The sequence below is a fragment of the Embleya sp. NPDC025285 genome, assembly GCF_055558835.1.
The window spans coordinates 104219-197551 of record NZ_JBVHLU010000006.1 but is presented as its reverse complement, the minus strand read 5'-3'; the positions used below and the strand labels follow the sequence as shown (position 1 = coordinate 197551).

The 93333-nt window shown below is 72.0% G+C and carries 73 protein-coding genes; 37 read left to right on the top strand and 36 right to left on the bottom strand.

The window, feature by feature from the left end:
* Window positions 1-138 precede the first annotated feature (138 nt).
* Window positions 139-681, bottom strand: a complete 543-nt coding sequence (locus ACZ4FV_RS06500) for a hypothetical protein (RefSeq protein ID WP_395869176.1) — start codon at window positions 679-681, stop codon at window positions 139-141.
* A gap of 148 nt (window positions 682-829) precedes the next feature.
* Window positions 830-1141: a 4a-hydroxytetrahydrobiopterin dehydratase gene (locus tag ACZ4FV_RS06495; RefSeq protein WP_395869174.1), complete on the bottom strand. Its 312-nt coding sequence runs from the start codon at window positions 1139-1141 to the stop codon at window positions 830-832.
* Between the two features lie 135 nt (window positions 1142-1276).
* Between ACZ4FV_RS06495 and ACZ4FV_RS06490 the strand changes: the two genes are divergently transcribed.
* Window positions 1277-1879, top strand: coding sequence for a TetR/AcrR family transcriptional regulator (locus ACZ4FV_RS06490; RefSeq protein WP_395869172.1), 603 nt, complete (start codon window positions 1277-1279; stop codon window positions 1877-1879).
* Between the two features lie 51 nt (window positions 1880-1930).
* On the top strand, window positions 1931-2620 hold the full coding sequence (locus ACZ4FV_RS06485; RefSeq protein WP_402238985.1) for a hypothetical protein: 690 nt from the start codon (window positions 1931-1933) through the stop codon (window positions 2618-2620).
* 57 nt (window positions 2621-2677) lie between these two features.
* On the opposite strand, the gene ACZ4FV_RS06480 is transcribed toward ACZ4FV_RS06485, so the two are convergent.
* The 3 genes from ACZ4FV_RS06480 to ACZ4FV_RS06470 all read right to left on the bottom strand — a co-directional run bounded on the left by ACZ4FV_RS06480 (window position 2678) and on the right by ACZ4FV_RS06470 (window position 5376).
* Window positions 2678-4135, bottom strand: coding sequence for a TerD family protein (locus ACZ4FV_RS06480; RefSeq protein WP_402238983.1), 1458 nt, complete (start codon window positions 4133-4135; stop codon window positions 2678-2680).
* A 261-nt stretch (window positions 4136-4396) separates the two neighbouring features.
* Entirely contained in the window at window positions 4397-4717 is a 321-nt protein-coding gene (locus ACZ4FV_RS06475) for a DMT family transporter (protein WP_395869167.1), read from the bottom strand.
* Window positions 4717-5376 (bottom strand): FMN-dependent NADH-azoreductase, encoded by a 660-nt coding sequence (locus tag ACZ4FV_RS06470; RefSeq protein ID WP_395869165.1) that lies wholly within the window; start codon window positions 5374-5376, stop codon window positions 4717-4719. Before ACZ4FV_RS06470 ends, ACZ4FV_RS06475 begins: the two co-directional genes overlap by 1 nt.
* Before the next feature lie 99 nt (window positions 5377-5475).
* Here ACZ4FV_RS06470 and ACZ4FV_RS06465 point away from each other — a divergent pair, with 99 nt between their 5' ends.
* Window positions 5476-6165, top strand: a complete 690-nt coding sequence (locus ACZ4FV_RS06465) for a TetR/AcrR family transcriptional regulator (RefSeq protein WP_395869163.1) — start codon at window positions 5476-5478, stop codon at window positions 6163-6165.
* Between the two features lie 75 nt (window positions 6166-6240).
* Window positions 6241-9246, top strand: a complete 3006-nt coding sequence (locus ACZ4FV_RS06460; RefSeq protein WP_465322013.1) for an NACHT domain-containing protein — start codon at window positions 6241-6243, stop codon at window positions 9244-9246.
* A 23-nt stretch (window positions 9247-9269) separates the two neighbouring features.
* On the opposite strand, the gene ACZ4FV_RS06455 is transcribed toward ACZ4FV_RS06460, so the two are convergent.
* Window positions 9270-9605 (bottom strand): glyoxalase superfamily protein, encoded by a 336-nt coding sequence (locus tag ACZ4FV_RS06455; protein ID WP_395869159.1) that lies wholly within the window; start codon window positions 9603-9605, stop codon window positions 9270-9272.
* 165 nt (window positions 9606-9770) lie between these two features.
* On the opposite strand from ACZ4FV_RS06455, the gene ACZ4FV_RS06450 reads away from it, so the two are divergent.
* Both ACZ4FV_RS06450 and ACZ4FV_RS06445 read left to right on the top strand, forming a co-directional pair.
* The gene (locus tag ACZ4FV_RS06450; RefSeq protein ID WP_395869157.1) at window positions 9771-11150 is read left to right on the top strand and encodes an NADP-dependent succinic semialdehyde dehydrogenase; all 1380 of its coding nucleotides are present in this window, start codon (window positions 9771-9773) and stop codon (window positions 11148-11150) included.
* Window positions 11151-11167: 17 nt separating this feature from the next.
* Window positions 11168-11512 carry a YkvA family protein gene (locus ACZ4FV_RS06445; protein WP_402238978.1) on the top strand — a complete coding sequence of 115 codons (345 nt, stop codon included), beginning with the start codon at window positions 11168-11170 and terminating at the stop codon, window positions 11510-11512.
* Window positions 11513-11525: 13 nt separating this feature from the next.
* Here the strand turns inward: ACZ4FV_RS06445 and ACZ4FV_RS06440 are convergent, their stop codons facing one another.
* The 3 genes from ACZ4FV_RS06440 to ACZ4FV_RS06430 all read right to left on the bottom strand — a co-directional run bounded on the left by ACZ4FV_RS06440 (window position 11526) and on the right by ACZ4FV_RS06430 (window position 14850).
* On the bottom strand, window positions 11526-12407 hold the full coding sequence (locus ACZ4FV_RS06440) for an acyl-CoA thioesterase (RefSeq protein WP_395869153.1): 882 nt from the start codon (window positions 12405-12407) through the stop codon (window positions 11526-11528).
* A gap of 16 nt (window positions 12408-12423) precedes the next feature.
* Complete coding sequence (locus ACZ4FV_RS06435) at window positions 12424-14160, bottom strand: penicillin-binding transpeptidase domain-containing protein (RefSeq protein ID WP_395869151.1); 1737 nt, start codon at window positions 14158-14160, stop codon at window positions 12424-12426.
* A 147-nt stretch (window positions 14161-14307) separates the two neighbouring features.
* Window positions 14308-14850 carry an arsenate reductase/protein-tyrosine-phosphatase family protein gene (locus ACZ4FV_RS06430; protein WP_395869149.1) on the bottom strand — a complete coding sequence of 181 codons (543 nt, stop codon included), beginning with the start codon at window positions 14848-14850 and terminating at the stop codon, window positions 14308-14310.
* Between the two features lie 134 nt (window positions 14851-14984).
* Between ACZ4FV_RS06430 and ACZ4FV_RS06425 the strand changes: the two genes are divergently transcribed.
* From ACZ4FV_RS06425 to ACZ4FV_RS06395, 7 genes are all read left to right on the top strand, one after another.
* Window positions 14985-16289 carry a DUF5685 family protein gene (locus tag ACZ4FV_RS06425; RefSeq protein ID WP_395869147.1) on the top strand — a complete coding sequence of 435 codons (1305 nt, stop codon included), beginning with the start codon at window positions 14985-14987 and terminating at the stop codon, window positions 16287-16289.
* A gap of 328 nt (window positions 16290-16617) precedes the next feature.
* Complete coding sequence (locus ACZ4FV_RS06420; protein WP_395869145.1) at window positions 16618-17427, top strand: glycosyltransferase family 2 protein; 810 nt, start codon at window positions 16618-16620, stop codon at window positions 17425-17427.
* Window positions 17424-18899, top strand: a complete 1476-nt coding sequence (locus tag ACZ4FV_RS06415; protein ID WP_465322009.1) for a glycosyltransferase — start codon at window positions 17424-17426, stop codon at window positions 18897-18899. Before ACZ4FV_RS06420 ends, ACZ4FV_RS06415 begins: the two co-directional genes overlap by 4 nt.
* Window positions 18896-20239, top strand: a complete 1344-nt coding sequence (locus tag ACZ4FV_RS06410) for a polysaccharide biosynthesis protein (RefSeq protein WP_465322007.1) — start codon at window positions 18896-18898, stop codon at window positions 20237-20239. The genes ACZ4FV_RS06415 and ACZ4FV_RS06410 overlap by 4 nt, the downstream gene beginning before the upstream one ends.
* Window positions 20236-23118, top strand: a complete 2883-nt coding sequence (locus ACZ4FV_RS06405; protein ID WP_465322005.1) for a glycosyltransferase family 2 protein — start codon at window positions 20236-20238, stop codon at window positions 23116-23118. The genes ACZ4FV_RS06410 and ACZ4FV_RS06405 overlap by 4 nt, the downstream gene beginning before the upstream one ends.
* Window positions 23115-23459, top strand: coding sequence for a hypothetical protein (locus ACZ4FV_RS06400; RefSeq protein WP_402238966.1), 345 nt, complete (start codon window positions 23115-23117; stop codon window positions 23457-23459). The genes ACZ4FV_RS06405 and ACZ4FV_RS06400 overlap by 4 nt, the downstream gene beginning before the upstream one ends.
* Window positions 23456-24295: a polysaccharide deacetylase family protein gene (locus ACZ4FV_RS06395; RefSeq protein WP_402238963.1), complete on the top strand. Its 840-nt coding sequence runs from the start codon at window positions 23456-23458 to the stop codon at window positions 24293-24295. Before ACZ4FV_RS06400 ends, ACZ4FV_RS06395 begins: the two co-directional genes overlap by 4 nt.
* Window positions 24296-24329: 34 nt before the next feature.
* Here the strand turns inward: ACZ4FV_RS06395 and ACZ4FV_RS06390 are convergent, their stop codons facing one another.
* Both ACZ4FV_RS06390 and ACZ4FV_RS06385 read right to left on the bottom strand, forming a co-directional pair.
* On the bottom strand, window positions 24330-25118 hold the full coding sequence (locus ACZ4FV_RS06390; protein ID WP_395869133.1) for a glycoside hydrolase family 16 protein: 789 nt from the start codon (window positions 25116-25118) through the stop codon (window positions 24330-24332).
* Between the two features lie 33 nt (window positions 25119-25151).
* Window positions 25152-26360: a carboxylate--amine ligase gene (locus tag ACZ4FV_RS06385; protein ID WP_465322003.1), complete on the bottom strand. Its 1209-nt coding sequence runs from the start codon at window positions 26358-26360 to the stop codon at window positions 25152-25154.
* A gap of 178 nt (window positions 26361-26538) precedes the next feature.
* On the opposite strand from ACZ4FV_RS06385, the gene ACZ4FV_RS06380 reads away from it, so the two are divergent.
* Window positions 26539-27726, top strand: a complete 1188-nt coding sequence (locus ACZ4FV_RS06380) for an FAD-dependent oxidoreductase (protein ID WP_465322001.1) — start codon at window positions 26539-26541, stop codon at window positions 27724-27726.
* 76 nt (window positions 27727-27802) lie between these two features.
* Here ACZ4FV_RS06380 and ACZ4FV_RS06375 read toward each other — a convergent pair whose 3' ends face one another.
* The 6 genes from ACZ4FV_RS06375 to ACZ4FV_RS06350 all read right to left on the bottom strand — a co-directional run bounded on the left by ACZ4FV_RS06375 (window position 27803) and on the right by ACZ4FV_RS06350 (window position 38190).
* Entirely contained in the window at window positions 27803-30079 is a 2277-nt protein-coding gene (locus ACZ4FV_RS06375) for an FdhF/YdeP family oxidoreductase (RefSeq protein WP_395869127.1), read from the bottom strand.
* Window positions 30080-30165: 86 nt separating this feature from the next.
* Window positions 30166-31329 (bottom strand): globin domain-containing protein, encoded by a 1164-nt coding sequence (locus ACZ4FV_RS06370; RefSeq protein WP_402238957.1) that lies wholly within the window; start codon window positions 31327-31329, stop codon window positions 30166-30168.
* A 294-nt stretch (window positions 31330-31623) separates the two neighbouring features.
* Window positions 31624-33198 (bottom strand): extracellular solute-binding protein, encoded by a 1575-nt coding sequence (locus ACZ4FV_RS06365; protein WP_465321999.1) that lies wholly within the window; start codon window positions 33196-33198, stop codon window positions 31624-31626.
* A 209-nt stretch (window positions 33199-33407) separates the two neighbouring features.
* Complete coding sequence (locus ACZ4FV_RS06360; protein WP_395869121.1) at window positions 33408-35846, bottom strand: serine/threonine-protein kinase; 2439 nt, start codon at window positions 35844-35846, stop codon at window positions 33408-33410.
* Between the two features lie 167 nt (window positions 35847-36013).
* The gene (locus ACZ4FV_RS06355; RefSeq protein ID WP_395869119.1) at window positions 36014-37171 is read right to left on the bottom strand and encodes an acyl-CoA dehydrogenase family protein; all 1158 of its coding nucleotides are present in this window, start codon (window positions 37169-37171) and stop codon (window positions 36014-36016) included.
* A complete protein-coding gene (locus ACZ4FV_RS06350; RefSeq protein ID WP_402238951.1) occupies window positions 37171-38190 on the bottom strand; it encodes an acyl-CoA dehydrogenase family protein in 1020 nt (339 codons plus the stop codon). Before ACZ4FV_RS06350 ends, ACZ4FV_RS06355 begins: the two co-directional genes overlap by 1 nt.
* A gap of 288 nt (window positions 38191-38478) precedes the next feature.
* On the opposite strand from ACZ4FV_RS06350, the gene ACZ4FV_RS06345 reads away from it, so the two are divergent.
* The 3 genes from ACZ4FV_RS06345 (at window position 38479) to ACZ4FV_RS06335 (ending at window position 41046) form a co-directional block, all read left to right on the top strand.
* Window positions 38479-39549, top strand: coding sequence for a hypothetical protein (locus ACZ4FV_RS06345; protein ID WP_395869115.1), 1071 nt, complete (start codon window positions 38479-38481; stop codon window positions 39547-39549).
* 406 nt (window positions 39550-39955) lie between these two features.
* The gene (locus ACZ4FV_RS06340) at window positions 39956-40390 is read left to right on the top strand and encodes an ATP-binding protein (RefSeq protein WP_395869113.1); all 435 of its coding nucleotides are present in this window, start codon (window positions 39956-39958) and stop codon (window positions 40388-40390) included.
* Window positions 40391-40809: 419 nt separating this feature from the next.
* Entirely contained in the window at window positions 40810-41046 is a 237-nt protein-coding gene (locus ACZ4FV_RS06335) for a DUF397 domain-containing protein (RefSeq protein ID WP_020554482.1), read from the top strand.
* Between the two features lie 60 nt (window positions 41047-41106).
* Here ACZ4FV_RS06335 and ACZ4FV_RS06330 read toward each other — a convergent pair whose 3' ends face one another.
* On the bottom strand, window positions 41107-41973 hold the full coding sequence (locus ACZ4FV_RS06330; RefSeq protein WP_395869111.1) for a helix-turn-helix domain-containing protein: 867 nt from the start codon (window positions 41971-41973) through the stop codon (window positions 41107-41109).
* 486 nt (window positions 41974-42459) lie between these two features.
* Here ACZ4FV_RS06330 and ACZ4FV_RS06325 point away from each other — a divergent pair, with 486 nt between their 5' ends.
* Window positions 42460-43857: an SWIM zinc finger family protein gene (locus ACZ4FV_RS06325; protein ID WP_402238945.1), complete on the top strand. Its 1398-nt coding sequence runs from the start codon at window positions 42460-42462 to the stop codon at window positions 43855-43857.
* The gene (locus ACZ4FV_RS06320; RefSeq protein WP_465321995.1) at window positions 43854-46670 is read left to right on the top strand and encodes a hypothetical protein; all 2817 of its coding nucleotides are present in this window, start codon (window positions 43854-43856) and stop codon (window positions 46668-46670) included. The genes ACZ4FV_RS06325 and ACZ4FV_RS06320 overlap by 4 nt, the downstream gene beginning before the upstream one ends.
* A gap of 84 nt (window positions 46671-46754) precedes the next feature.
* On the opposite strand, the gene ACZ4FV_RS06315 is transcribed toward ACZ4FV_RS06320, so the two are convergent.
* Both ACZ4FV_RS06315 and ACZ4FV_RS06310 read right to left on the bottom strand, forming a co-directional pair.
* A complete protein-coding gene (locus ACZ4FV_RS06315) occupies window positions 46755-47426 on the bottom strand; it encodes an O-methyltransferase (RefSeq protein WP_395869105.1) in 672 nt (223 codons plus the stop codon).
* A gap of 4 nt (window positions 47427-47430) precedes the next feature.
* The gene (locus ACZ4FV_RS06310; protein ID WP_395869103.1) at window positions 47431-48276 is read right to left on the bottom strand and encodes an arylamine N-acetyltransferase; all 846 of its coding nucleotides are present in this window, start codon (window positions 48274-48276) and stop codon (window positions 47431-47433) included.
* Between the two features lie 168 nt (window positions 48277-48444).
* Here ACZ4FV_RS06310 and ACZ4FV_RS06305 point away from each other — a divergent pair, with 168 nt between their 5' ends.
* Entirely contained in the window at window positions 48445-48858 is a 414-nt protein-coding gene (locus ACZ4FV_RS06305) for an ankyrin repeat domain-containing protein (protein ID WP_465321993.1), read from the top strand.
* 77 nt (window positions 48859-48935) lie between these two features.
* Window positions 48936-49607: a hypothetical protein gene (locus ACZ4FV_RS06300; protein WP_395869099.1), complete on the top strand. Its 672-nt coding sequence runs from the start codon at window positions 48936-48938 to the stop codon at window positions 49605-49607.
* Window positions 49608-49639: 32 nt separating this feature from the next.
* Here the strand turns inward: ACZ4FV_RS06300 and ACZ4FV_RS06295 are convergent, their stop codons facing one another.
* From ACZ4FV_RS06295 to ACZ4FV_RS06285, 3 genes are all read right to left on the bottom strand, one after another.
* The gene (locus ACZ4FV_RS06295; RefSeq protein ID WP_395869098.1) at window positions 49640-51007 is read right to left on the bottom strand and encodes a M16 family metallopeptidase; all 1368 of its coding nucleotides are present in this window, start codon (window positions 51005-51007) and stop codon (window positions 49640-49642) included.
* Window positions 51004-52341, bottom strand: coding sequence for a M16 family metallopeptidase (locus ACZ4FV_RS06290; RefSeq protein WP_395869096.1), 1338 nt, complete (start codon window positions 52339-52341; stop codon window positions 51004-51006). Before ACZ4FV_RS06290 ends, ACZ4FV_RS06295 begins: the two co-directional genes overlap by 4 nt.
* Window positions 52342-52518: 177 nt before the next feature.
* Complete coding sequence (locus tag ACZ4FV_RS06285) at window positions 52519-52947, bottom strand: type II toxin-antitoxin system Rv0910 family toxin (protein WP_395869094.1); 429 nt, start codon at window positions 52945-52947, stop codon at window positions 52519-52521.
* 181 nt (window positions 52948-53128) lie between these two features.
* Here ACZ4FV_RS06285 and recD2 point away from each other — a divergent pair, with 181 nt between their 5' ends.
* Window positions 53129-55363: an SF1B family DNA helicase RecD2 gene (recD2, locus tag ACZ4FV_RS06280; RefSeq protein WP_395869266.1), complete on the top strand. Its 2235-nt coding sequence runs from the start codon at window positions 53129-53131 to the stop codon at window positions 55361-55363.
* A gap of 88 nt (window positions 55364-55451) precedes the next feature.
* Here the strand turns inward: recD2 and pssA are convergent, their stop codons facing one another.
* From pssA to ACZ4FV_RS06260, 4 genes are all read right to left on the bottom strand, one after another.
* A complete protein-coding gene (gene pssA / locus ACZ4FV_RS06275) occupies window positions 55452-56300 on the bottom strand; it encodes a CDP-diacylglycerol--serine O-phosphatidyltransferase (RefSeq protein WP_395869092.1) in 849 nt (282 codons plus the stop codon).
* Window positions 56287-56952, bottom strand: coding sequence for a phosphatidylserine decarboxylase (locus ACZ4FV_RS06270; protein ID WP_395869264.1), 666 nt, complete (start codon window positions 56950-56952; stop codon window positions 56287-56289). Before ACZ4FV_RS06270 ends, pssA begins: the two co-directional genes overlap by 14 nt.
* A gap of 394 nt (window positions 56953-57346) precedes the next feature.
* Window positions 57347-59047 (bottom strand): amidohydrolase family protein, encoded by a 1701-nt coding sequence (locus tag ACZ4FV_RS06265; protein ID WP_395869090.1) that lies wholly within the window; start codon window positions 59045-59047, stop codon window positions 57347-57349.
* Between the two features lie 353 nt (window positions 59048-59400).
* Window positions 59401-60288 carry an NAD(P)-dependent oxidoreductase gene (locus ACZ4FV_RS06260; RefSeq protein ID WP_465321990.1) on the bottom strand — a complete coding sequence of 296 codons (888 nt, stop codon included), beginning with the start codon at window positions 60286-60288 and terminating at the stop codon, window positions 59401-59403.
* Between the two features lie 257 nt (window positions 60289-60545).
* Between ACZ4FV_RS06260 and ACZ4FV_RS06255 the strand changes: the two genes are divergently transcribed.
* The gene (locus tag ACZ4FV_RS06255; protein WP_395869086.1) at window positions 60546-61040 is read left to right on the top strand and encodes a hypothetical protein; all 495 of its coding nucleotides are present in this window, start codon (window positions 60546-60548) and stop codon (window positions 61038-61040) included.
* Between the two features lie 201 nt (window positions 61041-61241).
* On the top strand, window positions 61242-62375 hold the full coding sequence (locus ACZ4FV_RS06250; RefSeq protein ID WP_465321988.1) for a hypothetical protein: 1134 nt from the start codon (window positions 61242-61244) through the stop codon (window positions 62373-62375).
* A gap of 40 nt (window positions 62376-62415) precedes the next feature.
* Here ACZ4FV_RS06250 and ACZ4FV_RS06245 read toward each other — a convergent pair whose 3' ends face one another.
* Window positions 62416-63678, bottom strand: a complete 1263-nt coding sequence (locus ACZ4FV_RS06245) for a phytanoyl-CoA dioxygenase family protein (protein ID WP_395869082.1) — start codon at window positions 63676-63678, stop codon at window positions 62416-62418.
* Between the two features lie 112 nt (window positions 63679-63790).
* Window positions 63791-67303 carry an ATP-binding protein gene (locus ACZ4FV_RS06240; RefSeq protein WP_395869080.1) on the bottom strand — a complete coding sequence of 1171 codons (3513 nt, stop codon included), beginning with the start codon at window positions 67301-67303 and terminating at the stop codon, window positions 63791-63793.
* 323 nt (window positions 67304-67626) lie between these two features.
* Between ACZ4FV_RS06240 and ACZ4FV_RS06235 the strand changes: the two genes are divergently transcribed.
* From ACZ4FV_RS06235 to ACZ4FV_RS06225, 3 genes are all read left to right on the top strand, one after another.
* Window positions 67627-68505 carry an alpha/beta hydrolase gene (locus ACZ4FV_RS06235; RefSeq protein ID WP_395869078.1) on the top strand — a complete coding sequence of 293 codons (879 nt, stop codon included), beginning with the start codon at window positions 67627-67629 and terminating at the stop codon, window positions 68503-68505.
* Window positions 68506-68684: 179 nt separating this feature from the next.
* On the top strand, window positions 68685-69359 hold the full coding sequence (locus ACZ4FV_RS06230) for an aminoacyl-tRNA hydrolase (protein ID WP_402238929.1): 675 nt from the start codon (window positions 68685-68687) through the stop codon (window positions 69357-69359).
* A 340-nt stretch (window positions 69360-69699) separates the two neighbouring features.
* Window positions 69700-70080 (top strand): STAS domain-containing protein, encoded by a 381-nt coding sequence (locus ACZ4FV_RS06225; protein ID WP_395869074.1) that lies wholly within the window; start codon window positions 69700-69702, stop codon window positions 70078-70080.
* A 501-nt stretch (window positions 70081-70581) separates the two neighbouring features.
* Here ACZ4FV_RS06225 and ACZ4FV_RS06220 read toward each other — a convergent pair.
* Window positions 70582-71577 carry a cobalamin B12-binding domain-containing protein gene (locus ACZ4FV_RS06220; protein ID WP_402238926.1) on the bottom strand — a complete coding sequence of 332 codons (996 nt, stop codon included), beginning with the start codon at window positions 71575-71577 and terminating at the stop codon, window positions 70582-70584.
* Window positions 71574-73304 (bottom strand): PP2C family protein-serine/threonine phosphatase, encoded by a 1731-nt coding sequence (locus ACZ4FV_RS06215; protein ID WP_395869070.1) that lies wholly within the window; start codon window positions 73302-73304, stop codon window positions 71574-71576. Before ACZ4FV_RS06215 ends, ACZ4FV_RS06220 begins: the two co-directional genes overlap by 4 nt.
* Window positions 73305-73584: 280 nt before the next feature.
* On the opposite strand from ACZ4FV_RS06215, the gene ACZ4FV_RS06210 reads away from it, so the two are divergent.
* The gene (locus ACZ4FV_RS06210) at window positions 73585-73980 is read left to right on the top strand and encodes an STAS domain-containing protein (RefSeq protein WP_395869068.1); all 396 of its coding nucleotides are present in this window, start codon (window positions 73585-73587) and stop codon (window positions 73978-73980) included.
* Window positions 73981-74148: 168 nt separating this feature from the next.
* Here the strand turns inward: ACZ4FV_RS06210 and ACZ4FV_RS06205 are convergent, their stop codons facing one another.
* Both ACZ4FV_RS06205 and ACZ4FV_RS06200 read right to left on the bottom strand, forming a co-directional pair.
* Window positions 74149-75336: a phytanoyl-CoA dioxygenase family protein gene (locus ACZ4FV_RS06205; RefSeq protein WP_465321982.1), complete on the bottom strand. Its 1188-nt coding sequence runs from the start codon at window positions 75334-75336 to the stop codon at window positions 74149-74151.
* 314 nt (window positions 75337-75650) lie between these two features.
* On the bottom strand, window positions 75651-76394 hold the full coding sequence (locus ACZ4FV_RS06200) for a FadR/GntR family transcriptional regulator (RefSeq protein ID WP_402238923.1): 744 nt from the start codon (window positions 76392-76394) through the stop codon (window positions 75651-75653).
* Between the two features lie 253 nt (window positions 76395-76647).
* On the opposite strand from ACZ4FV_RS06200, the gene ACZ4FV_RS06195 reads away from it, so the two are divergent.
* From ACZ4FV_RS06195 to ACZ4FV_RS06175, 5 genes are all read left to right on the top strand, one after another.
* A complete protein-coding gene (locus tag ACZ4FV_RS06195) occupies window positions 76648-77388 on the top strand; it encodes a (Fe-S)-binding protein (protein ID WP_402238922.1) in 741 nt (246 codons plus the stop codon).
* On the top strand, window positions 77385-78956 hold the full coding sequence (locus ACZ4FV_RS06190; RefSeq protein WP_465321979.1) for a lactate utilization protein B: 1572 nt from the start codon (window positions 77385-77387) through the stop codon (window positions 78954-78956). The genes ACZ4FV_RS06195 and ACZ4FV_RS06190 overlap by 4 nt, the downstream gene beginning before the upstream one ends.
* Window positions 78953-79654 (top strand): LutC/YkgG family protein, encoded by a 702-nt coding sequence (locus ACZ4FV_RS06185; RefSeq protein WP_395869058.1) that lies wholly within the window; start codon window positions 78953-78955, stop codon window positions 79652-79654. The genes ACZ4FV_RS06190 and ACZ4FV_RS06185 overlap by 4 nt, the downstream gene beginning before the upstream one ends.
* Before the next feature lie 30 nt (window positions 79655-79684).
* Complete coding sequence (locus ACZ4FV_RS06180; RefSeq protein WP_395869056.1) at window positions 79685-80359, top strand: hypothetical protein; 675 nt, start codon at window positions 79685-79687, stop codon at window positions 80357-80359.
* Between the two features lie 135 nt (window positions 80360-80494).
* Window positions 80495-81043, top strand: a complete 549-nt coding sequence (locus tag ACZ4FV_RS06175; protein WP_395869262.1) for a type 1 glutamine amidotransferase domain-containing protein — start codon at window positions 80495-80497, stop codon at window positions 81041-81043.
* 33 nt (window positions 81044-81076) lie between these two features.
* Here ACZ4FV_RS06175 and ACZ4FV_RS06170 read toward each other — a convergent pair whose 3' ends face one another.
* Window positions 81077-81646: a hypothetical protein gene (locus tag ACZ4FV_RS06170; protein ID WP_402238917.1), complete on the bottom strand. Its 570-nt coding sequence runs from the start codon at window positions 81644-81646 to the stop codon at window positions 81077-81079.
* A gap of 87 nt (window positions 81647-81733) precedes the next feature.
* Here ACZ4FV_RS06170 and ACZ4FV_RS06165 point away from each other — a divergent pair, with 87 nt between their 5' ends.
* From ACZ4FV_RS06165 to ACZ4FV_RS06155, 3 genes are all read left to right on the top strand, one after another.
* Window positions 81734-82411, top strand: a complete 678-nt coding sequence (locus ACZ4FV_RS06165; RefSeq protein ID WP_395869052.1) for a response regulator transcription factor — start codon at window positions 81734-81736, stop codon at window positions 82409-82411.
* Window positions 82412-82554: 143 nt separating this feature from the next.
* On the top strand, window positions 82555-83916 hold the full coding sequence (locus tag ACZ4FV_RS06160; protein ID WP_395869260.1) for a sensor histidine kinase: 1362 nt from the start codon (window positions 82555-82557) through the stop codon (window positions 83914-83916).
* Window positions 83917-85046: 1130 nt separating this feature from the next.
* A complete protein-coding gene (locus tag ACZ4FV_RS06155; RefSeq protein WP_465321975.1) occupies window positions 85047-89033 on the top strand; it encodes a discoidin domain-containing protein in 3987 nt (1328 codons plus the stop codon).
* 59 nt (window positions 89034-89092) lie between these two features.
* On the opposite strand, the gene ACZ4FV_RS06150 is transcribed toward ACZ4FV_RS06155, so the two are convergent.
* Both ACZ4FV_RS06150 and ACZ4FV_RS06145 read right to left on the bottom strand, forming a co-directional pair.
* A complete protein-coding gene (locus ACZ4FV_RS06150) occupies window positions 89093-90322 on the bottom strand; it encodes a styrene monooxygenase/indole monooxygenase family protein (protein ID WP_395869048.1) in 1230 nt (409 codons plus the stop codon).
* 110 nt (window positions 90323-90432) lie between these two features.
* The gene (locus ACZ4FV_RS06145) at window positions 90433-91590 is read right to left on the bottom strand and encodes an Rv3169 family protein (protein ID WP_395869046.1); all 1158 of its coding nucleotides are present in this window, start codon (window positions 91588-91590) and stop codon (window positions 90433-90435) included.
* Window positions 91591-91765: 175 nt separating this feature from the next.
* Here ACZ4FV_RS06145 and ACZ4FV_RS06140 point away from each other — a divergent pair, with 175 nt between their 5' ends.
* On the top strand, window positions 91766-92965 hold the full coding sequence (locus tag ACZ4FV_RS06140; protein WP_402239964.1) for a CaiB/BaiF CoA transferase family protein: 1200 nt from the start codon (window positions 91766-91768) through the stop codon (window positions 92963-92965).
* Window positions 92966-93333 lie beyond the last annotated feature (368 nt).

The following is a 93333-nucleotide window of genomic DNA, read 5'->3' as shown; positions in this document are numbered from 1 at the left end:
TCCTAGCGTCGGGGTTAGGGGTTGGGGGGGGAGGGGGGGGGGGGGGGGGGGGGGGGGGGCGCCGCCGCCCCCCCCCCCCCCCCCCCCCCCCCCCCCCCCCCCGCCCCCGGGTGGTGGTGTCGTAAAGCCTGTGCGTGGTCAGCGGTGCTCGGTCGACGCGGTGCCGTGGGATCCGGGGCCGGGCGGCTCGGCGCCGGTGAGCGGCTCGGCCGACCCCGCCGGCCCGGCGGCGTTCGACGCGGGAGCCGGTGCCGTGCCCCGCTCGCCCGCGCCGAACGCGGCGAGGGCGAGCAGCAGGACGGCGAGGGCGGCGGCGGTCGCGGTCGGCACGTACCAACCGGCGTCGGACGTCGGTTCGACGAGCGCGGCCAGTACCGCGATCGTGCCCGCGAACACCAGGGAGCCGGCGAACGCGGGTATCCCGCGGCGTCCGGCCGTGGCCGCGACCGCGCCGGCTATCAGGACGAGCAGCAGCACCAGACCGGCCAGGCCGACCAGCGATGGGCCGAAGTCGTCACCCGTGCAGCCGCGTCGCCCGAAGTCGTCGCACGAACCCTGCGCGGCGGCGCGGATCGCGTACGTCCCGATCAGCCACCCGGCCGATCCGGCGCCGGCGAACGGGAGGAGCCAACCGCGAACGGTGGTCGAGACGGGATGGGACGCCGATGCGTCGGTGCTCATGCTCGGAGGCTAGGCGCCGCTCCGGTCGTCTTGATGAACGGCCGGAAAGCGCCGCGTGAAGCCTGCGTGGCCCACCGCCCGGTCGCGGCCCTCGGCCCCGCGCCAAGCCCGCCGTCCGCGGGCCCCGCTGCACGGCGCCCGCGCCCGCTCAGTCCTTGAGGGCGGCCCCGTGGGCGGCGGCGAAGGATGCCACGCGGGTGGCGAACTCGACGTCGAGGGCGGTGATCCGGTCGCCCGCGTCGTGGGTGGTCAAGGCGAAGGACAGGGTGCCGTACAGAATGGTGATCCGGGCGTGGTGGTTCGCCTGGTCCTCGGAGGCGGCGACGGTCGCGTAGAAGGCGGGCACGTCCGCGCGGGCGCACGTGTAGGTCGCGGTCAACTCGCCGTCCACGACCCGCCAGCCCGGGAGGTCGGCGAGGGCCTTGGTCAGTTCGGCGTCGGTGAGCGGCTGGGGTGCCACGGTTGGGTCCTCTCGTCGGGGTGGGCGCTGCCTTCCGCCAGTATGGCGGCGCCGGTTCGCCGGACGCGGTATTGAACGACGTTCTAACATGGCGGCAGGCGAGGTCCGCCATCGAACGAACCAGGGGTGCTGAGCATGGCGGGGACACGGCGCAAGCGGCTGGAACAGCCCAGGGAGGTGGTGCTCCAGGCCGCGATGGACGCGATCGCCGAGCACGGCCTGGCCGCACTGACCATGGCGGGCCTGGGCAAGCGGATCGGAATCAGCGGCGGCCACGTCGCGTACTACTTCGGGTCCAAGGAACAACTGCTCGTGGAGACGCTGCGCTGGAGCGAGCTGGGCTTCGCGGAGCGCCGGCGGGCGCTGCTGACGGCGCCCGACCTCTCCGTCGCCGAACGGCTCGCCGGCTACATCGACCTCTACCTGCCCGACGAGCGCGCCGACTCGCGCTGGACGTTGTGGCTGGAGGTGTGGACGCGCTCGCTCGGCGACCCGGAGGTGCTGGCCGCGAGCACGGAGATCGAGGGGCCGTGGATGGCGGACCTGCGCGCGATGATCGGGCCGCACCCGGACCCGGACGGGTACGTGCTGCGCCTGCACGCGCTGCTGGACGGGCTGGCCACCCGGATCGTGATCGGCGCGCCCGGCCCCTCGCGGGCCGAGATAGTGCGTCAGGCGACCGAGTTCGCGGTCCGTGAGGCGTTTCCGGAATCGGGTGTAGACCACACGAACAGGTGATCGGCGGGCGAATCGCTCCCATTTCGCCGCGTTCGGCCGCATCGTGGGGGGATGACGTGGTGGCGCAACCCGAGGCAGCGGCTCGGGGTGATCTGTGCGGTCGTCGCGGTGCTGGTGATCGTCGGGCTGGTCCATCGGGACCGTGCGGAGCGCACCGGTTCGACGCCGGCCGAGGGCGCGCGTGTCGCGGCCACGGCGGCGGCGCCCGCCGAGTCGGCGCCGGCCCGGTCGACGACTCCGCCGGCGAAGCCGTCGTCGGTGCCCAAACATGTGCTGCCCGACCTGGTCGGCGCCGACTTCCAACAGGCGTGGGACGGCGCCCGGCGGGCCGGCTACCGGTTCGTCGCCTCGCACGACGCGGGCGGTCGCGGGCGCCGGCAGTTCGTCTTCAGCAACTGGAAGGTGTGCGACCAAAGTCCCGGGCCGGGGCCGCTGGCCACCGGACTCCGGGTCGACCTGGGCGTGGTCCGACACGACGAGAAGTGCCCGGCCGCTACCGCGCCGACCGCCGAACCCGAGGTGGTCGACGGCCGGATGCCCGACCTGAACGGCCGCAGCCTCACCGTCGTGCGCCGGGCCCTGCGCGGTGACACGCACGTCAAGGCGCGGGACCTGGGCGGGAGTCGGCTGGTGCTGATCGAGACGCACTGGCTGGTGTGCACCCAGCGGCCGGCCCAGGGAGCACCCGTCTCGGACTCGGTGGACGTGGGCGTGGTCAAGTACGGCGAGCACTGCCCGTGATCCCGCGCGGGTGGGCGGCGGCCCGTCCGTCCGCGTTCGTGGACCACCGAGCCTCGATCAGTGCCCGAGCGCCTCGCGGGCCGGGTTCACCAGCTTGTTCACCGTGCGCCCGTCGGCGAAGCGCCCGAGCGCCGTCATCGACCACGCCGGGCCCTCGCGAACCAGCTTGCACATCAGTACGGCCGTGCGCGGCTCGGTGGCGGACAGCTCGAAGCGGACCAACTCGGCGTTGGTGGTGTCGTCGACCAGGCGACAGAAGGCGTGGGAGACCTCGGTGAACTTCTGCCCCAGGAACGAGTTCACGGTGAACACGAGCCCGGTGACCCGGGCCGGGAGCGCGTCGAGCCGGACCACGATCGACTCGTCGTCGCCCTCGCCCTCGCCGGTCAGGTTGTCGCCGGAGTGCGCGATCGCGCCGTCGAGGCCGGACAGCTTCATGAACCACACGGTCACGACCTTCTTGCCCTGCGCGTCGAACGCGATGCAGGACGCGTCGAGGTCGATGCTGCTTCCGGCCTTCGCCGGATCCCAGCCCAGGCCCATCCGGATCCGGGTCAACGGCGGCGCATCGGTCTTGACCAGCGAGACTGTCTGATCCTTGCGCAGGCTGACCCGGCCCTTGTCGAGGTTGATCGGGCCGCCCGTTCGGGTTCCGCCGACCGGGAGCGGGGCGGTGCTCGCCGCGGTCGGAGCAGGCGTCGGGGCCGGGGCTGGGGGCGGGGGCGGCGGCAGAGGCGGGGCGGGTGCCGGAGCCGGGGTGGGCTGCACGGTCACCGGGCGGCGGGGGATCGGCGGCGGGATCGGGGCGGGCCTGGGCGGCTCGTGCGGCAACAGCGGGGCGGTCGGCGTCGCCGTCGTCGGAGGGGCCTCGGACGTCGGGGCCGGGGGACGCGTCGTGGCCTGGGTCGGAGGCGGCGTGTCCGCCGGCGACGGGGCCTGCGGTTGGGGCCGCGGGTGCGGCCGGGTCGGTGCGCCGACCGGTCCGGGCGCAGGGGTCGGCTCGTCGTCGACGGCGACACCGAAGTCGGTGGCGATGCCGGCGAGTCCGTTGGCGTAGCCCTGGCCGACCGCGCGCACCTTCCACGCGCCGCCGCGCCGGTACAACTCCAGCAGCACCAGCGCGGTCTCCCGGCCCAACCCGTTCGGCGTGAAGGTGACCAGCGCCTCGCCGGCTGTGTCGCGCACGGTCACGGCGGGCGGCACCGTCCCGCCGAAGGTGGCCGGAGCGCCGGGACCGCCGTCCAGGCTCAGCGCCACCACGATGGTCTGCACGTCCGCGGGCACCGCCGCGGTGTCCACCTGCACCGCCGCGGGTCGCCCCGGCTCACCCGACCGGAGCCGGACGCCGGGCCCGGTCGGCTGGTTGTAGAAGACGAAGTCGGCGTCCGAGCGCACCTTTCCGGACCCGGCGAGCAGAAGTGCCGAGACGTCCACGGACGCCTGGGAGGAGACCTCCACCAGCACGGCGGCCACCGCCAACGGGCAGTTGCCACCCTTCGCGAGGGTCACCGACATGCGCACTCCTCCGGTTCGCGGATCCGACCCGGGCCGGACGCCTCCGAGGTTACCGAGCGCGCGGGCCCGCCGCAGCGAGCCCGCGCGACTGGTCGACCCACCGACCCGCGCCCGCGATCGGCCCGGTCAGCGGCGGATCAGGCCCGGCGTCCGCGATGTGGGCTCGCTCCCGCATCCGCGCGCAGTCGAGGAGCAACGCGCGCTCGCGCTTTACCCGTTCGGCCCGGCCCCGCTTCGTCGGCCCGCCGGCGCGGTCGCGGCTCACCCGGTCGAGGTCAGCCGGGCCAGCACCAGGCCGCCCACGATCAGCGCGAGCGCCGCGATGCGTCCGGCGCTGAGCGCGTCGTGCTGAACGGTGATGCCCAGCGTGATCGCGCCGACGGTGCCGATCCCGGTGAACGCCGCGTACGCCGTACCCACCGGCAGGTCGCGCATCGCGACCGACAGCAGGTAGACGGCCGTCGCGCCGAGCACGAAGCAGATCACCGTCGGCACCGGCTTGGTGAATCCCTCGGTGGGCTTGATGCTCTGCGACCACACGACCTCGACGAGGCCGGCTCCGAGCAGGATCAACCAGGCCATCAGTACCCCTCCACGAGTGAGCGTCCGAGCTCGGTGGCGCGGGTGAGCGCGTCCGCGTGCGAGGACAGGTGCAGGTCCCGGCGTTCGGCGAGCGCCGGGTCCACGAGCGAGTTGGTCAGTTCGGTACCGAGCACGATCGCGTCCGAGATCGCGTAGTGCCCGGTGAAGAAGTCGACGAGGTAGCGCGTCTGGTGGTCGAACGGCGCCCGGGGGGTGCCCGGCAGGTACGAGCCGCCGCGGGCCGAGGCGACCACGAATCGACGCGGCGCGAGCGACATCTTGGGGAAGGTGACCTGATCGATCCAGCTCTTGAGCTGGGCGGGAACGCCGAAGTTGTACATCGGCGCGCCGATCAGCACGACGTCCGCCGCGACCAGTTCGGCCAGCAGCGGCTCGACCACGTCCCACGCCTTGCGCTGCTCGGGGGTGCGGACCGCTCGCGGGTAGTCGGCGATCTCGGTGATGCCCTCGCGCAACATCGTGTCGCAGATCTCGGTCCAGGCCTGGTCGATCGGCGGCACCGGGCGCGCGGTCAGGTCGCGGTGGGTGTACTCGGCGTCCGGCCGGGCGCTCCGCCACGCGTCGGCGAATGCCGCGCCCAGGGTCCGGGAGAAGGAGTCGGCACGGGCGCTGGAGTCGAGGTGGAGAAGGTGCGGCATGGTTGCTCCCGAGGGTTAAGTGGACGGGTCGTCCGCTTCAGTGAGGGGACCGTAACAGCTAAGTGGACATGCTGTCCACTTGCTATTAGGGTGGGGATCATGACGAAACGCACCGACTTGCTCACGGGCCTCCCGGTCGCCGCGGACGGTGCGGCTCGGCCCCGGGAGCGTGCGGACGCCGCCCGGAACCGGGCCCGGGTCCTGGCCGCGGCCGAGGAACTGTTCGCGGCCGGCGATCCGGCCGAGGTCACCATGGAGGACATCGCCAAGGCGGCGGGCATCGGCCGCGGCACGCTGTATCGCCGCTATCCCGACCGGGCCTCCATCGCGCGCGCCCTGCTGGACGAGCACGAACACGCGCTGCAACACCGAATCCTGCGCGGCGCACCGCCGTTGGGCCCGGACGAGAACGATCCGGCCGAGCGCCTGGCGGCCTTCTACGCGGCGATGGTGGACCTACTGGAGCGGCACGTGCACCTGCTCCTGGGCGCGGAGACGGGCAGCGCGCGCTACCGGACCGGCGCGTACGGCTTCTGGTACACGCACGTGCGGATCCTGGCGGCGGAGCGCGCGGACCCCGAGGCGCTCGCCGACATGCTGCTCGCGCCGCTGGCACCGGAGGTGTACCGGCGACAGCGCGAACTGGGCATCTCGGTGGAGCGGATCAAGCGCGGGCTGGCGGAACTGGCCAGGGGGGTCTTGGCGGGGGACCGGGACCGATCACGAGCGGAGCCGGACGTCGACCCCGGATCGTCCGAGCACGATCGGGCACCGTCTCGGCCGGTCTGATCGCATATCCCCACTCGATCATCGCCGATCGCGACATACTCGAGTATCCGGTCGGCTCGGGAGGCGGGACGAGTGGTGGATCCGGTACAGGGACGCCTGTTGGCGACGGCGATCACGAGCACACTGCGGCGACTGACCTCGGCGCCCCCGGGCGCGCGACTGGTCGAAGCACCGGTTCGGATGGGTGGGCGAGTCGCGCGCCGCCGGGTACGCCGCGAGGTCGGCGCCGGCGACGTGGAACGACTGACGCGCACCCTGACCCGGCGACTGACCGATGTGGAAAAGGACTTCGCCAGACTGGAACCGGCGGACGGCGAACTGATCGTCGCGGCGGTGGTGGCCACGCTCGGCGACGCGGTCACCATGGACGACGTCCAGGCCGCGGGCCTGGACTCGAGCGTGCTGCGGTCGCGGTTGGCCGCCCGCGCGCGGGGGTCGGCGCAGTCCGGGACGCCGCTGTACGACGCGCTTCTGGGCGAGTGTTGTACGCACATCGTGGACTTCTTCACCAAGCAGCCCGAGTTCCTGGCCCGTACCGTGCTGGAACAGGCGGTCGGTCAGGCGGAGTTGCTGCGCCGGGTACCGGCGGAGGAGGACGTCGACGACACGTTCGACCGGCGCTACCGCGCGGGTCTGCGGGTCAGGCTGGATCAGGCCCGGCTGTTCGGGGTCACCGAACTCGACCCCCAGGACAGTACGTACGAGCTGACCACGGCCTACGTGAGCCTGGTCGTGCAGACCCGTCGCGAGCCCCGGCGGCGTTGGGACGACGACGGCGCGCAGGCGGACACCGCGCGCAGCCTGTTGGAGGACGCCCTCGCGCGCAGCGATCGCATGGTGATCGAGGGCCCGGCGGGATCCGGCAAGAGCACGCTGCTGCGCCGGCTCGCCGTGCACGTGGCCTCGGGGGATCTGCCCGCCCGACTGGCCTCCTGGACCGGCCGGGTGCCGTTCCTGCTGAAGCTGCGCGCCATGGTCGCGGACGATCGACTGGTGTTGCCCGCGCCGGCCGACTTCGTCGACGCCTCCGGGTCCACGCTCGGCGGCGAGCAGCCCACGGGCTGGGCGGCGCGCCGGATGCGCGACGGGCGGGCGGTGGTCTTCGTCGACGGCGTGGACGAACTGCCCGAGGGGCACCGGGCGGACGCGCTGGACTGGCTGGAACAGTTGTGCGTGGACTACCCCGACGCGGCCTACGTGGTGACCTCGCGACCGAGGGTGTTGTCCGAGCGGCGGCATCGGCGACTGCGCCGGGCGGGCTTTGTCGCGGGGGAGCTCCAAGCCATGTCGAGCGCGCAGGTCGCGCTGTTCGTGGACCGCTGGCATCGGGCCCAACTCGGTGAACCCGACGAACTGGCCGAGTGCGCCGAGCGGCTCAAGCACACCCTGGACAGCCGCCGGGACCTGGCCCGGCTCGGGACCAACCCCCTGCTGTGCGCGCTGATGTGCGCGCTGCATCGGTACGCGGACCAGGCCCTCCCGGAGGGCCGCACCGAGTTGTACCGCTCGGCCATGGCGATGCTGCTGGGTGGTCGCGAACGGGCCCGGCGGATCGGCACGAGTCGGGTCCGGCTCCAGCCGACCCAGGCGGAGAAGGTGCTGGCCGCCCTGGCGATGTGGATGACGCTCAACGGCCGCCGATCGATCACCCAACGGGTCGCGACGGCGTGCGTGGCCGACGTACTGGCCAGGTTTCGGCAGACCGTCGAACCGCCGTACACGGCCGAGGAGGTCCTGGCGAGTCTGGTCGCCCGGAGCGGGCTGCTCCAGGAACCCGAGCTCGGTGTCTTCGAGTTCGGCCACGCGAGCTTCCAGGACTACCTGGCGGCACTGGAGATCGTCCGGGCCGAACACCTGGACCACCTGATCAACCACGCGCACGATCCGCTCTACCACGACGTGTTGATCATGGCGGTCGGCCGAACCCAGGACGACCCGTCCCGGCAGCGGGAGTTGCTGGACGGCCTGATCGCGCGGGCGGAGGCGGACCCGGTGCACCGCGATCGGTTGTGGCTGCTGGGCGCGGCGTGTGTGTCGACGGCGGCGATGGTGGATCCCGAGCGGGCGGAGCGGTTCCGGGTCGAGACGTCCCGGCTGTTGCCCCCGCGAGACTGGGAGGGCGCGGAGAATCTGGCGGGTGTGGGGGAGTTCGTCCTGGACCTGCTCGCGGACCTGGTGCGGGGCCGGCGGGTCACGGACGAGGAGGCGCGCCACATCGTTCGTACGGTGACCAAGATCGCCGGGGACGCCACGATCCCCCTGCTGAGCTGCTTTCGTGATCGGGAGCCACCCGGGATCCGGCTGGCTCTGCTCGGGGCGTGGAGTGGGCTGACCGACCGGCAGGGCTACTACGAATCGGTGCTGAAGCACGTGGACTTCGGGGATTGCTGCGTTTGGGTTCCCGACCTGCGGGGCCTGGAGGCGATGGCGGGCAGGACCGATGTCAGGACCATCCTGCTGCCCGCCGAGACGACGGAGATTCCGTCCCGAGCCCTCGCCGCCTTGCCGCGGCTCGATTTCCTGGGCATCAACGGCACGCGCGTCACGGACCTGCGACCGTTGGCGGAACTGCCAGGGGTGCACCGGTTGTGGCTCGGCGTGGAGCACCTGTCCCAGCCGAGCGCGTGGGATCTGTGTCCGTGGCTCACGCATCTCGACTTCACCGACGAGCAACTGGAGGATCTTCGGTCCCTGCCCGGCCTTCCGCGGCTGCGCGGTCTCAACCTGGGCGGCACGCGGATCACCGACCTGTCCGCGCTGGTGAGGCACCCCGATCTCGACTGCCTCGACATCATGGGCGCTCCGGTCACCGAACTGGGCCCGCTGAGCGGGTTGCCCGCTCTGAGGCAGGTGTTCGCCGACGGATCCGGTGTGTCGGATCTGACCCCGCTGGCCGGCCTGCCACACCTCGCCTACGTGGGCGTCTCCAGGGCCCCCGTGACCGACCTGACCCCCCTGATCGACCTTCCGGCCCTGACCTGGCTGCGCATCGACGAATCCCAGCGTCGGCATCTCGGCACCCTCGCCGGGCATGTCGACAGCGGCCGGATCAAGCTACTCGTCGGTAGATCGGCCGGCTGACCCGCTCGGCTTCCGGGTCGGCCTCACTCCTCCTTCGGCGTGCCCAACCGCAGCCGATTGCCGTCCGGGTCGCTCAGGTGAACCTCCCGGGCCCACGGCGCCTCCTCGACCGGGACGCCGAATTCCCGGGCCACCTCGTCGATGTCGGCGACCCGGAGGTAGACCAGCGTGTCCGGCGTCGCGTCGCCGGTGTGCTCGCTGAGGAAGAGATGCACATCGCCCCTGGCGATGTCGACGAAGGCGGGGAGATCGGGTTCGAAGCGGTGTTCCCATTCCCGGACGAAGCCCAGCCGGGCGTACCAGGTGACGGACTCGGCCGCGTCGGCCACGCGCAGGATCGGGATGGCTTGTTCCTTCATGGCGGGCATGCTGCCAGGCCGCGGTGACAAGCGGCGGGCGCACCGGGCCGAACGGGGTGTTGTGTCAGCCGGTGCGCTGTGGGTAACGGGTCGAGCGGGGGCGCGCCGATCGGGTTCGGCGTGCGCCGCCCTCGCCTTTCGCATCCGCCGTATCTGGAGGCTCTCATGGCCATCGCGTCCGTCAATCCGGCGACCGGGGAGACGCTCGAGGAGTTCGCCGAGCTGGGTGAACGCGAGATCGAGGCGCGCGTGGCGCGGTCCGACGAGGTGTTCCGGGCGCACCGGCGGGATTCGTACGACGTGCGCGCCGCGGCCATGCGTCGGGCCGCGGACCTGCTCGACGCGGAGAAGTCCGACGTCGCGGCGGTGATGACCGCGGAGATGGGCAAGACGCTCGCCGCCGCCGAGGCGGAGGTGGTCAAGTGCGCCCGGCTGTGTCGGTTCTACGCCGAGCGGGCGGCGGGGTTCCTGGCCGACGAGCCGGCCGACGCCGGCGCGGTCGGGGCGCGGCGGGCGTACGTACGCTACGAGCCGCTCGGTCCGGTGCTGGCCGTGATGCCGTGGAACTTCCCGCTCTGGCAGGCCATGCGCTTCGCCGCGCCCGCGCTGATGGCGGGCAACACCGGCCTGCTCAAGCACGCGTCGAACGTGCCGCGGACCGCGCTGTACATGGGCGAGCTGTTCACCCGGGCCGGCTTCCCCGAGGGTGCCTTCCAGACCCTGTTGATCGGGTCCAAGCTGGTCGAGCGGGTGTTGTCCGATCCGCGTGTGGTGGCCGCGACGCTGACCGGCAGCGAGGGTGCCGGTCGCTCGATCGCGGCGATCGCCGGCCGCGAGCTGAAGAAGACGGTGCTCGAACTGGGCGGCTCGGACCCGTTCCTGGTGCTGCCCTCCGCCGACATCGAGGCCGCCGCGAAGACCGCCACCAAGGCGCGCACCCAGAACAACGGGCAGAGCTGCATCGCGGCCAAACGGTTCATCGTGCACACCGACGTGTACGACGCGTTCGCCGAGGCCTTCACCGCGCACATGGCCGCGCTGCGGGTCGGCGACCCGACCGCCGAGGGCACCGACGTGGGCCCGCTCGCCCAGGAGCAGGGCGTACTCGATGTCAGCGCCCAGGTCGAGGACGCCAAGGCCAAGGGTGCGCGGGTGTTGTGCGGCGGCGAGCGGCCGGCCGGTCCCGGCTGGTATTACCCGCCGACCGTGGTCGCCGAGCTCACCCCGAACATGCGGATGTACCGCGAGGAGGTGTTCGGCCCGGTCGCCGGGCTGTACCGGGTCGCCGACCTGGACGAGGCGATCGACCTCGCCAACGCGACCCCGTTCGGCCTCGGGGCCAACGCCTGGACCGAGGACGAGGCCGAACAGGAGCGTTGCGCGGCCGAGTTGGAGGCCGGCGCGGTGTTCGTGAACGGCATGGTCACGTCCTACCCCGAGCTGCCCTTCGGCGGGATCAAGACCAGCGGGTACGGGCGCGAACTCGCCCGGGAGGGAATCCGCGAGTTCTGCAACGCGAAGACGGTCTGGGTGGGCGGCGCCTGACGGGGCAGACGACCCACGTGGACACCTGGGTGTGGATCGTGCTCGGCGTCGCGGCGGTCGTCTTCGTCGTGACGCTCGTGATCGTGGTCGTGTTGGTCCGCAGGCTGCTGCGGACCTGGCGGCTGGTGCGGGGGCCGGACGCGACCACGCGCGACCGGGCGCTGTTCCTCGGTGCGCTGATCTACGCGATCAGCCCGGTGGACCTGCTGCCCGACCCGATCCTGATCGACGACATCGCGGTGCTGCTGTACGCGCTGCGCGAGCTCGGCCGGGTGGGCGGGGTCCGCGCGGGCGCGCGACTGGGCGTGGACGCGCTCACCCGGCCGAACCGCGGCCCGGCTGGAAAACCCACGCCGCCGTGACCGACCCGTGCCGCTACCGCTGGCGGATCACCGCTTCCTGGACGACCGAGGCCACCAGTACGCCGTCGTGGTTGTAGAACTCGCCCATGGCCAGCCCGCGCGCGTCCTGGGCGGACGGCGAGGCCTGGGCGAACAGCAGCCACTCGTCGGCGCGGAACGGGCGCAGGAACCACACCGCGTGGTCCAGCGAGGCCATCTGGAGCTTGGCCGGATTCGTGATGTACGGCCGGGCCGCGGTGCCGGCCAGGGTCAGGTCGGACATGTAGGTCAGTCCGCACACGTGCAGCAGCGGGTCGTCCGGCAACTGCTTGGCGGCGCGCATCCACACCCGCTGGTGCGGGATGCCGTCGACGATGTGGGTGCCCGGCGACTTGTCCTCCGGGACGAAGCGCAGGTCCATCAGCAGCCGGGTCTGCGACTCCTCGTAGTGCGCGCGCTCCTCGGCGGACAACTTCTCGTACGGGTCCGGCAGGTCCTCCGGGAGCGGCACGTCCGGCATCGCGCGGCGGTGCTCCGGGGTCTCCTCGGCCACCTTGAAGGACGCCGAAAGGGTGAAGATCGCCGCGCCGTGCTGTACACCGGTCACGCGCCGGGTCGCGAACGAGCGCCCGTCCCGGACCCGGTCGACCTGGTACACGATCGGCGCGGTGGTGCTGCCGGGCCGCAGGAAGTAGCTGTGCAACGAGTGCACGTGTCGGTCCGGGACCACCGTGCGGCCCGCCGCCACCAGGGCCTGTGCGGCGACCTGGCCGCCGAAGGCGCGCAGCGGCGCGCCGGCGTGGCACCAGCCCCGGAAGATGTTCTCCTCGATCTGCTCCAGGCGCAGCAGGTCGAGGAAGGTCTCGGCCCGGCCAGGGCCCTCGTCGGCAAGATCGTGTTCGGTCACGCTGCCCATGATGGACTACGGCCGCTCAGCCCGTCGCACCCAGGAACGACTTCACGATCGGCCCGGCCGACCGGCCGCCGGTGATGCCGCCCTCGACCCAGACCGCGACCGCGATGTCGCCCCGGTAGGCGACCATCCAGCCGTTGTTCGGCTTGCCGCCGCCGACCTCGGCGGTACCGGTCTTCGCGCCCACGTCGCCGCCGAGCCCGCCGAGCGAGTCGCGCGCGGTGCCCTCGGTGACCACCGAGCGCATCAGCGTGCGCAGTTGGCCGCTCACCGCGGGCGAGAGCTCGCGCGGCGCCCGCCACAGGCCCTCCTGGTCCGGCAGCAGATGCGGCTGGCGGAAGGCGCCGGACTTCGCGGTGGCGACCACCGAGGCCATCGTGAGCGGGTTCATCTGCACCTGGCCCTGGCCGATCATGTTCGCTGCCTTCATGGTGTCGTCCGACGCGGCGGGCACCCGGCCGTCGAACGAGACGATCCCGGTCTTCCAGTCGCCGCCGATGCCGAAGCAGTCGTGCGCGACGGTGGACAGGTCCGCGCCGCTGAGCTTGGCCGACAGGTTCGCCATCGTGGTGTTGCAGGACTGCGCGAACGCGACCTTGAAGGTGCCCTCGGGGAACGAACGACCCTCGGAGTTGGTGAACCGCATGCCGCCCGCGTTCGCCGACTCGGGACAACCGACCTTGTCGTCCGGGCCGACCACGCCCTTGCTCAGCAGCGTCGCCGCGGTGACGATCTTCAGCGTCGAGCCGGGCGGGGTGGTGCCCAGGAAGGCGTTGTTCGGCCCGCCCGCCGGGTTGTTCGCGACGGCGAGGATCTCGCCGGTGCCGATCCGCACCGCCGCGAGCGAGGTGGTCCGCGACTCGCCCTTGACCGCCCGCTCGGCCGCCGCCTGCAACTTCGCGTCCAGCGTGGTCCGCACGCCACCGTCCGAGGGCGGCGCGGTTTGCACCTCGCCGACCGTGCCGAGCTGCTTGAGCGAGGTCTTCGAGGTCGCGTCGACCAACAGCACCGTGCCGCCGGGCACGGCCTGCTCGGCGGGCCGGGCCTTGCTCGCCAGGCCGGTCCGGATCGCGGCGAGGGAGGGATTCTCCGCCGCCGACAACACCGAGCCGTCCTTCGCGCGCAGCACCTCGCCGCCGACACCGTCCTGGTTGGGCACGAACTCGAGCCGGGTGGTCGCGGTCAGCTCCGGATGCAGCGCGGTCGGCGCCCAGTCGACCAGGTGGCCCCCGCCCGGCGTCCTGGCCACGGTGAGGGTGCCGGTGTAGGTCCACTCGCCCGCGTGGTTCAGGGTCAGCCGTGCCTCGAACGGCACCGGCACACTTTTGTCGGGCCGTTCGGGTTGTGCCTCGCCCACGGTGAGCCGGCGAGCGCTCACCCGGAGCCCGTCGTTCAGACCCACCAGCGCCGCGCCCGCCGCCGTCGGGTCGGTGGTGAGGGCGCCGGCGCCGGTCCAGTTGCCGGCCTGCCACTCGCCGAGGAAGCGTCGTGCGGCGTTGCGTGGACTGCGCTCGACGGCGCCGGCCGACGCGGACGCCGATCCGGACGCCGAGGAGGCCGAGGACGGGTCGTCCTGCCGGAGGAACGAGTAGGCCCCGTAACCGGTGCCGATCACCAGTAACAGGGCCAGGACCAGGAACACCCAGCCGTGTTTGCGCCGGTCCCCGTCCTCGTGGTCGTGCCGGTCTTCGTAGTCGTCGTATCCGCCGTACTCGCCGTACTCGCGGTCATTCCGGTCGTGCTCCGCGTCGCGCATGTCCACCCCCACCCGGTGCCGCCGATCCCCTCGGCGGGACCGCGAGTGTACGAGGCAGCCAAAGAGTCGGTGTGCCCAGGGGGCCTTGTGGTGACGCGAGGAAAGATCATTTGTTCGAATGATCTTGGGGATCGCGCGGCGCGCGGATCACCGCACGAGCAGCTCGGCCAGCCGCCCGGTGAGGTCGTCCGCCCGGGCGCCCATCACCCGGAACGACTCGATCGGCTCGCCCATCGGGTCGTCGAGTTCGTCGGCGGGTCGGGCCATCCGGTTCGCCGGTCGCAGGTCGTCCACCCGGGCCACCCAGTCGGCGAGCGGCAGTTCGCCGCGCGGACCGAACTTCTCGCCCAACCGGACGAGTTCGCCGAGCAGGAAGGCGCGCGGCAGGGCGTCGGCGGCGAGCGCCTCGATGGCCCACTGGTGTTCGCGCGTCATACCGATCACCACGTCGGCGGTACGCAGCAGGTCGACGGTGAGCTTGCGGCTGCGGTGCGCACCCGGGTCGATCCCGTGCTCGACCAGCACCAGTGTGCTGTTGTCCGCCATCGGCCGGGCATTCCAGTCGATGGTGCCCGCCGAGGACACCTCGGCCGACAGCGCCGAGCCGGTCAGTCGGTGCCGCAGCATCGCCTCGACCACGGGGGAGCGACAGATGTTCCCGCTACAGACGACCAGTATCGATGCAGTCACGCGGCGGATCCTAAGCGGCCGCGGGTTGCCCGGCCGGCCCCACCCCGGCCCGGAACCCGAACGGGGCTGACGGGTGATCAGTAGGCTGATTCGCCTGTGGGGACCGGAACGGCGCAGGGAAATGGGGCGAGGGGTTGTTCGGGATCATCCGGCCGTGCCGGCACCGACTGACGGAGAAGTTGCAGAGCGAGTGGATGGCGCACCTGTGCGGCATGTGTCTCGCGTTGCGGGACGACCACGGGCAGGCGGCGCGGATCGCCACCAACTACGACGGGTTGATCATCTCGGTCCTGGTCGAGGGGCAGTCCGCGCGACCCGCGGCGGAGGGCCGACGCAAGGCCGGTCCGTGCCCGCTGCGCGCGATGCGCCGGGCCGAGGTCGCGATGGGCGAGGGTGCCCGATTGGCCGGCGCGGTGTCGCTGGTGCTCGCGTCGGCGAAGATGCGCGACCACGTCGACGACGGCGACGGGGTGTACAAGCGGCGCGTGGTGGCGGGCGGCGCGCGCCGGGTCGCCGAGCGCTGGGCCCGCCAGGGTGCGGACGCCGCGTCGGACGTGGGCTTCGACACGGCCGTGATGGTCGAGGCGGTGGACCGGCAGGTCGAGGTCGAGGCGCTGGCCGGGCCGGGCGTGTCCGTGCTGACCGTGACCGAGCCCACCGAGACCGCGACCGCCGCCGCGTTCGCGCACACCGCGCTGCTGGCCGAACGGCCGGACAACGCCGAGTCGTTGGCCGAGGCGGGCCGGTTGTTCGGTCGGCTCGCGCACCTGCTCGACGCGGTGGAGGACATCCACGCCGACCGCGCGGCCGGGGCCTGGAACCCGCTGCTCGCCACTGGTACCGGGCCGGACGAGGCGCACCGGTTGTGTCGCGACGCGGCCACCGGGATCAGACTCGCCCTGGCCGAGGTCGACTTCGTCGACGGCGTGCTCGCCCACCGGCTGCTGGTACACGAGGTCGACGAGGCGATCGACCGGTCCTTCCGGCACGCGGGCTTCCCGGTCGAGTCGCCGTCGTGTTCGGTCGGCGGCAAGCACGGCAACGGCTGCGCCAAGCACTCCGAGCGGCCCGAACGACGCCTGGCCGCCCGACCCGAGGGCTCGTGGCCGAATCAGCAACCGCCCTACCCGCAACCGCCGCATCAGCAGCCGCCCGGCAGCCCGTACGACCCGAACAGCCCGTGGGGTCCGCCCGGTGGTCCGACCCCGCCGCCTCCGCCGCCCGGCGGCCACAACGTGTTCGTCGCGTGCGCGATCTGGGCCGGGCTGTGCTGCACGTGCCAGTGGTGCTGCCGCGAGACGTTCGAGGATCCGTGCACCGGCCGGGAGCGACAAGGGTGTTGCCACAAGTGCGACTGCGGGGACTGCTGCGACGGTTGTGACTGCTGTAGCAACTGCTGTGAATGCGGCGAATGTTGCTCGTGCGACTGCTCGTGTTGATCGGCTCTTGCCGTTCGGGTGTGTCGGACGCCCGCCATCGCGTGCGGCAACACCCCGACACGCGCGAAGAGTCGCCGAACGGCGAGGGGGACAAGGGTCGGAAAACCGCAAAAGGTCACCGAACTGGCATTCGACGGTAAAAACGCCCAACCGTAACGTCTTGGCAAAGCATCTTCGGTCCGATTGACCCTGCTTTCGCCGCCCAACCACGATCAGCGATGACCGGGTGTCGTGCCATCGGCACCCGGCGTCACCGATCTCGGGCCGGTTTCGCCGGCCCGATGCCGTGTGCCCCCGGGGGTGCGCGGCAGACGGGAGGGGGCCGGTCATGCACGATACGACGCACACGGCACACGCGACACGTCCGTTGCCCCGGATCGCCGAACTGCCCGGCGGCACCCCGCTGCGCGCCGGGCAGTCGGTACCGGACCCGGTGCCGCGCGACCGGGTCAGCCTGGTCGTGCCGGCCCGCAACGAAGCGCGCAACCTGCCCTGGGTGCTCCAGCAGATACCCGAAGGCGTCGACGAGGTCCTGCTGATCGACGGGGACTCCACCGACGCCACCTCGCTGATCACCCGCCGCTATCTGCCCGCGGCCCGGGTCATCCCACAGTCCGGCCCCGGCAAGGGCAGCGCGCTGCGGACCGGATTCCGACACGCCACCGGCGACATCATCGTCACCATCGACGCCGACGGCAGCATGTCGCCGCAGGAGATCCCGCACTACGTGCACTTCCTGACCAACGGCTACGACTTCGTCAAGGGCTCCCGGTTCGTCGGCGGCGGCGGATCGCTCGACCTGACCACGCTGCGCAGCCTGGGCAACCACGCGCTGATGGCGCTGGTGAGCCGGCTCTACGGCTACCGACTGACCGATCTGTGCTACGGATTCTGCGCGTTCCGGCGGTGCTTTCTGGAGCACCTCGACCTGCGCTCGACCGGCTTCGAGATCGAGGCCGAGATGATCGTCCGCGCGCTTCGTGCCGGGCTGCGCATCGCCGAGGTGCCCAGCCTCGAACTCCCGCGCCGTAGCGGCCGATCCAACCTCAACGCACTGCGCGACGGACAGCGCGTGCTGCGCACCGTGCTGCGTGAGCACGGCGGCGCGCGTCCGGTCCGCCCGAGGGAGGACGCTTGACCCCGCGACCCGAACCTGAGCCCGGCCGGCCCGGCCCCAATCCGCTGCCGCTGATCCCGAGGCAGCGCCCGGCCGAGCGGAACGATCCGACGTCCGATCCGGAGCCGGCCGCCGAGCCGACCCCCGTGTTCATCCCGCGCCCGGCCGCACCGCGCCGCTCGGCCGCCGACCCCGGACAACGGCCCGCCGACCCGAGGCATCTCGTACACGTGCGGGTGCTCGACCTGACCGCCGGCGCCGTGCCGCGTCTGAGCACTCCCGACGGCCGGCCGGCCGACTGCCCCGCCGGCGCGGTGCTCGCGCTGGTCCGGCACCACGGCACACCCGTGGGCCTGCTGGAACTCGACCTGCCCGGGGGCGTTCCGGGCGGGGCCGACCCCTTGGGTGTCGACGTGCCCGGCGCGGCCCTGGATCGCCTGATCGCCGCGGCCGGCGCCCGATTCGGTGCTCCCGCCGCGCCCGACCACGCCGCCGAACCGCCCGGACGCCGCGAGACACCGCGCGTCAGTGTGATCGTGGCGACCCGGGAGCGGCCCGAACTGCTCGCCGCGTGCCTGCGCACCCTGCTGTGGCAGACCTATCCCGACCTCGAACTGATCGTGGTGGACAACGCGCCCACCACCGACCGCACCGCGCGCGTGGTCCGCGGCGGTTGCGCGGGCCTGGTGCGCTACGTCCGCGAACCCCGTGCCGGCCTGGCGCTCGCGCACAACCGCGGCATCGCCGCCGCCACCGGCGAACTGCTCGCGTTCACCGACGACGACGTCCTGGCCGACCCCGGCTGGGTGGCCGGCCTGGTCGCCGGCTTCACCCGAGCGGGCCGGCCCGCGTGCGTGACCGGGCTGATCCTGCCCGCCGAACTGCGCACTCCCGCACAGCTGATGCTGCACCACCACGCGGGCTACACCAAGGGATTCGACCCGGTGCTGTACGACGCCCAGGCGCCGCCGGCGGATCCGCTCTTCCCGTTCACCGCCGGACGCTTCGGCTCCGGCGCCAACATGGCCTTTCGGGCCGACACGCTGCGCGCGATGGGCGGCTTCGACCCGGCGACCGGGGTCGGCACACCCGCGCGCGGCGGCGACGACCTGCTCGCGTTCTTCCGCACCATCGTGCGCGGCCACCGGATCGGCTACGAACCCGGCGCGCTGATCTGGCACCGGCACCGGACCGATCCTGCCGCGGTGGCGCACCAGGTGCGCGGGTACGGCACCGGCCTGGGCGCCTACCTGACCGCCGCCGTACTGCGCGAACCCCGCGCCCTCGGCGCGCTCGTCCGCCGGGTGCCGGGCGGCCTGCGGTACGCACTGAGCCGCACCCGCGCGCCCGGCCGTCCCGAAGTCCCCTGGCCCGCCCGCCTGGCCGGGCTGGAGCGCCGCGCGCTGGCCGCCGGCCCGCTCGCCTACCTGCACGCGCGCGTTCGCGCGCACGGCGTGCGCCCGCCGTGGGAACACCCGGAGCGGGCCCGGTGACGCAGGCCCAACTCCGTCGGCCGATCCGCCCGAGGGTGGACCCGCTGCTGCGCAACGGCCATGTGCTGACCGTCGGTTCGCTGGTCACCTCGGCGTTCGGAGCGGGTTACTGGGCGCTGGCCACCCGGTGGTACGGCGACGCGACGGTGGGCCGCAGCTATGCCGCCGTGTCCGCGCTCATGTTGCTGTCGGGGCTCGGCCAACTCGGGCTGGGCAACGTACTCGTGCGCTTCCTGCCGCAGGCGGGCCGGGACCGGCGCGCGCTGATCCGGGCCGCCTACGCCGCCGCGTTCGGCGCCACGCTGGTGGCGGGGCTGGGCTTCCTCGCGCTGATCCCGGTGTGTGCGCCCGGCCTGGGCTTCCTGCGCGAACCGGCGGCGGGCTGCTGCTTCGTGGCGACCACCGTGGCGTACGCGCTGTTCGCGCTCCAGGACGGCGCGCTCACCGGACTGCGCCGGCCGGGCCTGGTGGTGGGCAAGAACAGCGGCTTCGCCATCGCCAAGATCGCATTCGTCGCCGCGTTGGCCGGCCTGCTGCCCACCCTCGGGATCCTGATCTCCTGGACGCTCGCACTGGTGAGCACCCTGGTCGTGGTGGACGGTTGGCTGTTCGCGCGATTGTTGCCGGCCCGGCGACGCGAGCCGGCGGAGCCGGGAGCCGGGTTCGGCGAAGCGGGCGCGGACCCGGCTTCGGACCCGGGTGCGGGCGGCAGGGTGCCGTCCGGGCGTTCGATCGTGCGCTACGCCGGGTCCGACTACCTCGGTACGTTGTGCTGGTCGGCCGCCACCACGTTGCCGCCGATCATCGTGTTGGAGCATGCCGGCGCTCGGGAGAGTGCCTACTTCTCGCTCGCGTGGGTGGTCGCCAACACGCTCTACCTGATCAGTCTCAACATGGGCGCGTCCCTGTTGGTCGAAGCGGCCGGCGACAGTGCCGGCCCGGCCGCCGGGTGTCGGCGGGTGCTTCGGCATACCGGAGCGCTGCTCGCGCTTGCGATCACTGCTCTCGTTGTCGGAGCACCGCTCGTGCTGCGTGTGTTCGGCCCGGGCTACGCCCGGAACGGGTCCACGCTCCTGCAACTGCTGGCCCTGTCCGCGCTCCCGTACCTGGTGGTGTCCACCGCGATCAGCGCATGCCGCGTGCTCGGCCGGATGCGTGTCGTGGTCGCCATCCAGGCCGGCCTCGCGACGGCCGTACTGACCCTGACCGTGGTCCTGTTGCCCGTCCTGGGCGTACTCGGCGCCGGCGTCGCATGGCTGGCCGCGCAGACCGCGACCGCGCTCGCCCTGCTGACCGCCCGCCGGGTCTGGCTGCCCACCACTCCCGGGAGGCCCGCATGACGGAGACCCCACCGCGGACCAGGCGCCTGGCCTGGGTCGCCATCCGGGCCGAGGAGGCGGCCGTACGCCGGGCCCGGGCGGCGAGCGCCCGCCACGCCGTCCCGCCGGCGGACCGCACACCCCCAAGGCCCACCCTGACGGTGATCGTCTGCGCCTACACGATGGACCGCTGGGACGATCTGACCGCGGCGCTCGCCTCGATCCGGGCCCAGGACGAGCCACCCGCCGAGACCATCCTGGTCGCCGACCACTGCCACGAACTCGCCGGCCGCGCGGCCCGCGAGTTCCCCGACGTCACCGTGCTGCGCAACCGGGGCCGGCGCGGCCTCTCCGGGGCCCGCAACACCGGCGTCGAGGGCGCGCACGGCGACATCGTGGCCTTCCTCGACGACGACGCGACGGCCGAACCCGACTGGACGATGCGCCTGCTCGACGGCTACGCCGACCCGAACGTGCTCGGCGTCGGGGGCCGGATCCAGCCGAGCTGGGACACCGGACGCCCGGCCTGGTTCCCCGCCGAGTTCGACTGGGTGGTCGGCTGCACCTATCGCGGCATGCCCGAACACGCCGCGCCGGTGCGCAACCTGATCGGCGCCAACATGTCCTTCCGGCGCAGCGTCCTGCTCGGCGTCGGCGGCTTCCGCACCGACCTGGGCCGGGTCGGTACCCGCCCGCTGGGCTGCGAGGAGACCGAGCTGTGCATCCGCGCCGCGGCCCGGTACCGCGGTGGCAGGATCGGCTACGAACCGGCCGCCGTGGTCCGCCACCGTGTTCCCGCCGCGCGCACCACCTGGCGCTACTTCCGGGCGCGTTGCTGGGCCGAGGGGCTGTCCAAGGCGGCGGTCAGCCGACACGCTGGCACCGGCACCGCGCTCGCGTCCGAGCGTTCCTACCTGGCCTCGACCATCCCGCGCGCCCTGGTCCGTCCGTTCGCGCCGGACGCCGCACCGCCCAAGGCCACCATCCCGGCCCTGGTCCTGGGTGTGCTCACCACCGCGCTCGGCTACGCGACCGGGCGGCTGCGCGGACTGGGCCAAGACCCGCCACCCACCGCGCCGGCGCTCGCCTTCCGCGCGTTCGGCCTGCTCGCGCTGCCGATCGCGGCACTGCTGTGGGTGCTCGCGGTGCGGATGCCCGTCGCGGTGGACCGGATGGGCGGTCTCGGCCTGCTGGACGTGCTGCCCACCCTGTACTGGTGCGCGCTTGCCCTGCTCACGGCCGGCTTCGCGGCGACGCTGCTCGATCGGGCCGCCCGGACACCGCGGTACGCGCTGTACACCTGCGCCCTGGTGACCATGCTGCACGCGACGCCCGCCGTGCTCTACGAGCACCTGCGCTACGCGTGGGCCTGGAAGCACGTCGAGGTGGTCGACCAGTTCCTGCGCACCGGTGAAACCCTGCCGAACGCGGGCGAGTTGGCGCCCTACCACCAGTGGCCGGGCTTCTTCGCCGAGGCCGCCGCGGCGGTCGAGGCGATCGGCGCGCCGGACGCGCTGACCATGGCCGCGTGGTCGCCGCTCGCCTTCGACCTGCTGCTGATCGGCCCGTTGGTCCTGCTGTACCGCACGTTCACCCGCAATCGGCGGATCCTGTGGGCGGCGGTGTGGATCTACTTCGGCACCGCGTGGGTCGGTCAGGACTATTTCGCGCCGCAGACCTTCGCGTTCGTGCTCTACGTGACGATTCTGGCGCTGGTCCTGGACCGTGATCGGCGCCCGCCGGTCACTCTCGGACTGTGTGCGCCGCTCGTACTCGCGGTGGTGACGGCGCATCAACTCACCCCGCCGATGCTCGCGGTCGCGGCCGGCGCGCTGGCCTGCTCCCGCGCGCACCGCCCGGTCGCGTTGCCGCTGCTCGGCTTCACCGCGGTCGCCGTGCTCGGCTGGAACCTGACCGTCGCCCGGCCCTTTCTGTTCGAGCAATTCGGCTCCTCCTGGGCCCAGTTCGGCGACTTCCAGGCCAACGCGCACGCCGGGATGGTGAATCTGGGCACCGCCGAACCGGGACAGGTGCTGGTCGCCAGGGTGGACCGCGCGCTGACCGCCGGGGTCGTGCTGCTCGCCGCCGCCGCGCTGATCCGCTGCCCGCGGCTGCGCCGTTCGCCCGCCACGCTGCTGGCGATCGCGCCGCTACCGCTGCTGGCGGCCGGAGCGTACGGCGGCGAGATCATCTTCCGGGTCTACCTGTTCGCGCTGCCGGCGGTCGCGTTTTTGATCGCCTCGTGGTTGGCACCGCTGTTCGGCGACCGGGGCCGGCCGCGTCCGCGCGCGGTCCTGCTGCCGGTGGTGTTCGCGCTGCTGCTCACCGGATTCGTCTTCGGCTACTACGGCAAGGAGCGGCAGAACCACTTCGTCGACGGCGAGATCGCGGCCCGGCGGTGGCTGGCGTCGGTGTCCGCGCCCGGCGACCTGATCGTCGCGGCGACCAACAACTTCCCCGGCGCCTACGCCGACTACGAGAGGCAGCAGCACCGTTGGTTCGCGATGGAGACCCCGGCCCTGCGCGAGGGCGTCGTCCGCGATCCGGTCGCCGGGTTGACCGCGCTGGCCGACGAGTACCCGGGCAGCACCGCGTACCTGTTCCTGACCGCGGGGCAGCGGGCCGAGTGCGACCAGACCGGACTGCTGCCGGCCGGCGCGCTGGACCGGATGGACCACACGCTCTCCACCGCGCCGCGCTTCACGGTGCTCCTGCGCGACCGGGACGCGGTGATCTACCGGATCGACCCGGGCACGACGCCGCAGCGGGCCGTGGCACCGCAGGCCGCGCCGCCGCCGCAGGCCGCGCCGCCGCCGCAGGCCGCGCCGCCGCCCCAGGTTGCGCCGCCGTCCTTCGCCCCGGTCCGAAGCGCCCCGGTCCGAAGCGGCCCCGCCCGGTGACCCGCCCGATCCACGCGGTGTTGCCCGCCGCGGCCGGCTGGCTCGCGTTCGGGGCGCTGGAACTGCCCGCCGAACACCCGCTGCGGGTGCTCGTGGTGGTCGCGTTCCTCGCGCTCGGACCCGGCTACGCGGTGGCCGGCGACGGTACGACCACGCTCGCCACGGCGGTGACCTCGGTCGCCGGCAGCGCCGCGCTGGGCGCGTTGACCGCCGAGGCGTACCTGCTCGCCGGCGCCTTCTCCGCTCCCCGCGTGCTCGGCACGCTCGCGGGCCTGACCACCACCGCGGCGCTGATCCGCGCCGTCGCGTACACCCACGCGTCCCGAAGGGAATTCCGATGAGATCCGAGACCGCGGTTCCGGTGCTGCTCTACCACTGCGTGCGCGACGATCCGCCGCCGTGGATCGCGCCGTTCACGATCGGCCCGGGCGAGTTCGGCCGGCAACTCGACCGGGTGCTGGCCAGCGGCCGGGTCCCGGTGGGCCTGGACCGCTTCACCGAGGCCCTGCACGGCGGACGCGACCTGCCCCGACACAGCGTGCTGATCACTTTCGACGACGGATACGCCGACTTCGCCCGGTACGCGCTGCCGCAACTGGTCGAGCGGAACCTGCCCGCGACGCTGTACGTGACCACCGACGCGCTGTGGCCCACCCTGCGGCCACCGCTGCCGCCCGCCGCGATGCTCACCTGGGACGGCCTGCGCCGGATCGTCGACGCGCCGGGCCTGACCATCGGCGCGCACGGCTGCACACACCGCGAGCTCGACACCCTGCCGATCGAGCAGATGCACCGCGAGATCACCGATTCGCGGGAGCGACTCGAAACCGAACTCGAGCGCCCGATCACCTCGTTCGCCTACCCGTTCGGTTACAACAACGCCGCCGTGCGCGAGGCGGTCCGGCACGCGGGCTTTCGCACCGCGATGGCCGTGCGCGACGCGCACAGCTCGCGTGCGGACGACCCCTGGCGGATCTCCCGACTGCTGGTGCGCGCGGACACCGACGCGGCCCGCCTGGACGCCTGGCTGGCCGGCTCCGGCACGCGGGTCGCGCCGTTCCGGGACGGACTGCCCACGCTGGGCTGGCGGGCCTGGCGGCAGACCCGGGCGCGCTGGCGCGGACACCCCGACCCCTGGCAGGCACACCGCGACCCGGTGGTCGGCCGGAACCGGTGACCCGGTGACCGGCCCGCCGCCGTGCGGCTCACGCTCAGCGCGCCCACACCCGCACCGATCGGATCCGCAACTCGGCGGTGCGCACGTGGTCGGGCACCGGGTCCGGGTAGCCCATCGCGAGCGTGAACAGCACCTCCATCGGCTCGTCGGGCACCCGTGCCGGATCGGTCACCGTGAACACCTGTTCACCGTCGATCCACCAGGTCAGCCGATCCGGCGTCCAGTCGAGCGCGAAGTGGTGGAAGCGGTCGGACCAGTCGCGTGCGGGCGACTCGTGCACCCACGCGTCGGGACGACCGTCCGCACCCCGCCAGTGCACCGTGGACCGGGCCCGGCCGTCGAGCCCGATCAGTTCGACCACGTCCAGCTCGGGCGGCGTGTACCGGGAGGCGGGCATCAGCCAGAACGCCGGGAACGAGTTCGGCTCGCGCGGCATCAGCAGCTCGGCCTCGACCCGGCCGTAGGTGAAGGTGAAGCGCGGGCGACCGTTCCAACTCGGCCGCCCGGTGGACAACATGCCCGAGGCCCACGGGTACACGGTGCCGTCCGCGCCGCGCGTGGGCCGGCGCACCGCGCTCAGCACCGCCTGCCCGCCGCCGACGCGCACCTGTTCGGGCCGGTACCACTGTTGTTCGTGGTTGCCCGCGTTCGTGCAGCCGTCCACGTTCCAGTCGTAGCAGGTCACCCAGCGCCCGGCGGCCGGCGCGGAGCCGGTGAAGTCCTCGGCGAACAACAGCCGACGCCCGGCGGGCGGACCGGGCCCGCAGGCCGCGAGCAGCACGGCCGCGAGCGCCGGCGCGAGCGCGCGCCGGGCCCGCCGCATCCATCGCGACCGCGTCGTCGGCACCCGACGCCCTCAGCGCCCGCACCGGCGTACGGCGGCGGCCAGCGCGCGGACCGCCGTCGCGGCGGCGGGCAGCGGGTCGTCCCAGGCCAGCCACGCGGGTTCCAGACCTCCCCGGACCGGCGGGTACCCGGGCGGCCGGGCCACCCCGACCCGGCCCCGGTAGGCCACCCACGCCGCGGCGTCGAGATGCTCCGCGACGTAGCGCCGGCCCTCGCGCTGGACGCCCGTCGGGATCGCCCGTCCGGTCAGGTCCAGATGCAGCGCGCGCACCACGTCCAGCCCGCGATCGGTCTCGAACATGCGGAACTGGGCGCCCACGCGCGGATTGAAGTCGACCAGCTTGTACCGCCCGTCGCGCAGATCCAGCCGCCAGTCCAGGTCGGCCGGCCCGCGATAGCCGATTGCCCGACACAGCCGGGCGGAACGGTGCGCCAGCCCCGGGTTGGCCAACGTCCGCGCGTACGTGGTCACGCCCGCGTGCGGCGGCCAGGAACGCAGCTTGAGGCCGGTGAACACCGGCGCGCACCGGCCGTCGGGCGCGGCGTACAGGTGCACGATCCAGTCCTGCGCGCTCTCGCGCGGCACGTACGCCTGCAACAGCACCCCGCGCGGCACGTGGACCGACGCGAGCAGGGCGCGCTCGCTGCGCACGAGGGTGGTGCCCCGCACCACCGGGGCGCGCAGTCGATCCCACGGCGCCAGGTTCTTGACCACCACCGGGTACCCCAACTCTCGTGCGTGGAAGAGGAGTTGCTCGCGATCGATGGGGAAGCGGGTATCCGGCGCGGACACCTCGTGGGCCAGGCAGCGTCGGTACAGCCCGCGCTTGTCCGCCAGGTCGGCGGGCAGGTCCGGGTCGATTTTCGGCAGCAGGAAACACTCCGCGAGCCGGTCCTGCGCGCCGGCGGCGAGCAGCGCGGCCTCGTCGTCGGTGGGCACCAGCACCGCGCGGGCGGGCAACCGGCGTCCGATCCACAACAACCGGTCGATCAGCGCCGCCGGGTCCTCCAGGCCGGTCGTGGGCCATACATGCCGCCGGCGCAGATGTCGGGACAGCGCGGTGGGGGTGAAGGCGTCCTCGACCACCGCGTGCACCGCCACCCCCGCGCGGCCGAGCGAGCGCACCGCGCCCACCGAACCTTGATGCAGCGGATAGCGGCCGACCTTGAACAGCAAGGCCGGCACCGCACGATCCAGCTCGACCCCTCGCCCGCCCATGTCGTCGCCTCCCCGTCCGGACCTTTCTAGCAGCGCGAATCGACTTTTCACCGAATAAGCCAACAATTCGTACGGAACGTCAAGCGCCGTGCACCGAGTACCGAACGCCGAGTACCGAACGCCGAAGAACTAAGGCCGGAGAACGAATGCCGAAGACCGAACACCGAAGGACATCGTCATGACCGTCGCCATCGTCGGAGCCGGCCCCTACGGCCTCTCGCTTGCCGCCCACCTGCGCCGACTCGGGGTCACCACCCGAGTGTTCGGCGAACCCATGGAGAGTTGGCGGCGACACATGCCGGCCGGGATGCTGCTCAAATCCCGACCCGACGCGTCCTCGATCTCCGCGCCCGGACCCGGATACGGCCTGGCCGCTTTCCAACGTGCCCGGGGCGAGCGGCCGTCCACGGGTGACCAGCCGGTCCCGCGCGAGACCTTCGTGGCCTACGGTCGGTGGTTCGCCGATCGCCTCGTGCCGGATGTGGAGCGGGTGCGGATCACCGGCCTCGAACCGGCCGGGCACGGCTTCGTGCTCGGCCGCGAGGACGGTACCGAGGTCGAGGTGGACGCCGTCGTGCTGGCCACCGGGCTCGCCGCGCATCGCTACGTGCCGCCCGTGCTCGAACGCCTGGGCACCGACCTGGTCTCGCACCCCGCCGAGCACCCGGACCTGGCCGAACTGGGCGCGGACCGGGACATCGTGGTGATCGGCTCGGGCCAATCGGCGCTGGAGAGCGCCGCGTTGCTGCACGAGGGCGGCGCCGTGCGGGTGCGCGTGTTCGGCCGGGCGGACCGGGTGCGGTTCGGCACACCGCCCGTGCCGGGGCGGATCCGGCGGCTGACCCCGGACTCGCCGCTGGGCGAGGGGTGGTCGGTGGCCGCCGCGGCGCACGGACCGGCCGCGTTCCGGCTGCTGCCCGCGTGTGTGCGGGTCGACCTGGCCCGGCGCATCCTGGGGCCCTCGGCCGCGTGGTGGCTGCGGGACCGTCTGGACGGGCGGGTCCCGGTCCGGGACGCGCAGACGGTCGTCGGGGCCCGCCGCGAGCCGGACGGACGGGCGCGGATGTTGCTCCGGGACCGCACCGGTTATCAGCGCGAGGTGCACGCCGACCACGTGCTCGCGGCGACCGGCTATCGGGTCGACCTGGCCGCGCTGGGTTTCCTCGCGCCGCACGTGCGGCGGCGGATCGCCACGGTGGCCGGACTGCCCGCACTGGACGCCGCGTTCGAGACCACCGTGCCGGGTCTGTACGTCAGCGGCCCGCCCGCGGCAGCCACCTTCGGCCCGGTGGTCCGCTTCGTGCACGGCACCGGCTTCGCCTCTCGCCGACTGGCGGCCGTGCTCGCGGCGCGCTTCCAGGGATAGCCGACGCGGCACCGGCGAGCGCCGGGCGGACCCGGGGCCGCCCGGCGCTCGTTCGGCACGCGAGCACGGCCGAGGCTCAGTGCGTGTGCGGCTCCAGACGGACCACGATCGACTTGGAGGTCGGTGTGTTGCTCTCGTCCGCCGTGCTGTCCAGCGGCACCAGCACGTTGGTCTCCGGGAAGTAGGCCGCGCAGCAACCCGCCGCGGTGTCGTAGGACACCACCCTGAACGACGGCGCGCGGCGTTCGGTGCCGTCCTGCCACTCGCTGACCAGATCGACCAGGGAGCCGTCCGCGACGCCGAGTTCGGCCAGGTCGGCCGGGTTCACGAAGACCACCCGCCGGCCCTGCTTGATCCCGCGATAGCGGTCGTCGAGTCCGTAGATCGTGGTGTTGTACTGGTCGTGCGAGCGCACCGTCTGCAGGATCAGCCGGCCCGCCGGCACCCGCAGCACCGCGAGGTCGTTGCGGGAGAAGTTGGCCTTGCCGGTCGTGGTCGGGAACCTGCGCTGGTCGCGCGGCCCGTGCGGCAGTACGAACCCGCCGGGCTCGCGCACCCGGCGGTTGAAGTCGGTGAAGCCCGGGATCACCCGCTCGATCCGGTCCCGGATCAGGTCGTAGTCGCGGGCGAAGTCGCGCCAGGGCACCGATACCCGGTCGCCGAGCACACGTTCGGCCAGCCCGCACACGATCGCCACTTCGGAGCGCAGGTGCGCGGAGGCCGGCGGCAGCTTGCCGCGCGACATGTGCACAGCGCTCATCGAGTCCTCGACGGTGACGAACTGGTCCCGCTCGGTGCGACCGAGCGTGGGCAGGATCAGCGCCCGCCGCCCGGTGACCGCGTGCGAGCGGTTGAGCTTGGTGGACACCTGGACGGTGAGCCGGGTCGCCCGCAACGCGGCCTCGGTGGCCGCCGTGTCCGGCGTCGCGGAGACGAAGTTGCCGCCCACCGCGACGAACACCCGAACCGCGTCGTCGCGCATCGCCCGGATCGCGTCCACCACGTCGTGCCCGTGGGCGCGCGGCGGGGCGAAGCCGAACTCCTTCTCCAACGCGTCCAGAAAGGCCGGCGAGGGCTTCTCGTAGATGCCCATCGTCCGGTCGCCCTGCACGTTGCTGTGCCCGCGGACCGGACACACGCCCGCGCCCGGCCGACCCACATTGCCGCGCAGGAGCAGGAAGTTGACCACCTCGCGGATGGTCGGCACGGAGTTCTTGTGCTGGGTCAGGCCCATCGCCCAACACACCACGATCCGTTGCGAGTCGAGCACCCGCCGATGGATGCGCTCGATCCCGTCGCGGGTCAGCCCGGTCGCCTCCAGCACGTCGTCCCACGGCGTGGTCCGTACGTCCGCCGCGAACTCCTCGAAGCCGTGCGTGTATTCGTCGATGAACGCGCGATCGAGCACGCTGCCCGGCGCGGCGTCCTCGGCCTCCAGGAGCAGTCGGTTCAGGGCCCGGAACAGCGCGAGGTCGCCGTTCACCCGGATCTGCGCGAACTCGTCGGTCAGTTGTGTGCCCGACCCGAGCACGCCGGTGACCTTCTGCGGATTCTTGAACCGCAGCAGCCCGGCCTCGGGCAACGGGTTCACCGCCACGATCGAGGCGCCCGCCTGCTTGGCCTTCTCCAGCGCGGACAACATCCGGGGGTGGTTGGTGCCCGGGTTCTGGCCCACCACGAAGATCAGATCCGCCTGATACAGATCCTCCAGCGACACGCTGCCCTTGCCCACGCCGAGCGTCTGGGTCAGCGCCGAGCCGCTCGACTCGTGGCACATGTTGGAGCAGTCCGGCAGGTTGTTCGTGCCGAACGCGCGCACGAACAGCTGGTACACGAACGCGGCCTCGTTGCTGGTGCGCCCCGACGTGTAGAACGCCGCCTGATCCGGCGAGTCCAGTGCCGCCAATTCCTCGGCGACCACCCCGAAGGCGTCCTCCCACGAGATGGGCGCGTAGTGCGAGGCGCCCTCGGCGAGGTACATCGGCTCGGTCAGCCGGCCCTGCTGGCCCAGCCAGTAGTCCGACTTCCCGGCCAGCTCGGCGACCGGGTGCGCGGCGAAGAAGTCCGCGCCCACCCGGCGCACGGTGGCCTCCTCGGCAACCGCCTTCGCGCCGTTCTCGCAGAACTCGGCGACGCTGCGGTGCTCCGGTTCCGGCCACGCGCACCCGGGACAGTCGAAGCCCTGCTTCTGGTTGACCTGGACCAGGGTCAGCAGGCTGCGCCGCACCCCCATCTGGCGACCGGCATGGCGCAGCGACCAGGCGACGGCCGGCAGACCGGCCGCGTACTCCTTCGGCGGGCCGACCACCAAGCCCTCGTCCCCGACGTCGTCCACGGGCGGCTTGCTCACCATGCGGGCGCTCCTGCTGCTCGAAACCGGCCGTTTCGATACGACCCTGTCGGCCGTACGTTACGCCCTCACCGCCGCGTGTCCGCAGCTCAGCACCCCTGGAGCAGCCGGGGGCCCTGGGCGATCCCGTCCAGGCTCTCGGTGTGCAGGCGCTGCGGCGCCACGCCCAGCTCGCCGGTCAGCCGGTGGGTGGTGGCCCGGACCATGGCCGCGGATCCGCTGACGAACACGTCGTGGTCGTGCCAGTGGCCGTACCGGGCCAGCACGTCCGGCAGCGCGCCCTGGTCGCCGGCGAACGAGCGGTCGTGGGTGACCGCGGGGATCACGTTCAGCCACGGGTACATCTCCGCCATCGCGGACAGCGCGTTCAGGTCGTACAGGTCCACCCCGTACTTCGCGCCGATGAACACGTGGGCGCGGTTCGCCAACTGGCGCTGCGCCATGTGCTGGACCAGCGCCTTGATCGGTGCCAGGCCGGTCCCGGAGGCCACGCACAACGTGCGGCGCAGGGTCTCGCCGCGCAACACCAGACCGCCGCGCGCGGGGCCCAGGCGGATGTGGTCGCCGACCCGGGCGCGGTGTACCAGCGCGTTGCTCACCCAGCCGGCCGGCACCGCGTGCACGTGCAGTTCGAGTCGGCCGTCCACGCGCGGGGCGTTCGCGATCGAGTAGTGCCGCCATATCCTCGGCCACCACGGCGTCTCCACGGTGACGTGTTGGCCCGGGTGGTAGGGCAGCGGGTGATCGGGCTGGACGGTGAGCACCGCGATGTCCCGCCCGCGCGGTTCATGTGCGGTGATCACCGCGTCCCACCAGGGCGGCGCCTCCTCGGCGTCGTCGGCGGCGGCCTCGATCATCACCTCCGCCGCCCACGTGTAGACCTCCAGCCAGGCGGCCTGGAGCTCGGCTGTCCAGCGGGTGCCCAGGTAGCGGGCCAGCGCGCCGATCAGCGCGCTGCCGACCGCGTGGTAGTGCTCGTCGAGGACGCCGTACTTGCGGTGGTCCCGGCCCAACTGGCGCAGGAAGCGGCGCAACTCGTGCGGCTCGTCGCTGCCCGCGCCCAATCGCAACAGCGCGGCGAGCAGGCGGTCGCGCTGCAGGTTCATGGCCGGCGGGAACAGGGCGCGCAGATCGGGGCGTTGCAGGAACAGCAGGGCGTAGAAGTGCGAGACCAGATCGTGCGCGGCGGGGGCGACGGCCCGGAGGCTGCCGCGGAGCAGATCGGCCCGGGAGGGATCGGGACTTCCGGACATGGCGGACCGCATCCTCGTGTGCTCGGAGAGCGACCCCGCGGTCGGACATGTACTGCCGAATCCGGAAACCGCGGGTCGCCCGAAAGGGGAAGTACCCGACGGTATGCGGCGGCTCGAATGCGGAGGGTGGGTAATGCGGGAAGCCCGCCGCGGGTGGCCGCGGCGGGCTTACGCTTGAGGATTTCTTGCGCCGTGTGGGTGATGGCGCGGTCGGGCCGGCGGCCGGCGCCCGACGCTCCGATCAAGCGGGGGGCGTCGCGTACGGTCGGGGCGACCCGTGCGCCCGACGCGCGATCAGACCTGGAGGTCCTTGTCGTACGTGGCGGCGATCATCGCGTCCGCGCGCCTGCCGGCCGTGTCCGGGTCGACCCCCTTCGCCAGCACGTCCTCGGCGAGGGTCTTGAGCGGGGCGGACGACCAGCCGGGCGCCTGCGGATACTTCCGCCCCTGCGCCAGCGCCGCCACGGTGGCCGCCCGCATCGGGTTCGCCGTGCCGGACGTGGTGGTCAGGCCGGCCAGCGCGGGCGGCATCTCGTTCTCGTTCGCCCAGCGCTCCTGCCAGGTCGCCGAGGCGAACACCCGGAGCAGATTGACCGCCCCCGCCGGATGCGCGGTCTTCGCCGACACCGCCAGCACCCCGCCCCACACGCCGACCGCTCCCGGCCGGCCCGGGTCGCGGCCGGGTATCGGGAAGGCGGCCAGGTTGCGCGCCGTCTCGGGCGCGGTGCGCAGCACGGACGGGAAGACCCAGTCGGGCTGGATCATCATCGCCGCCCGGCCGCTCCCGAGCACGGCGGTGATCGAGCCCGCCGGGTCCTGGAACTCCTCGGCGTCCTTGGCCGCGGTGGAGTACGCCTGGAGCCGCCGGAAGAAGGTGACCCCCGCACGACCGGCCGGGCTGCCCAGCCGGCCCGTCCAGCGCTCGTTCGCGGCTACGGCTATCTCGCAACCGTCCTCGAACAGGCAGGCCGCGAGCGTTTGCCAGGCCTTGCCGGCCAGGTGCAGCGCCTCGATGTTCGGGTTGCCCGCGTGGTGGGCCTTGATCCTGTCGAGTTGGGCGAGCCACTCGTCGCGGGTGCGCGGCACCACGAACCCGGCCGGGTCGCACAGCCGTTTGTCGTAGACCACCACCGGCGCGTACACGTCCATCGGCAGTGCGTACAGCTTGCCGTCGAACGTACACGCGGCTCGGGCCGCGGGATGCCAGGCGTCGACGTTCAACCGGGCGGCATACGGCGTCAGGTCGAGCAGATCACCGCGTCGGACCCGACGGGCCAGGCCCAGGGTCTGCGCCTGGAAGACGTCGGGACCGTTGCCCGCCGCGATCGCGGTGTCCAGTTTTCGGGCGTCGATGGTGTCCTGGACCTCGACCCGGGCGGTCCCGTACGGATCCGCCTTGAGCAGGGCGGCGGCCAGGTCGGTGTTCGTCCGGGCCTGGTCGACACCCGCGGTCAGCAGCTTCTCCAGCCACAGCGTGAGGGTGTACGGGCCGCTTTCGGCGGTGGGCGGCCCCGCGGTGGCCGGTGGGGCCGGGGGAGCGGGCGGCCCGGAGGTCGGGTCGGGCCCCGGCCCCGTTGGCGCGGCCGTCTTGTCGTCGCCGCGGGTGAGCAGCCACGCGGCGACACCACCACCGGCCGCGACGGCCGCCGCGACCGAGCCGGCCACGATCACCTTGCGCCGGGACGAACCGCCGCCGGGCGGCGGCGGAGTGGGACCCCAACCCGGCGGCGGCATGTTCGGGTACTGCGGCGGCGGCCCGCCCGGGTGCTGCGGGTATTGCGGATGTTGGTACTGCCGGTGCTGCGGGGGCGGTGGCACGGCCGTCGGCGCGTACGTGGGCCGAGGGGGGTGGGTTGGCCGACGGGTCATCCTCCGATGACGCCTGCGGGTCGTCGTTCCACGACGGCACGGTGCGGCTCCTCCGAGTTGGCGGGACAGGGGCGTGCGCAAACCCTAGGCCGGGCACTCTCCGTCACCGATGGGGAGATCCGTTGGGAACCGCCCGGGGCAGTCGGAACCCCCGGGGGATCCGTGGGGAACCACCCGGGAGAGCCGTCCGGTACCGCCCGCGAGATCCGTCAGGCCGGTGTCACCCCGAATTCGCGGGCCACGATCGCGTTCGCCGCCGCGGCCGCGGCCAGCGGATCACTGCCGGCCAGTGTCTGCCGGGACAATTCGGCCAGCGGGCGCTCGGACCACCCGGGGGCTCCCGGATACGCCCGCCCGCCCACGGGCAGCGCCGTGACCGAGGCCGGGATCATCGGGTTGTCCGGCGGCACGGACCGGTCCAGACCGGTGCGCACCGGTACCAACCGACCCTGGGCCGCGATCCGCGCGCGCCAGCGCTCGGTGGCCACCAGCGCCAGCAGATCGATCGCGGCCTCCTTGAACAGACTGGCGGCGTTCACCGCGAGCACCGTGCCGCGCACCCCGACCGCGGCCGGCTTGCCGGCGGTGCGGCCCGGGATCGGGAACGCGCCCAGCACCGCGCGCAACGCCGGATTCGCCGCCACCACGGCGTCGTAGAGCGTGGAATCGGCGATCGCGGACGCGATGTTGCCCTTCGCGACCCGGGCCGCGACCGCCGGGTCGTCGTTGCCCACACCGGTCGCGTCCGCGGCGTAGGACTGCAGGTGCCGGAAGAACCTGGCTCCCTCGACCGAACCCGGCAGGTCGAGTGTGCCGCGCCACGCGTCGCCCTCCTGGACCGCGATCGTGCCGTCGTCCTCCCACACGCACGAGGCCAGGATCGGCCAGGCCCCACCGGGTACGTACAGCGCCCGGTAGTCGGGGTTGGTCGCGTTGGCCAGGCGCAGCTTCTCCAAGTCCGCGACCCAGCTCACCCGGTCGGTGGGCACACCCACCTGCCCGGCCTGGAACAGCCCCTTGTCGTACAGCACCACCGGTACGTTCGCGGCCAGCGGCAGCGCCATGAGCCGGCCCGCGGAGGTGGCCGAGGCGCGTACGGCGGGGAACCAGGTGCCCGCGTCCAACCGGCTCTGATGCGGAGTCAGGTCCATGATCAGGTCGGCCGCCTTGAACCGGGCCAACGCGAGCAGGTCCAACTCGAACACGTCTGGCCCGCGACCGGCGCGCAGCGCCTGCTCCAGGGCCTGGGTGTAGCCGGCCTTCGGCTGGAGCCGGCTGCCCAGCCGCACCCCGGAGCCGCTCTTGCCGAACTCCAGGCCCAGGTCGCCGAGCATCGCGGCGGGCAGCAGGTTCTCGGTGGTCCAGACGGTGAGTTCCTGGACCGCGGCGGGTGCGCTCGGGCCGGACGGGCGGGCCGGACTGGACGGTGGCGCCGGCTGCGTCGGCGTGGCCTTGGGCGACGAGTCGCCGCCCCCGCCGAGCGCCCAGGCCGCCGCGCCGCCGCCGACCACGGCGGCGCCGGCGGCGACCGCCAGGAAACCGCGGCGGGACTTGGCCCGGGAGCCGGCCCGGCGGGTGCGGGCAGGCGGCTGCTCCCGGGTGGGCGGCGTGGCGGGCTCGGGTGTGGCGGGCGCCGCCGAGGGGGCCGGGACCTCGGCCGGCGCGGGCTCGGGTTCGGCGGGCGTGGGAGGCGCGGGCTCGCTGCCGGGCGGTGGGGCGGGCACGGTGCCCGCCGCGTACGGCTCGCTGCCGGGCATCGGCTCGGGCGGCTCCCACGGGTTGGCCACCCGTTCGGCCACCCACGCGGCGGTCGCCGAGGGCAGCCAGGTCGGCCCCGGGGTGCCGGCCGCGACCCGGACCACCTCCTCGGGGTCGGGGCGTCGGGTCGGGTCCTTGACCAGGCAGGCGGCGATCAGGTTGCGCAACGACGCCGGCACGTCGCCGAGTTCGGGATCGCCTTCGGCGACCCGGTCGGCGGCGGAACCCGCGCCGCCGTGATCGAAGGGCCCCGTGCCGGTCGCGGCGAACGCGAGCACGGACCCGAGCGAGAACACGTCGGTCGGCGGACCCACGCTCAGATCCCGTACCTGCTCGGGCGAACGGAAACCGGGGGAGTCGAGCACGGTGCCGATCACCACGCCGTCGGCGGTCACCGACGAGCCGGTCGACCCGTGCGCGATCCCCAGTTGCGGCAGCAGGGGGCCGTCCGGGCCGAGCAGCACCGCACCGGGGTCGAGTCGCCCGTGGTACAGCCCGACCGCGTGCAACCGGCCGAGCAGCGCGGCCAGTTCACCGGCGAGTACGCGCAGCGAATGACCGGGCAGCGGGCCGTGCCGGCGGACCGTCTCGGCCAGCGTCGGGCCCGCGAGGTGGGTGGTGGCGTACCAGAGCTGACGGCCGGTGACGTCGGCGTCCAGGATCATCGCCGTGCCCGGGCCGGCCAACCGCCGCGCGGCGTCCACCTCTTCGGCGAACCGGGCCCGGAACGCCGGATCACGCCCGAGGTCGGCCCGGATCACCCGCACGACGACGGGGGCGTCGTCGTGCGCGGCACCCAGATAGGTACGAGCCGTGGTCCCTTCACCCAGGCGGCCCACCAATCGGTAGGCGCCAATGTTCGAAGGGTCCTCGTCGTGCAGCGGCCGCATGGCTGAAACTCCGTTTCGCTCACCGGTGTGAACGGTGCCGAAGTCTGCCATGAAGCGGCCGGTGATCCGGCCACCCGTTCGGCCGCCCGCCATCCGTGCCCGCCATATCCGTAAACACCGGGCAGCGCGTCACCGGTCGGCGCCACCCGGTGGCGCCGACCGGTCCGCTACCGGGCCCGAGGCAGTCCCAGGCGATGCTCGGCGATGTTGTTGCGCTGGATCTCGCTCGTCCCGCCGTAGATGGTGGTCACCGGAGCGTCCCGTGCGGCGTGGTCGACGAACCACGCGTCCCCCGGTTCGCCGAGCAGCCCCTCGGGTCCGGCCATGTCCAGGCACGCCTCGGCGGCGCGGTTGTACGACTCGCTCGCGTACAGCTTGGCGATCGAACCCTCGGTCGTCGGCAACCCGCCCGCGCTCGCGATCAGCGCCGGGCGCAACGCGAGCAGCGCGGTGATCTCGTTGTCGATCGCGATCCGCGCGAGCCGCTTGCGCACCGAGGTGTCGTCCATCGCCCCGGTCTCCGCCGCCCAACGGGTGAACCGCCGCAGCAGCGACACGCCCTGGTTCATGTTGCCGAACACGCCGCGCTCGTAGGCCAGCGCCACCTTCATCACGCCCCACCCGCCGTCGACCTCGCCGAGCCGCCAGCGGTCGGGCACCCGGACGTCGGTGAAGTAGGTGATGTTGGTGCGGTCCCCGCCCATCGTCTCCACCGGCTGGAAGGAGATGCCCGGCAGGTCCATCGGCACCAGGAACATGGTCAGACCGCGGTGCTTGGCCACGTCCGGGTCGGTGCGGGTCAGCAGGATCACGTAGCCGGCCTCGTGCACGAGCGTGGTGAACATCTTCTGCCCGTTCACCAGCCACACCGGCTCGTCCTCGGGGTGTCCCAGGATGCGCTCCGCGCGGGTGGCCGCCGCGGCCACGTCCGACCCCGACCCCGGCTCGCTGTAGCCCAGTGCCGCGATCGCCTCGCCGCGGTGGAATCGGGGCAGCACCTCGGCCAGATGGAACGCGCTGCCGATCTGTTCGACGATGCCCGCCACCAGCATCGTGTTGGCCAACCCGAAGAACGGCGCGTCGGCCAGCCCCAGTTCGTCGAAGAAGACGTACAACTCCAACGGATCGCGACCGGTGCTGCGCCCGGGCCCGGCCATGCCCTCGGCGATCACCCCGGTCGCGGCCAGCGCGCGATGGAACTCCCAGTCGTGGAAGGTGCCGGTGCGCCGGGCCCGCTCGATCATCTCCTCGGTCAGGTGTTCCGCGACGAACGCCCGGATCCACCGCCGGAACTCCTCGACCGATTCCTTGGGCTCGAAGTCCATCAGAGGCTCCCCACGGGTCCGAAGAGGTCGTCGGCCAGGCGTTGGTACTCCTCGTCCGGATCACCCAGGACCAGCGGCCAGCCGCGGGCCCGCCGGAAGTAGAGCTGGATGTCGTATTCGAGGGTCACCCCGTATCCGCCGTGGAAGTGCACCGCGCGATACGTGGTGGTGCGCGCCACGTCGGTCGCGGCCAGGAACGCCATCGTGGCGAGCCGGGCGGCTTCGGCCGGATCGCCCTCGTCGGCGCACCACGCGGCGCGCGCGGCCAGCAGCCGGATCCCGTCCAGCGGCCCGACCAGATCGGCCAACCCCTGCTGGACCGCCTGGAACGCGCCGATCGGCTTGCCGAACTGCTCGCGCTCCAGCGTGTACGCCACGGCGATCTCCAACGCGCGCTCGGCCAGCCCGGCCAGCGTGGCCGCCGTATACAACTGCCACTCGCGGCGCAGCGCCGCGTAGCGCCGCGCGGCCTCCTCACCGGTCGCCAGCACCACCCGCCCGCCCCGGTCGTCGCGCACGTACCGGTCGGCCAGCGGGGCGCAGGCGTGGTTGACCGGAGCGGTCATCGGCGGCTCGCCGCGGACGGCGACCAGTTCGTCCTCGTCCAGGGCCACCACGATGTGCGCGACCGCGCCGCCGGGGACCAGGCGGGCCACACCGTCCACGGCGGGGCGCAGCGCGGGCGCCGCGATCAACGTGCCCTCGGCCGCCTCCGCGCACCACGGCGTGTCGAGCAACAGCCGGGACGCGGCCAGGTGGCCGCTCAGCGGCACCGGCGCCAGTGCCCGGCCGGCCTCGTGCAACACCGGGGTCAGATCCAGACGGCCGGCCCCGCCGCCGCCGACCCGTTCGGGCAGCGCCATCCCGGGCGCGCCCATCGCGGCCAATCGTCGCCACAGGTCGGCCGCGAATCCCAGCGGCTCGGCCGCGCGGACCACGGAAATCGGGCATCGGTCCGTGAAGAACTCCGAAAAAGCGGCCCGTACCGCCTTTTGATCCTCCGTCGGTTCAAGATCCACCGGCGACCTCCGTTCACACCTCGCCGCTCGCACGAGCCGGCGAGCGCACGCTAGCCCCTGGCGGTACACCGATCCATGGCGTCGTCGGTCGAAGTGACCGATGTGCCGGAGATCTCGATCCCATGACATTACTTGCCAGTAGCTGACTGGCGGGTTGCTCTTTGCGAAGATCGGCTGCCCGAGTGACAAACAACGAGAACAGTTGCTTTCCGCCGTGCGGATCCCCGGTGATCGCGATGATCACCCATACGATCCGAGGAATAACGGAAAGCGAAGGGAGAACCCGCTGTGCGTGCATACCGCCACGTGGCGCTGGTGCTGATCGCCCTGCTGGGTGCGGCCCTGATCATCTTCCCGCTGGCCGCCGGCCTGCCGAAGAAGACGCAGGCTGTCGACGATCTGACCAATGACTTCCGCCCCGCCTTCACCCCGGCCGCGATCGCGCAGAGCCGGACCGACCTGGTCACGATGAACGAGATGCTCGCGCAGCTCCAGGCGGAGACGCTGCCCGGTCTCGCGAGCCAGGCCGGGATCACCACGCCGGCGTTGATCAACCTGATGGGGGTCACCGCTCCCGAGGTCGGCAAGGGCCTCAAGGAACTGCCCACGATCATGCCCCGGTTCAACAAGCTCGCGGGCACGATGGAGGCGCAGGCCGGGAACTTCCGCCAGGCCGACGACATTCCGACGGCCCACGCGCCCAACACCGCGGTCACGTACCTCTATCTGATCCCGGGCGTCGTGCTGCTCGTGGTCGGCGCGGGCGGTCTGCTGTTCTCCTTCGTCGGCACCAGGGTGGTGCTGAGCACGGTGTGTCTGGCGCTCGCGGCGGTGGTCGGTCTCGGCATGGTGATCGGTGTCTTCGCCACCGGCGTGATCGGCAAGACCAAGGCGTCCGAGAAGATGTTCACCGCCTTCCGGCCCACCTTCACCGACGCCGGCTACCAGCAGGCGCACAACGACCTGGACACGCTGGGCAAGATGGCGGTCGGGATGAAGACGAAGTCGATCCCGTCGATGGCCGCGCTGCTGCGCAAGCCGGTGCCGCAGTTCACCGCCGAGTTGGCCACGCAATACCCCAAGGTCGGCAAGGGGCTGGTGGAGACCGATCGCATCCTGGCCAAGTTCGACGCGCTCGTGGAGAACATCGGCGCGAACATCGACACCTTCGAGAACGCGGACAGCATCCCGGACAAGGACACCGAGGTGTCGGTCATGCCGTGGCTGCTGTTCGGCCCGGGTCTGGCGGTGTTCCTGCTCGCCGGTTCGGCCCTGGTGACCGGGTTCACAGGACGCGGCAACGGCACCGCCGAGCCGAGCGTGGGCGCGTCGCGGCAGCCCTCGGACGCGTCGGTCTGAGCACCCGAACGCACACGGTCGGGAGTCGGCCGACCGCCGTGCGCGTAGAATGTCCGGATTATTCCTGCGGTAAGACCAAAAGAAGGAAAAGACCGGTTCACTGATATGTCCGGGATCCGGACGGAAAGTGATCGTTGGTCGATCGAAATGCACGTGCATCGGCGCGGTGCAGACGCAGAAATCGTCGATGCACGTGCATCCGGTCTTGCAGTTGGGGTCGGCATCCTCATAATGAAGTGTGTGCATGTGCACGCGCATGTGCATGGACGCTCTGTGAGGCGAGTCCTCTGGCGGCGTTCCCAACAGGCCGGGGACCAGTACCCGCTCGGAGGCACGGATGACCGTCGCGAGTCCCGCAGGGTTCCGGACGTCGACGTTTCAGTGGATGGAGCCTCTGGCCGGGGATATGGGCCCAACATCCGATATCGCGATACAAGCCCTCGCCGCGCGCCGCGAGTCGGTCAAGGCCGCTCGTGACTTCACCCAGTCGGTGCTCGCCGGCTGGGGCGCCGCCTGCCTGGAGGACGACCTCGCCCTGGTCGTGTCCGAGCTCGTCACCAACGCGCTGTGCCACGGACTGGGCGCCGGCCGCGACGACGCGACCGACGTGGCGCACAACATCCAACTCGCGCTCCTGCGCAAGGGCGAGCGCGTCATGTGCGCGGTCCAGGATCCCGGTGAGAGCCTCCCGGAGACCCAGGCCGGCGGCGAGGACGAGGAGTCCGGGCGGGGCCTGTACCTGGTCGGCTGTTTCAGTGATTCGTGGGGCTGGTTCCCGCTCGACGGCATGGGTCGACGCACCGGAAAGGTCGTCTGGGCGATGTTCGAGATACCGGCCTGACAAACACGTTCCGCAGCTTGCGAACAGCATTGCGTTGCGGGATCGCGTTGCAGCTTTGTGGAGAGTTCTAATTCACATTCGGAAGCGGCAACCGAATTAGGGTGCCAAGCGTTTACCCGTCGATCCTTCGACGGGTTTTCTGCATTCTTACGCCCGTTTCGTCCCTCGCCGCTTAAGCAGCTTTTACGCTTCCTTTGAAACCTTGAGGAATGCATGAGCCCTCCCGTGTGAGTGAAGTCGGGCTGCGCTATCATCACCGTTGTACGCTGCATATGCATGGTCAGATGCACGTGCATGCGTAAGTCGGACCGGTTCTGGAAGAAATTGCGACGGACCGGGACGAAGGAACGACACGTGCCGCAACCGGGGGGCGGGCGACCGCCGTCGGGTCGCTCGGCGAGAGGTCCAGGAGAAGCGTCATGCAGGCAACGCACAACGGGGTATCGGCGACCGCGCTCGACGGGGTCACCTGGCAGAAGAGTCGCCGCAGCAACTCGCAAGGCAATTGCGTCGAAATGGCGGCGTTGCCGGACGGCGACGTCGCGGTCCGCAATTCGCGCCACCCCGACGGGCCGGCGCTGATCTATACGCGCGCCGAGATCGAGGCGCTCATCCTCGGGGTCAAGGACGGGGACTTCGACAACCTGCTCGCGTGAAAACCCGCCCGGGACGCTCCGCCCGGGTGGGCCGCCCGAGGGCGTTCACAAGCGGAATCCTCAGTTCTCCTTAAGGATCCGCTGCAGCAGGTCCACACTCTTGTCCGGCGGCATGCCGTCCACGCTCAGCCGGTCCATGACCTCGGTGTACGCGTCGACCTCGTCGCGCTTGTCCAGATACAGCGCGCTCGTGAGCTGTTCCAGGTAGACCACGTCGGGCAGGTCGCTCTCCGGGAACCGCAACAACAGGAACGGGCCGCCCTCGGCGGCGTGCGCGCCGAACCGGAACGGCATGATCTGGATCGTGACGTTCGGCAGGGCGGCCATCTCGATCAGGTGCCGGACCTGATCGCGCATCACGTCCCGACCGCCGATCGGGCGCCGCAGGGCCGCCTCGTCCAGCACGACCCACAGCCTGGGCGGCTTGTCGCGGTACAGGATCGACTGGCGCTGCATCCGCAGACCCACCCGGCGGTCCACCTCGGCCGCCGACGCGGACGGCTGCCCGGCGATCACCACGGCCCGCGCGTACTCCGCGGTCTGGAGCAGGCCGGGCACGAACTGCACCTCGTAGGTGCGGATCACCGAGGCGGCCTCCTCCAGGCCCACATAGACCTGGAACCAACTCGGCAGGATGTCGTTGTAGTTGTGCCACCAGCCCTGGGCGTTGGCCTCCGCCGCGAGGCCCAGGAGGGCGGCCCGCTCGGTCTCGTCGCCCACGCCGTACATCGTGAGGAGATCAGCCACGTCGCGCTCCTTGAAGCTGACGCGCCCCAGTTCCATTCGACTGATCTTGGATTCGGAGGCCCGGATCTCGTAACCGGCCTCCTCCCGCGAAATCCCCTTCGCTTCGCGCAGACGGCGAAGCTGGGAACCGAGGAGAATACGGCGAACCGTCGAGCCGCTCCCCGGCTGCGTTGCGGGCATCTGCTACCTCCGGCTGAATGGACCAGCGCATAGTATGCCGGCGCGTTGCCACGCGTCCTCGGATCATGGTTACAACAGCACTCTCTTGACGATGTGCCACCACCCACCCGAGTCGTCCGTGTGCCGCAGTTCGGCTTGTCACGTTCAGGCCCCGGGCCCCAGCCGCCCATGCTCGCACAGGTGATACCACCTAATCGATGCCGTGGCACCGCGAATCCCCCTCTACTGTCCGGTAATCCGGATGTTTCCGACGAACGAACGGCCCGATACGCACGCTCCGCGCGCGATCCGTGACACGTGCCGTATCCACCGCCGTGTGGGTGACCCGCGAGGCACCCGCACGCGGCGCGCCGAAGCCGTCCACGAGGGCTTAGGGGCGGTCCCGAAGGCGCGGTGAAAGTACGCCCGTCCGTGCGGTGTCGAGGCCCGTGACGACGCGCAGCGGACCCGACTCCCGCTGTCGGACGCGGTGTCTACGGTTTCCACATGTCCTCCCCGGTGCACTCCTTCACCTATTTGCGATCGTCCGAGCTCGCCGCCGTCGACGGCGGACGCTCGCTGGGTCTGCAGACCTGCGGCGGCCTGAGTTCGCACGGCCTGACCCCCTTCCCGCGCTTCTTCGACGGCTTCCTGACCGCGCCGGAGGCGGCGGCGGGCGGGCTGCTCGCGGTCGCCGACGTCGCGGCGGCGCGGTACCACCAACCGATGCGCCCGGGCCTGCTCGACCCGGTGGTGACCGGAAACGGCGATCGGCTCCGCTTCGAGTCGTTCTCGGCGTGCTGCGGCGTGCACGCGCGCCTGGACGTACTGCCCGCCGGCATCGACGGCGAGATGTTCGGCACCGGCACCACCAACGTGGACGTCAACGCGCCGCTGCGCGAGGCGCTCGCGAAGGTCGGCGGCGCGGATCCGCTGCACCTGGCGGTCGGGCCCGACGACGTGACGGTGACCACCTTCGACGGGCCGGTCGTGGAGAAGAAGGTCCCGCTGCCCGAGCGCTGGCTGCGCGGATTCGCCGAAGTCCAGGTGATCTCGGGCGGGTTCGACCTGCGCGCCGAACTCGCGGCGGGCGAGGCGGTGCGCTTCCTGCGGGCCCTGCCGCGCGGCGCCCGGCAGGCGCTGTGGGCGGTCCCGGCCGGGCGTTCGCTGCGGCTGACCGCCCGCCCGCTGCCGGGCGCGGTGTGCCTGCCCGGGCCGGACCGACTCCAGGCGCTCACCCGGCTGCTGCGACACGCCCTCGCGCTGCGCGTGTACGGACCCGCGGTGCACGCGCGCAGCAGCGCGGTGTCGTCCGCGTGGGAGATCGAACTGCCGGGCATGCGACTGACCTTGACGCTCTCCCCGGACCCGGCCCGGGGCTTCTCCGGCGAGGGCGCGGTGCTCACCGGCCTGGCCGTCGACTCCGGCGCCGCGGACGCCGACCTGATCTCGGCCCTGCTGGCCTGGGAACCCCGGGTGGAGATCGGCGAGTTGGCCGCACGATCCGGGCTGGACACCGAGCGGGTGCGGGCCGCGCTGGTGCGCCTGGGCACCGGCGGCCGGATCGGCTACGACGTCGCGGAGGCGGCCTACTACCACCGCGAGCTGCCCTACGACACCGGCAGCGTCGAGCGGATGAACCCGCGGCTGCGGGACGCGCACGCGTTGGTCGCGGCGGGCGCCGTGACGCTGACCGGGACCGGAGAGAGCGCCACCGTGCGCAGCGGCGAGCACACCTACGGGTTGCGGTTGGCCGGGGCGGGCAGTTGCACGTGCCGGTGGTGGGCCGAATACCGGGGCGGACGCGGACCCTGCAAGCATCTGCTCGCCACGCAGATCGTGCGCGGGCGGGCGCACACCGACCCGACCGCGACGGCGCCCGCACCGCAGGAGGCGAACCGATGACCGAGCCGACGACCGGGAGCGAGCCGACGACCGGCGCCGCATCGCAGGCCCGCGAGCCGCTCACCTGGGCGCGGGTCGAGGCAGCCCTGGTCGAACAGGACCGTGCGGGCGGGGCTCCGGCGCCGATCGTGGCCCTGTTCGCCGGGCGCACCGAGGCCGAGCGCCGCAAGCTGGTGCCGCGATACAAGGAGGCGGTCCGCTCGCTCCGAAACTCCTCGCGCGGCCTGCGCACGCTGCGCTACGTGGGCGTCGCGTGCCTGGGTGGACCCGCCGGGATCGCCCAGTGGCTCTCCCGCGAGGACATGACCTGGCCCTCGGGCCCGGACACCGGCGAACAGGCCGTCCACACCCTGCTGGCCGAGCGCGACCCGGCCTGGATACCGGACATCGTGAACCGGCTCGCCACGAGGATGCCGGTGGACACCTGGGGCAACCACTGGGACGTGGTGGACGCCCTGGTGCGCGGAAGCGGCCTGCCCACGCCGACCACGGCCGGTTTCGTGGTCCGCTGGGTGGACAAGGTGGGCCGGGAGACCTTCGGCACCGGACCCGCGCTCGCGGAACGGCTGCGCGCCGACCCCTACTTCACCGACCTGCTGCCTGCGCTGTTCGAGGTCCCCGGCGTCGGACAGCTCCTGGAGAACCACGAGTCCTGGAGCCGGACCGGGTTCGCGGGCTGGGGCGCGACCTTGGCCGAGCTCGCCGACGCGAAGGTGATCGAGCGGGACACCGTCCTGGACGGCTGCGTCTCCCGCCTGCTGCGCGGCGAACGCCCGGGCTCACTGCGCGCATTCGTCCGCCTGCACGACGCGATGGCGCCCACCGACGACGAGCTCGCCGCCCGCGTCGACTCCTATCTGCGGCTGCTTCCGGACGCGCCGTCGCCGGTGGCCGGCCTGGCCCAGGACGTGCTGCGTCGGCTGGACGCGGCGGACCGACTGGACCCGGAGCGCATCGCCGAGGCGGCCCGGAGCGTGCTGTTTCGTACCGAGAAGAAACTCGTCCGCACCCAACTCATCTGGCTGGGCCAGGCGATCAAGCGCCACCCGGATCACGCCGGAATGCTGCTGGCCACCGCGGGCACCGCTTTCGGGTCGGTCGCCGTCGACCTCCAGGAGCGCGCGCTCGCGCTGATCACCAAACACGTCGGCAAGCTCCCGGCCGACCAGGCCGCTCGCGTATACGACGAGGTGCGCGCGCAACTGTCGCTGCTCGGCGACGCGTTGCGTCCGGAGGCGGCGGCGCTGGTCGGCGAGAGCGCGGTCGTGGAGCCCGACCGGGGGATCGCCCTCGTGCCGCCGCCGGTGCGCGAGTTGCCGCCGCCGATCGGCTCGCTCGAGGAACTGGTCGAGGAACTCGCGGTGTTGTTCGCCCGCACCGACAACCCGTGGGTGAGCCCGCGTGGCCGCAACACCGACCCACTCGCGGTGGAGCGGATCGTCTCCGCGATGCTGCGCGAACACGAGCGCGACCGCGAGGCGTTGCACGCCGCGCTGCTTCCGCTCACCGAGCGGCACGCGCACATCATCGAACAGCAGTGGTTCATCCATCAGGTACAGGGCGCGGTCGGCGCGATGGTGGCCGCCGCCACCGGTTACGGCGGCTCCCGATCCGGCTGGTTCCGCAGCCTGTTCGGCAAGGGCACCGAGGCCTCCGACCACGACCTGATCCCCGGCTCCAGGGTGGACGTCGAGCGACTCGAACCGGTGCAGCGCTTCCTGCTCGCGCGCCTGTACGAGGTGGGCACCCGGCTGCGGACGCCGCGCGGCGGCCCGCACCTGGCCGAGATCGCCGACGCCACCGGCCTGGTGGACCCCGAGGCCCTCGTGGCGGGCCTGGAACGGTACGAGGTCTCCGGGCACAGCCCCTGGCGGCGCGACGTCGACCAGGCACTGCTGCGGCTGCCCGCCGAGATCGACCCCGCGGTGCTCGCCCGAGCCGGCCGGCTCACCTCGCCCGCCGGCCTGCGGGTGGCCCGAATGCTGGCCGCGGGCGGTCCGCCGGCCGGGTTCGTCGAGCGCCGGCGCTTCGCCCGGATCCACCGCGAGTTCTCGTATCGGGACCGGGACTGGACGCACTTCGACGGCCCGCTGGCCCTGATCGCCCCCGGTGACCCCGACACGCGGCCGCAGGGCACGGTGCCCGAGAGCGCGCTGCCCATGTACGACCTGTCCGACCCGGGTGCCGCCGCCCGCAGGCCGGGATGGTCCGAGAACACCGAGCCGGATCTGCACTGTTGGCCACTCGTGCTGCCCCGGGACCGCGACGTGCTCGGCGCGCATCTGGCGATCCGGACCCAGCGCGGGATCGACGGGCCCTGCCGAGGCGCGGAGATCCTGCCCGCGTTGGCCGAGTCGCACGGACCGCTCGGATCCGGCATCTCGCTGGCGCTGGCCTACGCGCTGGGCGCACAGGCGGCCGAGGATCGTACCGCCGCAGTGGACGCGCTGGTCACCCTGGCGGCCAGGGGCGACGCGTGGGACACCCTCGGGCTGGGCCGCGACATCGGCGAGGCGGTCCGTACCCGGGGTCTGAAGACCACGCGCGTGGTCGCCTCGTTGCGCGAGGCGTCCCGGGCCGGCGCGGGCGAGGCGGTGTGGGGCGTGTTGAGCGGCTTCCTGCCCGACCTGCTCGCCGGTACCAAGACCACGGGCCTCGCGGACGCGCTGGCGGTGGCCGCGGAGAGCGCCGCGGGCGGCGGCGCGCGGGCGGTGTCGATCGCGGGGCTGGACGCGCTGGCCGACCGCAAGGGAAGCTCCCGCGCGGTCACCGAGGCGAAGCGGTTGCGCGCGATCCTGGCCGACGGGGGCTGAGGGCACGACGGCCGAGCGTACGGTGGATGGGCGCCCGGCACGTGGGCGCCGGACGGGTCGAGGACGGCCCGTCCGGCGCGCCGCTCACAACTCGTCCAGATCCTTCACCCGGGCCAGCGTGACGCCGTCCGCGACCGGGAGCATCACCGGCTCGACCCTCGGGTCGGCCCGCACGTGTTCGTTGAAGGCGTGCACGGCCTCCGGCGTCGGGTCGCCGCCCGGCTTGAGCACCAGGCCGCTGTAGAGCACGTTGTCGACGATCAGCAGGCCATTGGGGCGCATCCGCGGGACCAGCGCCTCCCAGTAGGAGATGTAGCCGTCCTTGTTCGCGTCCAGGAACGCCAGGTCGATGTGCGGGTGCGAGGGCAGCGCGTCCAGCGTCTCCAGCGCCGGCGCGATGCGCAGGTCGATCCGGTCCTCCACGCCCGCCTCGCGCCACGCCTCGCGGGCGATCGCGGTCCACTCCTCGGACACGTCGCAGCACAGCAGTCGGCCGCCCTCGGCCAGGCCCTTGGCGATGCACAGCGCGGAATAGCCGGTGAACGTGCCGACCTCGACCGCGACCTTCGGCCGGACCACACCCGAGAGCAGGGTCAACAGCGCACCCTGTTCGGCGGGCACCTGCAAGCCGGCGAACCGGCCCATCTCCCTGGTCCGTTCGATCACGCCGCGCTGGACCTCGTCCGGTGCGATCGAGTGGTCGAGGACGTAGTCGTACAGCTCGGCGGTGACCTGCACCTGCTTGTCGAAGGACATTGCCTCAACTCTCCTCTGGTCGCGCGGGTGGACGCGCACGCTCGGGCGGCGCGGGGAACACGGTGTCCCAGGGCAGCAACAGGCCGAAGTCGTGGACCAGGAGCCGAAGTACCTCGTGGTCGTCCTTCAACTCGCGCTCCTCCCGGGAGCCGTCGCTGCGCACCACGGTCAACAGGCGGTCCTCGATGTACGCGCGCTCGTGCGGACCGCTGCGCTGCACTCGCAGGGTATGCCGGAACGGCGAGCTCGGATGCGTCGCGGCGTACCAGTTCGCCACCTCGAAGTCGACCGACTCGCGGCGCTCCAGGGTGAAGGCGTACACGGTGAACCAGCCCTGTCCGCCGTACACGGTCTGCAGCAGCCACAGATCGTCCTCGCGCACGAGCCGGAACCGCCAGGCTCCCTGCGGACTCGCCACGCCCGGCAGCAGCGGCAGCGGCTCCAACAGGCCGCCGCTGCCGAAGCCGACGTCGGCGATATAGGGGTGCGCCTCGCCGGGCACCTCGACCGCGAGCAGCGTGTGGGTCATCGGCCGGATCGCGTCCGAGCCCATCCGCACCCGCGCGGCCAACCGGGTGACGCCGAAGCCCAGCGCCTCCAACACCCCGGCGAACAGGAGGTTGTGCTCGAAGCAGTAGCCACCGCGTCCCTGGCGGACCAGCTTGTCCTCCAGGTCGGCCGGCGCCAGCGAGGGCACCCCGCCCAGGACGATCTCGACGTTCTCGAACGGAATGCCGACCACGTGCGCCAGGTGCAGCGAGCGCAGCGTGGCCCACGTGGGCGCCCGCTCGCCCGCCCAGCCGATGCGGGCGAAGTAGGCGTCGAGGTCCAGATGGTGCAGATGGCGCAAGAGCCGTCTCCTTCGGATCCGGGGCCGCAACTGGACCGATTCTCACACGCCCGCCGGCGCGGGCGGGACCGCTGCCGCGGCGCGCCACCCGATAGGTTCGGAACCGGTCGGGCCCGGTGTCGGCTCGACCGCCACACCCGCACGGCGTCACGTTCTCGGAGGTAGGTCATGAGCGAGCAGGAACCGGAGCAGCCGTCCGCGCAGGACGAGGAGCGGATCCGGGAACTGGCCGGGCGGTTGTTCGAGGCCGCGCGCACCGGCGACGCCGAGACGCTCGGCGGCTACGTCGACGCCGGCCTGCCGGTGAACCTGGCCAACGACCGGGGCGACACGCTGCTGATGCTCGCCGCCTATCACGGACAGGCCGACGCGGTACGCGCGTTGCTCGCCCGGGGCGCCGATCCGGACCGGGCCAACGACCGTGGCCAGACCCCGCTCGCGGGTGCCGTCTTCAAGAGCGAGCGCGACGTGGTCGCGGCGTTGGTCGCGGCCGGCGCCGATCCCGACGCGGGCACGCCGAGCGCGCGCGAGGCGGCCCGGATGTTCGGCAAGGAGGACATGCTTTCCCCGACCGGTGGGTAACAAATGGATGACCCTCCGTCAGTTTCCGCCTGCGTCAGGGCCGGCCGGACGTGAGGACACCGGGGGAGGCACGAACGATGTCCGAGCGACCCGCGATCCCGCGTCTCGATCTGGACGGATTCCCCAGCGGCGTGGGCCTGTTGCACCTGCGCTCGGATCTGCCCGAGGCGCTGGACGGGACGTTCTCCCCGTGGTGCGACCGGCACCACGGCGACCTGTTGCGGACGCCCGGTTTCCGTCGGGCCCGCCGTTTCGTGTTGTGCGGGGCGTTCGGCAACGGTGAGGCCGAGGCGGGGCCGCCGGCCGCGCGCCACCTGACGCTGTACGACCTCAAGCACGTCGGAGTGCTCGCCGCCGCAGGCGGTGGCGACGTGCACGACACCGCGGGCACCCCGCTGCCGCCCGAACTGATCGGCGCGATCACCTCGTCGCGTCTGGACTGCCGGGAGATCCGGCGCTGGCCGAACGTGTCGGCGGGCCGGCTCTTCCCGGCCGGCGACAAATTGCTGCACCTGACCGCGCACGGCTCGGGCACCGCGATGGGGCGCTGGCTGCACGAGGAGGCGGTCGCCGAACTGCTGCGCTCGCCCGGCGCGGTGGGGCTGCGCTGGTTCGACGCGGGCGAGGGGCTGCACGTGGTGCTGTGCGAGGTGAGCGGCCCGATGTGGCCGCTCCCCCCGCACGTGCCGCAGGATCTGGGGCCGGCGATGTGGAGCGGCTATCGCCAGGTCTTCGTCGCGGAGGGGTGAGCGGGCGGGCGCGAGGGGCGACCGCCCGGGAGTCACACCTGGGACATCACCACGTCGAAGCCCGCCGCGCGCAGGTCCGGGACGATGCGCGCGGCGTCGCCCTCGACGACCACCGCGAGTTCGTCGGGGCGCAGGTGGGTGCCGGCGGCGCGGTTGACCGCGTCCGCGTCCGTGGCCAGGATCTCGGCGTACTCGCGGGTGACGTGGTCGTCCGGCAGGTCGTGCACGATCGCCTCGATCAGCCGGCCGCCGATGCCCGCGGGGGTTTGCAGGTTGATCGGCATGCTGCCGAGCGAGTGGGCGCGGGTGGCGGCGAGTTCGTCGGGCGTGACGCCGTCGGCGTGCATCCGGCGGACCTCGCCGATCGCGTCCACGATCGCGGCGGCGGTCACCTCGGTGTGCACGGAGGAGGACACCGTGAACGCACCGGAGCGGCGCCCGTGGCCGAAGCTCGCGTGCGCGCCGTAGGTGTAGCCCTTGACCTCGCGCAGCAGGTGGTTGAGCCGGGAGCCGAAGGCGCCGCCGAGCACGTCGGCGAACAACTCGATGGCGATCAGGTCCGGGGTCGAGCGGGGGGCCGCGGTGTGCCCGATCCGGAGCACCGACTGCACGGCGCCGGGGCGGTCCACCACGATCGCCCGCTCGGTCGAGGGGGTGCCTGCGAACGTGGCCGGGTCCGCACGCGAGGTGGTGCCGCCGGCGCCCGCGAAGACGGTGCGGCCCAGTGCGGCCAGGTCGATCGTGTCCAGGTCGCCGACCACCGCGAGGGTGCCGGGTGCGGTCATCCGGCTCGCGTGGAAGGCCCGGATCGCCTCCGCGTCCAGCGCCTGTGCCGTGTCGGGAGTGCCGCCGAGCAGGCCGCCGAGGCGGCTGTCGGCGCCGAACAGGGCCCGACGGAAGGCGAGTCCGGCGCGGGTGCCGGGCTGGGCCCAGGAGGTCTTCATCGAGCGCACGTGGTCGGCGAGGAAGCGCTCGACGTCCGCGTCGGCGAACGCCGGCCGGCGAACCGCCTCGGCGATCAGGTCCAGGCCCGCGCCGAGCCGATCGGCGGGCAGGTCGAGGCCGACCTCCTGGGTCTCCCAGCCGCACGCGAGCCGCCATTGCGCGCCCAGCGCCTCGATGGCGAGCCCGAAGGCGTCCGCGTCGCGGTCCAGGCTGCCCTCGTCGAGCAGCGAGCAGGTGATCCGGGCCAGGCCGTCCAGGCCGACCGGTTCGTGCAGCGCGCCGCTCTCCATGACCAGTTTGCTCCAGGCCAGGCTGCGGCCGGGCAGGTGCGCGCCGATCACCTCGCCGCCGGCCACCGCGACCCGGCGCACCTCCGGGAAGCGGTACGGGCGCGGGTCCGCGCCGGCGGGTCGCTCGGCGACCAGGGTGTGGCGGGTCGCGACGTGCTCGCTCATGCGGCGGCCTCCGGCTCGTTCGTGTCGATGTCGGCACCGGCTTCGGCGGCCTCGGGCCGAAACTCCAGCACGATCCGGTTGTCCGGGTGCAGCAGTTCGCGGGCCACCCGGTGCACGTCCTCGGCGGTGACCGCGAGCAATTCGTCGAGGTGGTCGCGGATCGACTCCGCGTCGCCGAAGCGGGTGGTGAACCGGCCGATCGCGTCGGCCCGGCCGCCCGCGGTGGCCAGCTCGCGCAGCCAGTCGCCGGACAACACGGCCCGGACCCGGTCGAGTTCGGCCTCGGTCACCCCCTCGCGGGCGACCTGGTCGCAGACCGCGACGTAGGCGTCGAGCAACTCGCCCGGCTCGACGCCCTCACTGGGCGCGCACGAGCCCATCAGCACCGATTCGAAGTGCAGGTGGCCCCACGCGGACAGGAACGCGCCGGAGGCCTGGGCCAGATTGCGCGCGGTGACCAACTCGCGGTACAGCCGACTGCCCCGGCCGCGGCCCACGGCGGTCGCGAGCACGCTGGAGGCGGCCGCGTCCGGGCTGCCGAAGCGTGGCGCGCGGTGGCACAGGAACAGGCGCGGCGCGGGCACGTCCCGGTGCACCCGCACGTGCCGGCCGGTCCCGAACCGGGGCGGCAGCGGCGCCGGGGTGGGCTGCGGGAACGAGCCGCGCGGGGCGATCCCGCCGAAGTACCGCTCGGCCAGGGCGACCACGTGCTCGGGCCGCACGTCGCCGACCACGGTCAGCACCGCGTTGTCCGGCGCGTAGTAGGTCTCGTGGAACGCGGTGAAGTCGGCGAGTTCGGCGCTGTCCAGCTCCGCCATCGAGCCGATCGTGGACGTCGCGTACGGGTGCCCCTCGGGGTAGGCGAGGGCCATCATCTCCTCGCTCCAGGTCCCGTAGGGCACGTTGTCGTAGCGCTGCCTGCGCTCGTTCTTGACCACCTCGCGCTGGTTGTCCAGGGTCTCCTGGGTCAGCGCGAGCGAGCCCATTCGGTCGGCTTCGAGCCACAGCGCGAGTTCGAGCTGCCCCGAGGGCACCGTCTGGTAATAGTTCGTGCGGTCCGCGCTGGTGGACGCGTTGATGCCGTCGCCGCCGCAGCCCTCGATCGCGGCGAAGTGACCGCCCTTGTCCACGTGCGCGGAACCCTCGAACATCAGGTGCTCGAAGAGGTGGGCGAAGCCGTGCTTGCCCTCGACCTCGTGCCGCGAGCCCACGTCGTACCAGAGGTTGACCGCGGCGAGCGGCACCGTGCTGTCGGGGCAGACCACCACACGCAGACCGTTGTCGAGCCTGGTCCGGTGCAGGGCCCACGGGAAGTGGGCGGAAGTCGACGGCACGTCGGGTTCCTCCAGGGGTTCGCGGCGCTCGGTGACGGATCGCCATTGTTCCAGGCGAACGCGGCGAGCGGGCGCACCCCGTACGCGCGACGACCATCCGCCCGGGTGTGCTCACCGGGGGATGGTCGTCGTGGGGCGTCGCCGGGTGGGCGGCGACGGCCGCGCGCGGCGCGCGGGTTACTTGACGAGCGCGGCGAACTTCGCCAGCGACTCGATCAGCGCCTCCTGGGTGGCCTTGGTGACCTTGCCGGCCATCATCTGCACCGCGCCGCCCTTGACCTCGGACTCGATCCGCAACACCGAGCCCTCGCCCGCGGCCTCGACGATGAAGACCTCGGTCATGATGACGCCCATCGGGCCCTTGCCGTCCAGAGCCAGCGACTTGCCCGCCTCGACGTCCTTGATCGTCCACTTGATGTCCGCCGGGAAGCCCATCAGCTTCATCTTCTCGTCGTACGTCACGCCGGCTTCGAGCTTCTCCGGGGCGCCGTTCGGAAACTCGACGTGCGGGACCATCCACTCGCCGAAGACGCTGTAGTCGGTCAGCTTCGCCCACACGGCCTCGGGGCCGGCAGCGATCTCGACCTGCTCGTTGATGACGGGCATGCGTGTGTCCTAACGGTCTTTGAGCTGCGGGAGCTTGCGGCTCGGAGCATGGAGTCCTCGGAACGTACCGCCGTTATGTGACACAGTCAATGGTGTCGACGAGCGTAAAGAGAACGTGTTCTAGTTCTGCTGTCACCCCGGTTGGCTAGTCTCGGGCGCTATGACAGGCACGTTGCCGGGCATGCCGCCCGGGGCCGATGGCGGGGCCGGGGGAGGGGCCGTTCTCGAAGCCGTTCTGGAGCGCATCACCTACCAGAACGACGAGAACGGCTGGACCGTCGCCCGAGTGGACACCGGCCGGCACGGCACCGAACTGCTCACCGTGGTCGGCGCGCTGCTCGGCGCCCAACCGGGCGAGTCGATCCGGATGCGCGGCCGCTGGGGCAGCCACCCGCAGTTCGGCAAGCAGTTCCAGGTCGATTCGTTCAGCACCGTGCTGCCGGCCACCGTGCAGGGCATCCGGCGCTACCTCGGCTCGGGACTGATCAAGGGCATCGGCCCCAAGACCGCCGACCGGATCGTCGAGCATTTCGGCGTGCGCTCGCTCGACGTGATCGACGAGGACGCCACGCAACTCATCCAGGTGCCCGGCCTGGGCCCCAAGCGGACCAAGCTGATCGCCGCCGCGTGGGAGGAGCAGAAGGCGATCAAGGAGGTGATGGTCTTCCTCCAGGGCATCGGCATCTCCACGTCACCCGCCGTGCGCATCTTCAAGGAGTATGGCGACGCGTCGATCACCGTCGTGCGCACCGAGCCGTACCGGCTGGCCGCCGACGTGTGGGGGATCGGCTTCAAGACCGCCGACGCGATCGCCAAGGCCGTCGGGATACCGCACGACGCGCCGCAGCGGATCAAGGCCGGATTGCAGTACACGCTGTCCGAGGGCTCGGACAGCGGCCACTGCTACCTGCCCGCCGACGTCCTGGTGGCCGAGGCGGTGAAGATCCTGGACGTGCCCTCCGACCTCGTAGTGCGCTGTTTGAACGAGTTGGTGGGCGAGGACGGGGTGGTGTGCGAGGAACTGCCCGGGCCGGTCACCGTCTCCGGCACCCAGGGCGATCCCGTCCAGGCGGTCTACCTGGTGCCCTTCCACCGCGCCGAACTCTCGCTCGCGGGCCGGGTGCGCGCCCTCCTGGGCGCGCGTGAGGACCGGCTGGCCGCGTTCGCCGAACTGGACTGGACCCGGGCGCTGGCCTGGCTGCGCGCCCGCACCGGCACCGCGCTGGCGGCCGAACAGGAACAGGCCGTCCGGCTCGCGCTGACCAGCAAGGTCGCGGTGCTCACCGGCGGCCCCGGCTGCGGCAAGAGCTTCACCGTGCGCTCCGTGGTCGAACTCGCCCGTGCGCGCGGGGCCAAGGTGATCCTGGCCGCGCCCACCGGCCGGGCGGCCAAGCGGTTGGCCGAGTTGACGGGGTGTGAGGCGGCCACCGTGCACCGCCTGTTGCAGCTCCAGCCGGGCGGCAACGCGGCCTACGACCAGGACAAGCCGCTGGACGCGGACCTGGTCGTGGTCGACGAGGCCTCGATGCTCGACCTGCTGCTGGCCAACAAGCTGATCAAGGCGATACCGACCGGCGCGCACGTGCTGTTCGTCGGCGACGTCGACCAGTTGCCCAGCGTGGGAGCCGGCGAGGTGCTGCGCGACCTGCTCGCCGCCGAGCGGGTGCCCCGGGTCCGGCTGACGCAGATCTTCCGCCAGGCCCAGCAGTCCGGCGTGGTGACCAACGCGCACCGGATCAACGCCGGCCGGCCGCCGATCACCGACGGCCTGACCGACTTCTTCCTCTTCCCCGCCGAGGAGACCGAGGACGCGGCCGGCCTCACCGTGGACGTGGTGGCCCGCCGCATCCCGCGCAGATTCGGCCTGGACCCGCGCCGCGACATCCAGGTGCTCGCCCCGATGCACCGGGGCCCGGCCGGCGCCGGCGCGCTCAACCTGCTGCTCCAGCAGGCCCTGACCCCCGCCCGCGAGGGCCTGCCGGAGAAGCGCTTCGGCGGGCGCACGTTCCGGGTCGGCGACAAGGTCACCCAGATCCGCAACAACTACGACAAGGGCGCGAACGGCGTCTTCAACGGCACCGGCGGTGTGGTGATCGCACTCTCCCCCGAGGAGCAGAAGCTCGTGGTGCGCACCGAGGAGGACGAGGAGGTCGACTACGACTTCGCCGAACTCGACGAGTTGTCGCACGCCTACGCGGTCACCATCCACCGCTCACAGGGCAGCGAGTATCCGGCGGTGGTGGTCCCGGTCACCATGGGTGCCTGGATGATGCTCCAGCGCAATCTGCTCTACACCGCGATCACCCGCGCCAAGCAACTCGTGGTCCTGGTCGGATCGCGGCGCGCGCTCGGCCAGGCGGTGCGTACCGTCTCGGCCGGCAAACGGTTCACCGGGCTGGCGCACCGGCTGAGATAGCACCGCCCCGGGCGGATCGCCGGCCGACAACGCGAAGCGCCGCCACCCCGGAGGGTGACGGCGCTTCGCGTTGTTCGTCGCGGTACGGCTAGCGGATCATCCGCAGGCCGATGCGCTCGACGCCCTTGCGGGCCATCGCCATCGCGGGGACGAGCAGCGCCAGGGTGACCTGGGTGGTGGCGCCCATGTTGAGCATCCACTCGCTGCCCGGCGCGTCGGCGGCCCAGGCGATCAGGCAGCTCATGCTCAGACCGATGCCGGCCATCACCAGGATCGCCATGTTGCCCTGCGGCTTCGGGTACTCGATCCGGCTCACCATGAGCCCGGACACGGCCACGATCAGCACCGCGGCGGGCGTGAACGGCAGGTCGAGCAGCACGATCGAGACGACCGTCATCGCGGCCATCGGGATGGGCATGCCCTGGAACACCCCGGGACGCCCCGGGGTGGTCGCGAATCTCGCCAGCCGCAGTACACCCGCGATCAGCACCGACAGCGCCACCAGGACGGCTGCGGGCGCCTGCCCGGTGTTCAGCGGCACGGCCGCCCAGGTGACCACGAAGAACGCCGGTGCGACGCCGAACGTGATCACGTCCGCGAGGTTGTCCAACTGCGCGCCGAGCGAGGACATCCGCAGCTTGCGCGCCACCATGCCGTCGCACAGGTCGCACAGCGCGCCGATCAGCATCAGCACCACGGCCGCGGCCATGCTCCGCTCGGCCGACACACCGACGTCGCCGCCGCGCTGCGCCATGACCGAACAGGCGAGGAAGTAGATCGCCATGAAGCCACTCGCCGCGTTACCCAGCGTGAGTACGTCCGCGACCGAGATCCGCGCGGACAGGCACGCCTGCGGATCGTCCTCGACCGGGGTGCCCAGAATGTTCAGTTCGGGGGCTTCCAGGTCGGCCGTATCGTCGTAATCAGTCCCGGTCAAGACGTGTCTCTCCCGCCGTTGTCCGTTGTCCCACGGTCACCGCGGGCTCGACGCCCGGCGGCAGGTACACGTCCACGCGCGAACCGAACCGGATCAGCCCGATCCGGTCGCCGCAGGCGACCTCGGTACCCGGCTCCAGGTACGGCACGATCCGGCGCGCCACGGTGCCGGCGATCTGCACCAGCTCCACGTCGCCGATCGCGGTGTCGAAGATCCACACAACGCGTTCGTTGTGCTCGCTTTCCTTGTTGAACGCCGGGACGTACCCGCCGGCCTTGTGCTCCACGGACTTCACGACGCCGTCGAGCGGCGCACGGTTCACGTGCACGTTCAACGGACTCATGAACGTCGCGATCCGAGTGCGGCCGTCGGGCCAGGCGTCGATGCTCTGGACCACACCATCGGCCGAGGCGATCACGCCATCGGTGGGGATGGTGCGCTCCGGGTCACGGAAGAACCACAGCATGCCACCGGTGAGCGCCAGCGTCGGCACGGCCGCGAAGGCCCAGCGCCGGTTACGCAGTGCTGCCAAGCCGGTCAACGCGCCGGTCACAGCCGTCGGCACGAGCCAGGGAGAAGCTCCCTTGGCCAGGCGCGGCCGCTGCCTCTGCGCGTACCCCGCCGATGCCGGCGAGGGGGAATCGTCACTCATCGAGAACCTTTGTCGGGGGGCGTGCCCGTCGGTAACGGGCGGCACTCGGCGGATGCTACCTAGACGGAGGGCCATCGCGCTTCCGGCGGTGATCGCTCCTGGCGTGCCGGTCCCGCCCAAAACAGCGCAATTCGGACGCTGTTCGAGCTTTTTTCGGCCGTGGAAGCGGTTGCCCGTGTCCACAAGGTTGCCCTCCGCGCATGCCTGCTGTGAAGAGGCCCCAGGTCCGCTCCCCGTACGCGGTCCGTGGCATCGATCACGTTGGCCGTAGCGTCCCGTCGGCGCGTGTCGCATGACACCGCCTAGGGCGGATCGTCACAAAAACGTGACACGGCGGTGGGTCGGTGAACCCACCGCCGTACCTCAAGGGTAAGCGCGCTTGTGTGACGTTCCGTCAGTCGGGCCGCGAAACGAGCCCCACCATCGTGCCCGGCCGCTCTCCGGTGGGCTCGGCGTCGAGCACGGTGGGCACCCCGCGCACGATGGTGGCCCGTACGCCGGCCGGCCCCCGGGTGAACCGCCACGACCCGTCCGGGTTGTCGTAGCGCTTCTCCTCGGGCCGCACCTCGATCTCGTCGAGCGCGAACACCACCAGGTCGCCGGCCAGGCCCGGCGCGATCACGCCCCGGTCGCCCAGGCCGAAGAAGCCCGCGAGCTTGCCGGTCAGGTTGTGGACCGCCTCCTCGACCCGCATCAGGCCGGTGTCGCGCACGTACCGGGTGAGCAGGTACACGTTTTCGCCCGAACCGCAGAAGAGCTGCAGGTGCGCGCCGGAGTCGTTGATGTTGGTCAGCGTGTGCGGCTCGTTGAACAGGCCGGCCACGACCGGCTCGTCGAACGCGTCGGGGATGCCGCGCAGGCAGGACAGGATGCCGTTGTCGCCGATCCAGGTGGCCAATGCGTCGGAGATGTGCAGTCCCTCCCGGTCCGCGTACTCCTTGAGTGAGATGTCCAGTGGGCCGTGGCCGGTCTCGGAGATCGCGAAGATCAGCGACTCGGGGCGATCCAGTCGAGATGTCGACGACGAGACCCGGTTGTCCCAGTCCTCGCGGGCCTGCGCCCGCCACTGCGGATCGGCCAGCGTGGCGAGCTTGGTCTCGGCCGGACCGTTGATCCAGTGGTTCCAGGCGGCCACTCGCTGGAAGGTGAGCGCGCGCTCGAAGTTGAAGAACGGCTCCAGCGGCTTATGCGGGACATTGGGCCAGAAGTCCACGCCGTCCGCGCGCAGCCGGCGATGCAGCGCGATGGTCTGTTCCCGCAGGTAGTCCTCACGCACGGTGGACGGGATGGCGGTCCATTGGGCGCGGATCCCGCGCGGCTTGCAGATTCGGGCGAATCGCTCCACATCGGCGTCGATGCTCTCCGGCTCGTTGAACCGGGTGATCACCTGGAGCGTCGCGCCGGGATGCCGGGCGAGTACGTCGGCGAGCGCCTCGAACTCGTCGTCCTCGGCCAGCCGGGTCGGCACCGGCTCGAGGTAACGGTCCTTGTCGAACACATTGGTCGACAAACCGATTGCTCCATGAGTCAACGACTCGTCGAGCAGTGCGGCCATCTCGGCGATCTCCTCCGGCGTCGCCGCGCGCGACCAGGACGCCTCGGCGCCCATCACCGTGGTGCGCAGGGTCAGGTGCCCGACGAATCCGGCCACGTTGACCGCGACGGCTTGGCCCTTGACCGCGCTGCTGTACTCCGGCCAGCGCTCCCATGTCCACGGCACCTTGTCCTGGAAGGCGGAGAGCGGGAGGTCCTCGAGGAAGCAGAACAGGTCGAGCACGGGTCCGCGCGCGCTCTCCCGCAGGGGTGCGACCGACATGCCGCAGTTGCCGAAGACGACCGTGGTGGTGCCGTAGGCGGGCAGTGGGTCCAGGTCCGGGTTCCACCACATGGCGCCGTCGACGTGCGTGTGGGCCTCGATGAAGCCGGGGGCGACGTAGGCGCCGGCCGCCTCGACGACGCGCTCGGTGCCGCCGTTCGGGGCCAGGTCGGGGGCGACCTCGACGATCACCCCGTCCGTGATCCGCACGTCGGCTCGGATCGGGGCCGCCCCCGTTCCGTCCACGACGGTTCCTCCGCGTACCAGCAGATCGGCCATGGGCTGTTCTCCCTATTACTTGTGCCGGAATCACGAATGCCGGATCGGCGCGGCCGATTCAGGGCGGGCGAGTGCCGGCGGCGAGTCTCGGGGACGGGCGCGCTCCTCGGGATTTACGTTACGTGTTGTAACTTAACCTGGTGAACTATTCAAGGGGAGTGTCGGGTTGGAAGGGGGCATGGGCGTCGGGCCCGAGCCGGAGTCGACCGGAGCGGGCTCGGCCGGGCATGACGAAGCCCGATCCCGCCGCGTGGCCGGAACGCGGTGGATCGGGCGTGGTGGGTCGGGCGTGGTGGGTGTTTCCGGGGTCGCTGTGTCGACCCGCCTGCCGGACCCGCCGGTGCCGTGTCGGGTCAGGCGGGGGGAATCGGGCGGCGGACGCTCTCGAAGATCCGGGCGAAGCCGTCCTTGCCGTGGCCGGCCGCCACCTGGCGGTCGATCAGGGTCTGCACGGCGGCGACCACGTCGGTGCCGACGCCTTGGTCGCGGGCGGCCTCGGCGATGGTGTCGACGGCCGCCTTGTTGAAGTCCAGGCTCTGTACCTCGGTGGTGTAGTCGCCGCTGTCGTAGTACTCGGCGTGGTACGGCAGGGCCGAGAGCATCGCGTCGATCCAGGGTCCGGCCATCGCCACGAACTCGGCCGCCGCAACGCCCTCGCTCGCCACCATCGCGGCGCCCTGCGCCACACCGGCGAACATCGAGTACATCGACCCCAGCAGGGCCAGGTCGTACAGCGACGCCAGGCCCGCGTCGGTGCCGAACCAGCGAGCACCGCCGAGCAGTTCCAGCAGCTCGCGGTGGGTGTCGAAGCCCTCCCGCGAGCCGCTGTACAGCAGTGACGCGACCGGCAGGCCGATCATCTCCGGGGTCGCCATGATCGCGCCGTCGAGGTAATGAATGCCGTGCTCGACGGCCCAGGCCGAGGTCTGTCGGGCCTGCTTCGGGGTCACCGTGGTCACGTTGACCACCAGTCGGCCGGCCAGCGCGTCGACGAGCGGGGTCAGTGTGCCGCGTACCGACTCGTCGTCGAGCAGACACACCACGACCACCGGCGACGCCTCGACGGCGGCGACCGGGTCGGCGGCGAGGGCGACGCCCTTGGCGACCAGGGAATCGGCCCGGCCGGCGGTGCGGTTCCAGACGGTGGTGGGGTGGCCGCCCCGATGGATCGTGTCGGCGATCGCCCGACCCATCGCGCCCAGGCCGAGGACGGTCACGGGGGTCCGGTGCTGCTCGCTCACAGGGTTTCTCCAAGCTTCGAAGGGGTGGGGCAGGCGTGGTGTCCGCCGCTGACACCATGCTTGACCGGCACACTCCTTCCTACAAGTACCTACTAATAAGTCAGGTACTGGCAAATAGGTAAGCATCCTGCTCAGAGGCGGAATCGAAAGCCCGGCAACCCGGCCATGCGTTTAGCCGGCCCGATACGCGGACATTCGTGCTGTTCGTACGCGGGCGTCCGAGTCGACCTCCGCGACCCACGCGAGGAGCGACGAACATGGCGAGCAAGTACGTGCGTACCGTCGGCGCGCTCTCGATCGCCGCCGCGCTGGCCCTGACCTCGGCGGCGTGCAGCGACGACAACGACGGCAACGGAGACGGCAAGTCGGTGCCCACGGCGGCGATCTCGTCGGCGCTGAACTCGGCGGGCTCGGAGGCGAGGGACGCGCTGTCCTCCGCGAGCGCCGCGGCGGCCTCGAAGCTGAAGGAGATCAAGGGCGGCCTGGACGCGACGGCGGACGCCTCGGTCGGGTCGATCCGGGCCGACGGCGACCGCACCGTAGCCGAGGTCACCGTCGTCAACAACACCTCCAAGACCGTCGACTACACGCTCTCGGTCGAGTTCCGCGACGCGGGCGGCAAGCTGCTGGACACGATCGTGATGAACATCGACGACGTCGAGGCGGGTACGCAGGCCAAGGGCACCGCGAAGAGCAATCGGAAGCTGACCGACCCGAACAAGGCGGAGATCGGCCACGCGGTCCGGCACTGAGCCGGGGCGGCGGGTGAGGTTCCCGGCCGCATGGTGAGCGGCGCGGCGGCCGACCGGAGAGCGGGGACGTCGACGAGTTCGTGAGCCGGCTCGCCGCCGCCCGGGGCCGAATCGGGGGATCTCCCCACGTCCCGGGAACCCCGATCCGCATTTCGCCCGGCCGCCTTTTCCCGTCCATCCGAGCCCGGCACAATCGCCGCCATGGCGATCGTCGAGACCCGCAGTACCGCACGCGTGCGGCTCAAGGCCGCCGTGTCCGGATTCCTGTCCGGCGGGGTGATCGGCGTCGCGCCGGCCTGCTTCGTGGTCGGGGCGATTCTCGAACGTTGGCTCGTGGCGGCGATCGGTGTGGCGCTGTTGGTGCTCAACGTGATCGTCGTCTCCGTCGCGGGTCGCCTCCACCGGGCACGGAACCCGCGCACGCCGGCCCGGACCGCGCTGGCCGTGATCGAGAGTCGCCGGGCGATCAGCGGCGAGTCGGCCAACGTGCCGGTCGAGTTCGTGCTGACGGTGGCACCGGACGAGCGGTCGGCGTACCGGGTCGAGACGCGCCAGGACATCAACCTGGTCGACATCCCCGACTACCGGCCACGCGATGTCGTGGTGGTGCGGTACCGCCCCGACGAGCCGTGGGACGTCGAGATCGTCACCGAGCCGACCGAGGCGTGGGCACGCCGGGCGGCGACCGAATCGGTGGACTCCGCCCCGGAGTCCGCGTTGCTCGCCGGCCCCAAGGACGAGGGCTCGTTCTGCCTGCTCGGCACGCTGGGCCTGCTGCTGGGCGCCGCGCTCGTGGTCCTGCCGTTTCGCGCGGACCTGTTCGCCGCGGTCGACGAGTCCACGACGACGTCCTCCTCGTCCTCCACGACCACGACCACGACCATGTCCGACGGCTTCTCGTGGCCGACGACCTCGACGACGACCTCGACGACGACCTCGACGGTCAGCGGGACGGCGAGTTCGGAGGCGATGCTGAGCGATGGCGAGATGCGGCGCGCGGCCGAATCGCTGATCAAGGGGATGCGCACGAGCAGCGCCGCCGAACTCACCATCGAGGAACACGTCATGGCGGTACGCGGCATCCTGGGCACTCCGGCCGCGCCCGGGACGGCGATCGACCTGAACGCCGTCCCCTACGAACGCCTGCCCGGCCTGGTCGGCGTGGCCCGGACCAAACTCGGCATCACCAATCCCACCTCCTGGCGCATCACCTTCGAGCCCGCCCCGAAGCCCGGCGTGCTCACCATCCACGTCTCGGTCACCGACGCCGAGGGTGCCAAAGCCTCCCTGGAAGCCGACGCCCAGGCCAGGATCACCGTCCGCCACCCCCGCTGACCACCGCCCGGCCCGCATCGCCCGCGAGCCCGTGCGCGGGCTACATCCGGGACATGGTCAGCAGGTCGCCGCTGCCGTAGCCGGGGATCACCTGTTCGTAGGTTTCGTAGGGGTTGGTGACGTCGAAGATGCGCGGGTTGTCGAACTGGACGTAGAGGGTGCGGCGGCGGGCCGTGCCGGTGGCGGCGGGGCCGGCGTGCAGGCCGCAGCCCATGTGCACGGTCACGTCGCCCGGTTCGGTGGTGATGCCGACCACCGGCAGGTTCTCCCACTGGGCCGGCGTATACCGCTCGTGCGCGACCGTGCCCCAGGAGCCGGCCAGCGCGTACAACTGCGAACTGTCCTGGCTCACCGCGTCCAGGCGGATGCCCACGTGCACCCGCGGACACGTGATCGGACAACCGCCGAGCGCGCAGTCCTTGTGCCAGGGCAGGTCCGGGACGGACAGCGGTTCGGGCGCGGTGCCGAACTCCTTGAGAACCGCGATCTGTCCGGAGTCGCGGTCGGTCACCGCGACCACGTCCTGACCCGCCAGGCCGCACAACATGCGCACCGTCGGGTCGTCGGCCAGCGCGGCGATCCGCGGCGAGCGCATGCCCAGATAGGTCAACCGGTACGGCGAGCGCAGGCCGTTGGGGCCGTCCGCCCACAGCGACCCGCGGTCGCCCTCGCGGCACAGGCCCCGGATCCGGTCCACTTCGCCCGCCAACTCCTCGACCCGGTCCGCGTCGAAGACCTGACGCACCACCAGGTAGCCGGTGGCGCGCAGGAAATGCGCCATGTCGTCCGGCTCGTCCCGGGTGGTGAAGTCGCGGTGCAGGTCGATCGGACGATCGGCGAGGTCGCGCAGGTCCAACGTCTCGGGGTGATAGATGGGGGTGCCCGAGTACATGCAGCGGATGGCCGGCTCCCACACGTCCCAGTCGGCGAACTCGCCGCGCACGAACCGCACCGCGTGCGACTCGACCAGCCCCCGACTGGTGCGCAGCTCGTAGAGGTAGTCCTGCCACGCGCCGGATTCGAGCTCGACCACCAACTCGGCGTCCGCGCTCACCCCGGGCACGATCCGCACCTCGCCGCGATCCTCGACATAGCTGTACGCCTGGCCGTTGGGCATGCACAGCGCGATCGGGGCCCGGCCGGCCACGTCCCACGCGACCCGCTCGCCGAGACCGCCCTCCAGCCGGCGTGGCAACTCCACACGATGGAACGACTCGAAGCACACGACAGGCCAACCCAACACACTGAACGTGCCGCGGTCGGCGTCGTGCGCCACCGCCGATCCGGCGCCCGAAATCCCCATTGCCCCGTCCTCCCCGTTCCGCACCCGGCACACCGGCCGGGTCGTCACCAACGGTAGGCAAACAGCGTCAGAACAGCGTCAGAGCAGCGCGAAAGCGCAAGGTGACAGCCAGTCAGCGAAGCGGGGAGGTGCCGGTGTCCAACGGCTCACCGAGCAATCGCACGGCGTCCCCGAGTGTTCGCTCAGCGTGCCCGGGCAGCCCCAGTTCGACGCATCGGGCGTACGCGGCCTCGAACTGCGCGCGGGCCGCGACCCCGTCGCCGACGATCGCGGCCAGCCCGCCGAGCACCCGGCGCACCGGGCCGAGCGAGGAGCCGGTCCAGTCCAGATGTTCAGCGTACGGGGTCAGCGCCTCGCTCACGAGCAGCCCGCGTTCCACATCGCCCAGTTCGATCGCTACCTCGCCCAGCCGCATCAGCGACCCGGTCCACAACAGGTCCACCGGTATCGTCGCGAAGCCCGGCACACACAACGTGTGGAACTCCTCGCGCGCCGACTTCGGATCGGCCGACGCGGACGCCGCCCAGCACGCCTGCACCCGCCACCACGACACGTCCCGCGACCACCCGGCGGCCACCCCGGTCCGGCGCGCCATCATGCCCAACCGGCCCTGCTCCCAGCGCACCGCCAGGATCTGCGACAGGTTGAACGAGCGCACCGCCTCGCGCGGCAGCGCCGACCGCCGGGCCAGCCGCAGCGCCTCGGCCAGCACGTCGCTCGCCCGCGCGGTCCGCCCGCGCAGCAACTCCAGGCCACAGCGGTAGATCAGCACCTCCCACGTGAACCACGGGTGTCGCAACCGCCGGGCCACCCGCTGCGCCTGCGCGTACTCGCGCTCGGCGGCCGGGATCGACCCGCACACCACCAGGTCGTAGGCCTGGTTCAAGTGGCTGCGGAACAGCGACTCCTGATCCCCGGTCAGCCCGGAGAGCACGGTCAACTCGCTGCTCATCCGCAGCCGCTCGTCGACCAGGTCCGGCCCGGACGCGGCCAGGTGATGCGCCTCCAGGCCCTGCGCCAGCGCGTCGTGCGAGCCCGATTCGCGGGCCGCGTCCAGCGCCTCGTAGAGCATGGTCAGCCGGGCCTCGCGATCGTGCCCGAAGGTGAGCGCCACCGCGAGCGCGGCCAGCAGCAGCGAGCGAAGCGCGTTGTCGGCGGGCAGCCCGGACGCGATCGGCAACGCCGCCAGCGCCTCGCGCAACAGCGCGACCAACTCCAGGTCCACGCCCACCTGATAGACCTGCCCGAGGCGGACCATGGCCAGCGCGACCCGGCCCAGCCGGCGCGGATCGGCCAGCGCTCGGGCCTCCTCCGCGGCCCGACGCAGCACCTCCCGGCAGCGCCGATCGCCGCACCGATCCAGCGCCGCGCCGCGCGAGAGCAGCAGGTCGCAGCGGGTCTCCGGGGCCGGATCGCTCACCATCGGCAACACCTCCAGCGCCTGCCGGTAGTGCTCGGCGGCGACCTCGAACGCGCCGCCGTCCCGCGCCTCGTCGCCCGCGCGCCACGCGTAGTCCAAGGCGCGCCGGGCCTCGCCGAACCGGCAGGCCAGCCGGAAGTGGTGGGCCAACTCCGGCAGATGCGCGTCCCGGTCGCCGCGGGCCTCCAGGGCCAGACCGACCTTGCGGTGCAGTTGCAGCCGACGCGCGGTGGGCAACTCCTGGTAGAGCGTGGAGCGCACCAGCGCGTGGACGAAGGTGAAGCGGCCCGGACGATCGGTCTCCTCGGCGCGCACCACGTGGGCGCGCTCCGCGTCGTCGAGGGCGTCCACGACGGTGTCGAATCCGCCCGGGTGCACCGCCGCGACCAGGTCGATGTCGAAGGCCGGGCCGACCACGGCGGCCACGGTGAGGGCCTCCAGGGTGGACTGCGGCAGGCCCAGGAGCCGCTGCCGGAGCACGTTGCGCACCCGGCGCGGGACGTCCGCGGGCACGCTCTTGCCCAGCGCCGACCAGTCGCTGACATCCGCCCACTGGCGCAGCAACTCGGTGGCCAGCAGCGGATTGCCGTCGCTGAGCTCGCGCAGCACGTGTGCCCGTACACCCTCGGCGCGCGGCGGCAGCGGGCCGGCCAGCACGTGCGCGAGTTCGACCAGGGCCGCCACGTCCAGGCCGCCCAGCGGCACGTGCACGGGGTGCAGGTCGCGGTAGAGGTCGGCGATCAGCCGGGTCATCGGATGCACCGAGCCGAGTCCGGTGTCGCGGTAGGCGATCACCATCACCGCGCGGGTGCCGACCAGCGCCCGCGCCACGTGCCGCAACATCAGCATGGTCGAGGTCGAGGACCAGTGCACGTCGTCGAGCAGCAGCACCAGATCGCGCTCGGTCGCCGCGTGCCGGAACACCCCGGCCACCGCCTCGAACAGCCGGTAACGCTCGGTGTCCGAGTCGGGCGGGCCCTGAGGCTGGATCAGGCCGGCCGGTTCCAGCGGCAGTTCGGGCAGGAGCCGGTGCAACTCGCCGCCCAGGTCGCCGACCCGCTCGCGCAACTCCTCGGCCGCGACCTCGGCGAGATGCGCGCGCAACATCGTCACGAACGGTTGGAACGGCGCGGCCACGCCCTCGTCGCTGCGCCCGGTCAGCACCAGCGCGTCGCGGCCGGCCCGGGTGGCGAACTCGCTCAACAGGAACGACTTGCCGATCCCGGCGTCGCCGCTGACGAGCAGTACGCGCGAGCCGACCTCGGCCCGCACGGACTCCTCCAGCAGGCGCAACTCGGCCGAGCGGCCCACGATCGGCCCCGGCGCGCCGTGCGGGAACACGTCGTGCGCCGAGCGGGTGGGGGCCGGAGCGGGCGGCGCGTCCCCGCCGGGCGTGGGCGACGCGAAGCGCGCGGCGGGCGCGGGCACCGGCAGCGGTTGCGGCGTGGCGTCGCCGAGCAGGCGCAGGAAGGCCGACTCGGTCTCCGGCGACGGCCCCACCCCCAACTCGGTGTTGAGCAGCCGTCGACATCGTTCGTACGCGCGCAGCGCCGCCGCCCGGTCGCCGCCGGCCGCGTGCGCGGTCATCAGCAGGCGGTGGCTGCTCTCTCGAAAGGGGTCCAGGTCGACGAGTTGGGCGGCCCGGGTCACCGCCGCGTCGGCCCGGCCCAGGTGCAGTTCGGTGGTCACCGACACGGCGAGCGCGCGCAGCCGGGCCGAGCGCCAGCGGGTGCGCCGCTCGTTGACCCAGTCGCCGTCCTGTCCGGGCAAAAACGGCAGCGCCAGGATCTCGTGCGCGTCGTGGGCCCGGGATCGGGCCTGCGCGAACGCGCCGTGCACGGCGAGCGCCTCGGCCTCGATCAGCGCGCTCTCGGCTGCCTCCACGTCGACCTCGGTGCCCTCGGGCAGGGACAGTACGTAGCAGCCGGCCCGGTGGCGCAGCACCGAGGACGCGTCGTACCCGGCCTGGCCCAGGAAGCCGCGGACCCGGCTGAGCACACCGCGCAGCGCGCCCTCCCACGACTTGGGCGCCTGCTCCGGCCACAACAGCGCGGCCAACTCCTCGCGCGGCACCGGATGCCGGCGGCCCAGGGCCAGCGCGGCGAATACGAGTTGGGCCTGCGGTCCGCCCAGGAGATCCTCCGCGGCGCGGCCCGCGGGGCCGTCTACGCAGACATGGCCGAGAACACGTACCCGGACCACCATGTGACGGACCCCCCTCCTGCTGTCGTCTTCGCGACAACCGATTCCCCGGCGCCTGTCCGGGAGCGGTTCGAAGGACCCCGCGCGCCACATGGTACGAACCGAACGGTGCACCCGGCGGGCAATTGCGCCGGCCCCATGTCACAACCCGGCGAATCGCTTGATCCGTACCCGGGTTTGCCGGAGGCTTCCAGCCTCACGGGACTTCTCGCGCGCCGATCGGGGCAACCGATCGTCCCGGGGGCGTGGGTGATCCGGTATCGGGGCACCCGTCAGGTGGGCATCGGGCGCGTGGGCACCCGGATTTCGGTTGGGGAGGGGCACGAATGAGTCTGGACGGTTGGAACCTGCCGCCGGTGCGCGACGGGCGGGCCGCGTCGGACGAACTGGACGCGCGGCGGCGCGGCACGGCGGCGTATCGGCAGGACCCGGAGCCCGGAGTGACGGTGCGTCAGGAGTTGGTGGGCGGCGTGCCGTGCACGTTCCTGGAGGTGCCCGATCCCGCGCTGACGCTGCTCTACTTCCATGGCGGCGGTTACCGGATGGGCGACGCCGCGGGTTGGTTGGGCTTCGGTTCGCGGATCACGCTCGCGGCGCGGGCCAGGGTGGTACTGGTGGAATACCGGCTCGCGCCGGAGGATCCGTTTCCGGCCGCGCTGCACGACGTGGCGGGCGTGTACGACGCGATCGTGGCGGCGGGCGAGGACGGCGACCTCGCCCCGTTCGTGGGCGGCGACTCGGCGGGCGGCGGGCTCGCGGCGGCGCTGACGGTCGCGGCCCGAGGCGCCCCGGTGCCGCTGCCGTCCGGCATGGTCCTGTTGTCCCCGTGGTTGGACCTGACCGTGACGAAGCCCACGTACGACTCGAACGCGTCCACCGACCAACTGATCTCGAAGAAGTCGCTGCGCGAGGCCGCCGAGATCTACCTGCAACTGCACGATCCGGGAGACCCGTTGGCGTCCCCGCTGTTCGCCGACCTGTCCGGGCTCCCGCCGGTGCTGCTCCTGGCCTCGTGCCACGAGGCGCTGCTCGGCGACGCCACCGCCTTCGCCGGCAGGGCGGCGACGGCCGGCGTCCCGGTCCAGGCCCACCTGGTCCCCGACGTCCCCCACGCCTGGCCCGCCATCGACCCGACCATGCCCGAATCCCAAGAGGCCATAGGCACCATCGCCCGCTTCCTCACCACCAGAGCCCTCGAAGCCTGACCGGCCTCCCGGCCTCGGGGCGCCACCAGTCGGCCCCGAGGCCGGTAGAACCCAACCATCCACACCCAACGCAACGGGTGGGCGGTTGGGCGAAAGACACCCGACGCACCCAATCCGCACCGGCAACCCGTCCACGAGACTCAGGACTCCCAACGAGGCCATGTGGCCACGAGCAAGGCATGATCGACCCCGTGAGCACCATCGAATACGTCCTCCCCCTCGTGGCGCACATCGAGAAGGACGACCCGCCGGCCCGAACCGACGCCCTGGAGGCCGCCGCGCGAGCGGTCCTGGTCCTGTTGGCGGACCCGAGGTCGACCGACCCCGAAGGCGAGTGGCACGACGTGGTCGAGGCCTGGCAGGGCCACCGCATCCGCAAGGTGGTTCGGCGGGCCCGGGGCGGCGAGTGGCGGCGGGCGAACACGCTGCCGGGGATCACGGTGGCCCGGCGTACGGCGGAGGTTCGGGTGTACCCGCCGATCCCGCTGGACGCGTGGCCCAAGGACCTGGCCAAGTTGCAGGTCTCCGGCACCGACCTGGACGAGCCCGCCGCACCGCCGCCCGCCGAGCCCGGGCAGCCGGTGTTGTGGCTGAACCCGGCGCTGGAGATGACCGCCGGCAAGGCCATGGCGCAGGTGGGGCACGGCAGCCACCTCGCGTGGCTGGGCCTGGACTCGGCCGGGCGCAAGGAGTGGGCGGCGCGCGACTTCGACCTCGCGGTGCGGACCGCGGCCCCGGCCGCGTGGCCCGCGTTGACCGCGAGCGGTCGGCCCGTCGTCCGGGACGCGGGCTTCACCGAGATCGCGCCGGGCTCCTGCACGGTGGTCGCGGACGTACCGTGGCCGCTGCGCTGAGCCGTGCCGTCGTGCGTGCGTCGGGCGGCGCTTGCCGACGTGTAGTCGAATGTGACGTTGCGTCATCACGCGTATCGATGGAGCGGGGGACGCTACTCCGAGGCGGCGTCGGATGATCCGTGTACGCTGCAACCGAGACCCGTACGTGACCGGATCGTCACTGCCCCAACTCCCGCGGCCCACTACGGTAGGTCACAGGCCGGGCCGACCACCCGGCTCCCGAGCCGCGTCCAGGACCCTCCCGGATCCGTCGGCGCATCCGATGGGGGACGGGTCGCCGAGCGTTCCGGGCATCCTGCCGCGCGAGTCGGGACACCATGGGCGAGGGGACTGCCGGCGCGTGACTCTTCAGGTGATCAAGGAAGATCTCCAGGGCTGGACCGTGCTGCACGTGCTCGGGGAGGTCGACTACGCGGTCGTGCCCGAGCTTCGCGAACACGTCAGACACGCGGTCGCCGACGGCGACCATCGGATCGTCCTCGAACTCACCGAAGTGGAATTCCTCGACTCCACCGGCATCGGCACGCTCGTCGCCGCCCGCCGCCTGCTCCGCTCCACCGGAGGCAGCCTGCGCCTGGTGATGCCCAGCAACAACGACCACCACGTCAACCGCGTCTTCACCGCGTTGGGCCTGCGCCGACTCTTCGACGTGCACCCCGACCTGGACGAGGCCCTGTGCGAGGACGCCCCGACGGACGAGGACCTGAGCGCCGCAGGTTGACCCGACGCCGCCGACGCGTCGCTCGGCCGAGCAGGTCGCGCAGACGCCGCGCCCGGCGCGCCGCGGTTCCGGGCGGATTCCGAGGGTTCTCCGGATCGTCCATCGACAGCAGAAAAGAGCCAGACCACCGCGAGTAGCCGCCGATACTCCGGCAGCCGGGCGCCTCGGCCGGTGTGAGGTCGAAGTGGCTCAGGAACAGCGGGACATCCAGGATCCCCGTCACCCGGCCCGACACATGTTCGGTGATCTCCGCGAGCTCGAACGCGCGGTCGCTGCGCCCCGAGTCCTCGAAGTCGACGACGCGTACCCGCACGCCGTCCCACAGGTAGTCGGCGAGGTCGCCGTCACCGGGCCCGAAGACCGCCGGGACCGGGATCCCCCCGTCGTCCGGGTCCGTCGCACTCCAGGAGTCGAGCCAGTCCAGCCCGTCCCGCACGGCGGCGGCCATCCTGTCGGGAGGTCACCGGCCGGTACGCCCGCCGATGGGGCGGTCGGTCCGGCCTACAACACCGCGCCCGCCGCTGTCAGGGTGGCGTCGGCTCCGGGGACGTGCGTCAGGCGCGCGGCGAAGGCGCGGTACGCGGCGGCGAGGGCCTCCCCGGGGACGCGGCGGTGGTCCAGGACGTCGGCGAACCATCGGGTGAAGTCGACGAACAGCGCGTGGTCGTCGACGAAGAGGGAGACCGCCAGCGCGTCGACCGCGGTCACCAGGCCGTCGCGCATCGTGGTGTCCGAGCGCTCGCCCTCGATCGGCACCAGCGCCGACATGCCCGCCGCCACCAGCGGTGTGCGCAGCAGGCCGACGCCGTCGTGCGCCGCGTCCGGGAGGTGGCGCAACCGCGGGGCCGGGGTGGTGACCGCGGGCCAGTCCGGGCCGGCCAGCGTGTCGGCGGCCCCTCGGGCGTCCGCCGCCCAGCCGTTCGCGCCGATCAGGCCCGCCCAGCGGCCGTCCGGGCCGAAGCCGGGGCCGCCGACCAGGACCGGTACCCCGACGCGGCGGGCCACCTCGACCATCGCCCGCGCGCCCGGCAGCGCGGTGGAGACCGTACAGCCGAGCGCGACCGAACCCGCCCCCGAATCCGGCAACATGCGGGCCAACTCGCCCGCGCCGGTGCCCGGTGGCAGGACCGTCGTGTCGATGCCGCGTACCCGCAACAGCGCGGCCAGGATCGTGGACGCGAGCCCGTGCCAGTCGCCCTGCGCGCAGCACACCACGACCCGGGCCTCGGATCGCGGTCGCGGCGTCGCGTCCGTGATCAGGTGCACGACACGACCGGCGACGTGCGAGGCGGAGTGTTCGCGCGCCACCGTCCACTCCCCGGTCGCCCACCGATCGCCCACCCCGCGCAGCGCCGGGATCACCAGGTCGGTCAGTACCCGATCGCCGGGCACGCCCTTGCCGAGCAGGTTCCGGACCAGGGTCAGTGCCTCGACCTCGTCCGCCTGTCCGAGGTAGGCGAGGAACAGGTCGAGTTCGTTGGAGACCACATGTGTCATTCGCCGTCCGGGTGTTCGGGTGGGATCGGGCCGTCGGGCTCGACCAGGTTCGGCAAGGTCTCGTCGTCGTCCCGGTAGGGGATGTGAATGCCCAGCAGGACCACGTCGTCCACGACGGGGGCGTCGCCCAGGTGTGCCATCAACCGTTGTTCGAGGCGTTCCACGAGCGCGTCCACCGGCATGCCCGCGCAGGACGCCAGGTCGTGCCGCAACGCCCGTACGCCGTAGGCTTCGCCGTCCGGATCGCGGGCCTCGGTCACCCCGTCGCTGTACAGGAGCAGCGTCGAGCCCGGCGCCAGCGGCAGTTCGTGCATCCCGAACACGGTGCCCGGAATGCCCGCGACCAGCGGATCGGTGAACTCCATCGCCTGCACCCGACCCGCCGGATCCATCCACAGCGGCGGCGGATGCCCGGCGCAGGTCAACCGGATCAGCGCCGAACCGTCCGGGTGCACCGAGCAGTCGCCGGTGATCGCGGTCAGCACGAGGGAGGGGTCGCCGAGGGTCAACTCCGCGTCCAGCAACGCCATGCGATGCGCGGGTGCGCAACCGGCGCTCGCCGCCGTACGCAGGATCAGCAACGATCGCGAGCTGAACATGCCCACGGGCGTGCCGCGTCCGCACACGTCGCCGACCGAGAACGCCCACGTACCGTCGACCGGGGTCGGGTGCACTGCGTAGAAGTCGCCGCCGAGGCCGTCGGTCAGCGAGACCGGCCGGTAGCGGGCCGCGATGCGTGCGCCGGGCACCTCCGGCAACGGGCCCGGCACCAGCGCCTGGGCCAACAGCATGGTGCGCCGGTCCTGTTCGACGTACAGGCGCGATGTGCGCACTGCGACGCCCACCCGCTCGGCGTAGTCGACGGCGAGCGAGATCTCCTCCTCGGTGAACGGGTCGGAGGTCGCCGAGCGCACGAACGTCAGCACGGAGGGCGCGTCGTCGTCGGTGGGCACCGGAACCACCAGCGCGCACCGGGCGTCCACCGCGATCAGGCCCGCGACCGCCTCGTCGGGCACCAGTCGGTGCAGCAACGCGCGGTCCATCAGCGGATGCAGTTCCTGGCGCCGGGTGCGCAGTACCCGACCCACTCCCGCCGGCGCCGTCCACGCGGTGCCCAGGCTGCTGGTCACCCGGGCGATCGGGGTGCCGGAGCCGGGTGCGTACGTCGTGCGCAGCCGGCCGTCCTCCATGCTGGGCACGGACAGCGCGACCCAGTCGGCCAGTTCGCCCGCGGGCAGCGTGGTGACCAGATCGGTGAGCCGGCGCGGATTGGTGGTCGCGGATAACACCCGGCCCGCCTCGGCGAGGAAGACCTTGCGCCTGCGCTCGGCCAACAGGGTGTCCTCGCGCCGCCGTTCGGCGGTGGTGTCCTGGACGTACCACACGTAGTGGCCGTCGCCCAGAACCGCGCGTCGGCCGCGCACGCGCCGGTCGTCCACCTCGCCGTGCCAGGCGGTCCCGGTCGCGGGCAGCGTGGGATAGGCGGTGCCCGGAAGGCATTCCGGCAGGAGCCGTGCGGCCGCGGCGTTGAGATAGCGCACGGTGCCCTCGGCTGTGAACACGACCACGCCGGTGTCGCTCTCGTCCAGCACCTCGGCGGGAGACCACGCCGGCGGCGCGGGCTCGTCCGGGGCACCCGGCGGTTTGAAGCCGTTGGTTCGTCGACGGGCGGTCGGCTCCTGCGTGTCGCTGCCCCGCTCGTCGCCGGAGGGGCGTTGTCCGGTCATGGCTACGGAATCCCTTGCGTCCGTGCGTTTCGAGCCGGCTCGCGTCGGCCCTCGCGCAACCTTCAAGGTACGACCGCGACGGCCGCCGATGTGTGGGTTCCAGCGGAATCACACCTATAGGGGAAGACGGTCCACGAGGGACCGACTCGGCGAGTAGGGTGCCGATGCGGTCTTGTTGTTTCGGGACGGATGTGGGGTTTCTCCCGAGACGTGCGAACCGTACCGAGCGGTCGTGCGGCGCGCGACCGAAACCGACACTTGATCAGGTGGAGTGCTCCATATGAGCCTTGACGATCTCCCACCGGACGACGTCGATCACACATCGTTCTCGGCCAGACCATGCGTCGTGCACGTCGCGCTGGAGGCCGACCTGGGCGGCACGGTGTCCGTGCACGGCGACATGGACATGACGGCGGCGCCGATGTTCCGGCAGGCGGTGGACCGCCTCGTCGACGAGGGCGCGCACAGCCTGCGGATCGACCTGACGGGTGTGCCGTTCATCGACTCGTCCGGTCTGGGCAGTCTGGTGTACGGCTACCGCCGCCTACGCGATCGCGACGGCGACATCGTGGTGTGCGGCGTCGGACCGCAACCCGCACGGGTGTTGCGGATCACCCATCTGGACCGCATCCTCCGGGTGGAATGCGCGACCGTGCACGCTACGCCGAACCGCTGAGCGGGGCCGCCGCGGATCCGGCCGCGGGCGCATCCTGTGACGGCGAAGTCGGTTGCTCCGAACGCGCGTTCGTGTCGCATGCGGATTCCGTCCCGGCTGCCGCGGTCGGCCGCGCCGATCCCCTCGCGGCCGTCCCGGCCGCCCGCGCCGGAGCCGACGCGGGCGGGCTCAGCGGCCCAGCCCGGCGTCCAACTCGCTCGCGGTTCGACTGCGGATCAGGTCGTTGACCGCCTCGCCCGGACCGACGTGCTCGAACAGCGTCGGCGGGTGGAAGGTGACGTACATCGTGCGCCGTCCGCCCACGCCGGCCGGAGCGGGGGAGGCGTGCAGCACGTCGGCCATGTGCACCGTCACGTCACCCGGATCGGTGGGCACCGCGAGATAGGGCAGGTCGGCCAGGTCCTCGGCCCTCGGCTGCGGACAGGTGCGGCCGTGCGAGCCCGGGATCGCCTCCAGGTAGCCGTTGTCGGCGCTGGAGCCGGTCAGTTGGATGCCGATCGCCACCGACGGGCACATGATGTGGTGGCCGCCGAGCCCGCAATCGGTGTGCCACGGGATGTTCGCCAGGCCCTTGAGTCGGCCGGGCGGCTTGAGCAGGACCGAGATGCCCTCCATCCGGTCGGTGGACGCGGCCAGGTCCGGGTGGATCAGCGTGGCCAGGCGGACCAGGCGCGGATCGCGCGCCAGCGCGCCGATCGGCGCCGAACGCTCGCTCGCGTAGACGATCCGGCACAACACCGGTTCGCCGTTCTCGCGCTCCGCCCACCAGGACCGGTCGTCGTCCGGGCGGGCCTCGGCCGCGAGCCGGTCCACCTCGGCCTCGAACGTGGCGATCTCGGCGGCGGAGAACACCCCGCGTACACGCATCACCCCGGTAGCCGTGAAGTGTTCGGCGAGTTCGCGGTCGGAGTGATCGAGCGTCAGTTCGGCGGCCGGGTCCACCTTTCGGCCCTGTCGGTCGAACACCTCGGTGCTGTGCGGGAGATAGATCTCGATGCCCTGATAGAGCGCCCGCAGCGCCGGTTCCCAGCGGAACAGGTCGACCAGGCTGCCGCGTTCGGTGTCCACGTCGCCCGCGATGGCCAGTGCCGCCGCGGTGCGCAGCAGGGTGACCAAATCGGTCCACGCGTCCGGGGACAACCGGATCACGCAGCCGGCGTCCGCGTCGATTCCCTCCACGATCCGCAACCGGGAGTCGTGCGGGCGATACGTCCACGCGCCGTCCCCGATCCGCATGCCGATCGGGTCGAGCCCGGCCAGGCCCGCCTCGGCCCGTCTGCCGTGCTCGCCGATGAGCAATCCGGGGACGATGTCCCGGTGGTACGTCTCCGCGTCGATCCGGTCGTGCCCGAGCATCCTCGCGACCTCCTGCGCTGTACGTTGCCGCGCAGTATGCCGGGCGAACGCGGTGGGTTACCAGAGCGTTTCGAGGTTTGCCCGAACGAGTGTCCGAGGCGGGCGGATCGCGCCGGGTGCGCCGCCGCGTTCGGGCAAATCACCTTGACGCACAAGGCGGGTGACGATTCGTCAGCTCCGGGTGACCGGGCGGGGACGAGCCGCCGACGATCGCGCGAGGACGGCTCGGCCCCGGACGGAGGCGGGACGAGGCGTCGGCTCCCGACGGGGCGCGGGACGAGGCGTGCACTCCGAGGCGGGCGTACGGCGACCCGTCAGCCCTCGTCGGGGCTCGCGTCCCGACGCACCCGGGCCACGTTCGGATACGCGCGGCGCAGGTGCACGGCCAACGCCTCGGCCGCCGCGCGTGGGTCGCGGGCCTCGATCGCGGCCAGGATCGCCCGGTGGTCCGCGCGCAACGCCCCGGTGTCCGGGCCCAGTTCGGCGACGGCGCGGCGCTGGTGCCGGCGTACCGTGTCGCGCAGCGCGCGCATGAAGGTGGCGACCAGCGCGTTCCCGGACAGTTCGGCGATCGCGGTGTGGAACTCGGTGTCCTGCTCGTTGAACCGCTCCGCCGACACATCCGGACCGTCCATCGCGGCCACGATCGTGCGCAGCCGGTCGAGATCGGCCTCGCTCGCGTGCCGCGCGGCGGCCTCGACCGCCCAGGACTCGATCAGCAGTCGGGTCTCCACCACATCGTCCACCGCGAAGTTGGCCAGGCCCAGGTGCAGGCCGAGGACGCCGGTCAGCGCCGGCCCGGCGGATCCGGCCAGGATCGCGCCCGCCTCCGGGCCACTGCCGGTGTTGGCGACCAGGACGCCCATCGCCTCCAGGACCCGCATCGCCTCGCGTACCGACGGGCGGCTGACCCCCAGCGCGGCGGCCAACGCGCGCTCGCCGGGCAACTTGTCGCCCGCGCGCAGTCGGCCGGTCGCGATCTGCTCCTCGATCTGCGCGACGACCTCCTCGAACGCGCGCACGCGCTTGACCGGGCGCCAGTCCGGACCGTCGTTCACTGGGAGGCTCCTCGGCGATTTCGGGGGTTTCGACTGGTTTCGGACGGCTTCGGCGGATCGACGGGTTACGTCGGAGCTTCGGGCTCGGGGACGCCGCCCGTGTCTTGTGGCACAGCATGACATGCCCTTAGCGTGTGCACACCACAGTGTGGTCAGACCACACGATTCGGCGTCGGACTCGGCGTCGGATTCCGCCTCGGACTCCTCCCAGGGCTTCGAGCCGGACCCGCCGATCCGCGAGGAGGCCGCCCGCATGCGCGTCGGGCTGTTCATCACCTGCGTGAACGACACGCTGTACCCCCGCACGGGCCGGGCCGTCGTGCGTCTTCTGGAGCGGCTGGGCTGCGCGGTGGACTTCCCGCTCGCCCAGACCTGTTGCGGACAGATGCACTGGAACAGCGGATACGGCACCCGCGTCGAGCCGATGGTCCGCCGGTTCGCGGACACCTTCGCGGGCTACGACGCGGTGGTCACCCCGTCCGGGTCGTGCGGCGCGATGATCCGGGACAACCACCCGCGCGCCGCCGCCCGGGCCGAGGACCCCACCCTCGCGGCCGATGTGGCCGCGGTGGTCCCGAAGGTGTACGACCTCACCGAGTTCATCGTGGACGTGCTCGGCGTCACCGACGTCGGCGCGTACTTCCCGCACAAGGTCGCCTACCACCCCACCTGCCACTCGCGCCGCCTGATGGGGCTCGGCGACCGTCCGACCGCGCTGCTGCGCGAGGTGCGCGGCCTGGAACTGCTCGGCCTGCCCGGCGAGGAGGAGTGCTGCGGCTTCGGCGGCACCTTCGCGGTCAAGAACCCGGACGTGTCCACGGCGATGGGCACCGACAAGGTTCGGCACGCGGCCGGCACCGGCGCCGAGGTGCTGTGCGCGGCGGACAACTCGTGCCTGATGCACATCGGCGGCCTGATGGACCGTCAGCGCACCGGGATGCGGGTCCTGCACCTCGCGGAAATCCTCGCCTCGACCGAGAAGGAGCCGGCATGAGCAAGGCCGTCCCGCCGACGGGCGCCACGTTCGTCGGCATGCCCCCCTTCCCCCGGGCCGCCCGGGCCGCCGTGGGCGACGCGCAACTGCGGCACAACCTGCGCAAGGCCACCCACACCATCCGTGACAAGCGGGCCCTGGTGGTCGAGGAACTCGACGACTGGGCCGAACTGCGCGCGGCCGGCGCGGCGATCAAGGACCGGACGCTGCGCCGACTCGACGAACACCTGCTCGCGGTCGAGGCGGCGGTCACCGCCGCCGGCGGCACCGTGCACTGGGCCGCCGACGCGGCCGAGGCGAACCGGATCGTCGCCGACCTGGTCAAGGCCACCGGCGAGACCGAGGTGGTCAAGGTCAAGTCGATGGTCACCCAGGAGATCGGGCTGAACGAGGCGCTCGCGGCCGAGGGCATCCGGGCCTACGAGACCGATCTGGCCGAACTGATCGTGCAACTGGGCGAGGACCTGCCGTCGCACATCCTGGTGCCCGCGATCCACCGCAACCGGGCCGAGATCCGGGAGATCTTCGTGCGCGAGATGGGCGAGTGGGGCGTCCCCGCGCCGGCCGGCCTGACCGACGACCCGGCCGCGCTCGCCGAGGCCGCGCGCCGCCACCTGCGCGAGCGCTTCCTGTCCGCGCGGGTCGCGGTCTCCGGCGCGAACTTCGTGGTCGCCGAGACCGGCACGCTCGTGGTGGTCGAGTCGGAAGGCAACGGGCGGATGTGCCTGACCCTGCCGGACACGCTGATCTCGGTGGTCGGCATCGAGAAGGTGGTGCCGACCTGGGCCGATCTCGAGGTGTTCCTGCAACTGCTCCCACGCAGTTCGACCGGTGAGCGGATGAACCCCTACACCTCGATGTGGACCGGGGTGACGCCCGGCGACGGGCCGCAGGACTTCCACCTGGTCCTGCTCGACAACGGCCGCACCGACGTGCTCGCGGACCGTACCGGCCGGCAGGCGCTGCGCTGCATCCGGTGCTCGGCCTGCCTGAACGTGTGCCCGGTGTACGAGCGCACCGGGGGACACGCGTACGGGTCGGTGTATCCCGGGCCGATCGGCGCGATCCTGGTGCCGCAGCTGCGCGGGATCGCCGGGCACCGGGTGGACGAGCAGACGGCGTCCCTGCCGTACGCCTCTTCGCTGTGCGGCGCGTGCTACGAGGTGTGCCCGGTCGCGATCGACATCCCCGAGGTGCTGGTTCATCTGCGTGAGCAGGTGGTCGAAGGCGGCGGCCACCGCGCCGAGCGGGCGGCGATGCGGGCGGCCGAGTGGGTGCTGGACGATCCGGGCCGGCTGCGCCGGGTACAGCGGGCCGCGTCCCGCTCGCGCAGGCTGATCCCCAAGCGGGCGCCCGGCCCGGGCGCGGCCTGGACGGACAGCCGGTCGATCCCGGCGGTGCCGGCGGAGTCGTTCCGGGACTGGTGGGTGCGGGAGCGGAGCGGTCCGGCGGGTCCGGTGCCTTCGTCGGCGCCGGGCGTCGAGGCGATCCCGGGCGTCGAGGCCGCTCCGGGTGGCGAGGTTGCTCCGGGCGTCGAGGCGGACGAGAGCGAGGGGGAGGGGCGATGAGTTCGCGCGAGGTGATTCTGGCCCGGGTACGGCGGGCGCTGGTGGACGTGCCGCGCGACGAGGTGTTCCCCGTGCCGCGCGACTACGCGCGGGCCCACGTGGTCGAGGGTGTGCTCGAACTGTTCGTCGAGCACCTGCGCGACTACCGGGCGATCGTGCACGAGGTCGCGGAGGGCGGGCTCGCGGATGCCGTCGCCGGCGCGGTCGAGCGACGCGGGGCCCACCGCGTGGTGACGCCGGCCGGGCTGCCGGCGGCGTGGACGGCCGGGTTGGCGGCGGGGGTGTGTGTACCGGATGGCTGGACGTACGGCCCGATCGGCGAATTGTCAGATGATCCTATAAATAACAGGCCGCTGTCGCTTTCTCCGACGGAAGCTCACCACCTCACGACCGCCGAGTTGGACGGTGCCGACGGCGTACTGACCGCGTCGGCCGTCGCGATCGCCGAGACCGGCACGATCGTGCTCGACGCCGGCCCCGGGCAGGGGCGGCGCGCGCTGACCCTGGTGCCGGACTGGCACCTGTGCGTGGTTCGGGCGCGGGACGTGGTCGCGTCGGTGCCGCAGGCGTTGGAGCGGCTGACCCCGGGCCGACCGCTGACCTGGATCTCCGGCCCGTCCGCGACCAGCGACATCGAACTGGACCGGGTCGAGGGTGTACACGGGCCCAGGACTCTCGAAGTCCTGATCGTGCGGTGATGTCCCGCCGATCATTTACAGTCCATAGGCGTGGCACCTGATACGAAGGCACTCGTCCGCTCGACCAAGAACCTGATGGAGATGGTCGACCTCCTGGGCAACACCAGCCCGCCCGAGGCATACGACGCGATCGCCGAGCAATTGGCGAACACCCGCCGACTCCTCGGCCAGTTGGCCGCGCCCGTACCGACCACCTTGTGCAACGAGCATCCGTACGGTCCGGTCGACGAGGATGCGCGGGACAAGTGTCTGTTCTGCGAGAACCGCAGGCGGCGTGGTCGGGCCCGGGACGCGGCCGACGCGCGGCCGCGCTCGGCGCCGTGCCCCAGGCACCCGGAGCGCGGGCTGCTCGCGTTGGGCGAGGTGTGTGCGCTGTGCGGGGGGCCGGAGGGCGGGTCGACACCGCGTCAGGGTGTGCCGAGTGTGCGCGATCCGCGTCCGGCTCCGCTGTCCGGTGCGCGGGGTGTGGACATGCGGCTGACCGTGCTCACCCGGCAGCTCGCCGCGATGGCGGGCGAGGCCGGCCGGGACGCGCGCGGCGAGGCGCTGCTCGCGGCGGCGGTCGATGTGCTCAAGGGCGCCCAGGGTCTGATCCAGGCGGCCAACGCGTTCACCGACGGGCGCGGCGACGAGGCGTACAACACGGCCACGCGGGCCGCCCGGGGCCTGCGGGCGACCGCCGCCGAGGTACTCGAAGACCTCTAGGACGGGGTTCGCCGGTCCTGCCGGTGCCGGTGCCGCGCCGGGTTTACGGCCGGGGTGGTCGGGCAGGCGGAGACCCGACCGTCGCAACCGTTCCGTACGGAGGGGTGTGCCCGCATGGCATCCGAGCTCGAGGGCTTGACCGTGGCATTCCTCGTCGCCCCCGAGGGCTTCGAGCAGGTGGAGCTGACCGAGCCGTGGCAGGCCGTGGAACGGGCCGGCGGATCACCCAAGCTGATCTCCACCAAGGCCGGCGAGGCGCAGGGCTTCGACCACTACGACCGGGGCGACACCTTCCACGTGGACGCCGGGATCGACGCGGTCGGGTCGGGCGACTTCGACGCGCTCGTGCTGCCCGGCGGGGTGGCAAACCCCGATTTCCTGCGGACCCAGCCCAAGGCGGTGGAGTTCGTCCGGCGCTTCTTCGCGGAGGGCAAGCCGGTCGCGGCGATCTGCCACGCGCTGTGGATCCTGGTCGAGGCCGACGTCGTGCGCGGGCGGCAGCTCACCTCCTGGCCGAGCCTGCGCACCGACTTGGAGAACGCGGGTGCCCTCTGGGTCGACGAGGCGGTGGTGGTGTGCACGGCGGGCACCAACACGCTGATCAGCTCCCGCAAGCCGGACGACCTGGCGGCGTTCGACAAGGCGCTGGTGACGGAATTCGCCCGGGCCGGGAAGAGCCGGTAGCGCACGGGTCCGCCCGGGCACGGCGGTGGGCGCTCAGGCCTCGTAGGTCGACGCGATCGGGTCGTGCCCGTTCCAGACCACGAACACGGACGAGGTCCGGCCACGGCTGACGAAGTCGACCCGGATCCATTGGTTGCCCGGCCACACCTTGACCGCCCACCCCGAGTTCGGCGTCGCGGCGATCAGGGTCGCGGTGGTGCCCTGGTAGCGGAACGAGGCCCGTCCGCCGCGCACCTCGAAACTCTGCACCGCGGCGACCGGCGGGCCCTCCCGGAGCCGGACCGGCGGCGCGGCCGGTGTCGTCGCGGCCTTGGGCGACGGCGGAGCCGAGGACGCGGACGGCGACGGGGACGACGAGGTCGGTGGCGGCGTGCGGTTGACGGCGGAGATCAGGTCCGGCTCCTCGGTACTCGGCACCGCGCCGGACGCCGTCGACGGGGTGTCCACCGGCGGCGGCGGTTCGTCCCCGGCGACCAGGGTCGGCGCCCGCGGCGGCTCGAACACGGTGTCGCGCAGCACGCTGCGCACGCCCCACCACGACAGCGCGACGGCCATCGCGGTGACCGCGAGCCACACCGATATCGACGTGATGGTCCTCCGCACGAGCCCTATCCTCTCGCCTGCGTTCCCGGCCCGGTGTTTCCCCTCCCGGGCCGGCCGGGGCTGAGAGTACGGGTACGGTTCCGAACCATGGCACAGGTGCTCGTGGTCGAGGACGATCAATTCGTACGTTCGGCGCTGATCCGATACCTCACGTCGTCCTCCCACGCGGTGCGCAGCGTCGGAACGGCCCTGGAGGCGTTGCGCGAAGTAGCCCTTTACCCGTTCGACGTGGTCATTCTGGACCTCGGCCTGCCGGACTTGGACGGATCCGAGGCGTTGAAGATGCTTCGCGGTATATCCGACGTCCCGGTGATCATCGCGACCGCCCGGGACGACGAGGCCGAGGTGGTCCGGCTGCTCAACGCGGGCGCCGACGACTACGTGACGAAGCCGTTCTCCGGGGAACACCTGGGCGCGCGGTTGTCCGCCGTGCTGCGCCGTGCGCGTGGGCGGACCACGGCGGACGTGTTCAGCGTCGGAGGTCTGCTCATCGACGTCCGGCGCCGGGAGGCACGGCTGGACGACCGGGAGCTGGAACTGACCCGACGCGAGTTCGACCTGCTGGCGTTCCTGGCCGCGCGGGCCGGGACGGTGGTGCCGCGCCGGGAGATCCTGGCCGAGGTGTGGGGCCAGTCGTACGGCGACGACCAGACCATCGACGTACACCTGTCCTGGCTGCGCCGAAAGCTGGGCGAGAAGGCGCGGGAGCCGAGGTATCTGCATACCGTGCGGGGTGTCGGGGTGAAACTGGAGCCGCCGGCGTGAGGCCCGGCCCGCGCGGGGGCGGGAAGGCCGGGCGGCGGGAGGATGCGGCGGATCGGGCCGGCGCGCCGGGTCGAGCGGGTGGCTCGGGTCGGGTCGGTGGTGCCGCGGGGCGGGAGGTGAAGCCGCCGCGGGCGCCGAAGGGCGTGCGGGGCACGCTTGTGCGTGTCTCGTTGGCGGTCACCACGATGGTCGCTCTCGCGTTCTTGATCCCGCTGGTCCTGGTGATCCGGGAGATCGCCGCGGACCGCACCTTCACCGACGCCGAGCGGCAGGCCGCCGCGCTGCAGCCGGCGCTGGTGATCACCACCGACCGGGCGACGCTGGAGCCGGCCATCGCGAGCGTGCCGGCCGGCTCCGGCGGCCGGATCGCGATCCATCTGCCGGACGGGTCGGTCCTGGGCCGGCCGCGCGCGAGCGAGCACAGCGTGGCCACCGCGCGCGAGTCGGCCCGTTCGTTCCGAGTCCGCGCGGGCGGCGGGTGGGCGCTGTTGCAACCGTTGTTGTTGGACCAGGGCAGAATCACCGTGATCGAGGTGTACGTCCCGGACGACGACCTGGAGCACGGCGTGAATACGGCCTGGCTGGTGCTCACCGGGGTGGCCGTGGTCCTGGTCGGCGGCTCGGTGGTGGTCGCCGACCGGCTCGGTGCGCAGGTGGTGCGCTCGGCCCGGGGGCTGGCCGTGGCGGCCCGCTCGTTGGGTACCGGCGACCTGGCGGCGCGGATCACACCCCAGGGGCCTTCCGAACTCCAGGAGGCCGCCACGTCGTTCAACACGATGGCGGATCGGGTCGAGCAACTGTTGGCCAACGAACGGGAGATGGCCGCCGACCTGTCGCATCGACTGCGTACGCCGCTGACCGCGCTGCGGTTGAACGCGGCGGCGCTGGGCGAGGACCCGGTGGCCGAGCAGACCCGCAACGCGGTGGCGCAGTTGGAGCGCGAGGTCGACGAACTGATTCGGACCGCACGGCGATCGAGCGCGTCCATCGAGGCGGTGGGCTGCGATGCGGCCGAAGTGGTGCGCGAGCGCATGGACTTCTGGTCCGCGTTGGCCGAGGACGAGGACCGACCGTGGCAACTGGTGGGCGCGGCCGAACCGGTGCGGGTCCCGGTGCCCCGGGGCGACCTGGCGGCCGGCTTGGACGCGATGTTGGGCAACGTGTTCCGGCACACCGAGGAGGGCGTGCCGTTCTCGGTGACCCTGCACTCGGGCCGTGACGCGGTGATCCTGCTGGTGGCCGACGGAGGGCCCGGGATCGCCGACCCGGTGAGCGCCCTGCGGCGCGGACACGGCCAGGGCGGTGACGGCTCGACCGGGCTCGGCCTGGACATCGTCCGGCGGCTCGCGGAGGCCACCGGCGGCGAGGTGGGATTGGGTCGCTCGGTACTGGGCGGCGCGGAGATCAGCGTGCGGCTGGGCGGGGGTACGACGGAGTCGGTCGTTCGGCGCAGCCGGCGGGCGGGCAAGAGCCGGCGCGGGCGACGGCGGCCGGGGGCGGGGTGAGGGGTTGCGGCGGTGCGGCGGTGCTGCGGTGCTGCGGTGCTCGTTCGGGTGGGTGGCGAAACGGGGATTTTCTCACTGTGAGTCACGGCGCGTGTGCCGGCCGGCACCTGGACCTTGATCCAACCTTATGTGGGCCTTAAACCCTTGCCTCGGGTCGAATCGGGTTGGGTGGACAGGTGTTCTTCGGCCACGGTTTTCACTAGCCTTCAGAACAGCGGTCCATTCGGAACCAACGGGACTCCCCCCTTTCCGAATGGCCCAGGCGCAGCCCAATCCCCCCCAGGGTCTGTAGCCGTTCGGGGATCTTGCATCCCCTGCCGCTCGTGTCCCCACCCCCACCCGGGGCACGACGGCAACCCGACCCGAGAGCGAAAACTCTCGGGTCGGGTCTTTTTTGTTGGGCTGTTTGTTGGGCGACTTCGTCGCCGGCTCGCGAGGCGCCGCTTTTTCTTTCCTCCGCTTCGCTCCTCCAAGAAAAAGCGGCGCCTCGCTCGGGACGGTGTGTCCCTCCGCTTCGCTCCGGGCCACACCGTCCACACCTGCGGCTCCGCCGCTCTCCGCGCTTCGCGCGTCGATCACTGGGGTGGGGGTGGGTCGGGGGCGCTGACGCGCCGGGGGGTGGGCGGGGGCGGGGTGTCTGGGTGGGGGCGGAAGTGGAACGTAATTTGGGCGCAATTTTGCGGGCTGCTTGCGCGCCGGAGGGGTGGCGTGGCTCGTTTCGGGCCGCCGGCCAGCGCGGTCTCGGGGGTCGTGGCACGCAAGCGTCGACAGCGCGTGGCGGTCGATCGCGCGGGGTCGTGTCCCGGGTGCGCTCGGCCGGGATCGGAGCGTTGACGGGTCCGTAACGCGTCTGTAACTCTGATTTCGCGCACTGCAAAAAGTTCACAGATTGTTGGGAACTTGCGGCCTAGAGCCGCAAATTTCGATCCGTGACCCGAACGCGCCGGTTTCCCGGCGGCGTTCCCCACCGCCGGCGGGACCGGCTTCACCGGCACCGCGATCCGGTCGACCACATGCCGACCCGGCCTTCGGCCTGCCCCGGCACGCACCGGCCCGCTCTCCGACCACGCCCGGCTCCTCCCGTACCTCCCGTGCACGTCCCCCGCGAGAGAACCGAACAGAGGAATGCGATGAGGCCACCCATCCCGAAATCCGCCGGCGCCACACTGGCGACCGGTCTGCTCGCGCTCGCCGTCGCCGTCGGGCCCGCCGGCGCCGCGACGTCCGCCGGGTCGGGCGACCGGGGCCGGGTCGCGAGCACCGATGTCGCAGCCGTCGCCGACGGCGACCAGGACACCTACTGGCAGGGCACCGGCTCGAAGTTCCCCCAGGCCGTCCAGGTCGATCGAGGCCGCAGCACGAGCATCGACGGCGTCGTACTCAAGCTGCCCCAGGGCTGGGCCGCGCGCAGTCAGACGCTGGCAGTGCAGGGCAGCGAGGACGGCACGAGCTTCAAGACCATCGTCGGCCGGGCGACCTACAGCTTCGAGCCCGCCTCGGCAAACACCGTCCGGATCCGCTTCCCGGCCACCCAGGCCAGATTCGTCCGGCTCGACGTCACCGGCAACAGCAAGGCGCCCGCCGCGCAGCTCGCCGAACTCGGCGTCGAGACCGCGGCCGACTCGACGACCAACCTCGCCCGCGCCGGGACCCTGACCGCGAGCAGCGCCAACGCGCCATATACGGCGGCCAAGGCCGGCGACGGCGATCAGGCGAGCTACTGGGAGAGCGCCAACAACGCGCTGCCGCAATGGATCCGGGCCGATCTCGGCGCCTCGGTCGGGGTGAACAAGGTGGTGCTCAAGCTGCCCGTCGGGTGGGAGCGCCGGACCCAGACCCTCTCCCTCCAGGGCAGCACCGACGGGACGACCTTCACCGACATCCTCGCCTCGGCCGGTCGGGTCTTCGACCCGGCGAGCGGCAACACCGTCACGCTCGCGTTCGACACGGTGACCACCCGCTACCTGCGGGTCGAGGTGATCGCCAACACCGGATGGCCGGCCGCCCAGGTGGCCGAGTTCGAGGTCTACGGCCCGACCACGGGCGACACCCAGGCACCCACGGCGCCGACCGCACTGGCCTACACCCAGCCGGCCACCGGCCGGATCCGGCTCACCTGGGCCGCCGCGACCGACAACGTCGGGGTCACCGGCTACGACGTGTACGCCGACGGCGTGCTGCGCAGCACCGTCGCCGCCGGCACGCTCGAATACACCGACAGCCTGCCGGACACCGCGACGGTGACCTATCACGTGGTCGCCCGGGACGCCGCCGGCAACAGTTCGCCGAACAGCAACCAGGTGACCCGTATCGGATCCGGCGGCGGCACCGGCACGAACCTGGCCGTCGGCAAGCCGATCACCGCGTCCTCCACGACGCAGAACTTCGTCGCCACGAACGCCAACGACGACAGCGTGAGCACCTACTGGGAGGGCAACACCTACCCGAACACGCTGACCGTGGCGCTGGGTTCGAACGCGGATGTCCAAGCCGTGGTGGTCCGACTCGACCCGGATCCGGTATGGGGCCCACGCACCCAGACCATCGAGGTGCTCGGTCGGGAACAGAGCGCCGCCGGCTTCACCACCTTGGCCCCGGCGGCCGTCCGCGCCTTCGCGCCGGGCGCCGGCGGCAACACCGTGAGCATCCCGGTCACCGGCCGGGTCGCCGACCTGCGCCTGCGGATCACCACCAACTCCGGTGCGCCGGGCGGTCAGGTCGCGGAGTTCCAGGTGATCGGCGTGCCCGCGCCCAACCCCGACCTGACCGTCACCGCGCTGACCGCGAGCCCCGTCGCACCGGTGGAGACCGACGCGATCACGCTGTCCGCGACGGTGAAGAACATCGGTCCGGTCGCGGCCGGCGCCACCGCCGTGAACTTCCGACTCGGTGACACCCCGGCCGGCACCGCCCAGGTGGGCGCGCTCGCCGCCGGTGCCACCACCACGGTGTCCACCACCATCGGCACCCGTCCCGCCGGCAGCTACGCCCCGAGTGCCAGGGTCGACGAGGCCAACGCGGTGATCGAACAGAACGAGACCAACAACGCCTACAGCGCGCCCGCTCCGCTCGTGGTCACTCCCGTGGCCAGTTCCGACCTGATCGCCTCGGCCGTCGAGTGGACCCCGGACAACCCGGCCGCCGGCAACGCGGTCGCCTTCACCGTCACGCTCGAGAACCAGGGCACCATCGCGAGCGCGCCCGGTGCCCACCCGGTCACGCTGACCCTGATCGACGCCGCCGGCGCCGTGGTCCGCACCCTCACCGGCTCGTACACCGGCGTGCTCGCCCCCGGTGCGAGCAGCCCCCCGATCTCGCTGGGCGGTTGGCCGGCCGCGGACGGAACGTACGTCGTCAAGACGGTGATCGCCGCCGATGCCAACGAACTCCCGGTCAAGCAGGCGGACAACACGAGTACCCGGCCGCTGTTCGTGGGCCGAGGCGCACACCTGCCCTATGACATGTACGAGGCCGAGGACGGCCTCCTGGCCGGCGGCGCGGCGGTGATCGGACCGAACCGGGTGATCGGCGATCCGGCCGGCGAGGCGTCCGGTCGCAAGGCGGTCACCCTCGCATCGACCGGCAGTTCGGTCGAGTTCACCACCCGTGCGAGCACCAACACCCTGGTCACCCGGTTCTCCATCCCGGACGCCCCGGGCGGCGGCGGCATCGACGCGACACTCGACGTGTACGTGGACGGCATCTTCCTCAAGGCCATCGCGCTCACCTCGAAGTACGCCTGGCTGTACGGCAACGAGGCGGCTCCCGGCAACTCGCCCGGTGCCGGCGGTCCCCGGCACATCTACGACGAGGCCAACATCATGCTCGGGACCACCGTCCCGAAGGGCAGCCGGATCAAACTCCAGAAGAACGCGGCCAACACCAGCGACTACACCATCGACTTCGTCAACCTGGAGCAGGTCGCGCCGATCGCCAATCCGAACCCGGCGACCTACGTCGTCCCGGCCGGCTTCACCCATCAGGACGTGCAGAACGCCCTCGACCGGGTCCGGATGGACCCCGGTGGCACGCTGGTCGGCGTCTACCTGCCGCCCGGCACATACCCGACCGCGAGCAAGTTCCAGGTGTACGGCAAAGCGGTCAAGGTGACCGGAGCGGGTCCCTGGTTCACCAGGTTCGAGGCTCCCACGACCCAGGAGAACACCGACGTCGGGTTCCGCGCCGAGGCGTCCGCGAACGGCTCCTCGTTCACCGGCTTCGCCTACTTCGGCAACTACACGTCGCGGATCGACGGGCCGGGCAAGGTGTTCGACTTCGCGAACGTGTCGAACATCCTGATCGACGACGTCTGGAACGAACACACCGTCTGCCTGTACTGGGGCGCCAACACCGACAACGTCACGATTCGCGACAGCCGGATCCGGGACACCTTCGCCGACGGCGTGAACATGACCAACGGCAGCACCGACAACCACCTCGACAACATCGAGGCCCGCTCGACCGGGGACGACAGCTTCGCGCTGTTCTCCGCGATCGACGCCGGCGGCGCGGACGAGAAGAACAACGTGTACGAGAACCTGACCGCGATGCTGACCTGGCGTGCGGCCGGCATCGCGGTCTACGGCGGCTACGCCAACACGTTCCGCAACATCCGGATCGCGGACACCCTCGTCTACTCCGGCATCACCATCAGCTCACTCGACTTCGGCTATCCGATGAACGGCTTCGGTACCGAGCCGACCAACTTCCGAAACATCTCCATCGTCCGCGCGGGCGGCCACTTCTGGAACGGGCAGGTCTTCCCGGCGATCTGGGTCTTCTCCGCCTCGAAGATCTTCCAGGGCATCCGGGTGAGCGACGTGGACATCGTCGACCCGACCTACGGCGGGATCATGTTCCAGACCAACTATGTCGGCGGACAACCGCAATTCCCGGTCAAGGACACCATCTTCGACAACATCTCGATCACCGGCGCACACCGCAGCGGCGACGCCTACGACGCCAAGTCCGGCTTCGGCATCTGGGCCAACGAGCTTCCCGAACCGGGCCAGGGCCCGGCGGTCGGCTCGGTCACCTTCAACGGTCTGCGGATGAGCGACAACGCGCAGAACATCCGCAACACGACGTCGACCTTCACCATCACCGTCAACCCCTGACCCGACGGTCGCCGCCCGCGCCCCGCCGGGCGGGCGGCGACCACGCGGCCGGTCAGGGCCTAGATCGCGCCGACCTTGGTCAGGAACGCCTTCGTCTTCTCCGGGTCGTAGAAGAACTCCTCGAACTCCACCGGGTTGTCGAAGGCGCTCATGATCGCGTCGCACACGGCGGGGCAGGTGTTGCCGGCGCCCATCAGCATCTGGACGTGCTCCGGGGGGACGCCGAGCAGTGAGGTGGAGAACTTGACGCCGTGGCGCGCGCGGGACCAGAACGTGTCGAAGAGCGATTGCATCCACGCCGCGTCGAAGGGGCGATCGCCGTGCGCCACGATCGCGTCGAGGTACAGGTCGGCGGCTCGCGCGGCGTTGTTGGATCCCTGGCCGCTGAGCGGGTCGTTGGTGACCAGTACGTCGCCGATGCCCAAGGCCAGCCCACCGGAAGGAAGTTCGCCGACCGGCTTGCGCACGATGGGCGAGAAGCCGCCGCTGAGCACGCACATCGGATCGGTGAGTTCGGCGCGGCTGATCCGGTCGTGGTCCCACGGCGCGAACCGCCGGACCAGGTCCAGCATCAGTGCCCAGTGCGTGTCCGGGTCGCGCACGTCGCGGAACACGTCGAGCGGACCGCCCGGTACCGCCTCCAGCAGGATGATGTCGCACGGGCCGGACAAGGTCAGGCCCGGGAACATGATGATCTCGCCGGCCCCGGGGATCCCGTTGACATGCAGCGCGTCGTGGCCCACCTCCGGTCGCGGGGTCGCGCCGTGGAAGTACGCGACCGCCAACTGGCGTTGCGGCGTGGTGAATTCGGACTTCTCATGGTCGCGGTCGAACATCGACACCAGTTCGCCCTTGCCGGCGGCCACCACGACCAGGTCGTAGTTGCGGGTGTACCAGTCGATGTCGGACACCGCGACCGGGTGCACCACGAGGTTGCCGCCGCGCGCCACGAACAGCTCCATCCACGCGGGCATCTTCATCCGTTGGTCGACCGACTGGGCGCCGCCCATCTCGCCCAGCCAGTTCACCACCGGCGTGCCGTCCGGGCCGGGAATGGTGAACCCGGCCCGGGGTATCGGCGGCACCAGGTCGGCCCACAGGTCCAGGCCGTGCGGCTGTTCCAGCGCGATCGTGGACGGCATCATGATCTGGGTCGAGGTCACCCGCCCCGCGCGGATCTCGTCGGGGGTCCGCTCGGTCATCACGGTCACGTCGTAGCCGTGGGCCAGCAACCCCAGGCCGAGTTGGAGCCCGGATTGGCCGGCACCGACGATGAGGATCCTGCGCATGGCTGACGTCCCTTCCCCTGATCGAGTCGGAAGCATCGTATGGCTCGCGCTGCGTGTTCACCGGAGTACAGATCAAGAAGTCCGGCGCGGAGGAGAGCCGCGCACGAGCCCTACATGAACGAGGACTCCGCCGTCAGTCCCGACTCCTGGTCCGCGCCCGTGACGATGGGTTGACAGTTGCCCCACCCGACCCCGCCGCCCACCGGGTCGGTGACCCGCACCACCGTGTCCCGGATCTGGTGCAGCCGGCGGGCCTGTTCGGGCGTCGAGCAGTCCGCGATCCGCTCGCCCTCCACATGCAGTTCGCCGCGCCACTCGCCGTGGTGTCGCCCGTCCAGACCGAAGTACAGGCCCGCGCCGAGGTGGAAGCCGGTCGCCGAGACCACCTCGATCTCCAGCGGCCTGGCCGACCCGTCGGCCATCGTCGCGTGCAGCCGGCCGCCGCGCAGCCGCCGATTGACCGGGTCGTAGCTCAAGTTCGGTACCAGGTCCGCCCAGGCGTCCACGCGCCCGTCCGGGTGCTCGACCCCGCCCATCACCCGCTTCTGCACGAACCCGGGTGCCCGGGTGATCTGGTAGTGCAGGAACAGGGCGTAGCGGCTGCCGTCCTGACGTTCCATCAGGATCGGCGCCCAGATCATCCGGAACGATGTCGACGCGGGCATCCCGGTCGGCTCCAGGTCGGTTGCGGGCGTGCCCACGTCGTACCGGGTGCCCCACGAGTGGTCGCGGGTGGATACCCACGTGTCAGGGGTGATCTCGGTGCGTTCTCCGTCCACTTCGACCCAGCCGGACGCGACTCCCGTCTGGTGGTAGCGCACCAGGTCGGCGGTGGTGCGATAGGAGCGGCGGTTGTGGGTGCGGTCCTCGCAGACCGCCGGGACGACCGCCTCGAAGGTCCAGTCGAACGCGATCGGTTGGGCCGCGTTCGCCTCCAACACGAAGCGCACCACCTTGAGCGGTTCGACCACCTCGTACCGGATCGGTCCCACCGTGGTGGTGTGCGGCTCGGGGGCCAAGCGGCGTGAGCCGCGTACCGTGAGCTGCTCGACGCCGCGGGAGACGCCCGCGTAACCGTCCATCACGTTGCGGTTCGCGTACTTGCCCAGTCCGAAGCCCAGTTGCAGGCTGCCGTCCCGGGCCGCGGCCATCGCGCAGACCTTCTCGGTCCACGACGGGTCCGTCGTGGCCACCGTCGCGAACGTCTCGGCGACCTGGTGGTGAAAGCCTTCGTCGGCCGCGGTGAGCGGCCCGATCGGGTTGGTCACGAATCCTCCGTCGATCTGCGTCGCGCCCCGGACACCGGGACGCTGCCGGATTCTCCGCCGGACCTCGCCAACAGGCCAGAGTCTTGACCTGTGACAGAGAACCTGTTTTCGTCATGCCGTCACGCGAGCTCTCGCGTGGGCGACACACGTGGGCGACACACCAGGGGAGCGCCGCATGGAACGTGTCCCGATCGACGGACCACTCGCCGGCGTGCGCGTCGTGGACCTGTCCACGGCCGCCACCGGCCCGTACGCGGTGACCCTGCTCGCCGATCAGGGCGCCGAGGTGATCAAGGTCGAGCGTCCCGGGATCGGCGACATCTCGCGCTGGATCGGCACCGCGACCGGAGGCATCAGCGCGCTTTACCAGATGTGCAACCGCGGCAAGCGCTGCGTCGGCGTCGACCTGCGCACCGACGAGGGCCGCGACCTGGTGCGCGCGCTGATCGCCCGGGCCGACGTGGTGGTGCAGAACTGGCGGCCCGGCGTGGCCGAACGGCTCGGCCTGGGTTACGCCGACGTGCGGCGGGACGATCTCGTGTACTGCTCGATCTCCGGCTTCGGGGCGCACGGGCCCTACGCCGGCAAGGGCGCCTACGACACGGTGATCCAGGCGTACGGCGGGATCGCGGAGAACCAGAAGGACCCGGAGAGCGGGCGTCCGAGGTTCTCGAACCAGGCCCTCGCCGACAAGGTCACCGCGCTCACCGCCGCGCAGGCGCTCACCGCGGCCCTGTTCGCCCGCGAGCGCGGGCGCGGCGGCCAGCACCTCGAACTGTCCATGCTGGACGCGGTGATCTCGTTCATGTGGGTCGACTCGGCCGGCAACGACGTGCTGCGCGACGGCGACGGCAGCCAGCCGGGCAGCTTCGTCGCGGACGTGCGTCCGTACGCGTTCGTGGACGGGTGGGGCATCGCCACGCCCACGTCGGACGCGGACTTCGCCGGCATGTGTCGCGCGTTCGGCGTGGAGGGGTACGACGACCCGCGCGTGGCCACGATCGCCGAGCGTCGGCGCAACCGCGAGGTCGGCCACGCGCTGGTGACCCGCTGCCACGAGGTCGCGACCAAACTCACCGTCGCCGAGGGCATCGCCCGGCTGGAGGCGGAGAACGTGCCGTGCGGGGTGGTCCGGGGCCCCGGCGACCTCGCGGCCGACCCGCACATCGCCGCCATCGGGCTGCTGGAGGACGACGTGCACCCGACCGCGGGGCGGCTGCGGCAGCCGCGGCATCCGGCGCTGTTCGGCGGCACGCCCGGGCGGCTGGGCGCGCCGGCTCCGGTGCTCGGGGCCGACACCGACGCGATCCTGGGCGAACTCGGTCTCGGCATGGAGCGCGTCGCGGAGTTGCGGGCGGCGGGGGTCGTCTGCTGAGGCAGTGGCCTGCGGCCCGGTCGTCCTCGAACGCCGGACGGGCTGGTTCGGCTTGCGGCCGGCTCGGCGGCTGCGGTTGGGGGTGGCCGGCGCTTCCTTGTCCTCAAGCGCCGGACGGGCTGATTTGGCCGGCTCGTGGCCGGCGGCTGCGATGTGCGGATGGCCGGCGTTGCTTTGTCCTCAAGCGCCGGACGGGCTGGAGTTTGGTTGCCCCGGGGTTCGGTGGTTGTGGTGTGCGGATGGCCGGCGTTGCTTTGTTCTCAAGCGCTGGGCGGGCTGGAGTTTGGTTGCCCCGGGGTTCGGTGGTTGTGGTGTGCGGATGGCCGGCGTTGCTTTGTTCTCAAGCGCTGGGCGGGCTGGAGTTTGGT

Bases quoted from the DNA above. Each gene is read 5' to 3' on its own strand.
- ACZ4FV_RS06250 (WP_465321988.1), top strand. From the start codon at position 61,242: ATGGCGATCGTCGAGACCCGCAGTACCGCACGCGTGCGGCTCAAGGCC.
- ACZ4FV_RS06265 (WP_395869090.1), bottom strand. From the start codon at position 59,047: ATGGCCGATCTGCTGGTACGCGGAGGAACCGTCGTGGACGGAACGGGG.
- ACZ4FV_RS06195 (WP_402238922.1), top strand. From the start codon at position 76,648: ATGCGCGTCGGGCTGTTCATCACCTGCGTGAACGACACGCTGTACCCC.
- ACZ4FV_RS06340 (WP_395869113.1), top strand. From the start codon at position 39,956: ATGGGCCCAACATCCGATATCGCGATACAAGCCCTCGCCGCGCGCCGC.
- ACZ4FV_RS06455 (WP_395869159.1), bottom strand. From the start codon at position 9,605: ATGAAGGAACAAGCCATCCCGATCCTGCGCGTGGCCGACGCGGCCGAG.
- ACZ4FV_RS06395 (WP_402238963.1), top strand. From the start codon at position 23,456: ATGAGATCCGAGACCGCGGTTCCGGTGCTGCTCTACCACTGCGTGCGC.
- ACZ4FV_RS06420 (WP_395869145.1), top strand. From the start codon at position 16,618: ATGCACGATACGACGCACACGGCACACGCGACACGTCCGTTGCCCCGG.
- ACZ4FV_RS06380 (WP_465322001.1), top strand. From the start codon at position 26,539: ATGACCGTCGCCATCGTCGGAGCCGGCCCCTACGGCCTCTCGCTTGCC.
- ACZ4FV_RS06470 (WP_395869165.1), bottom strand. From the start codon at position 5,376: ATGCCGCACCTTCTCCACCTCGACTCCAGCGCCCGTGCCGACTCCTTC.
- ACZ4FV_RS06320 (WP_465321995.1), top strand. From the start codon at position 43,854: ATGACCGAGCCGACGACCGGGAGCGAGCCGACGACCGGCGCCGCATCG.
- ACZ4FV_RS06355 (WP_395869119.1), bottom strand. From the start codon at position 37,171: ATGGACTTCGAGCCCAAGGAATCGGTCGAGGAGTTCCGGCGGTGGATC.
- ACZ4FV_RS06490 (WP_395869172.1), top strand. From the start codon at position 1,277: ATGGCGGGGACACGGCGCAAGCGGCTGGAACAGCCCAGGGAGGTGGTG.
- ACZ4FV_RS06215 (WP_395869070.1), bottom strand. From the start codon at position 73,304: ATGACCGGACAACGCCCCTCCGGCGACGAGCGGGGCAGCGACACGCAG.
- ACZ4FV_RS06375 (WP_395869127.1), bottom strand. From the start codon at position 30,079: ATGGTGAGCAAGCCGCCCGTGGACGACGTCGGGGACGAGGGCTTGGTG.
- ACZ4FV_RS06285 (WP_395869094.1), bottom strand. From the start codon at position 52,947: ATGCCCGTCATCAACGAGCAGGTCGAGATCGCTGCCGGCCCCGAGGCC.
- ACZ4FV_RS06435 (WP_395869151.1), bottom strand. From the start codon at position 14,160: ATGCGCGACGCGGAGCACGACCGGAATGACCGCGAGTACGGCGAGTAC.
- ACZ4FV_RS06390 (WP_395869133.1), bottom strand. From the start codon at position 25,118: ATGCGGCGGGCCCGGCGCGCGCTCGCGCCGGCGCTCGCGGCCGTGCTG.
- ACZ4FV_RS06245 (WP_395869082.1), bottom strand. From the start codon at position 63,678: ATGGGGATTTCGGGCGCCGGATCGGCGGTGGCGCACGACGCCGACCGC.
- ACZ4FV_RS06325 (WP_402238945.1), top strand. From the start codon at position 42,460: ATGTCCTCCCCGGTGCACTCCTTCACCTATTTGCGATCGTCCGAGCTC.
- ACZ4FV_RS06230 (WP_402238929.1), top strand. From the start codon at position 68,685: ATGATCGACCCCGTGAGCACCATCGAATACGTCCTCCCCCTCGTGGCG.
- ACZ4FV_RS06360 (WP_395869121.1), bottom strand. From the start codon at position 35,846: ATGCGGCCGCTGCACGACGAGGACCCTTCGAACATTGGCGCCTACCGA.
- ACZ4FV_RS06190 (WP_465321979.1), top strand. From the start codon at position 77,385: ATGAGCAAGGCCGTCCCGCCGACGGGCGCCACGTTCGTCGGCATGCCC.
- ACZ4FV_RS06330 (WP_395869111.1), bottom strand. From the start codon at position 41,973: ATGCCCGCAACGCAGCCGGGGAGCGGCTCGACGGTTCGCCGTATTCTC.
- ACZ4FV_RS06165 (WP_395869052.1), top strand. From the start codon at position 81,734: ATGGCACAGGTGCTCGTGGTCGAGGACGATCAATTCGTACGTTCGGCG.
- ACZ4FV_RS06255 (WP_395869086.1), top strand. From the start codon at position 60,546: ATGGCGAGCAAGTACGTGCGTACCGTCGGCGCGCTCTCGATCGCCGCC.
- ACZ4FV_RS06475 (WP_395869167.1), bottom strand. From the start codon at position 4,717: ATGGCCTGGTTGATCCTGCTCGGAGCCGGCCTCGTCGAGGTCGTGTGG.
- ACZ4FV_RS06270 (WP_395869264.1), bottom strand. From the start codon at position 56,952: ATGAGTGACGATTCCCCCTCGCCGGCATCGGCGGGGTACGCGCAGAGG.
- recD2 (WP_395869266.1), top strand. From the start codon at position 53,129: ATGCCGCCCGGGGCCGATGGCGGGGCCGGGGGAGGGGCCGTTCTCGAA.
- ACZ4FV_RS06365 (WP_465321999.1), bottom strand. From the start codon at position 33,198: ATGACCCGTCGGCCAACCCACCCCCCTCGGCCCACGTACGCGCCGACG.
- ACZ4FV_RS06465 (WP_395869163.1), top strand. From the start codon at position 5,476: ATGACGAAACGCACCGACTTGCTCACGGGCCTCCCGGTCGCCGCGGAC.
- ACZ4FV_RS06205 (WP_465321982.1), bottom strand. From the start codon at position 75,336: ATGCTCGGGCACGACCGGATCGACGCGGAGACGTACCACCGGGACATC.
- ACZ4FV_RS06480 (WP_402238983.1), bottom strand. From the start codon at position 4,135: ATGTCGGTGACCCTCGCGAAGGGTGGCAACTGCCCGTTGGCGGTGGCC.
- ACZ4FV_RS06300 (WP_395869099.1), top strand. From the start codon at position 48,936: ATGTCCGAGCGACCCGCGATCCCGCGTCTCGATCTGGACGGATTCCCC.
- ACZ4FV_RS06440 (WP_395869153.1), bottom strand. From the start codon at position 12,407: ATGGGCAGCGTGACCGAACACGATCTTGCCGACGAGGGCCCTGGCCGG.
- ACZ4FV_RS06295 (WP_395869098.1), bottom strand. From the start codon at position 51,007: ATGAGCGAGCACGTCGCGACCCGCCACACCCTGGTCGCCGAGCGACCC.
- ACZ4FV_RS06220 (WP_402238926.1), bottom strand. From the start codon at position 71,577: ATGACACATGTGGTCTCCAACGAACTCGACCTGTTCCTCGCCTACCTC.
- ACZ4FV_RS06370 (WP_402238957.1), bottom strand. From the start codon at position 31,329: ATGTCCGGAAGTCCCGATCCCTCCCGGGCCGATCTGCTCCGCGGCAGC.
- ACZ4FV_RS06485 (WP_402238985.1), top strand. From the start codon at position 1,931: ATGACGTGGTGGCGCAACCCGAGGCAGCGGCTCGGGGTGATCTGTGCG.
- ACZ4FV_RS06385 (WP_465322003.1), bottom strand. From the start codon at position 26,360: ATGGGCGGGCGAGGGGTCGAGCTGGATCGTGCGGTGCCGGCCTTGCTG.
- ACZ4FV_RS06405 (WP_465322005.1), top strand. From the start codon at position 20,236: ATGACGGAGACCCCACCGCGGACCAGGCGCCTGGCCTGGGTCGCCATC.
- ACZ4FV_RS06500 (WP_395869176.1), bottom strand. From the start codon at position 681: ATGAGCACCGACGCATCGGCGTCCCATCCCGTCTCGACCACCGTTCGC.
- ACZ4FV_RS06335 (WP_020554482.1), top strand. From the start codon at position 40,810: ATGCAGGCAACGCACAACGGGGTATCGGCGACCGCGCTCGACGGGGTC.
- ACZ4FV_RS06235 (WP_395869078.1), top strand. From the start codon at position 67,627: ATGAGTCTGGACGGTTGGAACCTGCCGCCGGTGCGCGACGGGCGGGCC.
- ACZ4FV_RS06450 (WP_395869157.1), top strand. From the start codon at position 9,771: ATGGCCATCGCGTCCGTCAATCCGGCGACCGGGGAGACGCTCGAGGAG.
- ACZ4FV_RS06210 (WP_395869068.1), top strand. From the start codon at position 73,585: ATGAGCCTTGACGATCTCCCACCGGACGACGTCGATCACACATCGTTC.
- ACZ4FV_RS06150 (WP_395869048.1), bottom strand. From the start codon at position 90,322: ATGCGCAGGATCCTCATCGTCGGTGCCGGCCAATCCGGGCTCCAACTC.
- ACZ4FV_RS06140 (WP_402239964.1), top strand. From the start codon at position 91,766: ATGGAACGTGTCCCGATCGACGGACCACTCGCCGGCGTGCGCGTCGTG.
- ACZ4FV_RS06155 (WP_465321975.1), top strand. From the start codon at position 85,047: ATGAGGCCACCCATCCCGAAATCCGCCGGCGCCACACTGGCGACCGGT.
- ACZ4FV_RS06305 (WP_465321993.1), top strand. From the start codon at position 48,445: ATGAGCGAGCAGGAACCGGAGCAGCCGTCCGCGCAGGACGAGGAGCGG.
- ACZ4FV_RS06185 (WP_395869058.1), top strand. From the start codon at position 78,953: ATGAGTTCGCGCGAGGTGATTCTGGCCCGGGTACGGCGGGCGCTGGTG.
- ACZ4FV_RS06240 (WP_395869080.1), bottom strand. From the start codon at position 67,303: ATGGTGGTCCGGGTACGTGTTCTCGGCCATGTCTGCGTAGACGGCCCC.
- ACZ4FV_RS06315 (WP_395869105.1), bottom strand. From the start codon at position 47,426: ATGTCCTTCGACAAGCAGGTGCAGGTCACCGCCGAGCTGTACGACTAC.